Source organism: Chitinophaga solisilvae (assembly GCF_009928525.1).
Taxonomy (GTDB): Bacteria; Bacteroidota; Bacteroidia; order Chitinophagales; family Chitinophagaceae; genus Chitinophaga; species Chitinophaga solisilvae.
The window spans coordinates 57,672-155,489 of sequence record NZ_JAABOK010000016.1; the positions used below are offsets into that span (position 1 = coordinate 57,672).

The 97,818-nt window shown below is 51.6% G+C and carries 24 protein-coding genes (1 of these 24 cut by a window edge); 8 read left to right on the plus strand and 16 right to left on the minus strand.

Annotated elements, in window-relative coordinates:
• The 6 genes in view from GWG06_RS25555 to GWG06_RS25580 are tightly spaced (at most 54 nt apart) and all read right to left on the minus strand, a layout consistent with a single transcriptional unit that may run on beyond the window.
• A protein-coding gene (locus GWG06_RS25555; RefSeq protein ID WP_160717040.1) for a type I polyketide synthase crosses the window boundary here: on the minus strand, positions 1-1,376 show its 5' end (the start). Its footprint begins 3,691 nt before the window's first position; the window shows 1,376 of its 5,067 coding nt (coding positions 1-1,376); its start codon is at positions 1,374-1,376; its stop codon lies off the left edge, out of view.
• A gap of 10 nt (positions 1,377-1,386) precedes the next feature.
• Positions 1,387-19,641: an SDR family NAD(P)-dependent oxidoreductase gene (locus GWG06_RS25560; RefSeq protein ID WP_160717042.1), complete on the minus strand. Its 18,255-nt coding sequence runs from the start codon at positions 19,639-19,641 to the stop codon at positions 1,387-1,389.
• A 13-nt stretch (positions 19,642-19,654) separates the two neighbouring features.
• Positions 19,655-32,176, minus strand: a complete 12,522-nt coding sequence (locus tag GWG06_RS25565) for an SDR family NAD(P)-dependent oxidoreductase (protein WP_160717044.1) — start codon at positions 32,174-32,176, stop codon at positions 19,655-19,657.
• Between the two features lie 18 nt (positions 32,177-32,194).
• Positions 32,195-41,497, minus strand: coding sequence for an SDR family NAD(P)-dependent oxidoreductase (locus GWG06_RS25570; RefSeq protein WP_160717046.1), 9,303 nt, complete (start codon positions 41,495-41,497; stop codon positions 32,195-32,197).
• A gap of 54 nt (positions 41,498-41,551) precedes the next feature.
• Positions 41,552-59,893 (minus strand): SDR family NAD(P)-dependent oxidoreductase, encoded by an 18,342-nt coding sequence (locus GWG06_RS25575; protein ID WP_160717057.1) that lies wholly within the window; start codon positions 59,891-59,893, stop codon positions 41,552-41,554.
• A 10-nt stretch (positions 59,894-59,903) separates the two neighbouring features.
• Positions 59,904-67,325 carry an SDR family NAD(P)-dependent oxidoreductase gene (locus GWG06_RS25580; RefSeq protein WP_160717059.1) on the minus strand — a complete coding sequence of 2,474 codons (7,422 nt, stop codon included), beginning with the start codon at positions 67,323-67,325 and terminating at the stop codon, positions 59,904-59,906.
• Between the two features lie 401 nt (positions 67,326-67,726).
• Here GWG06_RS25580 and GWG06_RS25585 point away from each other — a divergent pair, with 401 nt between their 5' ends.
• On the plus strand, positions 67,727-69,055 hold the full coding sequence (locus tag GWG06_RS25585; protein ID WP_160717061.1) for a glycosyltransferase: 1,329 nt from the start codon (positions 67,727-67,729) through the stop codon (positions 69,053-69,055).
• 25 nt (positions 69,056-69,080) lie between these two features.
• Positions 69,081-69,824 (plus strand): 4'-phosphopantetheinyl transferase family protein, encoded by a 744-nt coding sequence (locus GWG06_RS25590; protein ID WP_160717063.1) that lies wholly within the window; start codon positions 69,081-69,083, stop codon positions 69,822-69,824.
• A gap of 44 nt (positions 69,825-69,868) precedes the next feature.
• On the opposite strand, the gene GWG06_RS25595 is transcribed toward GWG06_RS25590, so the two are convergent.
• The 9 genes from GWG06_RS25595 to GWG06_RS25635 form a co-directional block, all read right to left on the minus strand.
• Positions 69,869-70,327, minus strand: a complete 459-nt coding sequence (locus GWG06_RS25595) for a hypothetical protein (protein ID WP_202183116.1) — start codon at positions 70,325-70,327, stop codon at positions 69,869-69,871.
• A gap of 79 nt (positions 70,328-70,406) precedes the next feature.
• The gene (locus GWG06_RS25600) at positions 70,407-70,775 is read right to left on the minus strand and encodes a VOC family protein (RefSeq protein ID WP_160717067.1); all 369 of its coding nucleotides are present in this window, start codon (positions 70,773-70,775) and stop codon (positions 70,407-70,409) included.
• A gap of 78 nt (positions 70,776-70,853) precedes the next feature.
• Entirely contained in the window at positions 70,854-71,675 is an 822-nt protein-coding gene (locus GWG06_RS25605) for a helix-turn-helix domain-containing protein (RefSeq protein WP_160717069.1), read from the minus strand.
• 186 nt (positions 71,676-71,861) lie between these two features.
• Positions 71,862-73,043, minus strand: coding sequence for a basic secretory protein-like protein (locus GWG06_RS25610; RefSeq protein ID WP_160717071.1), 1,182 nt, complete (start codon positions 73,041-73,043; stop codon positions 71,862-71,864).
• Between the two features lie 243 nt (positions 73,044-73,286).
• The gene (locus GWG06_RS25615) at positions 73,287-74,624 is read right to left on the minus strand and encodes a hypothetical protein (protein ID WP_235938529.1); all 1,338 of its coding nucleotides are present in this window, start codon (positions 74,622-74,624) and stop codon (positions 73,287-73,289) included.
• A gap of 47 nt (positions 74,625-74,671) precedes the next feature.
• Complete coding sequence (locus GWG06_RS25620) at positions 74,672-75,880, minus strand: DUF4998 domain-containing protein (RefSeq protein ID WP_160717073.1); 1,209 nt, start codon at positions 75,878-75,880, stop codon at positions 74,672-74,674.
• Between the two features lie 26 nt (positions 75,881-75,906).
• Entirely contained in the window at positions 75,907-77,076 is a 1,170-nt protein-coding gene (locus GWG06_RS25625; RefSeq protein ID WP_160717075.1) for a DUF5000 domain-containing lipoprotein, read from the minus strand.
• Between the two features lie 40 nt (positions 77,077-77,116).
• The gene (locus tag GWG06_RS25630) at positions 77,117-79,033 is read right to left on the minus strand and encodes a RagB/SusD family nutrient uptake outer membrane protein (RefSeq protein ID WP_160717077.1); all 1,917 of its coding nucleotides are present in this window, start codon (positions 79,031-79,033) and stop codon (positions 77,117-77,119) included.
• Between the two features lie 20 nt (positions 79,034-79,053).
• Entirely contained in the window at positions 79,054-82,194 is a 3,141-nt protein-coding gene (locus GWG06_RS25635; protein WP_235938532.1) for a SusC/RagA family TonB-linked outer membrane protein, read from the minus strand.
• Between the two features lie 250 nt (positions 82,195-82,444).
• Between GWG06_RS25635 and GWG06_RS25640 the strand changes: the two genes are divergently transcribed.
• The 3 genes from GWG06_RS25640 to GWG06_RS25650 all read left to right on the plus strand — a co-directional run bounded on the left by GWG06_RS25640 (position 82,445) and on the right by GWG06_RS25650 (position 83,924).
• The gene (locus tag GWG06_RS25640) at positions 82,445-83,179 is read left to right on the plus strand and encodes a GntR family transcriptional regulator (RefSeq protein WP_127034352.1); all 735 of its coding nucleotides are present in this window, start codon (positions 82,445-82,447) and stop codon (positions 83,177-83,179) included.
• A 324-nt stretch (positions 83,180-83,503) separates the two neighbouring features.
• Positions 83,504-83,683, plus strand: a complete 180-nt coding sequence (locus tag GWG06_RS25645) for a class I lanthipeptide (protein WP_160717079.1) — start codon at positions 83,504-83,506, stop codon at positions 83,681-83,683.
• A gap of 55 nt (positions 83,684-83,738) precedes the next feature.
• A complete protein-coding gene (locus tag GWG06_RS25650; protein ID WP_127044562.1) occupies positions 83,739-83,924 on the plus strand; it encodes a class I lanthipeptide in 186 nt (61 codons plus the stop codon).
• A 105-nt stretch (positions 83,925-84,029) separates the two neighbouring features.
• Here GWG06_RS25650 and GWG06_RS25655 read toward each other — a convergent pair whose 3' ends face one another.
• Positions 84,030-86,429, minus strand: a complete 2,400-nt coding sequence (locus tag GWG06_RS25655; RefSeq protein WP_160717081.1) for an ABC transporter permease — start codon at positions 86,427-86,429, stop codon at positions 84,030-84,032.
• Between the two features lie 764 nt (positions 86,430-87,193).
• Between GWG06_RS25655 and GWG06_RS25660 the strand changes: the two genes are divergently transcribed.
• From GWG06_RS25660 to GWG06_RS25670, 3 genes are read left to right on the plus strand one after another with little or no spacing between them, the layout of a single operon-like run.
• Entirely contained in the window at positions 87,194-87,787 is a 594-nt protein-coding gene (locus GWG06_RS25660; protein ID WP_160717083.1) for a phage tail protein, read from the plus strand.
• An 8-nt stretch (positions 87,788-87,795) separates the two neighbouring features.
• Positions 87,796-88,965, plus strand: coding sequence for an ABC transporter substrate-binding protein (locus tag GWG06_RS25665; protein ID WP_160717085.1), 1,170 nt, complete (start codon positions 87,796-87,798; stop codon positions 88,963-88,965).
• Between the two features lie 9 nt (positions 88,966-88,974).
• Positions 88,975-97,635, plus strand: coding sequence for an Ig-like domain-containing protein (locus GWG06_RS25670; RefSeq protein ID WP_160717087.1), 8,661 nt, complete (start codon positions 88,975-88,977; stop codon positions 97,633-97,635).
• The last annotated feature ends 183 nt before the right edge of the window (positions 97,636-97,818 follow it).

Here is a 97,818-nt window from a genome sequence, read left to right on the forward strand (position 1 = left end):
GCAGCACGGCGCTTTTCTCCGGCTGTAGTCCAGGGCCGGAGGGAAGTATTTACATAAAAGGGGGATGTTTCAAAATCGAAATGCTCGTTATGCGTTGAAAAATGCAGGGTGGGCACCAGCTGTTTATGCTGCATGGCCAGTAGTACTTTTTGCACGCTGGCCACGCCTGCCGCCGCAGATGTATGGCCTATATTGCTTTTTACGGAGCCCAGCGCACAGAAATGACGCAGGTCCGTTTTCTCCCTGAAAACAGCCGCCAGCGCTTCCAGCTCAATAGGATCGCCCAGTTTGGTACCGGTGCCATGCATCTCTACATAGCTGATACTCTGTGGCGCAATGTTGTATCTGTTATATACATCGCGTTCCAGTTCTATCTGGCTGTTGATGCTGGGAGCGGTCATACCATTGGTTTTCCCGTCCTGGTTGATACCTGAACCGATAATGACGCCATATATGTTATCATTATCGGCCACCGCATCCTTTAATCTTTTCAGCACCAGCGTGCCGGCGCCTTCTCCGGGCACAAAGCCGTTGGCGCCGTTATCGAATGTTTTGCAGCGGCCTTCTGGCGACAGCATGCCCGCGCCACACATGCCCATATACGACTCCACGGTAAGGTAGAGGGTAACCCCTCCCGCAAGCGCCATATCCACTTCGCCGTTCAGCAATGCCTGGCAGGCCAGGTGCGTAGCTACCAGCGAAGAAGAGCAGGCCGTATCAATCGCAATGGCGGGGCCTTTCAGGTTAAGTGAATAAGATACCCTGGCCGCGGCGATAGAAAAACTGTTGCCTGTAATATTGGCGGACGGCGCCTGGCTTTTATACTGCAATACACTGTACTCGTTACTCATAATACCCAGGTATACGCCGCATTTCCTGTTGCTTAACATCTGCCGCGTATATCCGGCATCTTCAAATGCATGATAGGCTTCCTGCAGGAACAGGCGCTGCTGCGGGTCCATTCCTTCTGCTTCCAGCGGTGTAATGCCAAAGAACAGCGGATCAAACATCGCAATATCATCGAGTGCACCCAGCCATTTGCAATACACCTTTCCCGGCTGATAAGGCAGCGGTGCGAAATAGGCGTTCACATCCCAGCGGTCGGCCGGTACTTCACGCACAGCATCCTTCCCCTGCGCCAGGTTATCCCAGTATTGGTGCAGACCGGCAGCGCCGGGGTAACGGCCCGACATACCGACTATGGCTATACGTTCTGCCGCGTCTATTGACGTATATGCCTCTCCGTTAGCAACCTGCTGTTCCGGCGCGTTTTTCACAGCGCCTGCGGCCTGCTTCAGTTCCGCCAGCTTCTCCCTGGCTTCCGTTATACTTATCTTTCCAGCCTGCAAGGCTTCCAGCACTGCTTTTGCACTCATATAGTCCGCTTTAGTTTTTCAGGTGATTTAATAGTTGATCAGCATGACTGATATCCAGCTGTCCGTTGCTTACCTGTAACAGAATGTCGTCAACCGATAATGCAGGTGCTGTATGCCCGCCATTATCTGCATGCAGCAGAGAGGCCAGGTAACGCGCAAAGGATTCAAGCGTAGGATGGTCGTATAATTTTGTGGCCGTCAGCGTTGTGCCAAACTGCTTGTTAATAGCTCTTGTCCATTCTACCCCCACAACGGAGTCCAGTCCCAGATCCACAAAATTTTTATCTGTTTCTATTTCCTCCGGTTTCATGAACAAGGCTTCTGCGAGGCTCGCAGCGAGTTCCTGTTCCAGGGAGGAAGTTGCTATGACAGCAGGCTGCTCCGGCGCTGCAGGATGACCATTATGCGGAGCTGCAGCCGGCGGCTGTTTTGCGGTTTCACCTTCCACGAAAGCGGCAAACAGCCGGATGGTCGGATAATCATATACTTTCAATGCGGAGATAGCGGTACCCAGTTCCTTGTTGAGTGCTCTGACCCACTCCACCCCTATGATCGAATCCAGTCCCATGTCCACCAGGTTTTTATCTTCATCGATTTCTTCTACGGACAGGAACAGGGCATCTGCCAGGCTGGCTACCAGCTTCCTGCGCAGCTGTTCCCCGGAAGCGCCGGCAGCAGCCGGAACGCGTGGAACAGGTGGCGCCGGTGCTGTAACCGGAACAGACGGCACAACAGTATCCGGGATGATGGTATGTAATGCAATGCCGGTAGGTTTGTCCAGCACTTCTCTCTCTGGTACTATTGCCGAGAGTTGCTGTAATACCTGTTGTCTTTCCGGTGAAACCTGCACCCGCTGTGGTTGCGGTTGCGGTTGCGGTTGCGGTTGTTGTTGTTGTTGTTGTTGTGGTGGTGGTGGTACTGCTACCGGAGCTGCGGGCATCTCCTGGCGGGTAGCCCCTGCCAGGTTATCCGGCGCCCAGTAACGTTCACGCGCAAACGAATAGGCAGGCAGACTAATCAACCGCGGTTTTTCGCGCTGGTACAGTCTGTTCCAGTCAAACGCAAAGCCGTTCACCCAAAGTTCCATCAGGCGGGAATACTTCTGCTGCTGTATCCACTGCTCTACCGCCTGTTGTAAAACGTCGTCTGTCAGCAGATCGGAGAGCACCCCCTTACCGGCTTTTACCTGTCCCCGGAAGAGTCCGGGAATATTGTTATCACCGGCAACGTAGGCGGCCAGCTTCTCTTCCAGCTCCTGCCATGTATTTACGGACAAGGCCAGTCTTTCTTCCATCGCTTCGCGGCCTGTCTGTAATGTATAGGCAATATCTGCAAGTGATATTTCTCCGGATGATTCCTGCCGTAGGAATTGCAGCAGGCGGGCGGCCATTTCGCGGAGACGGGCTTCCGCAGTGGCAGACAAGAGAATGACTGCAGGCAGTGATGCGATAGTTTTCGCAACAGGCACTGCAGGAATATATTCTTCCAGGATGACATGTGCATTCACACCGCCGGCGCCGAAAGAAGAAATACCGGCACGTCTGGGATATTCCTGCATTCCTGCGGCCGTTTCCACCACCGGACGTTTCCAGTCCTGCAATTCCTGCTGCACTTTGAAAGGCGTATTGTTGAAATTGATATTTGGATTCAGTACCGCTGCATGCAGGCTGGGTGCTATCTTCCCATGTTTCAGCTGCAGGATGATTTTCGTGATACCTGCAATACCGGCTGCAGCTTCCAGGTGTCCGATGTTGGACTTCACTGCCCCGATGGCACAGAACTGTTTATCAGCCGTATGCTGACGGAAAGCCTGTGTAAGCCCGGTGATCTCTATAGGATCGCCTAATGAGGTGCCTGTTCCATGCGCCTCTATATAGCTGATAGTTCTGGCATCTACGTCCGCTTTGTCCAGCGTTTCCCTGATAAGGCTTCCCTGCAGTACTGGGCTGGGTACGGTGTACCCATTTGTTTTGCCGCCATGGTTAACACCTGTTCCGCGGATAACCGCGTAGATATGATCCTTGTCGGCGATGGCCTGTGACAGGCGTTTAAGCAGAACTGCTCCCGTTCCCTCGCCGGGTACAAAGCCGTTTCCACCTTCCCCGAAGCTCTTGCACTGGCCGTCTTCCGAAAGCATGTGCTGTGCGCAAAGACCGATGTAACTGGTAGGATGCAGGTACATGTTAACACCGCCGGCAATGGCCAGTTCGCAATCGCGCAGATGCAGGTGGCCGCAGGCTTCGTGAATAGCTACCAGTGAAGAAGAACACATGGTGTCTATCGGAATGCTGGGTCCATGCAGGTTGAACAGATAGGATACCCTGTTCGCCACAGAGCTGAACGAGGTATGCGGGTTAAATGGTTTCCCTGCCTTCCACAGTTCAGGACCGTACAGATCGAATCCTGTTTTGGTAATACCCGCAAACACGCCTACACGATGTTTATACTTTGATGACAACAGTTGTTTCGTATAGCCGGCGTCTTCCAGTACTTCCCAGCAGGTTTGCAGGAACAATCTTTCCTGCGGATCTATATTGATTGCTTCACGGGGAGATATGTTAAAGAATTTCGGATCAAAATCTGCGAAGCCGTCGATGAAGCCACCCCATTTACTGTAGCTTTTTCCCTGTTCTACCGCTTCTGCGGCATCAGGGTGGAAGAAGCCGTCGAGCGGCCAGCGGTCAGCAGGTATCTCACTGATACAATCCCTGCCGGAGGCAATATTCTTCCAGAATTCCTGCAGGTTATCGGCTTTCGGATAACGTCCGCTGATACCAATGATAGCGACCGGTTCCCACGATGTATTCCCTGCAGGCGTTACCGTTATATCCGGAGCAGCTGTTTTTTCTTCCGCTACTGCTACCGGAGCTACGTCAGCAACCGGAGGGGTATGCAGCTGTTCATTTACAGTATGTTCTGTTGCAGATGGCATCAGTCCAGTCCAGCGGATACATTCTTCCTGATAATCTGCCGCCAGGTATTCACCTAATGCTGTCAGCGTCTGATATTCAAAGAAGAGGGTTTTTGACAGATCTCCGAAAATGTTTGCCAGCTGTTGATTCAGGCGGGTGATGATGAAGGAGTCGATACCATATATTTCCAGCGGAGCGGTAACATCAATCCGGGAAGCGTCCAGCTTGATATCTGCTGCCAGCAACTGCTTCAGCTGGCTGATCGTTTTCTCGCGCAGCAGGGAAGCAGGCACATTTACATTTGCCGTTGCTGCTTTCTGAGCCGGCGCTTTGGCGGCATCGTTATCTGCCGGCGCCTCTGCATGTTGCAGGAACGCCTGCATGGCGGCCAGGTGGCCTTCCCATACCATCAGGTGTTCCTTACCGGTTTGCAGACACCGGTAAAAGGCATGGATGCCTGTATGCCGCTGCAGTGGCACCATACCCGCTTTCTGTTCTATTTGCTTGCGGGTAGCTTCGTCTACTTTCATTCCGCCTTCTTCCCACAGCGGCCAGCTGATAGCCAACGTATGGCCGGAGCGCCGGCCTGCTGCTGCCAGTTCATTACGGTAACGGGCATACGCATCCATGAAAGCGTTGGCCGCAGCATAATCCGACTGCCCGGCATTGCCCATGATACCTGAGCCTGAAGAGAAGAGCACTAAAAAGTCGAGCGGCAGATGCCTGGTGGCTTCATCTATCTGCACCAGTCCTGATACTTTTGGAGAAAATACTTCTTCCAGTTCCCCAATTGTTTTCTTGAAGATGAAATTATCGCGGATAAGCCCTGCACTGTGGATGATGCCATTTAACCGGCCAAAGGATGACTGTATATCCTGCACGAGCGTAACGGCCTGTTGCGGATCGGCAACGTCTGCCTGTTTATAGTGTATCCTGAAACCGGATGTGGCGAGTGCTGCCAGCTGCTGCGCTTTGGCGGCAGATAATACCGACCGGCCGCACAGCACCAGTGTTACATCCGGTGCTTTCGCGGCTATTTCTTCTGCAAAGATCCATCCCAGCCCGCCTGCGCCACCGGTGATGAGGTAAACGCCTCCCGGCTTCCAGGGCAACGGAACGTCGCCTTGCGGAACGGACGTTTCTCTCCAGGCGGCTACGGTGCGTCTGCCGTTTTCATAACGGATATCATTATCTCTGGGATGCTGCGCACATTGCTGCAGACAGGTAACTACACCGTTAGTATCTGTGTCCGCTGAAATACTGATCAGCTGACCGATAAACAAAGGGTTTTCCAGGTGAGCGGTTTTAAGAATACCCGCCAGTCCTGCCTGCAATTGCTGCAACGCATGAGTGCCTACCAGCAGCTGCACCAGTACTTTCTTTCTTGGTTTATTGCTGAGCAGGGATTGTACTGCATTAAACAGGCGTACCGCATGCTGCTGGTATTGCCTGTCGGTAGCAGCTATATCTCCGGACCATATCTGGCATTGCGCATGCCGCAGCTGCGACATAACAGCTTCGGAGGTAATATTTGTCAGTCCGCATACGATCACCAGGTGCTGTTCATACTCCGGTGCGGCCACGGCATTATTCCAGGGTTGTTCTTTCCGGTAAGGCTCCAGGAAGAGTGTATCCGTTTCCGTTAGTATCCTGCGCTCCGGCGTAGTTGTAACTACGGGCGCCGGGGCATCATGCGATACCCAATAGGTTTCTTTTGCGAAGGGATATGCAGGCAGATGTACTCTTTGCGGGCGTTGTTCCCCATATAACGGCTGCCAGGATAATTCATATCCCTGGCAATAGAGATCTGCCAGTGCGAGCAGGGTATCCCTGTAGCGCTGTGCATTGTCCCGTTGCTGAAAGCTGCGCTCCAGCAGGTCGGCAGCATACTGATGCAATGCGGTCTGCATCCGGAAGTCGCGCGCCACTTTGCCGGTGAACACAAACGGCAGCTTTTCATTCCTGCCGGCCTGTTTCCAGCCGTGAACGGCTTCTTCCCTGCTGCTCACCACTACCGCGCAACGGCAGGAAAAATGTTGCCTGCCTTCCTGCAATGTATAGGCAATGGCAGCCAGGCTGACACCCGCAGTATCCGGGCTTTCCAGGTATGCCACCATATCGCGTATCTTATCGCGCAGCGCTTCTTCTGTCTTGGCAGACAACGTAAGTACATAAGCCGGTAAATTTTCTGTGGCGACAGCCGCCGGCGTATAACTCTGCACTACCATGTGCGCATTGGTACCACTGAAGCCGAATGCGCTGAGGGCGCCTGTCCGCGGGCCATCCCCGGTATTCCAGTGCCGGGCGGCAGTATTCACATAGAAGGGGCTGTCCTTCCATCTGATATAATCATTTTCAGTATTGAAGTGAAGACTTGCAGGGATCGTTTCATGACGCAATGCCTGCACCAGGCCTACCAGGCTTACCAGTCCGGAAGCCGCCATAGCATGGCCGAAATTTGTTTTGGAAGATGTCAGCGCGCAGAATTGCTGTTTATCAGTATAGCTTCTGAAAACATCATACAGGGCATTCACTTCCACCGGGTCCCCCAGCCGGGTGCCCGTGCCATGGGCCACCAGGTAGCTGATGTGTTCCGGATTTATGCTGTAGCGGTTGTACACCTCTTTGAGCAACGCCGTCTGCGCAACGCCGCTGGGCGCTGTGATACCGTTGGTTTTACCATCGTAATTTACGCCGCTGCCCTTGATTACTGCATATATCGGATCTCCGTCGGCCACTGCCGCAGACAGGCGTTTCAGCACTACTGCCACAATAGCTTCTCCCGGCACCATACCGTTCGCACGTTTGTCGAACGTATAACATTTTCCTTCGCCGGATAACATGCCAGCCTGTCCCATCCACACAAATGCTTCCGGTACCAGCACCAGGTGAACACCGGCAGCAATGGCCATATCACACTCACCGCTCCGCAGGCTCATAGAAGCCTGGTGTGCGGCCACTACGCCTGATGAACAGGCAGTGTTTATAGCCAGCACCGGCCCGGTCAGGTTCAGGTGATAAGAGAGCCGCGATGCCAGAATCGCATTGTGATTGGAGGTGATGGCACTTTTCTCGCGGGTCAGCATACCATAATCTCCTTCTTCTACGCCCACGAATACGCCCACCCTTCCCTGGCTGAGCTGCGAGGTAAGGCATCCGGCATCTTCCAGCGCACTCCAGGCTTCCTGCATCAGCAAGCGCTGACGCGGGTCCATCGTTTCCGCATCACCGGGAGATAATTCAAAGAACAGCGGATCAAACTCTCTGACACCGGGGATAAAGCCGCCCCATTTGCAATTGGCTTTACCGGGGCCTGCCTGTGGGCCGTCATAGTATTGCCGCCAGTCGAAGCGTTCTGCCGGAATCTCCGTCACCGCTTCTTTGCCGCCGGATAATATTTCCCACATTTCAGCAATATTCCTGGACTGCGGGAAACGGCCGCTCATGCCGATAATAGCAATAGGTTCCTGCAGACTGTCAGCCGGTGAGTAAGTTATCTGCTGCTGTGGTACAGATGCCTCAGCTACTGTATTAACAGGCATTTCAACGGGAATATCTGCCGGTATCTCTGTTGTATTACGCTGTTCTTTCTTCGTATAGAACTCCTCCATAAAGGTGGTATGTTCTGTAGTAAAAAATTTCACCAGTTTCTCCAGCGTGGAATAACCAAAGAACAATGCGGGTGTAATATCAAGATTATAATGCTGGGCCAGCGCCTGCGCATATTGTGCCAGGCTGATGGAGTCGAAGCCAAAATCTGCGAGGTTATCTTTTACATACAGGCTATCCGGAGATATCTGTAACAGATCGCCTGCCAGTGATTTCAGATCATGTTCTACAGAGGCGGCCAGTGATAATCCGTCTGCCTGTGCTTTTATAGTGGTCTTTACCGAGTCGTTCATGGCAGTTTTGATAGTCTCTTTTGAAACAGTTTTTTCTTGCTGCTCACCTGTTGTCAAACCGAGAAAGCGGTGTACGCGGGCGGGTTGTCCGGCGATGACCAGGTGTTGTATGCGGGATTGTGTCACTAATTTCCTGAACATCGCAATACCTTCTTCCTGCTCCAGGAATCTTAATCCGCTTGACTTGAGGTACATCTGTGTTGTATCGTCCTCTCCTATCTTCATGCCTTCGCTTTTCCATAGCGGCCAGCTGATGACTGCCGTTTTTCCGGGCAGCTGCAGTGAACTACGGTAACGGGCATACGCAATCAGGAAGCGGTTGGCCACTGCATAGTCGCAGGAACCGAAATCGCCGATGATACCGGCAGAGGAAGAAAAGTAGCATACAAATGCAGGCGACTGATCTTTCAGCAGTTTATCCAGTATAATAGCTCCTGCCACCTTGGAGGACAATACTTCGCGGAAACTTTCCGGTGTTTTATCCAGCACGGCTTTATCAGATGAAATTCCGGCTGCGTGTATAACGCCCTCCAGATTACCGAAAGCAGCCAGTGCATTGTTCAGGCCTTCCTTCATTGCTGCCTCATCGCTGACATCAGCCTGTATATACTTCACGCGGCTGCCCATCTGCTCCAGCGTTCTGATGCCTGCCAGCTTCGCCGGGTCCAGCGGTTTACGGCCGGTAAGGATCAGGTTAACGGAGTGCAGTCCGGCAAAGTGCCGGGCAAGCATCAGTCCCAGTCCGCCACAACCGCCTGTGATGAGGTAAGTGCCACCGGGTTTCACAGTAAGTGCTGCCGTATTTTCCAGGGTAACCGGACGTATGCGGCATACCTCCCGCTGCGCTCCGGTATAATGTGCGCTTTGCAGTTTTACGCTTTGCAGTTCCCGGCCGCATTGCTGTAACCATTCGGGAAGCGCTGCATTGGCTGCGCTCCGGAAAACAACCGCCATCTGCAGTTGCGGCATTATCATCCCCAGCGAACGTTCTATACCCATCCATGCTTCCAGGTGCGCGCGTTCCACGCCGTTGTGATAAAGGCCGGTCAGCAGGCAACGGGCATTTTTCATTTTACTGGCCGACAATGTCTGTAACAGCAACAGCACCGGGATGCTGTCAGTTATATAAGCCGCATTGGTCAGCGGCCATCCGTACAGTACAGCATCGATATTGCCGGTGTTGCGGATAATGTCATTAAACGCCTGTTCATACGTATGTTTCTCTCCGGGATGCACCTGGTAATGATGTGCATCATTTTTTCCGTAACCCGTGCCGGGTGCAATGAATACAAGTGTTGCGCCGGCATATGCAGCAACCGGTAATTGCTGTTGTGCAGCTGCTTCCAGCAGGCATACGATTATACGGGGAACAGCACCAGTTGCAGCCGCCGGTTCCTGCGGCTCCCATGTTTCCTCAAACGTCATCAGCTCATGCTGGTCTGTATGCGCTGATGAAGAGGGAACAGGAACGGATACCGGTGTTGGTGCCGGCACTTCTGCTACAGGAACCACCGGTGCTGCCGGTGTTACAGGCACTGGCGGAGCCGGTGGCCTGGTGGCTTCTTCCGGCACCCAGTACGCTTCTCTTGAAAACGGGTAGGTAGGCAGGGATAACCTGGAATAGGCATCTCCGGCATACAGTTGTTCAAATGATAACGTATGCCCCTGTACGTAGGCAGCTGCAATGACCGACAGCTGCTTCAGATAGCCGGCGGCATCTGTGTTGTTATCCGCGCAGTATTGTATGGCGGCGGCTCCGTCTTTTTCTGAGATCTCCGTTTGTTCATCGTCGGCCGACCAGTATACGCGCGCATCCGTTTCTTCATTGAGCCAGTTGTTCAGGGCGGTTTTCAGTTCCTGTATATCAGTAGCCACTACAGCCAGGCGATGCAGAAAATGTTTTCTACCCATCAGCATCGTGAAGCTCATATTTCCCAGGTCAGTATCCGGTGAAGTTTCAGCGTGTGTGCTGATCCGCTGCGCCATTTTGCGCAGCTGCGCAGGTGTATGGGCAGAAAGCATGGTTATATATCCCGGCTGAACGGTATGTTGACGGAACACTTCCGGAGCTTCTGCGATTACAACATGTGAGTTGGTACCGCTGGCTCCGAAGGAGCTGACAGCAGCGCTACGGGGTATGCCGGGTTCAGTTTCCCAGTCTATCAATGATGTGTTTACAAAGAAGGGACTATCATCGAAGCGGATGTTGGCATTGCCCTTCTCGTAATGCAGCGAAGGGGGTATCTGCCGGTGTTGCAGTGCCAGCAAGGCTTTGATAACGCCTGCCACTCCTGCCGCCATCTGAGTATGCCCTATGTTGGTTTTGATAGAGCCGATGGCGCAGAACTGCTGTTTGTCTGTATATTTTCTGAAAGCGCGGGAAAGCGCATTGAATTCAATCGGATCTCCGAGACGGGTGCCGGTGCCGTGTGTTTCAATGAGCCGGATATGTTCCGGGTTGATGTCAAAGGAATCATATATGGCACATTCCAGCCGCTCCTGTGATTTGGCGCTGGGAGCAGTAATACCGTTGGTAGTGCCGTCCTGGTTGATGCCGGAACCGCGGACGATACCATAAATATGATCTCCGTCGGCCACAGCGTCGCTGAGTCTTTTGAGTACCACTACACCGACGCCTTCGCCAGGTACAAATCCATTGGCCCTGTCATCAAAGGTATAGCAGCAACCGGTGGGCGATAACATGCCCGCCTTGCCGGCTGATTCATACAACCACGGAGATGCCTGTACGAAAATGCCTCCTGCCAGCGCCATGGATATTTCGCCCTCCCATAATCCCTGGCAGGCCAGGTGCATGGCCACCAGTGAGCTGGAGCAGGCGGTATCCACCGCAATAGCAGGTCCCTGCAGATTCAGATAGTAGGCAATACGTGCCGGAATAACAGAAGTCATATTACCCCAGAAGGCCTGTGCCGGTATCTCCTGGCTGTTCCTGAACAGCTGCTGGTAATCGCCTGCGCCGCAACCGGCGTATACACCGCACAGCATACGTTCCACATGTTTACCTGCATATCCTGCATCCTCCAGCGCTTTCCAGGATTCCTCCAAGAAGATACGCTGCTGCGGCTCCATGTATTTCGCTTCCTTACCGGAGATGCTGAAGAACAAGGGATCAAATGCGGCGAGGTCATCGAGGAAGCTGCCATAGTTACAGAAGGATTCGTTTGAATCAGCCATAGCCGAAAGATCCCAGCGACTTACCTTTTCCACGAGGTTAGTCCCGCGGGACAGATGTTCCCACAGTTCCTCTACGGAATTGGCGCTGCCGAACCTTCCGCTCATACCAATGATGGCAATAGGTTCTCTTACGGAAGAATATGGCGCTTTGTCTGCCACCGGCGCGGCCTGTGCCTGCACCGGAATCTGCGGAGCAGGCGTCTGCTCCTGCTTCACCGGAGGTACAGGAGCCGGTGCTGCCGCTGGTTGTACCGGTGGCGCTGCACACGACACCGGTGCTGTTTGCTGCGCGCCCGCAGGAACCGCGCATGCAGGAGCCGCCTCTTTCGGCGATGCTGCAGCGGCAGCGCTTTTCGCAGATGCACCGGTATTAACGGGCTTATAGGTAGAAGCCAGATAGGATGCCAGCCGGTTCACGGAGCTGTAGTCAAAGAGAATGGTTGTATCCAGTGTCACGCCCAGGTTTTCACTGAGCAGCGTCAGGAGTCTTACGCCTGTAATAGAATCCAGTCCGTAATCTGCAAAGGATTCATCTGCATAGATTTTACCTACCGGTACTTTCAAGGATTCGGAAAGCAGTTGCACAATCATTTCACGGATAGCGCTTTCACTATACTGCGGAAGTTCCTCCACCGGAGCAGCGGCTGGTTCAATATTTACAACGGGAGCTGCCATCACCGCAGGCTCTTCCGCCGGTATCACTTCTGTGATGACCGCTTCCTGCACGACCACCGGCGCAGGACGCACGTCCTGATGCTGGTAGGCGATCCAGTAAGATTCCTTTGCAAAGGGATAGGTAGGCAGACTGATTTTACGCGGCCTGCTATTTTCGTACAGGCGGTTCCAGTCAAAGGGGAATCCTTTTATCCAGAGATCCAGCAGCTTATCATATTTGCCGCGTTGTATCCATTTATCTACCGCTTCCTGCAGTTCTTCATCTTCTGTGAAAACAGCGAGCGCATCGCGGGTGCTCCTGACGGTTTCCAGGTGACCGCTGCGGAGCAGTTTTTCCAGCTGCTGTTGCAGCTCATCCAATGATGACACAATAAAACCGCTGCGCTCTTTCATAGCATCACGGCCTGTTTGCAGCGTATAGGCGATATCCGGCAGATCTGACTCCCGGAATTTCCCTGCCTGCAAGACATCAAGCAGCTGACGGGCCTGTTCCTGCAAGGCCTGTGGCGTTACGGCAGACAACAGGATAATAGCCGGATGCGTTGCTGCCGGTTGATATTCATGCGGAGAAGAAATATATTCTTCTATGACCACATGTGCGTTCACGCCGCCAAATCCAAATGAGCTGATGCCTGCGCGGCGGGGTAATTCAGCGCCGGCGGCATCTTTCAGGGCTGCCCAGGGTTGTGTTTCGCGGACAATATAAAACGGACTGTTCTCCAGTTCTATATACGGATTGAGTGTTTCGCAATGCAGGCTTTTCACCAGTGTTTTATGCTGCAGCTGCAACAGTACCTTGATAACGCCTGCTACCCCTGCGGCGAGTTCCAGGTGACCGATATTGCTTTTCACCGTTCCCAGACCGCAATGAGGGGCTACGGCTGCACTATGGCCATTCGCCTGATACAGGTCTTTAAATGCGTTTTTCAATGCATTTACTTCAATAGGATCACCCAGGGAGGTGCCGGTTCCGTGTGTTTCAATATAAGTAACAGTAGCAGGATCGATACCGGCTTTTGTATATGCCGTTTTCAGCAATGCTGTCTGCGCCGCCGGATTGGGCGAAGTAAGAGAGTTGGCGCGGCCACCGTGATTTTCTGCGGTAGCGCGTATTACGCCATAGATATGATCGCCGTCTGCTTCCGCTGCGCTCAGCTTTTTCAGCAGCAGTATCCCGATACCTTCCCCGCGCACATAGCCATTAGCCTCATTGGAGAAGGTTTTGCAGCGGCCATCCTTACTGAGCATGCCTGCTTTGCTGAAACTGATGTGTGCTTCAGGAGTAATGATCGTATTTACGCCACCGGCAATGGCCATTTCGCAGGAGCCGTTATGGATGCTTTCCACCGCCCGGTGAAGGGCGATCAGTGAGCTGGAGCAGGCCGTTTCCACCGGTTCGCTGGGACCATGCAGGTCCAGGAAGTAACTGATGCGGTTAGGGCCTACAGAACCTACGGTGCCGGTAGAAGAAAAGCCTTCTATCACCATTTCGGCAGCGGCGGCCAGCGAACCGTAGTTGCTGCCCATGGTACCAACGAAAATAGCAGTCTGAGATCCGGCTATACGTTGCGGCGCGTAGCCTGCATCTTCCAGTGCCTTCCACACATACATCATCAGCAGGCGCTGCTGCGGGTCCATCAGTTCTGCTTCTCTCGGTGATATACCAAAAAACAGGGGATCGAATTCATCGATTCCATCTATAAAGGCGCCCCATTTTACGTCTGTCTTATTGCCTTCTTTCTGAGGATTGCCGAAATATTCCTGCCAGCTCCACCGGTTTCCAGGTATTTCGGTAATACAATCTTTTCCTTCCAGCAGGTTATTCCAGAAGGCCGCCGTGTCGGCAGCCATCGGGAACCTGCCGCTCATACCGATTATAGCGATAGGTGATGCCATGTTGTCTGGTTGTTTTTCCTCGGGTTTGGAAATCTCCCTTTTTACGCGGACAGGAATACTATCCGCAGGGGTGCTGTCTTCCAGCTTACGTTTATCCGTTGCCGTTATTTCTTCTATACCCAGCTGCTGCCGGAGTGTGTCCGGATACTCGCCGACCAGGTAAGTTGCCAGCTGCTGCAGGGAAGACTGTTCAAAGAAGAGGGTTGGCGTAACGCGTAACCTGAATTGCTGGTTCAGTTTATTGGCCAGTTCGGTGAAGGTGATGGAGTCGAACCCGTAATTGCTGAGTGGTTGCTCCGGATGCATGTCCTGCTCCCTTCTCCTGATAATGGCGGCACTTATCTGCTGTAAAGCTGCCAGCACTTTTGTTTTCAGCGTACGGTTCCCGTCAGCGCCTGACTTTGCCTGCGGCTGCGGCGGCGGTGGCGTGCCAGCGGCAGACAAAGCAGCAATGCTTTCTTTCATCCTGGGCACGTTGCCTTCCATCACCATCAGCTGTGTTTTTCCTGAAGCTATGCAACGGTAGAATGCCTGTATACCACTGGCAGCACGCATCGCTTTCATTCCTGTGCTGGCTGTCATCAACGCTTCGGTACCTTCATGCACCCGCATGCCTCCTGCCTGCCACAGCGGCCAGTTGACAGAAAGGGTGAGGCCATGGCGCTCTCCTGCTGCCACCAGCTGCTTCCGGTAAGCGACATATGCATCCATAAAGTAATTGGCGGCAGCATAGTCAGCCTGCCCTGCATTTCCACTGATGACTGCTCCTGAAGAGAAACACAGGAAGAAGTCCAGCGGCAGCGCTTTGGTGGCTATATCCAGGTTAACGGTGCCGGCTACTTTAGGCGCCAGCACTTCCTGCAGCTCTGCGCCGGTTTTATGAATAATATAGTTATCGCGGTTAACGCCTGCCATATGCAGCACGCCATCCAGGCGGCCGTATGCAGCCAGTATATCCTGTATCAGTGTCATTGCCTCCTGACGGTTACTGATATCAGCACGGCGGTAGCTGATGGTGGCATTGCCGGTATGCAGGGCATCCAACGTAGCCTGTATATCGCTGTTCAGCCCGGAACGGCCGGCCAGTATCAGCACCGCTCCTTCTGTACGTTGCAGTATTTCTGCTGCAAACAACTGTCCCAGCCCTCCTGCACCACCGGTCACCAGGTAGATACCTCCGTTCTTCCAGGGCATGACAGATGCCTGTGGAACGGGAACTTCCTTCCAGGCCATCACCCGGCGTTTTCCGTCACTATAACGGATATGATTATACGTCGTATCCTGCCTGCAGGCTTTCAGTTGAGCGACGAGCTCCGCACCTGCCGCCGGTGTGGCAATGAGCTGTCCGCGGAAACCGGGATGCTCCAGCTGTGCGGTCATTAGTATTCCGCAAAGTCCTGACAAAAGCAGGTCTTCTTCCTCATCACCTGTTACTACCTGCAGTAATACTTTATTTTCTGTATGATCTTTAACAAGAGATTGTATAGATGATAGCAGCTGCTGTGCATATTTCCCGAAGCGCAGCGCCACCGGCAGTTCAGCATCAGCAAAACTGATACAGGCAGCGCCGGGAAGCGCGGCGGTGATCTCTGCTGTCTTCACCCCTTCTTTCTCACATAACACCACCAGGTGTTCTGCAAAACCGGCTACTCCATCTGCTATGGCTGCACGATCCTCCCAGTAAGGCTCCAGTAACAGGGTTCCGGTGGTATCGTCTGACACGGAATTGCCTACATCACGGAAGGACAGCCCTTTCATCCGCACACATAAGTTACCCTGCTCATCATACAGGTGCACGTCCAGCTTCCGGATTTTATCTCCGGCGGCGGCGCCCTGGGTGATGTAGGTCCACATGGCAGATGTACAGCGGCTGTACACATCCAGTCCGTCAATCGCAAAAGGTAATGCCAGTTTCAATGATGCGTCATCTCCGTCTTTATCATCCTGTAACATTAAACCCAGTGCGGGTGTCAGGGCAGCGTCGAGCAGTACGGGATGCAGTACAAACTGAGACAGCCCGGATACAACACTATCCGGCAAAACCAGTTTACCCAGTGCGGCTTTTTCTCCGGCATATACCATTTGTACTGCCTGATAGGTGCTGCCATGAAAGAAGCCAATGCCGCGGAGTGTCTGATAACATGTTTCCGGCGACAGCTGATGCTGGTTACATTGCTGCAATGCAGCTTCAATATCCAGCGGCTGTACGGCGGCCAGCGGCTCTATCCAGGCAAGGCCCTGGCTATGTATGATGACAGGAGCGCCCTCCGCCTGTTCACTGTAAATCTCAAATGCCACACGGGATTGTTCTTCCCGGAAGAGCCGTATATGTATTTTTACCGGTTCATTACCTGCGACTATCGGCTGCACCCAGGTGACGTCCTTTAACCGCACATGATGAGAACCGGCATCAGCATTTAAAGCCATGGTGATGGCTGCGTGCGCCATTTCAAAATGTGCCACTCCCGGCAGTATTTTCTGTCCGGCTACTACGTGGTCTGCTATAAAAAACTCTGTTCCGTTGAATACACTGGTAAAACGCAACTCTCCGAGGGTAGAGGTATTCTGCTGTACCAGCGGATGCAGTGCGGAAGTACCGGCGGTTGCTGCAGGCAATACTTCCGGCAATGGTATCCAGTAGCGCTCTTTGGCAAAAGGATAACCGGGAAGATTTACCGCCTGTGGCTTTATAGTGTTGTACAGCTGCTGCCAGTCTATATCCGCACCATGCACCCACAGATCCGGGACCTGATGTAGCTGTTGCTGCTGTATCAGGTCCTGTAGTATATTTTTACCCCTGATAGCATTCTCCGCGTTTGCCTGTCCTTTGCAGACATCCTGCGGCACATGGCCGGCCGCAATACCATCCAGTTTTTCCAGCAGGGCGCTGATGGTATCTGCAGTAAAGGCGATACGTTCCGGCATAGGTTCGCGGAGCAGCTGCAACGTATAGGCGATACCGTAGAGGTCAGCATCTGTCAGCTGTTTGCTGCGGATATGCCATGCCAGCCGGCGCGCCTGTTCTTCCAGGCGGTCCGCCCGCTTTGCAGACAATACAATCACCACGGGTTTTCCGGAGGCAGCAGATGCCTGTACCGGCGACGGAATATACTCTTCCAGCACCACATGCGCGTAGGCGCCGGCAATACCGAATGAGCTGACACCCGCCTGGCGTGGCATACCATCAGGGCTTTCCCAGTGCTGCAATTGCGGGTTAATATAAAGCGGTGTATTATCCAGTTGAATGAAGCTGTTCAGTTTTTCAAACTGCGGCATGGCAGGTATCTGCCGGTGCTGCAGCTGCATGATCACTTTCATCATACCTGCAATACCTGCAGTTCCTTCAGTATGACCTATGCTGGACTTGATAGAACCTACCGCGCAGAATTGTGTTTTGTTGGTGTGATGCCTGAAAGCATTTTTAAGACTGTTGATTTCTATCGGATCCCCCAGTCGTGTACCGGTGCCGTGCGCCTCGATGTAGCCCAGCCGCTCCGGTTCAATACCGGCATCCGCCCATGCCTTTAATATAACGTTCTCCTCTCCCGCGATACTTGGCGCTGTTAACGATGGCGTATAGCCTCCGTGCAGCGCTGCCGATCCCCTGATAACGGCATAGATCCGGTCACCGTCTCTTTCCGCCTCCGCCAGCGGTTTCAGTAAAATAGTGGCAATAGCTTCTCCCGGCACATATCCGTCTGCCCTGTCATCAAAGGAATGACAGCGGCCGGTGGGCGACAAAGCCCCGATGCTGGAGAAGTAACGGTAATGGGTAGACGAAAGTAACAGGTTCACGCCCGCTACAAAAGCCATCCCGCATTCGTTGTTACGCAGGGCCTGGCAAGCGCTGTGCAGGGCAAACAACGAGGAAGAGCAGGCAGTATCAATAGCCATACTCGGCCCTGTAAGATCAAACAGGAAAGAGATGCGGTTGGCCATCATCGGCTGCGTATTACCGGTACCGATATAAGGTTCCACCGGTAACTGCATCTCCCCGATCAGTTCTTTATAATCATGGCAGCAGACGCCGACGAACACACCGGTGTCAGTACCGCGGAGGTTATTGACATACCCTGCGTCTTCAGCGGTGTTATATACGCTCTGTAACAGCAGGCGCAGCTGCGGATCCATCCAGTCGGCCTCCCGGGGAGAAATCCGGAAGAAACCGGCATCGAATTTATCCACGTCATCAATAAAGCTGCCCCACTTACAATATGTTTTGTCTTTCGCCTCCCGGTTCTCATCAAACCAGGGTCGATAGTCCCAATGATCCGGCGGTATTTCCCGGATCAGGTCTTTCCCGTCGCGGAGATGCTCCCAGAACTCATCCAATGAGGCCGCACCCGGAAAGATGCCGTGCATACCGATCACGGCAATATCTTTTCGTGTATCCCTTGACGTGACAGCTGCTGCTTTTTTTGCCGCAGGTAATACATCTGGCGGAAGTGCGTGGTGGTTCACTGTTTTCAGCGGTTCATCCCCCGGCAGCTTTGAAAATTCAGCGGCGTAGGTCTTGCAGCAGAACTGCGTCAGCTCTGTAAGATTCGGATACTCAAAAAATAAGGTCGGGTATAACTCAAGACCTGTGGCAGCGCCTATTTCCGCGGTGGCAGCCACCAGTTGTTCAGAAGTAAGGCCCAGGTCCATCAGGTTAATGGTAGTATCTGCCAGCAGCAGTTCTTCACTGATCATTTTACCCAGTTGCTTTACCAGGTAACGCAGTACTTTATCTGCCAGCGGCACTTCTGCCGGCTGAAGCGCAGTGGTTGCGGCAGCAGGGCGGACTTTCTTCATTGCGCATTCACTGAAAGCGGCGATTACCTTTCCTTCATTATCCGACACCACTGCATCAAAAAGAAATATCTCCCCGTTATCTTTCACGAGTGTTACATGCACCCATCCTTCTTCCACCTGCCTGTCTGCCATAAAGTATATATCCCGGATGCCCGCAGGCAGAAAAGCGGCAGGGTCTTTCCGCTGCAGCAGCGGTGTCACCGCCAGGAAGGCGCTGTTGATCCACAACGGGTCCAGGTGGTGCTTCCGTCCGTGCTGCGGGATGCTGTGCTTCAGCGAAACGCCGGCCAGCACTTCGTGATCTCCTTTGAATAAGGAGGTGATAATTCTGTAGCTTTCTCCCAGTTTCACAGCCGCATCTGCTTCATAAATAAACTGAAAGTCTGTTACCTGCTGCATACCTGCCTGCAGTTCCGGAAGCTGCAGCGGCGGCGCTTCCCGCTTCGTTTTCAGCAATTGCGCTGTGGCGGCTCTTTCCCAGGAAGCATCCGTATCATAACGGTATTGTATGGTAAGGTCTGTACGACCGGAAGATTGTAAATCAGAGTACGTATTTAACTGCAACTGTTGTCCTTTCCCTACCACCAGTGGTTTTGAAAAAAACAGGCGGTGCAGGTGTACCTGTCCTGCTTCCGGGAACATCCTGAAATAGCTGTCTATAGCCAGGCTTGCGCAGGTCACGCCCAGCAATACCTGTTCGTTGTTCACCTGGTGATGCTGCAGAAAAGGTTCATCATACTTATATAGCTGGGGTATGTCAGCTGCCGGGTGTGCAGCGCCGTTACTTTTGTTGTAACGCGCCTTCCAGTCTTTCAGTTTTTCAATAGCATCAGCCGGACTGATATGCCCGTCTTTTATCTGCTGATACAATGCGTTCAATTGGTTTTCCATTATGCGTAACTTTTCACGTTGTGATCAATTGGTTAAACTGGTCGGCAGTTAATTCACCTTTGTTTATCTTCTCCAGCAGTTCCTGGTAAAAGCTGTCTTCCGCCGATAATGGCCGTTCTGTGGTTACAGCTTCTTTAAAGCCGAAATGCACACTATGATCAAATGCGTATGCGGGGATAGAAATATCCGGGGTGACAGCCGGTGACAGCAGCTCACTGAAGTCTGCATCAGCTCCGGAGATCCAGATCTGCGCCAGTCTGCGGAGATCTTTTTCAGTAAATGCCTGCTGCAGATCAGCCACTGCGACTACGGTCCTTACCGGTGAAGTGCGCAGGTAAACAGCACCATCTGCTCCTGCTGCCTGTAGGAGGCATAGGGATGCAAGTCTGTCGTGCAGCTCTTCCACGGAAGCGGCCATCACAGCTGCGCGATATGGCAGGTTATGATTACGCAGGTGCAGAGAGCGTGCTATGGCGGCTATTGCAGGGCTGCTGGCTGCAGAGAGGTAATGCTGCATACTTTCCAGGTACTGCCATAAGCTGCCGGCAGAAGCGGCAGAGAAGACAAACAGCTGTTCTGCTGCTGTTGCCGGTGCTTCCAAAGGTGCGGCTGTATATTCTTCTACGATCAGGCCGGCATAAGCGCCGCCGGCGCCAAATGAATTGATAAGGCTTCTTCTGGGCAGCGTTTCGCCGGTAAGCGGGTCTGTCATGGCTATCCATGGACTCAACGTTTCCTGCAGGCAGAAGGCGGTTTGTTCCAGTCTGATATTGGGGTTCCTGGGGCTGGCATTAATGGAAGGCGCTAATGTTTTATGCTTCATCTGCAACAGCACCTTGGTGAGCTGCGACATACCGGAGGCTGCTTCCAGGTGGCCTATGTTTGATTTAACAGTCCCGATCGCACAGAATTGCCGTTTGTCTGTAAACTGCTCAAATGCCTGCTGTAATGCCACCACTTCGATAGCATCCGCCAGCAGCGAACCGTTGGCGGCAGATTCCACATAACCGATTGTAGCCGGATCTATAGCAGCCCGGCGTATAACGTTGCCTATCAGCTGCGCCTGCTGCTGCGGATCCGGCGCTGTATATCGCTGACGCCCGCCGCCATGGCTGATGAAACTACTCTTTATGACGCCCAGGATGTGATCATTATCTTTTATGGCAAGAGAAAGTGGTTTCAGCAGCACAGCACCTACTCCTTCTCCGGGAATATAGCCGTTACCGTAACCAAAGCTCTTACTTTTGCCACCGCTGCCGAGGAAACCGGCATGTTGCAGGGCTGTATATTTGGAAGGTTCCAGGGTGAGATTGATGCCTCCGGCTATCGCCATGGCAGCAGTTCCCCGCAGCAGGCTTTCGCAGGCAAGATGTATGGCAGTCAGCGACCCGGAACAGGCAGAATTAACAGCTATACTCGGACCGGTGAGATTAAAGAAATGTGATACACGGTTGGCGATCTGCCAGTCTGTTCCGTTGGAAGTAAGCACCGCCTGCTCCAAAGCCGGCATGTTCCATGCATACTGGTTATACATATTGCTGACAAATACACCTACCCCTGCTGAAGCGCCGTCCTGTAACGCTTTCAGTCGTTGCCTCGGATACCCGGCATTTTCAAATGTTTCCCATACTGTTTCCAGGAACAACCTTATTTCCGGCGACATTTCCTGTACGCGCGCTACCGGTATACCAAACAGGTGATGGTCAAAGCGGTCTACCTCCTGCAGGAAACCTCCGTAATGATTGGCGCCGGGCTGTAACAAGGCGTTATCGCCCAGGTTCCGCACCAGCGAATCATTCCAGCGATGGCCGGGAACAGTGGTAATACAATTATCTCCCTGTGTCAGGTGCGTCCACAATTCTTCCAGGTTGTCAGACAACGGGTAACGTCCGCTGATACCTATAATCGCAATATCTTCTGTATGAACGGCAGGAGCTGCTGCCGGCTCCTTCTTCTCCCCTGAAAGGATACTGTGTACGGAGCCATTGACAGGCATATCCGCCTGATAACGCGGAAGTCTATACGTTGTTGAAGGCTGCGGAGCATTTTTACTGTCAGTGGGTATGCCGGCAAATTTTTCGCGGTGATGTTTTTCAAACCAGGCAGCCAGTTCCTGTATGGAAGGATGCTCAAACATCAGTGTTTTCGGTAGCTCTCCCGTTGTCCGCTCCCATTGGCGGATCAGGTTCATCTGCATAATGGAGTCAATCCCGAATTTATCGAAAGAGGTCGTTAGGTCCAGTATTTCCGGCGACAGCTGCAGCATGTCTGATATGGTATCAACGATAAATGCCGTGATACTTTCGCCGCTGACAGGCAATGTCTGCGCGAGATGCGTGGAAGTGTGTATCTGCAGGAACTGTCCGAGCTGACTTTCATTCCCGGGTAATACCAACAGCTGCGCAGGTTCCAGAGACAAACAGGTGTAACATGCCAGTAAACCAGCCGTTGTTGCCAATGGCACGATACCGGTCTGCTGCCGCATGATATTGCGTGCAGCTTCACTTAACTGCATCCCCCCGGCTTCCCATAGAGGCCAGTTCACGGAAATGGTTTTTCCCTGCCGCTCTCCGCTGTTTACCAGTTTATTACGGTAATGGGTATACGCATCCATGAAGGCGTTGGCAGTTGCATAGTCTGCCTGTCCCGGATTGCCCATGACAGCAGCGCCCGCAGAAAAGAGCAGGAAGAAGTCCAGCGCTGTTCCGCTGGTGGCTTCATCCAGGTGGATCAGCCCTGCTACTTTCGGTGCAAATACTTCCTGCAGTTCTCCGGTTGTTTTCTTCAACAGAAAATTATCCCGGATCAAGCCGGCAGCATGAATAATACCATTCAGGCGGCCGTATGTTTCCTTTATTTCCTGTATCAGGGCATCCACCTGCTGCCGGTTACTTACGTCTGCCTGCCTGTAAACCACGTTAACAGGTAACGATGTCAGCAGTGCCTGCCTGGCAGCGGATAACGGAGAGCGGCCGCATAATACCAGTGTTATGTCTGTTGCCGTTGCAGCTATTTCCCTTGTAAGCGCTTCTCCCAATCCTCCTGCACCGCCGGTGATGAGGTATACGCCACCTGCTTTCCACGGTGCTGCAGGCTGAGATGATGGCGCCGCTACTTTTTCCCATGCTGCTGTCAGGCATTTTCCCTGCCGGAAACACAGTTCCGTTTCAGCTGGCAGCTGAGCACTTTGCTGCAGGCCGGATACGATTTCCGGGATGGTTGCAGCTGCATCCACACGCACCAGCTGGGCAGTCAGCAACGCATTTTCCAGCCGGGCAGTTTTCAGCATACCTGCCAGCGCCACATATAATTCCTGTGATGGCTGCTCCTGTATTAGCAGCTGCAGCAATATTTTCTTACTGGTTGCCTCTCTTAAGGCACTCTGCACAACGGTCATCAACCGGAGGGCATACTGTTCAAAGCGGCCGGCCACCGTTACTTCCGGCGATGATAACCGGATGCACTGTACTCCCGGCATCTGCGCATGGATCTCCTCAGCGGCGAAGTCAGCTTCCCCGCAATAAACCAGCAACTGTTGTTCATAGGCCACAGCAGCCGGAGCGGCGGACTGCTCTTTCCAGGATGACCGGAAGTAATATGTACCGGGACCGTCAGGTTTTTCTTCCAGAATCCTCGTGGAAAACCCTTCTATGCGCACGCATACACGTCCTGTTTCATCGCAGAGGTCAATATCCAGCAACTGTACCCGCTGCGTATCAGCGGAAGCATTACGGTAACGTATAAACGCCCACATAGCAGTAGTACATGCCCTCAGCACCTGCAGGGATTGTATGGCAAAAGGCAGGGAGGGTTTCAGTAAACCGTTATGCACAGCCATTCCTACGGATGCCTGAAAGGCGGCGTCCAATATGGCCGGATGTAATACGAACCTGTCATCCGCCGGAGCAATTACCGCTGGCAGAGTGAGGCTGGCCAGCAGCTGATTTTCACCGATATAGGCGGCTGTAATACACTGATGTGAAGGTCCATATTCAAATCCAAGAGAACTGAACACCTCGTAAAAACGCCTACCATCGAGGGTTCCCAGGTTGCACGTAGTTTTTATCTGTTGCAGATCCAGGGGGGGCAAGGGAGCAGCCGGTACTGTCAATACCTGTCCCTGGCTATGAATGGTATGTTTGTTATTTTCTTCAGCGGCAGAATATACTTCAAACAAGATGCGGTCCTGTTCCTGTTGCAGGGCGATATGTACCTGCTGTGGTTGCTGCCCAACCACTACCGGGTGAAGCCATACTACCTGCTGCAGCTTTATGATATGTCCGGAGGCCGGTGGCACGCCCATTGCCTGCACTGCAGCCTCACGTGCCATTTCCAGGTACGCTGATCCGGGGAATATGCGTTGCCCGCTGATGACATGATCTTTGAGAAAGAATTCCTCTCCGTTGAATACAGTCGTGAACTCTGGTCCTGCAAACCCGGAGGTATTCTGATGCAGTAAGGGATGCAGTACAGTGGCAGCCGGTATGGAGGTCGTTGTAACGGGGCCGGTTATGGCGGCCGGGTTTTCCTTCACCCAGTAACGGGCGCCCGCAAAAGGATATACGGGCAGTGAAACCCTGCTGTATCCTCCGTCAGCGAACAGCGGCTGCACATCCAATGCATATCCCTGTGCGTACAGGTCTGCTACGGCAACAAGATTCTCCGTATAGGCGGCGGTGTTAGTCAGCAACTGTGTGCTGCGGGTAATACAGTCGTTACCGTATTTTTTCAGGGCAGACTGCTCCCGGCGTTCTTTTTCCGGAACAGCAGCTGCAAATACCTGTGGCGTTGCACCTTTATCCAGCCATTTCAGTAGCAGTGCAGCCAGTTCCCGGCTATCGCGCGCCACACAGGCCAGGCGGTGAGACAGTTGTTTTCTTCCCAGTAATAAAGTATAGCTGATGTTACCGCAGTCGGTATCCGGCGCTGCTTCGCAATATGCCAGCAGTTGCCTGGCCTGCTCCTTCAGTTGCGGAGCCGTATGCGCCGATAAGGCCACCAGGTATGCCGGGCGGGCAGCATGCTGCCGTTGTACCACCGGCGCTTCTTCAATAACCATATGCGCATTGGTACCGCTGAACCCGAAGGCGCTGACAGCGGCAGCGCGTTTATGCGCAGGCGTTATACTCCAGTCTTTCAGCGTGGTGTTTACATAAAAGGGACTTCCTGTAAACTGTATACCGGCATTTCCATTCCGGAAATGAAGGGATGGCGGTATTTTTTTATGCTTCAGGGAGAGCAGTACTTTGAATAGGCCCGCCATACCTGCAGCTGCGGCGGCGTGCCCGATATTGGTTTTAACAGACCCGATGGCGCAGTAAGCCTGCTTATCCGTGTATTTTTTAAATGCGCGGGTCAGCGCTTCAAATTCGATGGGGTCTCCCAGCCGGGTACCGGTGCCATGCGCTTCCATCAGCTGGATATCGCCGGGATGTATGTTGAAGCTGTTATATACTTCGCATTCCAGCCGTTCCTGCGACCGGGCGCTGGGAGCGGTAATACCGTTGGTAGTGCCGTCCTGGTTGATGCCGGATGCGGAAATAACGCCATGGATATGATCTCCGTCTGCCAGAGCGTCTTTCAGTCGTTTTAATACGACCACTCCCACCCCTTCTGCAGGTACAAAGCCATCTGCGCGGTCATCGAATGTATAGCAGCGGCCTGTGGGCGACAGCATTTCCGCCCTGTTACCGGAGATGTAGAACCAGGGCACTGTCTGAATAAACACGCCACCGGCAAGTGCCATTTCTGTTTCACCGGACCACAATCCCTGGCAGGCCAGGTGAATGGATACCAGAGAGCTGGAGCAGGCCGTATCCACTGCGATGGCAGGTCCCTGCAAATCCAGGTAGTAAGAGATCCTGGCGGGAATCACTGCGCCGGCATTTCCCCAAAAAGCCTGTGCGGGTGCATTGTTACCAAACAGCTGGTTATATCCGCCTCCGTTATATCCTACGTACACGCCGCACAAACGTCCTTCCATATTGCTTCCTGCATAGCCGGCATCTTCCAGCGCTTTCCAGCTTTCTTCCAGAAACAGCCGCTGTTGCGGATCCATATAGGTAGCTTCCAGTCCGGAAATATTAAAGAACGATGCATCGAAGCGATCGATATTACGCAGGAAACCTCCGTAACGGCACGCCTTTTCGTTGGCGGCAAAATCAGCATCATGCGCATCCAGGTCCCACCTGGTTACCTTCTCCACCAGGTCGTTACCCTGTGCCAGATGCTCCCAGAACTCCGCCAGGCCGTCCGATTGCGGGAAACGTCCGCTGATACCGACAATGGCTACCGGTTCTTTCTGAAAATTATTTACCTGTTTATTTTCTTTTATTCCGCTATTGCGAACTGTTGCTTTTCCCGGGGAAGTTGTTACCTGTTGTCTTCTGACTACCGGCGGCGGCGCGGGTATATTTACCGGTGGCGGTACAGCTGGTGGCGCCTGCACCGCAGGTGTTCCGGCAGACTGTGGTACCACCACTGCGGGATAGGCAGCGGAAATATGCGCCGCCAGGCGGCTGACAGTACTGTAATCAAATAAGGTGGTGGTAGACAACTGTAACTGCAGCCCTTCATTGATAAGCTGTACCAGTTTAACGCCTGTGATAGAATCCAGGCCGTAGTCCGCGAAAGGTTCGTCCGGATCTATTTTATCAGCACTGATTTTCAGGGCCAGGCCCAGCTTTTCGACGATCAGGTCCCTGACCGTTGTTTCTTCCCGCTGAACAGTAACGTTGTCGGTTACACGTACTTCAGGAGCAGCAGGCGGCTGTGGCTTTTCAGCTGCAACCGGCAGCAGTACAGCCGGTTGCCGTACCACCCCGTCGCTCTCCGCTGCGATAATCTGCTGTCCCCAGTGATGCGCTGCAGCAGCCGGGAAAATTATCTCCCTGAAGCCTGCCTGTGACAGCACATGATCCCATGTATCAGGGTACAGTCCCGGGCATCCGGGGATGCGCAGCGCAGTATCTTCATACAGCCACCATCCGTCCAGCAGCCCGAAGGTCAGGTGTGCGAACAGCGTATGCATACTCAGTTCATTCAGCACCAGCAGACCGTTTTCTGCCAGCAGGGCTTTTGCGTTACGCAGTGTATGATGTATGTTACCGGTTGCGTGCAGTACGTTGGCAGCAATCACGAGGTCGTATTCAGCTGCCGCAAATCCTTGTGCAGACAAGGGTTGCGCTGTATCAAAAATCTTGCATACGAGATAGGGCGCTTTTGCCGCATACGTATTTTCTGCGTGTATGAGAAATGCTTTTGAAATATCTGTATAGCAATATTCCGCTATCGACGCTGTATAAGCCTTCAGGCGGTCGAATAGCAGGTTGCTGGTTCCGCCTGTGCCTGCGCCGATTTCCAATATGCGTAACCGGGAGGCCGGATCTGCTTCCAGCCGGGCATCAATAAAGGAGAGGACTGTCTGCGCCAGCACTTCGTTGAAATAATCAGCTACGGTATTACCGCGGTAAATTCCTTCCACCAGCTCCATGGACGCCTGCGGGAACATGATGTCCGTAGCGGGCACGCCGCCGGTAAGTATAGCAGGCAATGCTTTCAGCATAGCGGCTGCCAGTGTCAGCTGCGCTTTTTTGTTCCTGTCATGCATGCTGCCGTTGAGCATTTCCCATGCAGCAACAGTGTTTACGCTTACGTCTTCCTTTATGGTGAACGTATTGCCATTCTGCTCCAGGAAACCGGCAGTTACCAGGAAAGCCAGACTTTGCTCCAGCCATCGGTGATACGCAGGCTGTACCTGCCGCTGCCAGGCAGAGAATGTAAAGGTTGTTTGCTGCAAAAGGTTCATGGACTGTAACTGTGCCCATAAGAGGGTGGCCAGCAATGCGTCCATCTCACGGTATGATTGCAGCAGCGTCTCTTCCGGCTGCGGTGGCAGCAGTGGCATATTTTCTTTCATATGGCCGGCTACAGCAGGCAGGGAACGTTCATAAACGCTGACTTTTTCCCGGATAGCTAACGGTGACGCCTCAACGCCGGAAGATAATATCTTCATAAATACGGCCTGGTCTGCCGCAGCTGTCAGCAACTGCTCCAGCGCTTCCATCGCTTCCGGCGGTTCTATGGAGCCCATACCGGTGGCTGCCATTTTCTGACGGTAGGTTTCACCGGCCACGATGCCGATACTTCCCCAGTAGCCCCAGTTCATCGTTTTTACGGCAAAGGTGTATTGCCTGGAAAGCTGTTGCGCGAAAGCATCTTCAAAAGTGCTGCCGGCTGCATAATTGCTCTGGCCGGGTGTTTTAAAGAAGCTGATGATAGAAGAAAAGAACAGGAGAAAATCGAGCGGGGCTTCTCCGAATACCTCCGCGATGCGCACGCTCACCCTTACCTTAGCCGCCAGTGCCTGTCTGAAAACTGCTTCTTCCATATTGGAGAGGCTCTGATCTGCTAATACAATGGCGGCATTTACCACGCCATTTATTTCACCGTATGCTGATTTCACCTGTTGATAAGCGGCTGCCAGCTGCTCATAATCTGCCGCATCGGCCTGTATGTATACCGGCGCTTTACCGGCAGCAGCAAGGCTTTCCAGGTTTACCTGTATAGCATCATCCTTTTTTCGCCGTCCTATCCAGATGATCTGAGCGTTGTAGGTGCGGATCATATATTCACTCCAGGCTGTGCCGATACCGCCGGCGCCGCCGATCACCACATACACGCCTCCCTCTCTGTACAAGGTATGGGAGCCTGCAGGCTGCTCCAGCAGAGCCAGTTCCTGGCGGTACCATTGCCCGTCGCGGTATGCCCACGCATTACCGGCAGCATCTGCAGGCAATACGGATATATCTTCCCAGGGGATGGGCGTGCCGGCCGGCAGGTCTGCTATGCGTACCTGCCAGTGCGGATATTCCTTTGCCATAGAGCCGGCGAGTCCGTGCAGGGCTGCATGAGCCGCTTCTACGCTTTCCTGCGCATGTATGCCTGTGCATTGCCGTGTCAGTAATGTCCAGCTCAGGGGGCTTGAGGCATATCCTTTCTGCAGCAATGCTTTGATAAGGCGGAAGCAAGCCATTACGGCCAGTTCTGTAGCAGCCAGCGTAGCCGCTGCAGCAGTATGATGTCCGCTTTCGGGTGCAACCCAGATGATGTGCGGTGGCTGGCCCGGCAGCAGCGATACCAGTTCGTTAACAGTAACAGTATCGTTGATATCCAGCAGTATGGCCGCCGGATAGTGCTGTAACAGAACAGCCCTTTCCGCGGTTGTTCCGCCGGCAATGAGCACCGGTTGTGTTGCAACCGGATATGCTGTTACCGGCGTCACCGGTGTAATATTCCATACAGGCGTTAACGTTAGCAAGCCGGATGGCAGGCTTACAGTATCTGTTATTGCGGCAGGCTGTTTAACCGCAGGAGTTGCCGGCGCCGTTTTGCGGGGCAGCGGGCTTTCTGTTTCAGGTACCCAGTAGCGTTCTTTAGCGAAAGGATAGCCAGGAAGACTTATACGACGTGGTTTATCGGCATGGCTGGTATACAGCAGCCGCCAGTCGAAGGCATATCCTTTCACCCACAGGTTCAGTAATTTATCATACTTCCCTTTACTGATCCAGGTATCAATGGCAACCTGTATATCTTCATCTTCCGCCAGCATGAGTATGGTATCCTTACTATGCTTAGCGTGTCCTGCGTAAAGGGTTTCATTATTGCTGAGATATGCTTCCAGCTGTTCCTGCAGCTGTTCCACGGAAGTAACCAGGAAGGCTGCACGTTCATCCATTGCCTCCCTGCCTGTCTGCAACGTATAGGCGATACCGGGAAGGTCTTCATCCGTACATGCATGACTTTTCAGGAATGCCAGCAGCTGTGCTGCCTGAGCGCGCAGCCGGTCTTCGTTGCGGGCCGATAACGGAATGGCAGCCGGCAGTTCTGTGTCTGCATATCCCTGCGGTGCTGGTCTGCGGTCTGTATATTCCTCAATCACCACGTGTGCATATGCACCGGAAAAGCCAAATGAGCTGATGCCGGCGCGCCTGGGGATACCGGCAGGAGGCTCCCAGGGCACAGGTTCGCGGTTAATATAAAGGGCTGAGCGTTCGAGCTGAATATAGCTGTTCAGTTGTGTAAACAGCGGCATGGCAGGCAGTTGCCGGTGCTGCATCTGCAGAATCACCTTAAAGATGCCGGCCATACCGGACGCGCCTTCCACATGACCGATATTGGCTTTGGCAGAGCCTACCGCACAGAACTGTTCTTTGCCTGTGAAGCGTTTGAAGGCTTTCTTCAGGCTGTTTATTTCAATAGGATCGCCCAGTTTGGTACCTGTGCCATGCGCCTCTATGTAGCTGATGGTTTCCGGAGAGATACCGGCATTTTCCCATGCCTTCAGCAATACGTTTTCTTCTCCGGCAACGCTGGGTGCGGTCAGTGATGGCGTATAGCCTCCGTGTAATGCCGCAGAACCCTTGATAACACCATAGATGCGGTCGCCGTCTCTTTCCGCCTGCTCCAGCGGCTTTATCAGGATAGTCGCTATCGCTTCACCGGGTACATAGCCATCTGCTTTTTCATCGAAAGAATAGCAATGGCCGGTGGGCGACAATGCACCGATACTGGAGAAGTAACGGTAATGGGCAGACGAAAACAGCAGGTTCACGCCGGCAACGAAGGCCATGCTGCATTCGTTATTATGCAGTGCCAGACAGGCGCTGTGAACGGCCGACAAGGAAGATGAGCAGGCCGTATTATAGGCGATGCTGGGGCCTTTGAAATCGAAATAGAAAGATACACGGTTAGCCGTTACCGTTTGCCCGTTGCCGGTACCGATATAAGGATCTGCCGGCAGATTCTTTTCATTGATCATCTCCAGATAATCATGAAAGCATACGCCCACAAACACACCGGTATCAGTGCCTTTCAGCTGGTTGATATACCCGGCGTCTTCTCCGGTATTATAGATACTCTGTAACAGGAGCCGCAGCTGCGGGTCCATCCAGTCTGCCTCCCGCGGGGAGATCTTGAAAAAACCGGCATCGAATTTATCTACATCTTTAATAAAGCTGCCCCATTTACAATAGGTACTATCGGCAGCCTCCGGATCGGCATTGAACCAGGGTCTGTAATCCCAGTGATCCGGCGGTATTTCGCTGATAAGGTCTTTGCCGTCGCGCAGGTTCTCCCAGAACTGTTCCAGGTTCTCCGCACCGGCAAAGATGCCGTGCATGCCTATGATGGCCACATCCTGCTGACGGCTCCCGCGCTGCGGCGCAGGGCTGGCCGGTGGCAACGGCGATGTCATATTTTTCACAACGGATACCGGCGCTGTTGCAGCTGTTGTTTTCTCAGCAGCCGTCTTTTTCACCGGAATGTCCAGCAGATGTTGAAAAGCATCCGGGTATTCCGTACAGAAAAATGCGGCCAGTTCCTTTACATTCGGGTATTCAAAGAACAAGGTAGGATTGAGTTCCAGCCCGGTTTCGTGTGCCAGCATATTAGCGATATTCACCAGCTGGGAGGAATCAATACCTGCTTCCATGAGATTCGATTCGGGGCCGGCAATCTTAACGCCTCCTATCTTACGCAGCTTACCCAGGAGGAAAGCAATTATGCCGGCTTCCAGACCTGTAGCACTTTTCGCCGCGGTGGGCGGCGCTGCCAATGGTTGTACGGCAACGGGTGGCGCAGGCGCGTCCTTACCTACGGGGACGGCCGTACGTACTTTCTTCAGGGAATAACCTTCGTAGCTGATCAGGACTTCTCCATCATCACTGATGACGGTCGCATCGAAAATGATAATATCGCTGGTATACTTTACCAGCTTAACAGATACCCAGCAATGCTGCCATGCGGCGTTCCTTGTAAACCGGATTTCCTTAATGCCGAAGGGCAGAAAACTGCCTTCAATATCCAGTGTAGTCAGCAGCGGGAACAGGGTGAGCAAGGCACTGTTGGTAATCAGCGGATGCAGCGTATAGCTGTGCAGGTTATCCGGCGCTGCGATGGTCACTTCCGATAAAGCCTCCCGGTCGCCGGTGTAGAGCTGTGAAATAGTCCGGTAGCTATCTCCCCAGTACGCATCTGCATTCATTGTATAGATATCCGCCAGGGCATGAAATGGCTGCAGGGAGCGCCGGAGCTGTTCCACATCTGCCTGCTGCCGTTCTGCCACATAGGGCTGTAAAGATCCGGAAGCGGCGAGCTTCCAGTCTTCCGTTCCTGCGGCGCGGAATTTAGCTTCAAAAGCAGTGGTATCCTGCTGCGGCGTAGTGGTCAGCAACACTTCTGCCTGCCCTCCTGCTGCAACGATGACGGGTTCAAAATAACTGAGCCGCTGCAGCCGGACGCTGTTTTCTTCCGGATGACGCCGGAAAAAATCATTGATGGCCAGGCTGGCATGCGTGGCTCCGATCAGTATCTGCTTACCGCTGATAACATGATCCCTTAAACAGGCCTCGTTATATGTATATGTTTCAATCCCGGCCTTGTCCTTCAGTTGCTTTATCTGCCGGAGCCCTTCATCCACGCTGATCTGTCCCTGTTCTATCTGTCCGAATAAAGCATCAAGTTCTTGTTTACTCATTTTCATATCCTGCGTTTTCTATACTTGAATTAATTGCATGGCAGCTTCCCTTGATAATTGTCCTTTTGACAACTGTTCCAGCACCTGGCGGACCCGTTGTTCATCAGGATCAGGGCTTGTATCAGTGAGTATCTGTTGTTGCTGAATCTGTTCGGGGTGGAATATCTGCCCATGATCAAAAACATATTTGGGCAATGGTATAAAACGAGATGTCCCCGTATTTATCAATGCGCTGAAATCCACGGCATACCTGTCTGTCCATTTATCTGCTACTTCATACAAATTGCTGTCTGCCGTAGCAGTGACAGGTATAAACACTTCATCAGGCATTTCTGCTGCAGGTGGAGCTATCTGCAGATAAATACCTTTAAACGGTGTACTTCTTCTTTCCTGAAGAAGCCCGGTAATGCCTGCCAGCAGCTCTTCTGCCGAGGAGGCAATGATGGCCGCCCGGTAAGGCAGTTCATGATTATTTCGCAGCAGGGAATAGGCAATATCAGCGGCAGCAACGGTGTTGTTTTTATGCAGCAACGTCTGCATGGCTTCCAGGTATTGCCACAGACTATGCGGTGTTCCGGCCGAGAAAAGGAAGACAGCAGGTTTACGTTCCTGTCTGGCTGTTACCGGTGAAGGAATGTATTCTTCTATCACCAGGCTGGCATAAGCGCCACCTGCACCGAAGGAGTTTATCATACTTCTCCGGGGCAGCGTCATGCCTGAAACCGGGTCTGTCACTGCATCCCATGGCGAGCAGGTTTCCTGCAGGCGGAAGGCAGTCTGTTCCAGCCGGATATTAGGATTCCTCGGATTGGCATTGATAGAAGGCACCAGCAGTTTATGTTCCAGCTGCAGCAATACTTTAGTGAGCTGTGAAATACCGGACGCCGCTTCGAGATGCCCGATGTTGGATTTTACCGCACCCAGTGCGCAATATTGTTTTTTGTCCGTGAACGATGCAAAGGCCTGCTGCAATGCCACCACTTCCACGGCATCGCCCAGGGAAGAGCCATTGGCCGCAGCTTCCACATACCCGATAGTGACAGGGTCTATAGCGGAACGACGGAGCGAATTAATAATCAGCTGTGCTTCCTGCTTAGGATCAGGCGCATTGTACAACTGTCTCCCGCCACTGTGGTTAATAAAACTTCCTTTGATAATTCCGCGGATATGATCTTTATCTTTTAGTGCCTGTGACAAGGGTTTCAGGATAACAGCACCGACGCCTTCTCCGGGTATAAAGCCGGTGTTGACGCCAAAGCTCCTGCTTTCCTGTCCGCTCCCCAGCAGGTTTTTCTGTTGCAATGCCGCATACTTGGATACTGCCAGCGTAAGGTTTACGCCTCCTGCTACTGCCATTGCACAGTTTTGCTGCCGCAGGCTTTCGCAGGCCAGGTGAATGGCTGTCAATGAACTGGAACAGGCGGTATTCACTACCAGGCTGGGTCCTGTCAACTGAAAGAAGTGAGAAACGCGGTTGGCGATATGCCATTCCGTTGCGTTGGAGCTTAGTTCTCCCAATGCTGCCGTAGGCATACTCCAGGGGTACTGGTTATACATCGCTCCTGCGAATACGCCCACACCTGCGCCCTGCGCTGTTTGCAGCTGCTGTAGCATGGTGGTATTATAACCGGCATCTTCCAGTGTTTCCCATACTACTTCCAGGAACAGTCTCGTTTCCGGCGACAGCTCATGCACCTGGTCAGGAGTTATCCCGAACAGCTGGTAGTCAAATTTGTCGGTATGTTCCAGGAATCCGCCGTAATACCCACTTTCCGTATGTGCGTTACCGTTATGAGAAGCAGCCGGATTATTTCTCCAGCGTCCGGCAGGTGCGGCCGTAATGCTGTTTGCACCGGATTTCAGTTTCTCCCAGAATACTTCCAGGTTATCTGCTCCCGGATAACGGCCGCTGATACCAATGATGGCTATATCTTCAGGTCCATGGCCGGCTGCAGGCAATGGTACAGGTTGCGCTTTCGTTGTTTTACTCACGGTCACCGGAGCAGCAGGGGGAGTTACTTCCGCCTGTATATCCGTGTCGGAGATCAACTGACCGGCATGGTTGACAGCCAGGTATTCTGCCAGCTCCTGTACTGTCACATATTCAAAGAACAAGGTAGCAGGCAGTGCGCCGGTAGTTTTTTCCAGTTCGCGCACCAGCGTTACCTGCAGAATGGAATCAATACCATATTTTTCAAAAGGCGTATGCAGCCCGATCCTTTCCGGCGCCAGCTTCAGCGCTTTGGCCAGTACCTTCTTTATCAACTCCCTGGCTGCGGGCACCGCATCGCCGGAAGACGGCTGCTGTGGCTGAGGTTCCGCGACGGGTACAGGCACAGGCGCTGTTGTTTTTTCCTGTGACAGTATTAATGGCCGCCTGATGATACCGTCGCTTTCCGCGATGACTACCTGGTGGCCCAGGTGATGCGCAGTAGCGGCCGGGAAAGCAATCTGCCGGAAGCCTTCGTCCTGCAGCGCCTGTACCCATTTCTCCGGGGACAATACCGGAGAACCGGGGATACGTAATGCCTCATCTTCGTATAGCCACCAGCCGTCCAGCAGCCCGAAAGTAAGGTGGGCTACCAGCGCTTTCTGACTCAGCTCATGCAGCAGCAACCGGCCATTGGCAGGCAGCAGCGTCTTTAAATTGCGCAGCGTCCTCCGCACATCAGGCGTGGCATGCAGCACATTTGCCGCAATCACTATATCGTAGGCGCCTGCCGGTATGTCCTGCTCCGCTGCCGGAATGGATACATCAAATACTTTGTATGTCAAATACGGTACATCAGGGCCATAATGCTCTTCTGCATGCAGCAGGAAAGCCCTGGATATATCAGTATAACAGTAAGTCTCAATACTGGCTGCGTACGGCCGGAGATGCGCAAACAATACAGCACTGGTGCCTCCAGTACCTGCACCAGCTTCCAGTATCCGGATCTTTGCCGCAGGATCTTTCCTGCGCCGCTCTTCTATATAGGCTACTATGGTCGCAGCGAGCATACGGTCAAAATAACCTGAGATTTTATTTTCCTTGTAGATACCTTCTACCAGCTCCATGGAAGAACCGGGAAATATTACATCTGTGGCAGATTTCTTCCCGGACAGCACTTTAGGCAGGGCGCGCAGCGTATGTTCCGCCAGTAACAGGTGGGCCTGCATGCTGGCATCTTCCTTCCAGATGACTTTCTGCTGTTCCCACTCCTGCCATGCGGCATTCATATCTGTCGGGCGCAGCTGTTGTACGATGCAATACCTCCCATCATATTGCATGTAACCATGCTTCTCCAGCTGAGACAAACTTTCGTCCAGCCAGCGATCATAAGCGGCGGGCAGTCTGATACCGGCTTTCAGTGCAGCTACCGATACCCTTTCTTCAATGAATATCCCCATGGATTGCAGCTGCCCCCATAACAGCCGGCACAACAGTCTGTCCAGCTGTTGCAGCTGTTCCGTCATACTGTCCCCCGGTTGTTCCAGGTGATGATAAACAGCGGCTGATGCTGATGTAAGGGATGCTAACCGTAATGGGTATACGCTTATTTTTTCCAGCGGGCGGATAACAGGAGATGATAAAGGCTGAATGGCATTCATGAGCGCCATGCTGTCGAAAGGTCCGGTGAGCAACTGTTCTAACGCGGCCATGGCTTCAGGAGAAGCAACAGATCCTACACCGGCATCGTGCATCCGTTGACGGTAGGCTGCCCCCGATACGATACCGGTATGTCCCCAGTAGCCCCAGTTCATTGTTTTCACGGGGCAGTTCCATTGCTGTGCCAGGTAGCGGGCATAGGCATCTTCGAAAGTGCTGCCGGCCGCATAGTTGCTCTGGCCGGCATTTTTCAGGTAGCTGACCATAGAAGAAAAGAATAACACGAAGTCCGGCTTTTCGTTGCCGAACACCTGCGCCAGGTGTATGCTGATATCTGCCTTCGCACGCAGCGCAGCCTGAAATGCGGATTCCTCCATATTCAGCAGGCCCTGGTCCTGTAACACGATGGCCGACTGTATCACACCATGGATACGGCCGTAGCGGCTCACGACAGTGGCGTGTGCAGCACGGAGTGCGGCGGCATCCGTTGCATCTGCCTGTATATAGTCAGGCATCACCCCCAGTGCTCCCAGCTGCTCACGGCGGATCCGCATCGCTGCATCCTCGCGGCGGCGGCCTATCCAGATCACCTGTGCCTGCCAGTTACGGATCATATATTCCGTCCATTCCGTACCGATACCGCCGGCGCCACCTATCACTACATACACGCCGTTGCGGCGGTATAGGGATGCGGCGGGGGAAGACTGCTCCAAAAGCGCCAGGCGCTGGCTATACCAGCTGCCCTCCCGCCATGCCAGCGCGTTACCTGCTGCATCGGCAGGCAGGCGTAATATCTGTTCCCAGGGAACAGGCACGCCTTCCGGAATATCTGCCAGTCTCACTGACCAATGTGGAAATTCTTTTGCCATAGCACCGCACAGACCATGCAACGCCGCGTGAACAGGGCGGATGCGGTCATGTGGTCCGGTACTTACACAGCTACGTGTGATGATTGTCCATGACAGTTCATGGGTGGCATAACCTTTTTGCAGCAGCGTTTTAATCAGGCGGAAAAAGGATAATACGCCCGGTTCCTGCGCAGCAATCAGGGCAGCGGAATCATTGAAGTCAGGTATGTTATCAGGCGCTATCCATACCAGGTGTGTACCTGTTGTTATATTGCCGGGGTTTTGTGCATGTAGTGGCAGTACCTGCGCCAGTGGAAAGAGCTGTTGCAGCGTATGCCTGTCTTCCGCAATGCCTCCTGCCAGCAACCATGTTGCGGGCGCCGTTATGGCGGCTGTCTGTGGTATGTTGACAGCCTCCCATACCGGCGTCATCATCAGGGTACCGGTAAGCGGTGCTTCGTTATTGCTGCTGACCGGGTGATGCGGAATATTCTCTTCCGGTATCCTGGAAGTAAAACCGGTGATGCGCACGCATAACCTGCCGGCAGCATCATACAGATCTGCATCCAGCTTCTGTACTTTGCTGTCGGTAACGGCGGAGCTGTTAAAACGTATATGCACCCACATATGGCTGGTACAGGCGCTGTATATATCCATTGTTTCCAGTGCAAAAGGCAGGGCGGCCTTCAGCGGTTCCTTCTGCTGTAACAGCAATCCTATGGAAGCCTGCAGCGCAGCGTCTGCGAGGGCCGGATGCAGTACAAAACGCGAGGCATCATCTCCGGTGGTATCAGGTAGCTTGATAGCCGCCAGCACCTGCCCCTGTCCGGTATACAATTGCGTAATACCCTGAAATGAAGGTCCATAAGTTATTCCCAGCGATCTGAAGATCTCATAGCATTCCTTTCCGGAAAACTGCTGTTCGTTGCACCGGGCCTGAATAGCGGCAATATCTGCTGTTGCAGCGGTTCCCGGATGCCAGGCGGCATGGCCTTCGAAGCAGGGAGTCATATTACCATCGTCACCGATGGCAAAACTGATTTCCTGCTGTGCGGCTGTCAGTTGCACCTGCAGCTGCAACGGCGTTGCTCCGGCCACTGCCGGGCGTTTCCACACGAGGTGCCTGAACCGGAGATGCATTCCCGGTTCAGGAGCGGTGGCAGCTTCTGCTATCGCGGCACGTGCCATTTCTACAAAGGCGACACCTGGGAGCAGATGTTGTCCTTTCACTTCATGATCTGCCAGGAAAAATTCACTACCTGTAAACGTACTGCTGAAGCGGATCCCCGCGAAACCGGAGGTATTACGGTGCAGCAAGGGATGCAGCACGGCAGTGGTGTGTATCACAGTACTTTCTTCCGTATTATTTTCCGTCCAGTAACTTTCACGGGCAAACGGATATCCCGGCAGGTGCACCCTGCGGGGCAGGCTATTTTCGTATAGCCGTTCCCATATAATCGTGCTGCCTTCGGTCCATAATGCGGCTATCTTATCAGGTCTTTTTTGTTGTATCCACAATTGCAGCAGCATACGTTGTTCTTCTTCCCTGTCTGCCGTTGCTCCCTTTACCGGGGCATTGGTTATACAGGAAACGAAAACACCCTCTGCAGCGATTCCGGCTATATAACGCTGCAGCTTATCCAGCAGCTCTGCCAGGGAGCCGGCTACCAGCGCCAGGCGGCAGTCCAGCGCAGTTCTTCCTGTCTGCAGCGTGTAGGCGACATCTTCCGGAAATAGCGTATCCTGTGCTTCCAGTGCGGTTTTCAGGCGTCCCGCATATACTTTCAGCTGCTCCATACTTTGTGCAGACAATACAAAGATGAATGGGCCTGTTGCCTGGCTGCTTACTTTATAGGGAGATACAAACTCTTCTACCACCAGATGTGAATTGGTACCGCTGAAGCCGAAAGAGCTGACCGCAGCACGCCGGGGTACACCGGGAACAGCCTGCCATTCCCGCAGGCTTGTATTCACATAAAACGGACTGTTATCCAGGTCAATATGCTCATTCAGTTCCTGGAAGTGAATGCTGGGCGGCAACTGCTTTTGTTCCAGCGCCTTCAGTACCTTGATAATGCCTGCTGCTCCGGCGGCAGTAAGCAGGTGCCCGATATTACTTTTTACAGAGCCGAGTGCACAGTAATATTCCTTATCCGTAAAAGCGCGGAAAGAGGCTGTCAGCGCTTCCACTTCAATGGGATCGCCGAGCTTGGTGCCGGTACCATGCGCTTCCACCAATGAAATGGTAGCAGGATCGATATTGAAACGCTGATAGATTTCTTTCTCCAGCGCTATCTGCGAGTTCACGCTTGGCGCAGTGATACCATTCGTTTTTCCGTCCTGGTTAATGCCCCACCCACGGATCACTCCATACACCGGGTCTTTATCGCGAACGGCATCAGAGAGTCTTTTCAGCAGCACCACGCCGGCGCCTTCACCCGGAACATATCCGTCAGCGCGGTTATCAAAAGTAAAGCAACGGCCCTCCGGTGACAGCATACCGGCATGACTGGTAAGGATATGCGTCAGCGGGCCAGACAATACACAAACGCCACCTGCCAGCGCCAGATCGCTTGTACCCAGTACCAGGCTGTTACATGCCTCTGCAATGGCTACCAGCGATGAAGAACAGGCGGTATCAATAGCCAGGCAGGGACCTTTCAGGTTCAGCAGATAAGAAATCCTGGCACTGAGAATGGAAGTAGATACTCCCATCAGTCCCTGTGCATTCAGCCGTTGCTGATCCATCACCTGACCGTAGTCGCCCGTGCCAACACCTACAAATACGCCGCAGCGGCTGCCTGACAGCCCTGCAGGATCAAGTCCTGCATCTTCAATACAATGCCAACAGTTTTCCAGAAAGAGACGTTGCTGCGGGTCCATGACCATGGCCTCCACCGGAGAGATGCTGAAGAACAGGGGATCAAAGCAATCCGCATCTGTCACAGCTCCCATCCATTTACTGTTAGATTTGCCGGGCGACAGCACCGGGTCATAATATTGCGCTACGGACCATCGCTTCTCCGGGACAACGGTGATACAATCCTTTCCTTCCGCTATATTCTGCCAGAAAGCAGCAGCATCGGCCGATTGCGGAAACTGTCCGGAGATGCCGATGACAGCAATACCTTCGTAGGCGGCCGTCAGCGGCTGATCCGCTGCCGGCGCATCATGACGGGTGAATATATTTTTGTCTGCAGCGGCTTTATGCTCCTGCAAACGCTGTATACATTGTGCAGTGAGATCTGTCATCGCCTGTTGCGTATGACTGATGACCACCTTACCGATATGCAATCCTTCATCTACGTATGCCAGCGCCTCCTGTATCCGCGACAGCGGATATACGCGGGACACAACCGGTACAATCTTTCCCTCTTCCACCCAGGATACCATGCGTTCAAGCAACTCCTTTCCATGTACGCCTTTATCAAAACCTAAACGGCGCAGGTCAATGCTATGCAGTGACTGATTAGCCGTAAGCCTTGACAGATCGAGGGCCGGACTGGTTTTGAGCGCATGTACCGCCAGCTCCAGGTAACGGCCGGACGGAGCCAGGCAGTTGAGTCCTTTCTGAATACCATCGCCCGACAGCATATTCAGTACCACATCTACCCCTCTGCCATTGGTGATCTGCAGGATCTCTTTATCAAATGCTGTTTTATAATTCATGACATGCGGTACCTGCAGTTGCTGCAGTATTTCCAGCTTACCGGTTTTACCGGCAGTACCGTATATAGTGCAATGACGAAGATGGGCCAGCTGTATAGCCATCAGGCCACAGCCTCCGGTAGCAGTCTGTATCAGCACATGTTCGCCTTCAGACAACTGTCCTGTTTCAAATGCGGCGTATACCGTTCCGAAGACCACCGGCAGACTGCAGGCTTCTTCAAAGGATACATTCACAGGTTTCCTGACAGTATTAACCGCCGGCGCATTTACAAAAGCAGCATGGCCACCCAGCTGCCGGCCGGTAATAGCCACCACCTCATCGCCTTGCTTAAAGCCTGATACTGCGCTGCCTACAGCATCTATTACACCTGACACTTCAAAGCCAGGTACAAAAGGATAATCAGGTATGGTAGGATACAATCCCTTTACGCACATCACATCCGGAAAATTGATAGCAGATGCCTTCACAGCTATCCGTACCTCATCCGGCGCAGGTGGTTCCTTCTCCCATGGCAACAGCTGCAGTTCTTCCAGTTTGTGCACACCATTCATTACCAGGCCATAGCTGGCCGGGATAACGTCCTGTACAGGCAGTGTTGCCGGCAACTCTTCCTTTAAGGGTGCCGTGACAGGTGATTTAGTCGTTTCATCCGGGCGAACAGCCCGGCTATTCCCCTTCTTTCCTTTCTTTCCCATTTCCGCCTGCAGCACCGGCGCAAATTCATGGATAGTGGGATAGTCATAGACCTTGGTAACAGACAGGGATACACTGTATTTACGGTTTACAGCCCTAATCCACTCCACTCCCACGATGGAGTCGAGTCCCATTTCAATGAATTTCTTATGCGGATCAATACGCTCCGCTTTCTGATATAGTGCATCAGCCAGGCTTATTATCAACTCCTGCTGCAATTGTTCCAGCGGAATGAGCGGAGCTGCAGCCGCGTCGGTCACCGTTTCTTCCGGTACGGCTGCCGCGTGCGCCGGTTGCCCGTTTCCGGGGAGCGCTGCCAGCGTTACCTGCACGTCACTTTCCTCCTGATGTCCGTTGGCAGACAACGGCTGTAATAAAATACCGGTAGGCTTATCCGCCGCAGGCGATTGAGCGGCCATACGTGCCTTCTCCCGTTCTGCATGCAGCATTTCCATAGCTGCCTCTTTACTGAGGCGTCCATTCTTCAGTTCCTGCAAAATGTATTGAAAGATATCTGTCATCTTATTGAAGCATGAGATTGTAAAAAATGAGCGCTTTACTTTACATACAGGAGATTACATCTCCTGTATCCTTTGCAAAGCCATGTCTATGCTGATATCATTGCTGAGTACTTCATCCAGCAGCTGTTCATACAAGCGTGTTGTAGCAGCCGGCGGTTCCTGTTGCAACGTCACTACCGGCATGGTTGTCTGTTCTTTCTTTTTCGGCCACCAGTAATGTTCCCGTGCAAAAGGATAGGCGGGCAGGTGTACGCGGTGCGGAGGAGTATCTCCGTAGAGTGCCTGCCAGTCCGGGGAATATCCCTCGCAATAGCTGTCGGCCACTGCGTGCAATATCTCCGTATAATCGTTTACGTTATCTTCCATCAGACGGGCAGCTTCAAGCATACCTTGCAGGTATTGCTGCTGTGCCTTCTGTTCGCGGAACCCTGCAGCTACACTTCCCTGATGAATTCCTGCGGCATGCTCCTTCCCTGCTGCCTGCTGCCACAACCGGATCGCTTCTTCGCTGGAAGAAGCTATTATCATGCACCGGTGTGTGAAGTGCTGACGGGCAGCTATCAGGGTGTAGCTTATATTCACCAGCTGCAGCGGTGCTGTGGCGGGCTGTTGCAGGAACCGGATCATGTCGTTGATTTTTTCCTGCAAGGCCTCTTCTGTAGTGGCAGATAACGGCAACAGATAATAAGGCGCCGTTTTCTGAACAGGAGGTATGTTCTGCGGGTGGCTTTGCACCACCACATGCGCGTTGGTACCACTGAATCCGAAGGCGCTGACAGCGCCGGTAAGCACACCTTTTCCTTTATCCTCCCAGGGGCGGGTGCTTTTGTTGATGTAGAAAGGACTGTCGTTCCATTTTACATAGTCGCTTTCTTCCTCACAATGCAGGCTGGCAGGAATCGTCTTATGGCGCAGTGCCTGGACCAGGCTGATAAGGCTTACCAGGCCCGATGCAGCCAGCGTATGCCCGAAGTTTGTTTTGGAAGAAGTGAGTGCGCAATAATGTTTTTTGGTAGTTGCCTTTTTGAAGACTTCGTGCAGGGCATCTGTTTCTACCGGGTCGCCCAGGCGGGTGCCGGTGCCATGCGTAACGATGTAGTCAATATCTTCCGGGCTGATATGAAACCTGTCATATGTATCTCTCAGCAGCGCTGCCTGTGCGGTACTACCTGGTGCGGTGATGCCGTTGGTTTTTCCATCATAGTTGATGCCGCTGGCGCTGATGACAGCATATACAGGATCACCCTGCGAAGTTGCGTCCGGCAGACGTTTGAGGACAATTGCCGCCACTGCTTCACCGGGTACCAGGCCATTGGCCTGTTTGCTGAATGCCGCGCATTTGCCATCTGCCGATAACATGCCCGCCTGGCTCATCCACACCCATCTTTCCGGCAATAACATCAGATTCACAGCTGCCACTACAGCGGCATCACATTCCCCGTTGCGCAGGCTTGCACACGCCTGGTGCAGTGCTGCCAGCGCGGAAGAACAAGCGGTATTAATAGCCATTACAGGGCCTTTCAGGTCCAGGAAATAAGCCAGCCGGGATGCCAGTATCGCGGTATGATTGGCAGTAACATGATGCCCTGCATCCGGCAGCAACTGGTAATCTCCTTCTTCGACCCCTACAAACATGCCTACCTTACCGGCTTTCAGCTGTGCGGGTCCATAACCGGCATCTTCCAGTGCGCGCCACGCTTCCTGCATCAGCAGGCGTTGCCGCGGGTCCATCTCTGTGGCCTCCCGTGGAGAGATCTCAAAAAATGCCGGATCAAATTCTTTTACGCCCGGTATAAATCCGCTCCATCTGCAGTTCGTTTTCTCCGGATCTTCGGCAGGATCTCCATGATACTTCCGCCAGTCGAAACGTTCTGCCGGAATTTCTTCTACAGCGCAATGTCCCTGCTGCAGGATGTTCCACATCTCATCAATGTTACGCGCCTGCGGGAAGCGGCCACTCATACCAGTAATGGCAACTGGCACCGGTACACCGGGAACCGCATCTGTACTATGCTCCAGGTGAGTTGTATCTGCTGCAGGTGCAACTGTTTCTGCCGGAACGGCCGGTTGTGCATAAAAAGCGGTAACAGTCTCTTTATAGGCATTTAAAAAATGAGCAGTTAATTTTTCCAGCGTGGGATGCGCAAAGAACAAGGCTGGTGTAATTTCTATGTTGTAATGAGCATTGATGCGGTTGGCAAAAGCAGTGAGCCGGACGGAATCACATCCAAGATCAGCCAGATTCTCCCGGTGATCCAGTTTGTCGGCGGCTATTTCCAGCAACTGACCTGCTATGGCTTTCAGGTCCTGTTCTATCGCTTCTTCGGCCGGTAAATCATGCTTCAGGGGCAGGTCATTCACCGGCGGGGCACCGACTACCGGCGCCGGCTGCGGAACGGCCATGGTGTTGGCTGTTTCCAGTCCGAGGAAACGATGCACGCGGTCGCGCTCCCCGGCTATCACCAGGTGCTGCACCCGCGGCTGCGCCAGCAATTTCATAAATATGGCAAGCCCTTCCGGTGTTTCCAGCAGCCGCTGTCCGCTTGACTTCAGGTACATGCGCGTAGTATCATCCGCATCAAACTGCATTCCTCCTTCTCTCCACAGCGGCCAGTTAATCACCAGTGTCTTACCGGGCATGCCCGCCTGACTACGGTAACGGGCATACGCCATGAGAAAACGGTTGGCCATGGCGTAATCTCCTGAGCCGAAATCGCCGAGTATACCTGAAGAAGAAGAGAAATAACATACGAAGTCCGGCGACTGTCCTTTCAACAGTTGTTCCAGTACTATTGTACCGGCCACTTTGGGAGACAGTATCCGGCTGAAGTCTGCCAGCGTCTTTTCCAGAATGCTTTTATCAGAAGCGATACCGGCAGCATGGATCACGCCGTTCAACGGCCCGCATTGCTGCAGCGCTTCCTGCAGCCCCTTACTCATTGCAGCTTCATCTGCTATATCTGCCTGAATGTACCATACTTTGCTGCCCAATGCTTCCAGGGCATCTATGGCTGCCTTCCTGGTGGCATCCAGTGGTTTACGGCCTGTGAGCAGCAGGTTGACAGGCTGCGATACTGCCAGGTGGCGCGCGAAGATCAGCCCCAGACCACCAGCGCCGCCGGTGATCAGGTAAGTGCCTCCGTTACGTATAGGCATCGCCGTAGCATCTTCCGTTACTACCGGTCTGATACTGCCTGCATACCGCTGACCTGCCTGATAGCAGGTAGATTGTATCCTGTCTGCCTGCAATTCATCAAAGCAGTATTGCATCCACTCAGACAGGGAAATTTCGCCGGCTTCATGATATGCAATACCCATCTTTATACCTGGCATTGTCATTCCCAGAGAATGCGAGATGCCAGACCATGATTCCAGGTAACAACGTTCTTCCCCGGTACGGTAGCTGCCTGTCAGCAGACAGCGCAGTTGTCTGATACCGGTTGCTGCCAGTGCCTGTAACAGCAGTACTACCGGCGTGCAGTCCTGTACAAATGAGTGACCGGCAAGCGGCCAGCCATACAGCAGGGCGTCTATGCTGCCAAGCGATTGCGTTATATCCTGCAATGCTGCCTCATAGGTGCTGCGGTCCTGCGGATTGATCGTATAATGATGCGCACTATGCTTTTCATAGTGGCTGCCGGCTGTGATAACAACAGTGGTGGTTCCGGGACGTACTGCCACAACAGGTTGCGGCTCGTCATCCGTTCCCAGCAGGCAAACGTATATTTTAACGGGTATGTTCGTGATGGTGCGTACTGCCGGCGTCCAATATTCTTCAAAAGTCAGCAGCGATGCAACATTGTCTGCCGCAGGGCTTTCAGCCGGTACGGCCTTTGTTGCTTTAGTGCCTCCGACCCAGCAACGCTCTTTTGCAAAGGGATAAACAGGCAGACTGATACGGGCAGGCTTACCTGCAGGATACAGTTTGTTCCAGTCGCAGACTGCTCCTTTCACCCATAGTTCCAGCAGTTTATGATACTGCTTTTTAGCGGTATGAAAATCCAGCAGTTCCTGCAGGTCTTCTGCTTTTCCGAGCAATGCCAGCGTTTCCTTATGATCTTTCACATTCCCTTTCAGCAGTGAATCATCCGGCGTGCCGGCCAGGTAATTTACCAGCCTGTCTTCGAGGTCACGCATCGAATTAACGGTGAAGGCTAAACGCGTATCCATTGCCTCTCTGCCGGTCTGCAGTGTAAAGGCGATATCCGGCAGCCCATTCTCCCGCAATGCGCCGGACTGTAAAACATCCAGCAGCTGTGTGGCTTTCATGCGGAGCCTGTCTTCGTTTCTGGCAGACAGCACTATCAGGTACGGCAACGGCTGTACGAAACTTGCAGCAGGTGTCGTGACGGGAATATATTCTTCCACAATCATGTGTACATTGGCGCCACCAGCCCCAAAGCTGCTGATACCCGCGCGCCTTGGCATTTCCCGGCCATCTGTCACCGGACGTTTCCATTCAGTATTGTGTTGCTGCACAACAAAAGGCGTCTGTTCAAAAGCGATATTAGGATTCAGCCGCTGCCCGTGCATAAGATTGCTGACTAATGTCTGATGTTTCAGCTGCAGCAATACCTTTGTCAGCTGTGCAATACCGGCGGCCGCTTCAGCGTGGCCGATATTTGATTTTACAGAAGAGATAGCACAGAAACCTGTGTCACTAGTATATTTCCTGAATACGTCTGTCAGGCCGGCCAGCTCAATGGGATCACCGAGGCTGGTGCCGGTGCCATGCGCTTCAATGCAGCTGATGCTTCTGGCATCTATATTACTGTTTCTGAGTGCGGTTTCAATGGCGAGCGACTGCGACGCAGGTCCGGGCACAGTATATCCGTTTGTTTTACCGGCATGGCTCGCCGCCGTTCCCTTGATGACGCCATAGATATGATCTCCGTCGGCCACCGCATCCTGCAAGGGTTTCAGGAATACGACCCCTACTCCTTCTGCCGGCACGTAACCGGAACCGCCTTCTCCGAAAGCACGGCAATGGCCGTCTGTAGCGCCGAACTGTTCCTGCGACAATGTGATGTATTTGCTGTAGTGCAGTGACAGGTTTACGCCACCTGCCAGCGCCATACGGGATTCGCCCCTTCTGATACTTTCACAGGCCAGGTGCAGCGCCTGCAGCGAAGAAGAGCAGGCAGTATCCACCGTCAGGCTAGGTCCTGTGAAATTCATGACATAGGAAACGCGGTTGGCGATGGAATATATCTGGCTGTTGGCGATATACATTTCCTTGCCCTGCTGCTGCGCAGCTTCCGCCATCAGCAGCTGGTAATTATTAAACGTAGCGCCTGCGAAAACGCCGATCCGGTTGCCATAGCCCTCCTGTTCCAGCGAACGACGTGTATATCCGGCATCTTCCAGGCAGGCCCATGCCGTTTCAAGGAACAACCGTTCCTGCGGGTCCATCAATACCGCGTTGCGCGGAGAGATATTAAAGAACAACGGATCGAAGCAATCCACCTGTTTCAGAAAGCCACCCCATTTAATATAGCTGCGACCTTCCGCCAGCGCCCTGTTGAAGTCAGGTTCATAAAATCCAGTCAGCGACCAGCGGTCTGCAGGTATTTCCTCGATGCAGTCTTTTCCCTCATACAGGTTTTTCCAGAACGCTTCCAGTGTTTCCGCCTGCGGATACCTGCCGGCGATACCGATCACTGCTATATCCGTATGTCCGTTTCCGTTAGCAGGATGCTCCGGTGTCTGCGCTGCCACAGGTATCGGGACAGGCGGATTATCTGTGGCCGCCTGCGCTGTCACTCCCGCGTTGTCATGTACCTGCATGGCTGCAGGGTAAGTATCCGTCAGGTATTTCGCTACTGAACGGATAGTATGATATCTGAAAAATAATGTTGTATCAAGATGACCAGTCCATTTTTCAATGCCTTTACTGAACTGGGTAATCATAATGGAATCGAGGCCCAGCTCTTCAAAATGGCCGGTGGCCTCCAGCCTGGCCGGTGCAATACCTGTAATAGATGCCAGCAGTTGCTGAACAGCTGCTTCTGTGGCGGCCTGCAGCGATCCGGACGTATGGGCAGCAGCAGGCTGCTGTGGCACAAGCGGCGGCAGAGGTTTTTTATCCGGATGTTCCGGTACCCAGTAACGTTCACGCATGAACGAATACCCCGGCAGCGGAATTCTGCCATAGCTGCCGCCGGCCAGCAAACGGTCAAACGGCAATGCATATCCGCTGACATACAGCGATGCGATGGCAGACAGGCGTTCTCTGTATTCTGCGGCATTGGAGGTTTGTCTGCATATGGTAATACATTCTTCTCCATATGTCATCAGGGACTCCTGTTCTCCTTCCCTTCCTTCCTGCAATACGGCAGTATGTATACCCGGCGCACTGCCATTTTCCAGCCAGGTACGGAGCGCTTCATGCAGCTCCTGCGCATTGCGCGCCACACAGGAAAATCGATGATGGAAATGTTTTCTTCCCAGCAGCAGCGTATAACTCATATCTCCCATGGCGGTCTGCGGATGCGCTTCGCTAAAAGTCAGGAACTGCCGCACCTGCAGCTGTAACTGCGCCTGTGTGCGGGCAGACAACACAATCAGGTATGCCGGCTTTTCTGCCGGCCGGCGCAGCGGCGCCGGCGCTTCTTCAATCACCATATGCACGTTGGTTCCGCTGAAGCCAAATGCACTCAATGCGGCCTGCCGTGCGTGTCCCGGTGCAGATGGCCATTCCTGTAAATCTGTATTCACATAAAACGGGCTTCCTTCAAAAGCAATGCTGCCGTTGCCCTGCCGGAAATGAAGCGAGGGCGGTATCTGTTTGTGCTGCAATGACAATAATACCCTGGACAGCCCTGCAATGCCCGCAGCGGCGGAGGCATGCCCGATATTTGTTTTAATGGTACCGAGCGCACAATATCTTTCTCTGCCGGTATATTTTCTGAATGCACCGGTCAATGCGCCGTACTCGATCGGATCTCCCAGTATGGTGGCTGTGCCGTGCGCTTCCACCATACCAATGTTTTCAGGATGAATATGAAAGTTGTCATACACCTGGCGGATTAATCTCTCCTGCGACCTGCCGCTGGGCGCGGTAATACCATTGGTAGCACCGTCCTGGTTGGCGGCAGTTCCTTTAATCACACCGTAAATATGATCTCCGTCGGCGATGGCGTCAGACAACTTTTTAAGCACTACTGCTCCTGCTCCTTCACCGGGGATGAATCCGTCTGCGCGGTCATCGAATGAATAGCAGCGGCCTGTGGGAGAAAGCATACCGGCCTTACCGCCCAGCTCATAGAACCTTGGTGTGACCTGTATAAACACGCCTCCTGCCAGCGCCATTTTTATTTCTCCCGTCCACAATGCCTGACAGGCCTGTTGTATAGCCACCAGCGAGCTGGAACAAGCAGTATCGATAGCCATTGCAGGCCCCTGCAGGTTCAGATGATAAGCAATTCTGGCAGGTATCACGGCATGCGCATTTCCCCAGAAAGCCTGTGGCGGCGCATCTTTGCCCAGCAGTTGCTGATAATCGCCGGCATGACATCCTACGTATACACCGCAGGCATGCGTGTGACCATCGTTGCCCGTATATCCTGCATTTTCAAGCGCTTTCCAGCTTTCTTCCAGGAAGAGCCTTTGCTGCGGATCCATATAGCTGGCTTCCAGCGCAGTGATATTAAAACAATGCGGATCGAACTGATCTATATGATCGAGGAAGCCGCCGTAATAGGTGCTGTTGTCTGTAGCCGCCCATCTGTCCGCCTTCGTCACCAGGTCATCGCCACCGGATAAATGCGCCCACAGTTCTTCCAGTGAAGCAGAACCGGGATAGCGCCCACTGATACCGATAATGGCCACCGGTTCCTTCTGTATTACAGTTGCGGGAGATGGCGTAACCTGCGGTGCCACCGTATTACCCGGTGTTAACACCGGAACGCCGGTATTATTCAGGGCTGCAGGCGTTTGCGGAGGTTGTGATGCCGCTTCCAGTTCCGGCCGGAAATTATCTGCCATATACTGCGCCAGCTCCGCTACGGTGCTGTAATCAAACAATACGCTTGCCTGCAGGCGACATCCTGTTTCCTTACTGATCCGGGCAACCAGCTGCACCGCGATAATAGAATCGACACCGAGGGCGGAGAAGCTGTGATCATCCCTGATCTGTTCTGCTGTTATTTTCAGCAGATGTGATATACAACTCCGGAGAATACTCCGGGCATGGTGCTTTAATGTCTGTGTGCTCATAGCTGGCTGCGCTGTATGTTTTCGTATATCCTTTTCCGGTAGTTGCAGGCTCTCTGCCGCCATATTCATTCCTTTCACAGGTATACCGGGTATAACACAGGAAGATGTTGTCTTTATCAGGGCTATCTGATCTATACTTCCTGCGAGCAATTGTTCCAGTGCGGACATTGCTTCTGCGGTGGTGATGGAGCCAATGCCGGCTTCGTACATCCGTTGGCGGTAGGCCTCCCCTGATACAACGCCTGTATGTCCCCAGTAGCCCCAGTTTATTGTTTTCACCGGGCAGTTCCATTGCTGTGAGAGGTAGCGGGCATAAGCATCTTCGAAGGTGCTGCCGGCCGCATAGTTGCTCTGGCCGGGCGCTTTGATGAATGCATTCATGGCAGAAAAGAACAGCACAAAATCAGGCTTTTCCTTACCGAATACCTGCGCCAGATGTACGCTGACGTCTACCTTCGCCCGCAGGACTGCATGAAACGCGGATTCCTCCATATTCAGCAGGCCCTGATCCTGTAACACGATGGCTGACTGTATCACGCCATGGATACGGCCATAACGGTTCATGACGATGGTGTGTGCGGCACGGAGCGCATCGGCATCCGTTGCATCTGCCTGTATATAATCAGGTCTTACCCCTAGTGCCCCCAGCCGATCGCGACTGGCCAGTATCGCTGTGTCCTCACGGCGGCGGCCTATCCAGATCACCTGTGCCTGCCAGTTACGGATCATGTATTCCGTCCATTCTGTACCAATACCACCGGCGCCGCCGATCACCACATACACACCGTTGCGACGGTACAGGGATGTAACAGGAGAAGTCTGCTGTAAAAGCGCCAGGTGCTGACTATACCAGCTGCCCTTCCGCCATGCCAGCGTGTTACCCGCTGCATCGGCAGGCAGGTGCATCACCTGTTCCCAGGGAACAGGCGCGCCTTCCGGAAGATCTGCCACCTTCACTGACCAGTGCGGGTATTCTTTCGCCATGGCGCCGCACAAACCATGCAATGCCGCGTGATCAGGACGGATACGGTCTTGCGGACCAGTACTTACACAACCACGTGTGATAATTGTCCACGACAGTTCATGTGTAGCATAACCTTTTTGCAGCAAGGCTCTTATCAAACGGAAACAGGACAATACGCCCGTATGCTGCGCAGCTATCAGCGCGGTGCTGTTGTCAGGATGATCTGTGTTATCAGGTGCTATCCATACCAGATGTGTATGGCCTGCAGCTTCCCGGGCAGGAAGTATCGTTTTATGACTGTTGACAGCGTCCAGACGGCTTACCTGCACCTGCGGCCAGTATTGCTGTAACGCGTGCATATCTTCCACAGTACCACCTGTCAGCAGCACGCGGGCAGGTGTGGGTATGAGCGCTGGTGGTGATATACTTATCTTCTCCCATACAGGCGTCATCATGCGTATATCCATCTCCGTTACTCCGGCGGGTGTACCTGCAGCAGGGGTGTCTACCCAGTAAGTGTCCCGTGCAAACGGATATGCCGGCAGTGGTATTCTGCCATAACCGGCAGTAAAGAGGCGGTCGAATACCAGGGTGTAACCCTGTATGTACAGGTCTGCGATCACAGCCAGCTGTGCTGTGTATTCCTGCTGCGGCAATACCTGTGAGCAGCGTTGTATGCTCTCTTCTCCCTGTTTCTTTCTCACAGCATCTTCCCGGCGGCCTGTTTCAGGCAGCACACCGCTCCATACCTGTGGCGCCGTACCGGCACGGAGCCATTCTTCCAGTTGCCGGATCAGTTCATTTATACCGGAAGACACAGCAGCCCAGCGGTGATGAAAATGTTTTCTTCCCAACAGCAGGGTGTAACTCATATCTCCGGGATCAGTTGCCGGCGACTGCCGGCAGTAGTCCTGCAGCTGTGTTACCTGTTGCCGCAGTTGCACAGCGCTGTGGGCGGACAACACCACCATATAGGCCGGCAATTGCGTATGGGTGCGCTTTTGCTGTGGTGCTTCCTCAATGATCATATGCGCATTGGTGCCACTGAGTCCGAAAGAACTCAGCGCAGCCAGTCGTGGTTGCTGATCCGGCGTCTCCCATTTTTTTAATGCCGTGTTTACATAAAAAGGACTGCCGGCAAAAGCGATGTTGGTATTGCCTGTTTCAAAATGAAGTGAAGCCGGTATCATTTTATGCTGCATGGACAAGAGGACCTTTACCAGGCCGGCCACACCCGCAGCAGCCGTAACATGGCCTATATTGGTTTTAACAGAGCCGATGGCGCAGTATGTCTGCCGGTCTGTATATTTCCGGAATGAACGGGTTAAGGCATTGAATTCAATAGGATCTCCCAGTTTGGTACCGGTGCCATGTGTTTCCACCAGTTGTATATCAGCAGGATTGATATTGAACTCCTCATATATGCGGGATTCCAGCCGTTCCTGGGATACGGCGCTGGGTGCGGTAATGCCGTTGGTTGTACCGTCCTGGTTGATGCCTGATCCGCGGATCACACCGTAAATGTGATCGCCGTCTTTCAGCGCATCCTGTAACCGTTTCAGTACTACAGCGCCTACTCCTTCTCCCAGTACAAATCCGTCTGCACGGTTATCGAACGTGAAGCAACGGCCGCCGGGAGATAACATACCCGCGCGATTGGCGTCCAGCAAAGCGCCAGGCGTAGATTGTATAAATACGCCGCCTGCCAGCGCCATATCTGTTTCGCGTTCCCACAATCCCTGACATGCCATATGAATGGCCACCAATGAGCTGGAACAGGCGGTATCCACGGCGATGGCAGGGCCCTGCAGATCGAGGTGATACGCAATCCTGGCAGGCGTGATAGAATTAAGATTACCCCAGAACGCCTGTGGCGGAATTTCTTTTTTGTCTTTAAACAGCTTTTGATAGTCACCTGCAGCAGATCCTACATATACGCCCCACAACCGTGGCTGCGCAGGCACACCGCTACCGGCGTAACCGGCATCTTCCAGCGCTTTCCAGGCTTCTTCCAGAAACAGCCGCTGCTGCGGATCTATATAGGTAGCTTCCAGTCCTGATATATTGAAGAACAACGGATCAAAAGCAGCAATATCTCTGATAAAACTACCCTGGTCACAATAGGTTTCTCCTTCTTCATAGCTGGAAGACAAATCCCATCGGGTCACCTTCTCTACCAGGTCGGTACCGTCGCGTAAATAATCCCACAACTGATGTACATTATCTGCACCAGCAAACTTTCCGCTCATCCCGATAATCGCTACCGGTTCCCTATGTATTTTTTCTTCAGCAGGCGCTTTCAGCGGCACGGGTGCTTTCCGCCTCTGATAAGCAATCGAAGGGGTTGACGGCTGTGGTTGCACAGCAGGTGTGGTAGCTGCTGCCGCTATTTCCAGCACCGGTTGGTGATTGGCATAAATGTAAGCTGCCAGGCGGTTTACAGAGCTATAGTCGAACAACACCGTTGACTCAAGGGACAAGCTCATGCCTTCATTCAGCAGCTGCACCGTATGCAGGCCAATGATGGAATCAAGGCCGTAATCTGCAAAAGAAGCATCCATGTCTATTTTGTCAGGTGCAATCTTGAGTGAAACAGCGAGCTTACTGACGATAGCTTTTCTTATCAGCTCTTCCTTGTCAGTATTATTATCCACTGCAGCCACGGGCGCCGGCGCAACCACCGGTTTCACCGGTGCTTGTTTCGCAGGCGCTTCACTTTTCGCAGCCATACGGATCATACCATCACTTTCAGCAACGATGATCTGCTGACCGGTGGCATGCGCTGCCTGTGCCGGAAACCATACATGCCTCATGCCTTCCTGTTCCAGCAAGGCTTTCCAGCTATGCGGATACAGGCCGGGACAGCCCTGTATGCGTAATCCGGGATCTTCTGTCAACCACCAGCCTTTTAACAAACCAAAGGTGAGATGAGCAAAGAACAACCTGCTGCTTACTTCATTCAACAGCAGCAGCCCGTGCTTTGACAGTAATGCTTTTGTATTCCGCAGGGTATGCGTGATATTCCGTGTGGCATGTAATACGTTGGCGGCAATTACCACATCATAACTGCCCGGTTCAAAGCCCTGTGGTTCCAGTGGCTGCGAAATATCCAGCAGTTTGTAGGTGATGGGCAGCCGGGGATATTCCTGTCCATACATACTTTCCCCGGCGAACAGAAATGCTTTTGAAATATCTGTAAAACAGTATTCGCCTATCTGTCCCGCATATTCATTGACCAGCCGGAATACACCGGCACTGGTAGCGCCTGTGCCCGCGCCTATTTCCAATATGCGTACGGGCGTAGTATTACCCTGCCGTGTTCTGTCCCGCAGATAAGCTACGATTGTCTGTGCCAGCACTTCATTGAAATAATCGGCCACCTCATTACCCTGATAAATGCCGCGCACCAGGTCGAGCGATGCATCCCGGAACATAATGTCCGTAGCGGCAGTTTTACCTGTGAGTATCTGTGGCATGGCGCGGAGCATCACTTCTGTCAGGCGTATCCATTCCTTTTCACTGCTGCCCAGGGGCCATTGCTTTAACTGTGCATCCCACCGTGCCCAGGCATCAGCGGCAGTCAGCTGCACGTCCTTCAGAACGATGCAGGCATCTTCCTGCAATTCCAGGTATCCGTTTGCAGCCAGTATCTCCAGGCTTTCTTCCAGCCAGCGGTGATAAACAGGTATAACAACCGGGGTGATGTCTGCCAGGGTGAAATATTTTTTATCAAACAGTCCGGTATCTCTCAGCAGCACCCATATTACCTCGCATAAGGCGGCTGTCATATCCGCATCATACGGCGGTACAACGGGAACGGGTATACGCTCCTGTAAGGCGGAGGCACTTATTCTTTGCAGGCAGGGCGTATTAGCTGGCGGCAACTGCCGCAGCGCTCCTGCTGAAAGTACGAGGCCGTTCATACCTGCCGGTCCGGTTGTTTTATGGAAAAGCCATTGTTCCTGCGGAGCTGCCAGGAATGCATCCAGTACCTCCCAGGCTTCAGCGGAGGCTATCAGCCCTATTTCATTTTTGCGTGTCCATTCCTGCAATACTTCAGAACCGGCTACTGCGCCCACGCTACCCCAATATCCCCAGTTAATCGTCTTTACAGCATAAGATGAACTGCGGGCAAGCTGCCTCGCCAGCGCATCTGCAAAAAGGCTTCCCGCGGCATAACCGGACTGGCCTGCATTCTTAACAAACGACACCATGGACGAGAAGAAAAGCATAAAGTCAAGCGGCTCCTGTGCAAACACTTCTGCCATACATATGCCTGCGGCTATTTTGGCAGATGATACCCGGAGAAAATCTTCTTCCTCCATGCTCTTGATATTCCTCGTATGCATCACCATGGCGGCATGTACCACCCCGTTCACCTGTGAATATTTTGATCTGACAGACCGGTAAGCCTGCAGCATAGCTTCTTTGTTGCCCGCATCGGCAGATATGTATTCCGGCGCTGTGCCCAGCAAAGCCATGGCATCGATCGCAGCCTGAATAGTGGCGTCCTTTGTGCGGCGTCCTATCCAGATGACCTGTGCATCGTAGCGGCGGATCATATGTTCCGTCCAGGCAGTGCCTACGCCGCCGGCGCCGCCGATTATAACGTATACGCCTCTACGCCGGTAAACGGGCGAAGTGGCTTCCACCTGTTCTTCCAGCGGCAACATGTGCTGCTCATACCATTGCCCGTTGCGGAATGCTTTTGCATTACCCGCAGCATCCGGCGGCAGCGTTAAAATATCTTTCCAGGGAATATCAATCAGGGCGGGCATATCCGCCAGTCTTACCTTCCAGCGCGGGCATTCTTTTGCCAGCGCACCAACCAGACCATGTATACCGGCAGCTGCAGGCGAAACATCTCCTGTCGTGGAAACCGCTGCGCCCCTGCGGGTAACAACGGTAAGGTATTGCAACACATTCTCCGGCTGACATTGCAGCAGTGCCTTCATAAACCGGAAACCATGCAGCACTTCTTTTTCCTGCTGTTGCAGCTCTTCCTTTCCGGCAGCTGCCGTCACCCATATCATATGTTCAAAAGGAGCAACGCTTTCCAGTTTTTCCTGTAAGGTAACCGCGCTATCCGTTGTTGTGATGCTGATAGCTTTTGCCTGCGGATAATACCTGCGGATCACTGTCATATCTGCAGGGGAAGCGCCTGCCACTACCACTGTGGTATGTTGCGGCAGCAGCTCCTGTTCAGTTATCACCTGCTCCCACACAGGCGTCAGACGCCAGGACCGGGATATTGTATCTGCTGTGGCTTCTATACCCCCTGCCCTGGAAGAAAGTCCTGTAATCTGTACACAGATATTCCCCTGTTCATCACACAGATCAATATCAAAGCGCTGTAAGGCATCTCCTTCATTAGTGTTATCACTGTAACGGGTATACGCCCACATTTCCTGATTGCAGGGTTGCAGCATGTAGCACGACCGGAGCGCAAAGGCCATGGCAGGCCGGGTATTACCATCCTGGTAACGCAGCGCCAGCGTTGTTTGCATGGCAGCATCCAGTATGGAAGGATGCAGTATAAACTGGCCGTTACCGGCGGCGGCCGGCATTACTATTTTAGCCAGCAGCTGCCGGTCGCCGGCGTATATGTCACGGATGCCCTGAAAAGCCGGGCCATAGGCAATCCCCATATCATTAAAAATCCTGTAACATTCTTCTCCCGGCATATGACGCCGGTTGCAGGACCGTTGTAAATCTGCTATGTTCCAGGCAGACCTGCCCTGCGGTTCCGTCAGCAGGATACTTCCCTTACTGTAAATTGTTTTTGCTGCGGCGCCATCAGCATACACCTCATAGGTAATCTCTCCGTTGTCTTCCGGCCAGAGCCCCACATGTACTTCGGCAGGCGTTTCGCCGGCTACTAACGGGGTCGCCCATACGATATTTCTGAACTGTATATTTTCTTCTACATGAGTACGCATCGAGCAGGATACTGCTGCCCGCGCCATTTCCAGGTAAGCTACTCCCGGCAGAATGCTGCGGCCCTGCACGACATGATCGGCCAGAAAAAATTCCTTCCCGCTGAAAGTACTGCTGAAACGCTGTTCCGTAAAGTCTGATGTATTCTGCTGCAATAAGGGATGCAGCCAGGCGGATGCTTGCTGTTGCACCGCCGGCAGGGGTTGTTGGTTTTCAGGTATCCAGTAACGTTCACGGGCAAACGGATAAGCCGGCAGACTGATACGCTGCGGATGTCCGGAGGGATATAACAGTAACCAGTCTATCTCCAGTCCTTTTACCCACAGCTCTGCCGCCTTTTTCAGCTGTCCCTTCTGTAACCATTGCTGCACCAGCACTCCCCAGTCTTCATCACCGGAAAATAATTGCAGTGTGTCCTGACCGGCTTTAAGCTGCCCTTCAAAGCAGCCGGGAATATTCGTTTGTCCGTTGACGTATGCCTGGAGCATTCCGGTCAGCCCGGCTATATCTCCTGTCACGAAAGCTATTCTGTGTTCCAGCGCCACCCGGCCCGTTTGCAGTGTAAATGCCAATGCGGCAGGATTAGCCGCCTCCGGGTTATCCTGCAAATGCCGCAACAGTTTAGCGGCATATGCCTGCAGGCGTTCCCGGTTCTTAGCCGATAATGGCACGAGGAACTGGCCCTGGACAGGTGATGAAGCCACATCTGCCGGAGCGGGCGTATATTCTTCCAGGATAATATGTGCGTTGGCGCCGGTAGCGCCGAATGAGCTGACGGCCGCACGGCGTGGCAGCACTTTGGTTCCCTCTCCGGTAGTGATTTCCGGCGCATGCCATACTGCTCTTTCCCGCTGTACATAAAACGGGGAAGAGGCAAAATCAATGTAAGGATTCAGTTCCTGCGCATGCAGCGAGGGCGTCAGTGTTTTGTGATATAGCTGCAGCACAGCTTTCGACAGGCCGGATATACCTGCTGCCGCTTCTGCATGTCCTATATTGGATTTCACAGACCCTATCGCACAATATTGTTTATCAGCAGTATACTGTCTGTATGCTTTTACCAGGCCCTGCATCTCTATCGGGTCGCCCAGTGAGGTGCCCGTACCATGTGCCTCCACATAGGAAATAGTACGCGGATGAATGCCTGTCTTCTCCAGGCATGACAGGATCATATCCGCCTGCGCTACCGGGCTGGGCACCGTAATACCGCTGGCTGTACCGCCATGATTGATGCTGCTGCCCTTGATAACGGCATAGATATGGTCCTGGTCCTGTATGGCTTTATTCAGTGGCTTTAATAACACCGCCGCCACACATTCCCCGGAAACGTAGCCATCGCCGCCCTTTCCGAAGGCATGGCAATAGCCGTCGCTTGCATGAAGGTCCATCAGGCCGTAGGATAAATATTTATCAGGGTGCAGCGACAGGTTTACACCGCCGGCCAGCGCCACCTCGCTTTCTCCGTGGCGTATGCTTTCCAGCGCGAGGTGCATGGCTGTCAGAGAAGAAGAGCATACGGTATCCACCGCCATGCTGGGACCATGAAAATTGCAGCAGTAGGAAACGCGGTTGGCGATCTGCGCGTAATTCAGCGATAGCGGGAAGTGCGCGCCCTTCAGCACCGCTTCCGCACCGATGAGCGCATAATCCTTGTGCATCACCCCTGCAAAAACACCGACCTTATTCCGTTTCTCCGGACCCGCCAGCGATTTAGGCGTATAGCCTGCGTCTTCCATTGTTTCCCAGCATATTTCGAGGAACAGGCGTTCCTGCGGATCCATCGTTTCTGCATCCCTGGGAGATATTTTAAAGAAGGCCGGATCAAAGCGGTCTACATCTTTCAGAAAGCCTCCCCAGCGGGATAATATTTTTCCGGACGGCGAACGCAGCGCTTCATGTCTGCGCCAGTTCCAACGCTCCGGCGGCACTTCTGTAATACAATCTTTTCCTTCCAGCAGGTTCTCCCAGAATGCCGCTATATTCTCCGCACCGGGGTATCTGCCGGCGATGCCTATAATAGCGATGTCGGTATTTTCAGGAAGATACTGTACCACCGGATTATTACTAACGTTAACGGGCAAACGATTTTCTTCCTGCCTGGTTACTGACGTTGCCGGTGCAGCAGCTCCGAATACCTGCGGATAGCTCTCTGACAGATAACCGGCCAGCTCTGCAATAGTGGTATGTTCAAACAACAGGATCGGAGACAACCCGGTTCCTGTTTTTTCACCGATCGTTTCTACTATCGAAAGCAGGCTGGCTGAACTTAATCCCAGTTCGTAGTAACCGGTTTTAATATCTATCTGCGCAGCCTGTCCGCCTATGGCGGCAGCCATCAGCTGCTGCAGGTAACTGACCGCCTGTTGCAAGGCTTCGTTATTACTGCCGGAGACAACCGGGGCTGCAGGCGGTATCTTTCGTATCTGTTCTGCCGGCGCTGCAATTGTCCGTTCCGGGTTGATCTGTCCCGGTTCTTTCACCAGCTTATTGCTGAAATTCTTTAACCGAGCGACTTTCCTCCCTTCCCTGTTATAAAAGGTAATATTGAGATTCAGGAGATCCTTTTTCCGGGAAGCGGAATAACGGGCGATACATGCCTCCTGCAACAGTTCTGTTGCATAGAAGGATTCATAAAACAGGGGAAGAAAAAGGAAGGGCTTCCCGTTTTCGTCTACCGGGAATAGGCCTGTACCCATGGCGCTGCCATCAACCAGGGCAGGATGGAACATAAAGCCCGCGGCACTTCCGGCAGCTTCCGGGCCCACCGTAATATCTATGAATGCCGCTTCTTCCGTATGGTAAACAGCGCCGGTTGTCTTTACAAAACCAGTATGCACCAGCTCCACTTCCCTGGCCCTCCGGTAAATATCTTCCATGCTGATAATTTCTTTTGCCGTGCGGCGGACATCGGCGATATCTATCACTTCATCAGCAATGGGAGAAGACGGCGGATGCATTTCAGCGGTGACATACTTTCTTTTCGCCGTATCAGCGCCCTGTCCTGTGGTACTGCCTTCCACCAGTACCTGCCACTTCCCTTCCCTGCCTGCACTACAGCTGATGCTGAGCTGTAGTTCTTCTTCCCCGCTCACTGCCAGCGGATAATGAATAGTGAGATCCCGCAGTTCCAGCGTAGTATAATCGTAATTATGCTTACGGAATACCTGGTAGATGAGATCTATATATGCCAGACCCGGTAATATGGCCTGTCCATATACAATATGGCCGGCTATGACAGGGTTTTTAAGGGAGATATTGATATGTTCCGTTATCATCATGATATTACTGTTAAAAGGTTTCCCAGATCATGGGAAGCTGTTTTACATGATCAGCCACCGGCGTCTTTTGCAGATTTTCTATGCTGACTTTTTCAGGATTGTGTACTGGAGATACTTTTCCCGTATCCGGCAAAGGCAAAGGTTGTCTTGTACCGGATCCATTACGTATATCCGTTCCCGTAGTAATGATTACATGTACGTTGGTGCCGCCGTCAGCGAAGCAGTTAAGTCCTGCCACAGCCGGAGCGGCTGCCCAGCTGCGATGCTCCCGGCTAAATTCAAACGGCGAGGACGTGAAATCATAATACCGCATTGCCTGCTGGCCCGATAAGAACGGTACCTGCTCCCGGTGATGCAGCATCAGCAGCACTTTAATCAGTCCTGCCATACCTTCCGCACACAACGGGTGACCAATGTTCGGTTTGATACAACCCAGTCCGCACGGCACTTTCAGCCCGTTGCGATATACTTCGCTGACAGCCTTCAGTTCCAGCAGGTCTGTTACTTCCGTGCCGGAGCCGTTCGCTTCTATATAGGTGATATCCGTTGCGCGATATCCGCTGCGTTGCAAAGCCTCCTGCATCACTGCCTTCTGCGCCTGCAGGTTCGGGCTGGCAGGCCCGGCGGTACGGCCGTCGTTGTTGACGGCAACGGCGCGGATCACGCCGTAGATGTGATCCCCCGATGCTTCCGCATCTTCCACCCGCTTCAGCATTACCATCCCTGCTCCTTCGGACAACAGTACACCGGCAGCCCGCTGATCGAAGACATGAAAAAAGGGACCATTATTGAGCAGGCCACGCTGTTCAAACAACTCCATTACGCCACCGCTTTCAAGCAGGCTGACGCCCCCGGCCAGCGCGGTATCTATATCTCCGGTCTGTAACGCCTGGCAGGCCATATGCAAAGACACCAACGCACTGGAACAGGCGGTATCCACTACCACAGCAGGGCCGCGCAGATCAAAGAACTGGCTGATGTTGGCCGCCAGGTAGTTTTGTCCTACTGCCACCACCGGGTTACGGGCTGCCGACAGCGCCAGTGCGGACGGCTGATGTTGACTGCGGCCACCGATATAAACACCGGTACGGGTGTCTTTGAATACCGTATGATGGTAACCGGCATGATATATTACCCGCAGACTTTCTTCCAGTAATAACAATGCCTGCGGATCCATGGCTGCGGCATCAGCGGGTGGTATTAAAAAGAAATCGGGGTCAATGGTTTTTTTGCGCTGCAGCATGCCTCCGTACACAGCCCGGCCGTCCTGCGTTGTGCTTACCTGCGCAAGCCCGCTGCGGCCGGCAGATAGCAGGTCCCAGTAAGCATCCAGGTTATCGGCGCCTGCAAAACGGCAGGACATGCCGACTACCGCAATATCTCCGGAGAAGCGTGCCAGCGGCTGTTTTACCGGGGCTATCGCCGGAGATGCTGCCGGTGGGGCATGCCGTTCTTCCTTACTATTTACATGCGTATCATTAACCGGCAGGTCTGCAGCGTGATGCGCCACCAGCCAGCCGGACAGCGATGATAATGTCGGGTATTCAAATAACAGCGACGGGTCCAGCGGCGCAGCTATTTCCTGATTGATCCGGCGCAGCAGCTGCGACAGCAGGATCGAATCCACTCCATAATCCTGGAAAGCTGTATCCGCATCCAGTTTGCTGACAGGTATTTTCAGTTCTTCACTGAACAGTTCCAGCAACCATTGTGTAGTGGCAGATGATATGGAAGCGCCGTTATGATTTTCTTTATGGACAACGGATGTTTTAGCGACGGATGTTACCGCAGGGAAATGCAGCAGCTCTGCCGGTTTAAACGCCTGCGCACTGGCAACAGCCGCCATGATTACACCCTGGCGGCCGCTTTGCAATACCTGGTCCAGCAGCGACAGGCCTTCCGTATTCAACAGCGTCAGCAGCCCCGTGTCCTGGTAAGCTCTGCTGGTTATCTCGCCTATTCCGATTTCTTTCCAGCTGGGCCACTGGATACTCACGAGCGGACTGATTCCGGTGTGAGCGGCAGACAAATAATCCATCCAGGCGTTAGCCATGGCATAGTCTGCCTGGCCTGCACCCAGCGAGGGTATGATGGCCGATACAGAGGAGAACAATACAAAGCAGCGCAGCGGGCGGTTTCCGAAGATCCGGTACAGCGTGCTCAGTCCTTCCGTTTTCGGTGACAGCACCGCTTCCATATCTTCCTTACGTTTACGGATAAACGCAGGATTATGCGGGTCCAGCAGGCCGGCGCTATGTATGACGCCTGCGATGCGGCCCAGCCGCGTTTCCAGCTGTGCCAGCTGATGTTCCAGGGCATGCTGGTCGGTAAGCGGCGTAGTAATCACTTCTACCTGTACTCCCAGACCAGCTATGGAAGCCAGTTGCGGATCATCAGGTGAAAGCGGGCGGCGACCCAGCAGTATTAATTTCTTTACGCCGTAGCGGGAGATAAAATGTTTTGCGCACAGCAAACCGATGCCACGCGTGCCACCGGTAATCAGCAGTACTTCATCTGCATTGAACTGCAGGCGGTCCGCCTCCGTAACGGGCAATGCGGCTTCCGACAACACGGACTGATAGCGTACGCCGTTGCGGTAAGCGACTTCCGCTTCATGGCCGGCATGATAATATTCCTGTGCAATCAGTGATGCCAGCTGGCTGTCAGGCAGGTCTGCCGCCACATCCATATGACGGGAACGCAGTTGCCGGTACTCGCTTTGCAGCATACGGAACAACCCTGCAGCCAGCGCACCGCTCCGGTTTCTGGGAGTATCCTGCACCGCTTCCAGTCCGCGGCTTACCGCCAGCAACAGATGTCCGCTTTCCCTGGCTTCCGCTGCCAGCTGTTGTAACAATGGCAGCCAGCGTTCCGGAGATACCATCTGCGCACTGCATCCGGTAAGATCAATACAGCCACTATAGCCGGTGCTGTGAAATATGAGATCTGCATCTGCATTTACAATATAGCTGCCCGGAAAATGGCGGGTCAACGCTTCAGCCAGCCGTTGCGTATCTGCCACGGATATAATGACCGGCGGGTGTGCAGCCGATACCGGTGTTTCCACCAGGGCAGCGCTTTCCCATTGTTTCTCCAGGAAATAAGTGCGGCGTACTGCAGCAGTTTTTTCGTTTATCCGTTCCCGTATCACAGGTATTACAGGCTGTTCTGGTATCCAGTAACGTTCACGGGTAAACGGATAGACGGGTAAAGGCACAGCTGGCATTTCATCAGACAGTGACTTCCAGTTCAGCTCATATCCTTTTACATACAATTCTGCCAAAGCCATCAGCTTATCCGAATACTCCGTAGCTGCAAGATGCCGGTGGTCCTGCAATTCTTTAATGATGCTCTGTCCCAGCTGCCGGAAGAGCGGCTGCAACTGCCTGCCTTTTTCACCTGTATTGTCCTGGAAATAAGCATCCGCCTGTCCTTTGGACAGCACCTGCATTAACTTTTCTTTCAACATCCGGAGATCGCTCACCACGTATGCAGCCCGCAGGTGGAAATGATCGCGGCGTAATAACAACGTGGCTGCCACAGCTGCCAGCGGGTAGTTGTCTTCTTCCTGCTCCAGCCAGTGCAGCAGCTGCTGCTGCTTTTCTAACAAGGCTTCGGTTGTTCTGGCAGACAAACAGATCAGATAGCAGGGCGACGGCGTGATGGCAGACATGGTTGTTACCACCGGCGCTTCTTCCAGCACTACATGTACATTGGTTCCACCTGAACCGAAACTGCTCACCCCTGCCCTCACCGGCTGCGGGCCATGCTGCAGCCAGGGCTGATGTCTGTCTATAAAAAAGAACGGTGTGCCGGTAATGGAGAAATGTTTGTTCTGCTGCCGGAAATGCAGGGAAGCAGGCAACTGTTTATGCTGCATGCATAGCAGTACTTTCAGCAATCCTGCGATGCCTGCCGCCGCTTCAAGGTGGCCGATATTTGTTTTAACAGCACCCAGTGCACATTTCGCAGTTATATCAACGCCGGCGAAGGCTTCTTTCAGGCCCGCAATTTCAATGGGGTCGCCCAGCGACGTACCTGTACCATGCGTTTCAATATAGCTGATCGTTTGCGGCAGCACACCTGCATCCCTGAATGCAGCAGAAAGTAAACCCGCATGCTGTACCGGGTTAGGCACTGTAATGCCGCCTGCCAGGCCGCCATGATTAGTGGCGCTGCCTTTAATAACAGCATAGATATGATCCTTGTCCTGCTGCGCCTGTTGCAACGGTTTTAACAACAATACTACGGCGCCTTCTCCTCTCACATAACCATTTGCTGCCTCATCAAAGGAGCTGCATTTTCCGTCCGGAGACAGCATGCCTGCTTTGTAGTAGGCAATACCGTTAGCCGGGTGGCACATGAGGTGTATGCCTCCGGCCAGCGCCAGCGTACATTCTCCGGCGCGTATAGATTTCACGGCTTCATGCACGGCGAGCAATGAGCTGGAACAGGCGGTATCCAGCTGCATACTGGGACCATGCAGATCATAAAAGTAGGAAAGGCGGTTCGGCAGCATGGACATAGAAGAGCCAATGCCATAATGTGCGCCGGCACTCTCCGGATGCTGGTCCAGCAAACGGCTGTAATCCGCGCCACTGGCTCCGATAAAGACGCCGGTATCAGACCCTGCAAATGACTTTGCCGGATACCCCGCATGCTCCATACACTCCCAGGTCATCTCCAGCAGGAACCTTTGCTGAGGGTCCATCAGCTCTGCCTCCTTCGGCGTAATGCGGAAGAAAGACGGATCAAACGCAGCGATTTCTTCCAGGTACCCGCCCTGGTCAATTCCTTTATGCGTATGTACAGGGTCTATCGTTGCCGGCCATTGCCATCTGCCTTCCGGCATTTTCCCGATGGCGCTGCGGCCTTCCTTCAGCAATTCCCAGAACTGTTCTTTATTGCTGATGTTGCCGGGCAGCCGGCATGCTACTCCTATAATGGCAACATCTGTATGTGTGTGTCCGGGCGCTGTTATTTCCGCTGCTGCTGTCGCCTCTTTCACTGCAGCAGCGCGGTTACGCGCGGAATCTCCTGCTATGAGGTAACTGATAATACGGTCGCCCGAACTGTGCTCAAAGAAAAAAGAAGGTTCAAGCGGAATGTTATACTCACGGCTGATCCGTTCGCTTAACTCCAGCAGATCGGCGGAGTCGAGTCCCATTTCCATCAGGGGACGTTCCAGTGAAAACCCCTTACGGTCGGGCTTTCGCAGGATGAATAATATAGTATCGGTGATGAATGCGGTCACCGCTGTTTTATCACGTATGTATACGCTCTCTGGTTCCGGCTGTGCTGTTATTACATTGTCCTTTCTTTCACGCCTGTAGAGATCATAGGTAAGCAGTACGCCAAATCCCTTGTTCTGTGTATCCTTCGGCCGGTAGCCGGGCACGGGCGACAGGATGCGTGCGCCGTGCATGGCATGAAAACGCAGAGTGGTATCTGTCAGTGTACCCCGGTCATTGCGCAGGTGAATATAATCGGCATAGGCAGTGCCCTGATGCTGTTCATAATCCTTGCAGCGTGTAATGCCGGCCACTGTTTCCACACCCGGCAGCAGGCTGCACAATTGCAGCATGAATTCCAGCAGCTGATCGCCGAGGTTCATGTATTGTTTACGGGGAAGAATATACAATCCCATCAGCTGGATGATATGCCCATCTTTCTGATGAAGATCATCCACCGCATCGATGGTAGTTGTCTGCAGTTCCTGTACCTGCATGATCCGCTGGGAATATATCACGCCGCTGATTTCTCCGTCCATCTCCAGCACCAGCTGGCCTTCCGGATAGATCTCCAGTCTTTTATGTACTACTGCCGCAGGCGTACAGAGATGTTCCGCCCAGTTGGCTGCTTCCAGCGCTATCAGTGCAGGAAGATCTTCCGGCCTGGCATATCTCACTGTATAGTTCCTGCGTTCGAGATAACTGAGGGTGATACGGGAGAAGGGCATGGTGCGCGGATACTTCCCGAAATAAGCGGGATGCGGAAACAGGCCGGCATAAGCGGCCGCCATGATGAACGTGTTGGCTTCCACCAGCAGTTGCTGCGAAAACCGGTGATAGGTATCAAAATGTAAGCTCTCTGTCCTGTCAAGAAAACGGTGGACGATAGCCGGGGGCAGGCAATGTACTTCCAGCAATGCAAGACCATGGCGGCCTGTAATAGCCGACCACCGCTGCAGATGCGCTATCAGGCTTTTGATGGTTTCCTTCAACGGTATTTCCTTTCCTGCCACATCAGTAAATACCGCGTTGCAGGGGAATGCCGAAACATCAACGGCGGCGGCAGTGCCGGCAGGTATATAGGGCCGGTCATGGTCCAGGAAGGAACGTACATGCAGGATATTTTCCACATCCGTGATGCCTGCTGCCTGCAGATCTGCTATCATACGGGCCGGATCACCGATATCACTTTTCACCAGCCTGTGATCTATGTCTTTTAATGTAATAGCTGTTTCTGCCAGCGCTTCATTATTATAATCCGCGCCGATCAGGGTAAGCGGGAAAGCGTCCAGCGCCTTTCCGCGTATGGTTTTCTCCTGCACAATCCTGTAGAGCTTCTTCAGCAGCGTGCCGTTGCCGCAGCCCATATCGGCAATGTAGCGGGGTTGCTGGTCCAGCGGTTCCCGGTTAAACAGACCGATGATAATATCTTCCATATCGGAAAAATATTTTTCATGCTGGAACCCGCTGCCCTGCACATTCAGCGTACGATCCACATGGCGTTCACTGCCTGATTCGTCGCGTTCGAATACCGTCTTGCAATCCCCGAATATTACTTCGTCGATCTGCTGCAGCATGGGCCTGTAAGATGCCAGTGTGGCGGCAATAAAGATGCGCTCTGCGAGATAGCGGCCGGTATCAGAAAATCCGATGCCTCCGGCATTTTCAACGGCCCATCCTTTATGGAGGAATAATACGGTCAGTTCTTTTTTTACCTGTGGAGACAGCGCGGAAAACAAGGTTTCTTCCTGCAGCAGTCCGGCTTTTCTGAGCGACAGTAATAGCGGCAGCACCAGCATTCCGTCGAGGAAAATACTGACAGGCTTTCCTGGCGCGTGCCATTGCTGTATGGCTGCACTGATCCACTTTTCCAGGCTGTATGCGCCGGCAGTGCCTTGTAAGTACTCCTGCCAGGGAAAATGCATCAGCTCCATTATATCCGGAGGGATGAATAACCGTTGGTCTGCCTCCACGCTGAGCCGGTATCCATCCTGACTATTTCTGACCAGCCAGCCCATGGATTCCAGCATATGCAACGCTATCCGCAGGTATCCCGGATTAGCCTGCAATTGTAGTGTGACTTCTGTGAATGAAATATCCGGCCTTTCATTCAGGGTATGGAAAAGCCCCCTTTTTATACAACTAGCAATTACAGGAATGGCAGCAAAGCCATGCGCATAATTATTCAGTACGGACAACATGTAGAAGGGATGTTTAAGCTGGATGAACAATAAAAAAATGGTTACACTGTAATGCAGATAACAGTAGCATGATTAAACAAAAGTTAATCATCGTATAGCATGAAGAAACTATACAGCAGGTTTACAGAAATAAATTGTAGTGCGACTTATTAAATGTGAAGATATAACTGGACTTATAAGGCTTCGCCGCCCAAAGTCCCGTTGGCCCTGGTTTCCTTTAATCACAATGCCTCCTTAGCGACAGCATGTCAATGGTTATGATGACGTTCACAATATTAGTGAAATAAAATCACGTGCAAAAATTTCTACAATTTTTTTCTGTAAAAAAATGAATACGTTTTAAATAAACTTCATGAAATTTGTCATTACCATAATCCTGAACCCTCAAAATTTAATATCCTATGTCACGCTTCTTATTTGGCAGTGTTCCTTTGCACGGACACCTTAACCCGACAATCGGTATTGCCCAGCAACTCATCAGAGATCATCACACGGTAGCCTATGCTGCTCATTCGCATGTAAAACAGGTATTTGAAAAAGCGGGCATCCCCTTCCTGGAAAAATTTCAATGGGGAGACGCCGTGATACTATCGAATGAAACAATCGCTGCAGGAAAGAAACTGCTGTTGCCATGGATCCTGAAAAAGAAAATGAATACGACTCCGGCGGAATGTATTATTCATCAGCTGGAACAAGGCGTAACCGACTTCCTGGAGTTGATTGACAACTGGCGGCCGGATGTTTGCGTTTTCGATACGATGTTTTACCCGGGTATTATTGCAGCGGAAATCCGTAAGGTGCCGTATGCAGTCAGTTGCCCGACGCAATTGCTGCTGCCATGCAACACCATCATCCCGGAAGAAAAGGGACAAGCCATGCGTCCGTTCAGAAAACTGCTGGCTCAGCTGATGGTGCTCACACTCCGCCGTATCACGCAGCAGGTAAATAAAATAAGACAGCTGCACCAGCTTCCGCTGCAGCAGGTTTTCTGGAAACACCATACGCCTGCACTGTACCTGGCCTATACCTCCGATGCCTTTGAATTCAGGCGGTCTGACCTGTTATCACAGACATACTACATAGGCCCGTCGGTGAGCCGTGAATTTGCAGGCGCCGATGTACCGTTCCCGTGGGAGTGGCTGGACGGCCGGCCGGTTGTGTATTTCTCCATGGGTACGGTATACATCAGGAAGCAGATTATCAGCCAGGTGATCAAAGCGTCTGCAGGAGCACCGTGGCAGCTGGTTATCAGTACCGGAAAAGCCTTTCCTCCTGAAACCTGGACAGACGTTCCGGAAAATGTACTGATAAGGTCATATGTGCCGCAGGTGGCATTAATGGAGAAAGTGAGCGCAGTAGTCAGTTCCGGCGGATTCGGAACGGTAGGCCAGGCACTGATGAACGGCGTGCCGCTGGTGGTTATTCCCCAGATCCTGGAGCATCGTGTAACTGCCAGCAAGGTAGTGCATGCAAAAGCAGGAATAAAATTATCTTCGTGGCTCGTGTCTGCCGGCAGGCTGCACAAAGCTATTGCAGCATTATTGCAGGACCCGTCCTACAGACAACATGCTTCAGAGATACGTGCCGACTACCAGCAATGCAATGCCCCGGTTTCCGGCGCACGCCTGCTGGAACACCTGGCAAAAAAGAGAAAGTCCCTGCATCGCCCGCCGCATCAGGGCCCAACCCTGTACAGCAGTTATGTACAGGAATTATTGAATTCAATCTGATGACCGCTTTTTTTATAAAAACACTATGTATACCGGGAAGATCCTGCTGAAAAGAGAAACGAAAAATTATGATGCAGGATACTGTATCCTTCACTCCGGAATGCCGGAGATACTGACAGAAGTACCCCTGCTGCATCCGGAAGAAAAAGCGTATTTCGATACCTTACAGTTCGACCGGAGAAGAGAGAGCTACCTGCAGGGCAGAATAGCCGCCAAAAAAGCTGTAAAGGCATTGCTTCCTCACATCCCCCTGCCCGATATACTTATCAGCCAGGGAATCTTCCAGTTTCCTGTGGTGAAAATACCTGCCGCACACAACATACAGGTAAGTATCAGTCACTGCGATGACATCGGTATAGGCATCGCCTTCCCGGAAGAACATCCGCTGGGGATCGATATAGAGCAGATAGACGACAATAAAACTGCGGCCATAAAGGGGCAGGTCAGCGATAAGGAACTACTGTTGCTGCCGGGCTGCGGCCTTACGCTCACCAGCGGCTGCGCGCTTCTATGGACGGTAAAGGAAGCCTTGTCAAAAATATTCAGAACAGGGCTGATGATGAACTTCCATTCCCTGGCGATCCAGACACTGACAAGAGAGGGAGCTTTATATGTCAGTACGTTTTCAAATTTTGCGCAATACAGGGCAGTCACCTGTCTGACAGCCACACATGCCTGTTCGCTGGTGCTGCCACGGAAAACCACGGTGGAACTGAACACTTTCCTGGAGGCACTGACAGGCAGGCCATGGAATAATTATGTTTCCTGAATGAAAGATAAGGCCGGTGCATGTTCGCCTGCACCGGCCACTGGTTATATGCTATCAACCGGCGAAATAAAAGGATGTAATAATCTTCTGATGACTTTTATATCCTGTTCCTCATTTCTCATAATCCGCTTTTGATGATTATAATTAAAATCGGAATATGAAATTTCAATAAGGGTCAAACCATTCATCGGGATTAAAGTGCGGCGTCTTTCATCGTAAATTTTTCTCTGCTCTCCCCGATGTACGCCACTTACTGTAAGCACATCCGGCTTATCAAAAAATGTCACCTTTTCCGTATGCTGTTTCTCTCTGTATTCAATAACAAGATGTAACTTTTCATAGTAGGCGTCTACCGGTAGTCTGCGGCATTTACCGTTTTTACCTATATCTCCAAGTAAGAAATCAAATTGATTATATTGTCTCAGGGAAGCTAATCTCAACACCTTGTCACATAGATCAAGAATATAACATTCGTCTTTATGCAGCGCTTTTCTCTCTTTCATGTTCATAGTGGGTATTTCAACAGTAAATAATCATCCGGTGAACATTTCAAACAATAATATGATCAGTAATGTTCAGCAATTATTTACAGGCATGTAAACCTATTCTGTTCCCTTCACTGTCTGTAAACATGGCATAGAAGCCATTTTCAGCATCAATCAGGGTTTTCGGGACAAGCACTTTCCCGCCATTGACTTCTATTTTATCCAGAATCGCCTGCAGATCTTCTCCGCCGTTGAAATAAACCAGCGTGCCCTGATCTGAGGGCTTGTAATCCGTTCCGTTTACCAGCGCCACATTTACAGTGTCTGCTCCGCCGGGAAACAAGCCCATCTGTGTTCCCTGCATGTCAATCTCTTGAATGTCCACAGCCAGCACCGACTGATAAAAACGAACGGCCCTGGCAAAGGAGGTGGTTGGAATTTCAACAATTGAAATCAAGTTATTCATGGTATTACTTTTTTGTTCAGAGATGTTATACCACAAAACTACGATGGGCCATGCAGCAGGAATTGTAAAATTGCGACATCACCCTTTGGCATACAGTGCAGCGGAAAGCGCCATAGCGCTGTCACAGAGAAAATGCCTGGGGCTTGCGCCGGTAAACTCTTTGAAGTCTTTAATAAAATGGGCCTGATCGTGATATTCGCCTTCGTAGGCAATGTTTGTCAGCTGGCCGGATGGCTGGTCCAGTATCATTTTCAACACCGCCTGCAACCTGATTACTTTCCCCAGCTGCTTAGGGCTGATACCTATTTGCTTTATGAATTTCCGTTCGAGCTGTCTTCTTTTTGACAGTTGCGCTTTCAGTATGGCATGTATGGGCTGACTGCCGTTTGTTGCTATCAATGCATCCACTGTTGATTTTACGATATGGTCGATGGTGACCTTATGCTGCATGCTATCCAGCAGAAAATTTTCCATTATCTGTATTCTCTGGGGCGTTCCGGCAGCACTGATGATGCCTTGCGACAGATGCCCGGCAGTTTCTTCTCCGAAGAGCTGTGCCAGCGGCGTTTCTGTATCGGCCAGCTGATCCAGGGGAACCGTGACGAGATTAGCAAAGCCATAGGGATAAAAGCGTACAGCGAAGGAATGAACGTATCCTGCAGGCTGAATAAAGTAGGGCCTGGTGATTTGCCCCAGCACCATTTGACGGGGCTGAATAATGAATTCTTCTTCGGAGGTGAACCGTTTAATATCATCGCCCAGAATAAAGAACAGTTCAATACATCCGTCCGGCAATATGCGTTGTCTGGCACTGCTTTCATTTGCCGGCACCTCCAGGGTCCAGAAGCATTTCACAAACGATCTCAGATCCTGATGCGGAAGAAAAGTCTCATAGTTCATCGGCCCGGAAGAATTTTATCTGACAAATGAAAGATTATTCTTTTCAAAAGTATAAAAAATCCGGTTGAGAACTGATGGCAGCGGAAATGCAGATGTCTGCATGAAAGCGCCGGCAAAAAAAATTGCCGCTGTAAGATTACAGCAGCAATTTTCCTAATATCAGTAAGACTGTAAACTTTTATCCGATCAGATACTGGGATTGCTGACATAGTCAGCCCACAGCTGATCTACGTTCTTCCCGGTTTCGTTCACCCAGAACTGAGGGGTGTATACGCTGGTATGCATAGCAGTATGCAGTTTCTTCACGATACCCGCTTTTACATGATGCTCCATCCAGAGGAAAAACCGCGCCGCATCACCATATCCTTTGGTGTAGTGGGAATTGGAATTGGGAGGCGTTAATGCCCATCCGGCGGCGGCATTATTCAGGCCATACACGTGCCTTACATAGTCTGCAATACCTTCTGTCACCCATCCCGGCCCTGTCTGATAATTCTCTATGATATGCGTAATTTCATGTGTAGCCACATCAATATCGGAGGTATGCTGGCTCATATAGGTGGCGCCATAATAAACGAACGCATGTCCGGCATTGGCGAACGCTACACCGTCATAATCGGTCGCTACTTTAAAATGTACTTCCCTGGCAGCATTGGGATTGAAATCAGTCATCAGCTTCGGATAGTTGGTAAAGAACACATTGATAAGCCCTTGTTTCTGCTGCACATTCATTCCTCCCGGCGTATTATCGATAAAGACCAGGGTAAGGTTATTCTGCTGAAAGGTATCAATCTTTGTCGGAGGCGACTGTGTCTGAGATCCCACAGGGACAGTGAACAGCCTCAGTTCACTCATTTGCAGTAAATGATCCCAGTGTGTGGCAGTGATATTCCAGCGGTAATAGCGATATGCATTAGCATTGATAAAATCATACCGCTTCACGGTTTTGCGCGACTGAAAATCTTCCATGACCCGGCGGTCCAGCACCACCCAGCTGACATTGTCATTAGATGCTGTGACGGTCCAGTTTCTGGGATCTCTCACATCGAAATCGTTACCGCTTGTGATAGCGTACGCCGCTACCTGTGTAGGTTGGGGGAAACTCATCTGGACATAAAAGGCGGAGGTATGTTCTGCCAGGAACTTGGTATCGGGATTTCCATCAACCAGTTTGGGAGAGCCTTCGGCGCTGCCTGCGCCCTGATCGTTTTCAGTGCTGACATACAGGGTAGCCTGGGAGGTAACGTCCACACCGGCCAGCAGTTCCTGCCGCGTTGCAGATGCCCCGTCCTTAACAGGATCAGTAGTGAGTTCTTTTTTTGTGCATCCCGGGAACAAAGCAGCAGTGGCTGCAAAGATTAAAATCAATGATGAAATTTTCAAAATAGCATGCATACGATAGGTTTTTAGGTTTACAAAAAATGATCGTTTATCATAAGAGCATATATGGCTAACTAATAATTGCTGAATGGCGGAAGACATATGTAAGCGAAGGTTAATCTGCAGGTTTTCCGGATCCTATAAATGCTGCAGGTAAACTCTGTTACCTGCAGCTACAGTAAAAATTTAAATATCTGCAATGAAAGTACAGTTACTCACTGCGGTGGCAAATTACTTCGCCTGCAGCGCCCATTTCCTCAGCGCGGTAACGGCATCATACAATACGCCGGCTTCTCCCCTGAAATCGCCGGATCCGGAAGCCTTTCCGGTGCGTACATCGTACCACTCGTAGAAGCCATTATTTTTTATTACCCTGTCGAGCATAGGGATGATTTCAGCGTATGCTTCGGCTGGCATCCCGGCATCTACCAGCGCCGGAATCATACGACCGCCAAACCAGGTCCAGTCGCCGGCATTCTGGTAAACATACGCAGCCATATTGGGAAACATTTCTACCGGATAGGGAGGATAAACAGTCATGCCGATGGTAGCGTACTTTTCCTTTTCAGCAGCAGCGAGGAACTGGCTGTTAATCTGCCGGATCTCTTTTTTATTATGCAGACCAGCCAGGATAGCGCAGGTAGTGCCTCCGGTGTAGAGTATTCCACGTTCGTCAAATTCTTTCGGGAACGGGCTGCCATCGAGGTAAATATGCGGGATATATTTACCGGCGGCAGCATCCCAGAGATGTTTACGGATATTTTTCCGGATAGATCCCGCTATTTCCTTCCAGTTCTTTTTCATTGGGGCAGCCGCGGGCTTCATGGCCATAAAATCGTTGATGGCAGACAGGAACATGGCATTATCATAAATATCTATCGCCCATTTTGTTTCTTTATTGAGGGCAACTCCCCATCCCTTTTCCGGCTGCACATCGCCCCAGTCAATGGTAGTAGCGCCTTTCACCAGCCCATATTCTTCCGACCAGCGCTGCGTAAGTACAAATTCCAGGGCAGCTTCCATCCGCTGCCATACTGTTTGTTCTCCTATCTTTTCCAGGAGCAGTTCCTGCTCTCCGGTAGCTGTTATATATTTTCTGACCGCCTGTATCAAAGAGGACTCCTGGTCTGTTTCCACCGTATTCTTATGGCTGGCCCATCCGGGAGCGAGATTTGAATAGGCATACTGATACCCGACATTTGCCTGTTTCTCCTTGATAACGCCATCAGGTATATTTCCATCTGTGCCCTGCACCTTGAAGAAAAGCAGCAGCGCGTCTTTCACGTCCTGCCTGCTGCGGACTTTCAACGAACCGTTGATGAACGTATTAAAATCTCTTATCCATATCTCGCCGTAGCCGGTGCCGGCATTAAATCCGGTAAGTATTCTCAGCGCTCTTTCCTGTACCGTATCCATCCGGGCGTCTGTCAGTATCTGCTGAGCCAGGGCTGCTTTACCCGGACTGGTGGCGGATATTCTGCCAGGATAGGATACCAGGTTAATTTTTTCTGTCTGTGCCTGCGCTACGGCCCCCACGAACAAAAGTTTCAGTAAGAATAGTCGTTTCATCCTTTATTGTTTATTTAGAAATTGTTTTTATCATGAGCGATATGCGGTTACTTTTCATGTGTATAAAAGGTACACTCTCCCATCGTCATAAATGCAGCACCGCCCCAGTTGGACAGTAACCGGAACCGGTAGTAGCGGAAAGCAGGCGTATTTTGCGGTACCGCAAATACTTCCCCGTTCTTTGCAAAAGCAATGTCGTCGTCGGTATTCTGTCCTACCGGCAGCCCTGAAGGTTTCACGGATGTATAGGCGCCGATTTTCGTCCAGCTGTCCCAGCTGCCGTCTGCCGCCGGGTTGTTGCTTCCATAGAGTTCAAATGTCTTTACATTTTCCTGCTTATATAGTCTGTCGCTTGCCTGCCATATTTTAAAGCGGCTGAGCGGAGCGGCCAATCCGGCGTCAATCGTAAACCAGCAGGGAATTACAGACTGCGTGGCAAAACCAGGGGCGCCATATTTTTCATCCCACAGGTAATCTATCAGCCAGCCATAACCGCCATCTTTTACATCCGTGGGGAGTGACAGCACTTTAAAATCAGCCTTGCGCAGTTCCCTTTCAAATACAGGAAGTGTTACTGCAGATAACTCCGGATAAAAATTTTCGAAGGCGGTAGTATCAGGCTTGTACCTGGAACGATAGGTCAGCTGCGAATGTTCCTGGTAATCCGGTAATACCGTCCGGTTCTCTCCTGCGCCGGTAATGATTTGCTGTACGGTTCCTGCTGCGCCGGTATAGTTCACTTCAATACCCTGTTCGCCGCCGGCAGGCTCGCCCCAGTTCAGGATGACCTGTTTACCATCAGCAGATTGCACAACAGACTTCAGTGTCCTGTTTACCAGTGTGCCGGTATAACTGTTTCCGTAAGCCATTCCGAATGCATTCACCACTACCGACCTGTTGTTTTCCTTATCATAGGAATATACGATGAAATTATAATTTCCTTCCTGTAAGCCGGAGATGAGTACCGGTATGGTATCTTTTCTGTTCTGCTGAGGTACCGCTATCTCCATGGAATCACGGTTACTGTTCCAGAAAATCCTGAACGCTGTTACCAGCGGATCGTTGCCGGGAACAAGTGACAGTTGTATGCGGTGGTAGCCCGACTGAACGATCACAGTATCAACACGGCTGGGGTAAGTTATTTCACCGCCTTCCAGGTATTTTTTATAGGCATCGCCTTTAGTTTTGGTACAGGAGACCATACAAGCGGGAATGACCAGCATCCATAAACAGGTAAAATATGCAGCGTATTTCATGTATTGCTTTTTTCCGGATAGATGTATTATTTGGTATCTCCCCACATGGCGATCTCATAAAAATTCACGTAGGTACCGTTCGACCAGTTCTTCAGCGTTTTAAAACGGATATAGCGCACTTTAGGAGAATGCAAAGGGAAAGTCACCGTCTGACCCGCCAGCGCTGCATCTGTATCAGCCTGTGACAGCTGTCCTTCCGGCAGTCCGGAAGGTTTGATCTGTGTAACTGCTGCCAGCAGTACCCAGCTGCCATCGAAGCTGCCGTCGGGGTTGGGATTGTCGGAGCCCCATATTTCCACCACCCGCGGGTTATGCAGTGAGTAATAATAATCCGGCCGCATATGCCACACCAGCCGGCTCAGTTTAGCGCGCTGTCCCATATCAAAAGTGAACCACTGCGGCATTTTCGAAGCATCGCTGGAATGATAAAAGCCGCTCGTGGTGCTGCCATCGAAAAGTCCGGCAATGGAACCGTTATGCCCTATCGGCGCATCGCCGGGCAGTGGCAGTCCTTTCATTTTTGTGCGATCCAGCCGCTGCTCAAACAGGGGCTTAATCACCACGTGCATGGTATCGGAGAGGTTACCCCACCGGTCACGTACATATACGCCAAATTTTGTGGGAATATCCGGCATATTCCTGGTAGAAAAATTCCCTTCCTTCAGGTTGGTATATTGCGTAGCCACCGGAGAGAACCGGCCGAGAGAATCATCAGCAAGTACCACAATTGCCAGCTCATCTTCTCCGGGATTGGTATATTTTATATTCACGCCTCCAAAGTCTGCCGCTGCTGCCAGTTCTTTTCTGACCACCCAGACAGGAGGAATAAGCGGGCGGACATCGATGGTTACCGGAGAGGAAATGTTTTCGCTTTTGTCTACCGCATATACCGTCACCCGGTATTCGCTGGTATCTCCGAAACCTGCCACTGTCAGGCTCCGGTTGTAGCGGCTTACCTTGGTTTCACGGATAGCGCCGTTCGGGGCCGTATACTGCGCCTTGACATATAACAGATCCGGGTCAGACGGGAGGGCATACTTTATTTTCACGGCGCCGTGCAGGCTTTCCACCGTAATATCACTGACAGGGCCGGGAGCAGTGCTGTCTTTCAGTGCCGGTCCGTTGCCATCTCTTTTACAGGCACATAATACCAGTAACATGAGGAAGATACAGCAGCAATAAATTCTTTTTTTCATAGCAATACGTTTACATCCGTATAGTGATAAATGATTGTCATTACCATCCGGTATTCTGTACCAGGTTGGGATTTACCTGCAGATCTGTTTCCCTGACAGGCCAGAAATAATCCCTGGGCGCAACAAACCGCGGGCTGTACAGAAATACTCTGCGGTTATAGTCTTCATAGTTTGCCTGCAGAATATCCCAGCCGAAAACAGGCATGTTTAATACCTGCGGCGCTGTTTTCCATCTGCGGAGGTCCCAGAAACGGCTTCCTTCAAATGCCATTTCAATGGCTCTTTCCTGCCTGATGATTTCCCGTAGTCCTTCTTTGGTTGCGTATTTCGAAGGCTTTACAGAGTAGTTGCTCCATGCATATTCCACGGAAGGCACTCCTGCCCTTGCACGCAGCAGGTTGATATAATGCAGGGCATCAGCGGGGTTGCCTGTTTCGTTGGAAGCCTCTGCATACAGCAGGTAGAGGTCACCCAGCCGCATCAGGGGCCAGGGATAGTATTCTACATCCAGGGAAGTATTATTGTAGACCAGGTTCCAGTTCACTACTTTCTTCGTGTAGTAGCCGGTTATAGAATACAGGCGGCTTTGTTTTTTTCCGGAGTGCTGTTCCAGCTTGCTTTGAATATTGTAGTTACCGTTTCGCATAAACCAGGTAGCACCATCGAAAGCTACATCAGCATAGAACCGGGGTTCGCGCTCAAAGTGCAGCCCGATAGTACGGTATCCTTCCTGAATGCCGGTATCTTTTACGGTAGCGGTGCGCAGCTGGAAGCGGCGGGCGTAATCCCATGTTCTGTCTTCCTCAATGGGAACACCGTTGCGGGTATAAAAAAGTTCCGCCATTTTAAGCGGGGGCGCCAGCTTTCCTTTCAGGTTCATGTTAAACATATTGGGATCCAGCTGAGGGCAGGCATACGTCTGTAGCCAGTAGGCGGGTAATCCGGCGGATGTTTGTCCCCATATCAGCTCACTGTTCCATTTTTCACAAACCGCGTTGCGGATATTCATTTCCACTCTTGTTGCCGGCGTTACGGTAAGCACGGCGGGATTGAAGTAATACAGTTTACCACCGGCTGCATGTGCCGCGTCTATGGCCTGTTTACAGGCTATGCGTGCCTTTTCCCATTTACCGGCATCATATTGTGCATTAAAAAGTAATTGCCCGTTGTTGTTCTTCAGACCGCCGAAATCATTATTGCCATTAAACAGCGGACTTGCAGCCGTTACCAGCACACGCGCCTTTATTGCCAACGCCGCCACTCTGGTGATGCGTCCCAGTTCTGTGGTGCTGCTGGTGATTTTGTCCGGCAATGCGCTGTTATCGGTATTGCCTGCAGCATCATCTATCAGCCGGGTAATATAATTCACCACGGAATCGACCGGTTGCCGGTATACTTTTATTTCTTCCGGCGTGGCGGTAACAGGCAGGTTCTTATCCACCACCGGAATGGGGCCGTACATTCTGAACAGGTACCAGTGAAAATATGCTTTTAAAAATCTGACTTCGGCTGTCCACCTGGCCTTTTCATAGGGTTGCAGGTCACGGACATTGTTTACATTCTCCAGAAAAATATTGCAGGCCCTGATGCCCTGCCAGAGGGATTTATTATCATAGCCGTCCCAGTAGTTCATGTATGGCTGCGCCACATTCTGATTTCCCCTGGCAATATTATAAGGGTCCAGGAAGAAGAAATCCTCTGTCATAGGCCAGTAGGTCCACGCTTCATCTCCTCCGCTGAAAGCAGGATTTTTATCCGGATGATCATCCTGCGGCAGATAGGAGTAACAGGTAAATAAATATTTCTCTGCCTCCAGCCGGTTGGAGAACGCATGATCAATGGTAGGCACATTATCCGGAACGATATCCAGGTATTTATTGCAGGCAACAAGACATGAGCAGGCAAGGTATAACAGGCAGGCAGACAGATAGGAAAGGCAGGCAGTTAATTGTTTCATATAGTAAGATTTAACCGGCATTATAACTGAACATTTACTCCGATGTTAAAAACACGCTGAACCGGGTATCCCAGGCCGTTTCCACCCTGTTCAGGATCCCATAGCCTGAAGGCGCTGATGAGAAACAGGTTGGTGCCGTTGGCATAGATTCTCAGTCCGGAGATATGATATTTTTTCAGCCCCTTCTCTCCTATGTTATAACCGATTTCCGCACTTTTCATTCTGAGAAAAGCACCGTTACGTATCCACCAGCTGGAAAGCTGGTTGTTGTTCTGGTTCTGGGTAAGTCCCAGCCGGGGCCAGAATGCGTACAGGTTGCGGTTATCCTCAGACCAGTGGTCATTGGCAATGGCTTCGAGCAGGCCATGCTGATCTGCGCCGGTGGTAACAAACGGTGAAATTGCTTCCGGGCTTATCATAATAGACGATCGGGCCGACCCCTGAAAGAAGGTGCTGATATCAAAATTCCTGTACCCGAATGAAAAACCGAATCCATAGATGATTTCCGGCGTCAGCGGGTATGCCAGGCCATTCACCATATCCAGTGTGGTGATCTGTCCGTCCCCGTTCAGATCACGGTATTTGATATCTCCGCCCCTTACTTCTCCGAAATTTTGCCTGGGAGAATTTTTTACATCTTCATCATCCACGAACAACCGTTCTGCAATCAGGCCGTATACCTGGCTCAGCGGATGTCCTGCGCGGGAGAGGTAAAGCATGTTAGCGGGATACTGCGGCTCTTCGTTGACCAGCAGTTTACTGGCCGCATAGGTAAATGTGCCGCGCAGCTGCAGCCATGCTTTATGGAAACTCTTGTTGAAATCCATGGCTACGTCCAGGCCACGGCCTTCAGCGACGCCTACGTTGGCGCTGACCGGCGCGGTGAGTCCCATGGTAGTCGGAATATAGGCGCGTTCCATGAGGATGTTGCTGCGCCGTTCGTGGTACGCATCGATGGTAAAATTCAGCGCATTCCACAATCCCAGGTCCATCCCTATATTTATCTTTTTTGACCGCTCCCAGGTAATTCCTTCATTCGGGTATCTGGCTACGGATACACCGGGACGGGAGTAACCAAAATTCTCTCCGAACCAGGCGCCGAAATCGCTGTTGTTGAGGTTTACATTGGACAGGTAAAAGAAACGGTCGTTGGCATTACCTATCTGGTCGTTGCCTACAAGCCCCCAGGTAGCGCGGAGTTTCAGCTTTGATACCACGTCCGTCCATTTGCTGAAAAACTTTTCGCTGTCGGCATTCCAGGCAATGCCGAGGGAGGGGAAGAAACCGAAACGGTTTTTCTGCGCAAATCTTTCTGATCCGTTATATCCGAAATTTCCTTCAAACAGGTAACGGTTATCATAGCCGTAGGTAAATCTTCCGGAAATACCCTGGTTGCGGAAAGGCAGGGAAGCCTGCAGGTCGCCGGCATTTCCGTTGAGGTAGTTGCGCCGGATACCTATCAGCAGCGCACCGATATTATGCACCTCTTTAAATGTTCTGTTGTAGTTGATAGCCGCTTCTGCATAAGTGGTAGTATTGACAATTTTATCTCCTGCCTTGTAGTTCAGGTATTCCGTTGCGGTCTTTTCATTGAGAAGCGAAAGCGTGTAGCCGCCGGATTTATCCATAACCGGACTGGCAGTATAGAAGAAAGGATTATACTGGCGGCTCAGACTGAAATAGGAATAGCGTTTGGTATAGGCCATTGCTCTGGCTGATAGTCCGGGGGTGATAAAACCGAGGTCCTGTTTGATCTCCACCTGTACGTTCAGGACAGAAGTATTGTACTGCTGGAATCCGGACACCATAGATGCGTAGGGATTCGTATATACTTCTCCGTTAGATCCCCTCGAAGCGTTGCCAAACAGCGGGTGTTTGGCTGCCGGCAGGTCAGCAGCGGGAAAAATGGCGGGGAACAGCACCGGGTTTGCATTCAGCGTACTTTTAAACACTGCGGCGCCGCCGCCTACCGGTCCGTTATAATCATCAAAATTTCCGGTGGTTCTGATGATGGCTTCTGTGGTACCGGTGAGTTTCAGGTTTACATTGGAGCGCACTTCGTAGCTTCTCAGCCGGATGTTATTATTCACTGCGGTGCTGCGTTGCGTTCTCAGGATGCCTTTGTCCTGGTTCACGGTAGCGCCCACATAATACTGCGCTTTAGTACCGCCGCCGGAGAGATTGATGTTGAATCGCTGGTTGCTGGTATACTTCTTTATCAGTGCATCTATCCAGTTATTATCAGGATACAGGTACGAATCATTGCCGGCGATGGTGCCATCGATTTTGTTCTGGCTGTAAGGCAGCTGTCCCAGCGGGTTCCGGGTCAGCGATGCTTCATTGGCCAGCTGCATGTAGGTGATGTTATCGGCCAGCCTGAAATTCCGCGTGTTGGAAGAAATAGAATTTTCCAGCCTGATATTCATTTTAGTAGCGCCGGATTTACCTGTTTTTGTTGTTACGAGGATAACGCCGTTGGCGCCGCGTGCGCCGTACAGGGAGGCGGCGGCGGCATCTTTCAGTACGGAGAAACCGGCAATATCATCCGGCTGCAGGCGAGCCAGTTCATTGGAGGCAGATTCCATCCCATCGATCAGGATGAGGGGATCCAGTTTACCGGAGCCGAAAGACGTGATTCCCCTGATAAAGAAAGAGGCATTATCAGCGCCGGGCTCACCGCTCCGCTGATAGGAAACCAGTCCGGCTATACGTCCGGCCAGCATGGTCGTCAGATTACTGGTAGGCCCTTTAATTTCTTTCGGGCTGACACTTGTAATGGCGCTGACCATACTCACTTTTTTCTGTTGGCCGTATGCCACTACTACCACGTCATTCAGGTCGTTCTTATTCTCCAGCAGTACTACCTGGATGGTATGCCGGCCGCTGACCGGAATGGTCTGCCGCTGATACCCGATAAAGGAAAACAGGAGCGTGTCGGCCGCGCCGGTGGCAGTAATGTTATAGTCGCCGCTTGCGGTGGTGGTAGTACCGGCCGTGGTATTTTTTACCAGCACCGTTACGCCGGGTATTGCCTGGCCTTTGCTATCCAGTACTTTACCTGTGACTTTAAATGAGGTTTGCCCCAGCGAAATTTTGGTTGACATTAATAACAGGAGGCCATAAAGGAAGCTCCTTGAATAGGTCTGGTTGATATTTTTCATAACTACGGAATAATTAATTCGACCCACTTAATTGTACATACATAATTACATATTAGATTTGAAAAAAGCAAGCCTCCGGAAAAAAAATATTTTTAAAAACCGGTAGTATCCAGGAAGATCAGGTTAAAAAACACTTGATTATCCTGCTCACTATCCTTACAGACAAGGCTTTTCAGGGATATGCTACAGGATGGTCATTGTTGATGAATTATCCCTAACTTGCAGATATTACTTATGTTCCTACATTTTTATGAAAATAGAGATAGATCACCAAAGTGCGGTCCCGCTACACATTCAGGTTGAAAATCTGTTAAGGGAATTGATCAGGCAGCCGGAATACCAGGCAGGGAAATTATTGCCCAATGAGCTGGAACTGGCTAAAAAACTGGCGGTGTCGCGTACAACACTCCGTCAGGCGATCAATAAACTGGTGTATGAGGAATTGCTGGTCCGCAAAAAACGGCTGGGAACAAAGGTGGCGCAGCCTAAAATGAGTTCCAAATCCATGAACTGGCTGAGCTTCACACAGGAAATGCTGGCCCGCGGCATCACGGTAAAAAATTATGAACTGCATATCAGCTGGGTATATCCGGATGAGCAGATTGCTGCTTTCTTTGATATCCGGACGGATAAGAAGGTCATGAAACTGGAACGCCTGAGAGGCAATACACAGGAACCCTTCGTTTACTTTATTTCGTACTTCCATCCCAGGATTGGCCTCACGGGCGACGAGGATTTCAAAAAACCACTGTACGAGATGCTGGAACAGGAACATTATTTTGTTGCCACGTTATCAAAAGAAGAAATCAGTTCCAGGACGGCCGACAAAATGATTGCCGCCAAACTGGAGATTGATCTGGGCAGCGCCATACTGTTCCGGAAAAGATTTGTCTACGACCAGGCCGAACGGCCGATGGAATACAATCTCGGGTACTACAAAGCTGAGAGTTTTATTTACACCGTGGAAAGCCGCCGCACTCCCTGATCTTCATCTTTAACAACTTCTCCGGAAAATCTGTCCTGTTTATCCTCATTTAATATGTCACTACATTATAACATTAATAATAAGCCATAAATCCTTTTCACCGGGAGACAAAAAAAATAATCAGACAGATATTCACCTGACAAGATTTTTATTCTCTTTCAGAAAGTTTACTTACCTTAATGATCTTAGAAATAGTAACCCTTTCTATGCCACATTCACCTACCTGAAACAGATAAATTCATTACCAGCTCCTTGCGCTGAAAATCCACCCCATGGCGTTACTCCTTGTAAAAGACAGGGGAGGCTGTACTAAAAACAAATGTTATGAAAAAGAAAAGCATTAACCTGAAAAAGAAATTAGTGTTGAAAAAAGAAACACTGACCACGCTTACCCCCTTCCAGCAGGCAATGTTAGCCGGCGGCCTTGCTATCAGAGAAACCTTCACAACGAACTGCGAAACGGCCCCTATTACCGGAAGACCCTTTTGCATCCTTTGCCCATGACCCTGAGAGGTATGCCGGAAAAGCAGTAGCCACTTATCACTATTAAACCTGTAAAATGAAAAAGAAAAAATTGTCTTTAAGTAAAAAACTATTCCTGCAGAGAGAAATTGTAGCACCTCTCAACAGTCAGGAACAATATCAGTTAATCGGAGGCGCGCCCCGTACTACCTGGGGATGCCCTACCTGGCTGCCAAATCAGGGCTGCTATACAGAAACAAATCCTCAGATTCTCTGCAACTGATTATTCCGGAAAATCCGGAAGCGTGCCGTGAATTATTAATAAACAGGGCAACCTGCTGTAACAGACAGCAGGTTGCCCTGAAGCACTTATATAACATCTCAGATATTATTCCGCCTTCAGGCTTTTCACCGGGTTGGCTACTGCCGCTTTGATCGCCTGATAGCCAACGGTAAGCCACGCAATGATTTCAGACATCAGCATCGTCAGTAAAAATATTCCGATTCCGATATCTATCCTGTAGGCAAAGTTTTGCAGCCACCGATGCATGATGTAATAAGCCAGCGGCGCTGCTATTAAAAATGCTATGCCGATCAGCAGGGTAAATTCCCGGGAGATCAGATAAATGATGTGGAGGACAGATGCCCCCAATACTTTCCGGATGCCGACTTCTTTCGTACGCCGTACAGCCATAAAGGAGACAAAGCCATATAAACCCAGACAGGAAATAAATACCGCGATACCTGCAAATATTTTATACAACTGCATCAGCTGGCTTTCCTGCTCGTAAAATCCGGCAATCCTGTCATCAAGAAACTGGTACTCATAGATAAAATCCGGATAGGCCCTGTTCCATATCCCTGCTATGGCTGCCAGCGTTTCCTTCGCCTGCTGTGGTTGTATTTTTATGTTGATGATCCGGTATACCATTTTGTACGAAGCCAGCACAATCGGCGTTCTTGCCTGTTTCATCGAATTGCCGTTAAAATCCTTCACCACACCTACCACCGGCGCTACCATGTCTCCGTCCCAAAAATTTATTTTCTTTCCCAGGATATCTTCCGGATTTTTAAAACCCAGTTTTTTCACCATCATTTCATTCACGACAAATCCGTTTACCGTATCTGCCTGGCGATACGGTGCTCCTGCGATGAACTGCATATGATACGTTTTAAAATAGTCTGCATCCGCCCACTTGAATTCACTCCTGAAACCTGATTTTTTTACTGCATTATCAAACATGAAATCACTGTCCCACCCGGCTTTATCTATGGGGCTGAACGCGCTCAGGCTCACACTTTCCACGCCCGGCTGCTGCTGCAATTCCTGTTTCAGTGCCTCCATCTTAGATTTGCGCGCCGTGTCATTAGCCATCGGCACCGTTATAACGGCTTCTTTATCGAAACCCATCGGCGCGTGATGAAAAAAGTCCATCTGGCTCACAATAATCAATGTTCCGATAATCAGTGTCTGCGCAGTAGCAAACTGAAAAACCACCAACGCCCTTCTTACCGAAATTCCTCCCACCATATTCGTAGTCAGTTTACTTTTCAGCGCGGTAACCGGATTAAAGCCGGATAAAATCATAGCAGGATAACAGCCGGATAATAAGGTAACAACGAGGATAATGCTGCACAGGAATACCAGCAACGGTATGCTGAATTGTACATACAGCGGCGTTTGCAGGAGATTGTTCAGCAACGGCAGCACCATACCTGCAAACACAGTGGCCAGTGCCGCTGAAATAAGCGTAATGAAAAAAGTTTCCATTAAAAACTGGACGACCAGCTGCCTTTTGCTGCTGCCCAGCACCTTTCTGATACCTACTTCTTTTGAGCGGCCTGCTGCTCTGGCGGTAGCCAGATTTATAAAATTGATGCAGGCAATTATTAACAGAAACAATCCTATTAAACCCAATGCAGTAATCAGTTCTTTACTGAAGGTACTTTTCCGGTATGTGCCAAATTCACTCTCATAATGCATACTGCTCAACGGCTGTAACAGATACCCCTGGTTCGCATACGCAACCGGTGTATGTCTTTTTACAAAAGCCTTAAGCTCGTTATTGAATGACGCAGCCTGCATATCCGGAGGCAGTAGCACAAAGGTGTTTAATGACCCGTCCAGGCCGGTCCAGTCAGTTAAAATATCTTCATAGGCAGCAGTCTTAAATGAGAATACCACCTGCAGGGGAAAGTCAGTATTAGCGGGAATATTTTTCAGGATGCCTGTTACTTTGCAAAGCAGGCCGTTATCGTACCGGATGAATTTACCTGTAGCGGTGTGCCAGTCTCCGAAATATTTATTGGCTGTTTCCTCGGTGAGCACTACGGTATTGGGTTCTGACAAAGCCGTTCCGGCATTGCCGGTCAGAAAGGGGAAATTGAATATGTCGAAAAATGCAGGCTCTGCGAAAAACACATCTGCTTTAAATTTTTTCAACGGCACTCCCGCTTTATCCTCCGGCACGGTTATCAGCTGATCTTCCCGGGCATATATGCGGGCTACCTGTTCCAGTTGCGGATAGTCTGTACGCAGCGCTTCTGCCACCGGAAAGGCGCTGGCTTTCGAATAGTTCATTCCTTCCGGTGTTTTTACTGTTGACACTACCCTGTAAATACGCGATTGGTGCTGATGAAAATTATCAAAGCTGGTTTGATATTGAATCAGCAGGAAGATAATCAGGCAGGCGGCAATGCCTACTGTCAGGCCGATTGTATTGATGGCGACATAGGTTTTATTGCCGCGTAAATGCTGCCAGGCGGTTTTTACATAACTTTTAAACATGGCGGAAATAAGATTAAACGTTGAGCAATAGTAACCTGCGTGGCACCAAGAAAAGTACCATTTACTATATAGTTACAAATCAATTATATATAAATATATAATTATACAAACTGTACGTTTTTGATACATGTATTGTTCGTTTATAGTATCCGGTGAGTTTTTTTACATCTGCAGAAAGAAGCGGGAAACATGGATAGATCCAGGCAATGCAGCAGTCGTTTATTCATTAACGTTATACAGTACTGATACCGGATATGACGGCAAATCAGCCGTAGCTCCGATTCATATTATCATAAATATATATTTAAATATTATCTGTTTAATAAAAAAGAAAATATATCTTTGTCCTGTATTCAGTAATAAGTTTTAACCCCGATCTTTTGAAAGCCGTTCAACCAAAACGAATATTCCTATCTGTTAGTTAGAAGGAACAACTTTACATCTGTTTTTTGGAGCCTACATTACCGTATCGTTTTAAAACGGTACCCAACTCAGGAATTATCCCTATGTATATACAATGCAGAAGGCATTTCCGGGAAAATGCCGCTAATTTATTCCCTGTACAGTCATCGCTGCCGCCTCATCAGCAAGCCGGAGAAGTAACAGCGTATCATCCTGCGTTCATCCGTAGCCGTCAACCGTACGCCGGTATAAATACCATAACCAGCGGTACTTTCCCGTCAGGATACCAGCCGTATGCCACACATTCTTTCAGACATAACAATACAATCGCATTTTAAACCTTTACTTAAAACAGATATAGAGTGGAACCATTATTAGCTTCGATTATTCTATTTGCCGGTAATTTTAATCCCAAAGGCTGGATGTTTTGCTGGGGGCAGATATTGAGTATTGCTCAGAATACGACCCTGTTTTCCCTGCTGGGCACTACGTTTGGCGGCAACGGCATGACCACCTTTGGATTACCTGACCTGCGCGGCCGTTTCCCGATGGGTACCGGCCAGGGCCCCGGATTACCCAATATGGAACTGGGTCAGATTGGCGGCACCATCAGCACTACCCTGCTGATCACCAATATGCCGGCACACAACCATACCGGCACGATTGCTTCCGCTTCTGTAGCGCAGGCTGCCAGCGCCGCTGCGGCTACCACCAACACTCCCGGCAGCACCGTAGTACCAGCTCAATTGCCGGTATTCGGCGCAGGGCCTACTGCCCAGCAGATTAAAGGCTATGGAGTACCTGACAACACTACCTTCCTGGCGCCTACTACCAATGTAACAGGTACCATAAATGTTGGTATTGCAGGGGGCAGTCAGCCATTCAGTATCATGAACCCATACCTCGGTATGAATTATATCATTGCCATAGAAGGCGTTTACCCCAGCCGTTCCTAATTTTCGATATGTCATCAGTACTTTCTATTGGATTTCTTACTCCCTATTCCGGTGTATATCCCGCCTATTCCGCCCACCTGGTAACAGGCTGGCTGCTGGGTATGGGATTAGATCCCGTGCGGCAGAGAACAGTGCAGTTTACATCAGAGTATACCCATATGGGAAGTGCTGATGCTTCTGTTAAAGCTGCCCGTAAACTGCTTTTCTTTAATAATGTTGACATCCTGTCTGGTCTTATCAGCTATAAGGCAACCCCTGATATTATTCCGTTAGTGGAAAGTTTAAAGAAGCCTGCCTTCTTTTTTGATATGGGTGAATACATTCCTCATTTCCCGTATCTCAGTCCGGATGTATTCTACGCGTCGCATCAGTTGTGGCAGTCGCAGTATGCACTGGGCCGGTGGGCGCACAGCCACTTCGGGGACGGGGGGCATATGATTATGCCGTTCTACGAAGCAGGCTACCACCTGCATACCGCCTTTAAAGAAGGCGTAACTGCAGCAGGCAGTACACAGATAAGTCTTACCGTACTGCCGCATCAGGCGAATGAGCCGCTGCAGATGGAAACGGAGCTGGACGCGCTGTTTTCAAAAATCGTCCAGGATCCTCCCTCCTACGTTCACGCCATCTTCGCCGGCAATATGGGCACCCGCTTTTTCCGGAAATGGATTCAAAGCGGTATTCATAAAAAGATTCCGCTGGTGGTCAATGAAACGATGGCCTACGATGATCTGCTGCAGGATATTCAGGACGCGGACCTGGACATCTATACCGCTATGATGTGGATGCGTGAGGATCAGCGCCCGGCCAATCAGGTGTTTGTAAGGAAGTTCGAAAGCATTGCGCAGCAACCAGCCAATATCTACGCCCTCATGGGATATGAGGCAGGTTTGATGTGGCGGGAATTACTGCCTTACGCCAGCAAAAAAGACTGGGATACTGTAAAACAACAACTTCGTACAGGCGTAATAGATGGTCCCAGAGGACAGAAGAGCTTTTATCCCGCTGCCGGAGTTGCCCTGCCTGCAAGCAATATTCTCAAGATCAGTACAACTGGTAATAAAATAAACAAACTCATACTTGATCAGGGTGCAGGCATGCGCCATGATGCAAAGGAGTTTGCAACAATTCATCAGGAATCAGTGACAGGTTGGCATAACCCTTTTCTCTGCATTTAACAGTTTTATATGAATGTCACATTTACCCGAGGTATCAACAGTATCCTGCTGTTACTTTTCTTCCTGCTGGCTGGCTTCACAGGCTTTGCACAGTATACGAAGACGACGCTGGAAAGCGGGCGGAAATACACAGCCATGGCCAAAGACCAGAATGGCCACCTGTATGTCGTTCGCTCCAACACCAACAATACGGCTTATGAACTCGTAAAATATACGAACGGTGCAGGAACTGCCCAGATCCTTTACAGCGGTCTGAAACACGATAATGATGTTCCACCCATCGGACTTGCCATCAATACTATCGGAGATGTATTTGTCACCAGCCTGAATTCTCCTGCCGGATGGGAAATCATTAAACTGCCGGCGCCGATGAACAATGTTCCCAGCGTTATCCACTCCGGCAGTTATTACTCGGCACTGGCAACCGATCCGTTCAACAACCTGCTTTCCCTGGAATATGATGGCGGCAACCACTATCGGGTAGTCAGATATCCGTTCGGCGCGGAACAGCTTTCCGGAACAGTTGTCTGGAATGGGCTGCAGCTGCCCCCCGGTTTGTCAAGCACCTATCCTTCCGGCATGGTAACCAACTCCAGGGGAGATATTTTCGTGACTGACTTCCTGGAAAATTCCGGCGGGCAGCTGATTAAGCTGACCGCTGCGATGGGATTCAGCGCCACTACCCTGGCAACAGGCCGGGGTTTTACAGCACTGGCGACAGATGCAGCCGACAATCTGTATATGAATGAAGCTACAGGAAGCGTACTAACCGCCCAGGTGGTAAAATACACGGATCCTACCCAGACCGGGCAGATGATCTATAATCAGCTTACCTACGATGTAAATAATCATCCGTGGGGATTAGTAGTCATGCCCAATGGAAACATTTTTGCGCACAGTAATGGTGGAAGACAGGAGCTGGTGAAGCTATCGCCTCCTAACATCAATGTTAACAGTATCACAGCGACAGGCTCCAATCCTACCAATGCTGCCGCCGTTAACTTCCGGGTTACCTTCAGCGGCGCTGCTAACGGTGTTTCCCCCAGCTCATTTTCACTGACCACGACCGGTCTTACCGCTTCAGCGATTACTGGTATCTCGCAGGTCAGTCCGGATGTATATGATGTAACCGTCAACACAGGCAGCGGTACTGCCGGTACTATCAGACTGAATGTTACCGGTACAGGCATCAGCCCGACAGTCGCCAACGCACCTTATCAGGCCGGCGTCACCTATAAAATTGACAGGGTTGCTCCTACCGGTTCTATCCTCATTAATGGCGGTGCACTTATTACCAACAATACGAGCGTAAACCTGAGTCTTACCGGCAGCGATGCCAATCCTCCGCTGGAAATGGCCTTCTCCCTTGATGGCGGCGTATATAGCGGTTATGAAACATTTGCAGCCAACAAAGCGCTGACATTGCCGGCAACCGATGGACTGAGAACGGTTACCCTCCGCCTGAAAGATGCAGCAGGTAATACAACAGACTACAGCGCTTCCATTACACTGGATACGCAGCGGCCCAATACGGTGATCACCAGTAATCCTTCCAACCCGGCTGCTTCCCGAACCGCCACCTTTACCTTCATTGCCAGCGAAGCAGATTGTACTTTCCGGGGGCAACTGGATGGCGGGCCATTCAATCCTGTTACCACTCCGCTTACCTTTACCGGACTGGCAGACGGACCACATGTCTTTCAGGTAAGAGCGGTGGATCCTGCAGGAAACACAGATGATACACCGGCCTCCTATATGTGGGTAATAGATGCCACCGGCCCGCAGATTGTTAGCGTTGCCGTTCCTGCAAATGAATACTACAATGCCGGTAAAAAACTCGACTTCAAAGTGAATTACAACGAGCCGGCCATAGTTGACCAGTCTACGGGAATTCCTTACCTCAATATCATTGTCGGCACAGAAGTCAGACAGGCATCATATGCCGGCGGTACCGGTACAACAGAATTAACTTTCAGCTATACTGTGCAGCAGGGCGACACGGATATGGATGGCATCACCATACAACCTCTGATACAGAACAACAGCGGCACTATCAAGGATGCGATTGGTAACGATGCCTCCACTACCTTGCAGAACGTTGCTGCTACTAACCTGGTAAGGGTAAATACCTCCATACCAACGGTAACATTGTCTGTGACGGCAGCCATGCCAACCAATGCAGCGTTTACTGTTACAGCCACCTTCAGCGAACCGGTAACCGGTCTTACGGTATCGGATTTCAACGTTCTGAATACAACCGTAAGCTCCTTGTCTTCATCAGCAGATAAGACAACCTACACGGTATTAATGTCCCCTGCTTCTGATGGAACACGTACTATCAGCCTGCCGGGAAGTGCGGTGGAGAATATCGGACATAATCCGAACCTGCCTTCCAATACGCTGACATATACCTATGACAGCAAACCTCCAGTGGTGACCTCAGTAACAGTGCCCGCACCGCGCTATTATAAAGCCGGTGAAACGATGTCCTTCACAGTTAATTTCAATGAGAATATAGCGTTGAACCTTGCCGGCGGCTCACCGGCACTGCAGCTGGCAATAGGTATGACAACCGTCAATGCCGCCTATATCAGCGGGGCGGCCAATAGCATTACCTTCCAGTATACGGTGGTGAACGGTGATATGGACATGGACGGTATTACTGTAAATGCCATAACGAAGAATGGTGCAGAGATCCGGGATGCAGCCACCAATGCTGCAGACCTCACCCTGCTCAATATTGGCAGTACGGCGAATGTGCGTGTAAATACCTCCCATCCGTCCACCACTATTACAAGCACGGCACCTGCTGTAGTAAATGCACCCTTTAACGCCACCATCAACTTCAGCGAATCAGTAACCGGTTTTGCTCCGCAGGATATAATCGTTACCAACGGTACTATCAACGGTTATACGATGATCACCGCAAGTACATATATCATACAGATTGCACCGGCTACAGATGGTATAGTAACTGTAAACATACCTGCCGACGCAGCAGAGAATATAGGCGGCAATGGTAACAATGCCTCCAATACCCTGTCCCGCATCTATGATGTGGCCCCACCTTCTGTAACAGCTGTGAACGTACCTGTTAACGGTTACTATAAGGCTGGCAGCATCATGGATTTCACCGTTCGTTTCAGTGAAAACATTACGCTGAATACCAGTGGCGGCAATCCTCAGCTGAGCCTCATCATCGGCACTGCAACTGTAAACGCTGCCTACACCGGTACTTCAGGCAATGATGGGCTGAACTTCAGCTATACCGTAGTAAACGGGGATATGGATATGGATGGCATTGCACTCGGTAGCCTGCTGCTAAATGGCAGTACCATTAAAGATATCGCCAACAACGATGCAACGCTGACACTGAATAATGTGGGCAATACCACCGGCGTATTTGTCAACACACAACATCCGTCAGTAGTATTATCCACCGCAGCGCCTGCGCTCGTGAATGTACCATATACGGTGACCGTCACCTTCAGCGAAGCCGTAACAGGACTTTCCGGAGCTGATTTCAATGCCACCAATGCTACCGTCAGCAATCTGTCTACTACAAACAATATCATTTATACGTTGCTGGTAACTCCTTCCGGCGACGGACCAGTAAGTATCAGCCTGCCGGCAGGTAGTGCCGTCAATATCGGCGATAACGACAATACTGCTTCCAATACCATAAACAACACCTATGATGGTACTGTTCCGGTAGTAACAGGAGTGGCTGTTCCTGCAAACGGATACTACAAGGCAGGTACCGCACTGGACTTTATCGTACGCTTCAGCGAAAACATCACGCTGAATACAAGCGGTGGTAATCCTACGCTGGATCTCATCATCGGTACTGCAACTGTTCATGCAGCATTCACCGGTACAAATGGTACAAACGGACTGAACTTCAGTTACACCGTACAGAGCGGCGATATGGATATGGACGGTATCGCTATAAACAACCTGTCTTTAAATGGCGCAAACATCAGGGATGATGCAACCAACGATGCCAACCTGATACTGAACAACGTAGGTAATACCATCCTGGTACGGGTAAATACTTCTATCCCGGCGGTAACATTATCTGCCACAGCAGCTAATCCTGTCAACACGCCATTTACAGTTACCGCTACCTTCAGTGAAGCCGTAACAGGTCTTACTACTACTGATTTTAATATAACCAATGCAACTGTCAGCAACCTGGCGACTGCGGATAATATCACTTATACGGTACTGGTAACTCCTTCCACCGATGGACCTGTCAGCATCAGCCTGCCGGCAGATGCGGCAGTGAATATCGGTGACAATGGCAACACCGCTTCCAATACACTTCCGTTCTCCTATGATGCTACTGCACCAACGGTTACATCTGTAACAGTTCCTGCAAACAAATATTACAGGGCGGGCGAAACACTCCGCTTTACGGTTAATTTCAGTGAAAACATCCTGCTGAATACCACTGGCGGCGCTCCATCCCTGCGTATTACGATTGGCGCTATTCCCGTACAGGCTGCGTATACCGGTACTGCCGGTACCAACGGGCTGAACTTCAGCTATACCGTCGTAAACGGAGATATGGACATGGATGGTATCACCGTCAATGCCCTGACGCTGAACAGCGCTACACTCAAGGATGCCGCCACCAACAACGCTATCCTGACGCTGAATAATATAGCACCGACAACGGGCGTATTTGTCAATACCACGCATCCTTCCGTGGCCATCGCTTCAGTTGCGCCGGCGATTGTAAATACACCGTTTACAGCTACCATCACTTTCAGTGAGGCCGTATCCGGCTTCACCGCCAGCGATATAACAACGGTCAACGCAAACCTCAGCAACCTGTCCACTACAGACAATACGGTGTATACGGTACTGGTAACGCCGCCTGCTGATGGTCCTGTAACCCTTAACATTGCAGCAGATGTAGCAGAGAATATAGGAGCCAATGGCAATACCGCGTCCAATACCCTGTCCCGCATCTATGATATGGCGCCTCCTGCGGTAACAGCTGTAGACGTTCCTGCCAATGGTTATTACAAGGCTGGCAGCATCATGGATTTCACCGTTCATTTCAGCGAAAATATTACGCTGAATACCACCGGTGGTACTCCGCAGCTGAGCCTTATCATTGGCGCTGCCACTGTAAATGCTGTATATACCGGCACTTCAGGCAGCGATGCACTGAACTTCAGCTATACCGTAGTAAACGGGGATATGGATATGGACGGCATTGCTGTCAGCAATCTGTTGTTAAATGGCAGTACCATTAAAGATATTGCCAACAACAACGCGACGCCGACACTGAATAATGTGGGCAATACCACCGGCGTGTTCGTCAACACACAACATCCGTCAGTAGTATTATCCACCACAGCGCCTGCGCTCGTGAATGTACCATATACGGTAACTGTTACCTTCAGCGAAGCCGTAACTGGGCTCACGGCAGCTGATTTCAATGTAACCAATGCAACTGTCAGCAACCTGACTACTGCAAATAATATCACCTATACGGTACTGATAACTCCTTCCACCGATGGACCTGTGAGTATCAGCCTGCCGGCGGGTAGTGCTGTCAATATTGGTGATAACGACAATACCGCTTCCAACACCTTAAACAGCACCTACGACGGTACTGCTCCGGTGGTTACAGCGGTAGCTGTTCCTGCAAACGGATACTATAAAGCCGGTACTAAGCTGGACTTTATCGTACGCTTCAGCGAAAACATCACGCTGAATACAGGCGGTGGCAGCCCGTCTCTGAGCCTTCTCATCGGCACTGCAACTGTTCAGGCAGCATTCACCGGTACAAATGGTACTGATGGGTTGAACTTCAGCTATACTGTACGAAACGGTGATATGGATATGGATGGTATTACCCTGGGCTCCCTGCTGCTGAATGGTGCGGTGATAAAAGATGCCGCAACCAACAACGCTGTCTTAACACTGAACAATGCCGGCAATACTTCCGGTGTAAAGGTGAATACGGTACATCCGTCAGTAACCATCAGCACACCATCCGATCCGGCAGTAAACACACCATTCACGGTGAATATCGCTTTCAGCGAGAACATAACCGGATTCACCAGCGCTGATATCGTGGTGACCAATGCTACGGTAAGCCCGGTAACCGTAATAGATAATGCTCATTACTCCGTGATCGTTGTTCCGTCCGCAGAAGGCGCGGTAACTGTTAACGTTCCCGCTGATGTGGCAGCAAACATCGGAGACAATGGCAATACCGCTTCCAATACGTTAAGTATCATTTACGATATTACCCCACCCAGGGTGACAACAGTAACAGTACCTGGCAACAGGTACTACAAAGCGGGTGATGCGCTGAACTTCACCGTTCACTTCGATGAAGATATCATCCTGCAGACAGCAGGCGGTAATCCTTCCCTCACCCTCACTATCGGCGCCGCCACTGTAAATGCCGCATATACCGGCGTTGCAGGCGCACGAACACTGAACTTCAGTTATACGGTAGTGAACGGAGATGAGGATATGAATGGTATCACCGTGGATGCGCTGATACTGAATGGCGCTGCCATAAAAGATGCTGCTACCAATGACGCTGTACTGACACTGCATAACATTGGTAACACAACCGGTGTAAGAGTGAATACTACCAGTCCTTCCGTGACACTGTCCTCTGCCGCCAACCCGCTGCTGAATGCACCGTTCACAGTAACGGCTACCTTCAGTGAAGCGGTAACAGGTCTGACAGCAGGCAGCTTCAACATCACCAACGGCACGGGCAGCAACCTGCAGACAACCGACAACATCACCTATACGCTTACGGTAACACCGGCAGCAGACGGGGTTGTCAGCGTGCGGATTCCGGCTAATGCAGCTGTTAATATCGGCATCAACGGTAACACAGCATCCAATACGCTGAACTTTACTTACGATGGTACCGCGCCAGCAATCAACTCCGTATTCGTACCCGTTAACGGTTACTATAAAGCAGGTGCTGTATTGAACTTCATTGTCTTCTTCAGTGAAAATATCCATCTCAACAGCACCGGCGGATCGCCTTATCTTGATGTCATGCTCAACACAGGTACTGTAAAGGCAGGTTACACGGTGGCTACTGCCAACAGCCTGTCCTTCAGTTACACCGTACAGCCGGGCGATATGGACCTGAACGGCATTGCCCTGGGTACCACGCTTCATTTAAACGGCAGCACAATTAAAGATGACGCTGCGAATAATGCGGTCCTTGTACTGAACAACCCGGGTAACACTTCCGGCGTGTATGTGCATACAGGATCTCCGTCTGTACAATTGTCTACCGCCGCAGCGGCCCGCGTAAACGCTCCGTTTACCGTGACAGCTGTCTTCAACGAAGCAGTAACCGGCCTGACAGCGGGAGATTTCAGCCTCACCAACGGTACTGTCAGCAATTTGCAGACAACAGACAACATCACTTACACCTTCACAGTAACACCAGCAGCGGATGGTCCTGTGATTATCCTTCTGCCCGCCGCACAGGCACAGAATGTAGTGTCTAACGGCAACACGGTTTCCAACACCCTGACAGTAACATTTGATGGTACCGCTCCGGTGATCACTGCAGGGCTGACCTTCAGTATACTGGAAAGAAGCGCGGCAGGTACGCCGGTAGGTAAAGTGACAGCCACAGAGGCAACAGGCATCCTGCAAAACTGGCATATCACAGCAGATGATTCCAACGGCGCCTTCTCTATAGACGCCAATGGCAACATCGCGGTAGCTGATCAGACTAAGCTGAACAGCCGCGTGAATACTACCGTTACCCTGCTTGTTACTGTCAGCGACGGACTGAACACCAGCGCCGCCGTACCGGTACTGGTACAGGTGAAGATGGTGAACCAGACGCCAACGCTCAATACGATAGACAATGTAACGATCTGTCCGGATGGCCGGGAGCATACTATTCAGCTCACAGGTGCTTCTGCAACAGAACCAGGGCAGACCTACGGCTTTGTAATTACCGCCGACCAGGCCGCCAGCTTCGACAAGCTCAGTGTGAGCGCTGCCGGTCTTATCACTTATCAGCTGAAAACCAGCGCTACCAGCACCTACAACGTAACCGTTACCATCAAGGATAATGGCGGTACGGCCAACGGGGGTACGGATACATTACGCCGCTCCTTCAACATACAGGTAGCGGCATTGGGTCCGATCACCATCACCAGCGATAAAGGCAACTCCGTCTCCAAAGGAGACATCCTGCATCTGCGCGCAACCGGCGGCATCCGCTACCAGTGGGATAATGCCGATGGCATCATCAGTGGTCAGCAAAGCGCCGTACTGGAAGTAAGGCCTATGCAGCAGACTACTTACCGCGTCACCGCCAGCAACGCTGCAGGCTGTACCAATACTGCCGACTTCACCGTTACCGTAGTGGCCGACTTCAAAGTCGATGCAGTGAATATCATGACGCCGAACGGTGATGGTATCAATGATAAATGGGTGATCCGCAACCTGGACAGCTATCCGGATAATGAAGTAAAAATCTTCGACCGCGCCGGCCGTATGGTGTACAGTCGCAGAAACTACAGCAATGAATGGGATGCTACCATGAACGGCAGCCCGCTCGCTGAAGGCACTTACTACTACATCTTAACGATCCAGGGTGGTGCCAAAACAGCGAAAGGATTTATTACCATTATCAGAGAAAGAAGATAATTTCTGATAGGTGTTTCAAAAAAAGGTCCGGATTTAAAATAATTGCGAATTACGAATCTATAGTGTCCGGTTAAAATAACCCAAAGGATAAATAAAAGGAGGCCGATGTGGCCTCCTTTTTTAGTAAGTTTAAGTTACCACACTAAAACTACTATTATGAGCAAAAGTAGATTTTTTTCCGGA

Coding starts and splice junctions, on each gene's coding strand:
- GWG06_RS25635 (WP_235938532.1), bottom strand. CDS start 82,194: ATGAAAAATATCAACCAGACCTATTCAAGGAGCTTCCTTTATGGCCTC.
- GWG06_RS25590 (WP_160717063.1), top strand. CDS start 69,081: ATGTATACCGGGAAGATCCTGCTGAAAAGAGAAACGAAAAATTATGAT.
- GWG06_RS25650 (WP_127044562.1), top strand. CDS start 83,739: ATGAAAAAGAAAAAATTGTCTTTAAGTAAAAAACTATTCCTGCAGAGA.
- GWG06_RS25645 (WP_160717079.1), top strand. CDS start 83,504: ATGAAAAAGAAAAGCATTAACCTGAAAAAGAAATTAGTGTTGAAAAAA.
- GWG06_RS25595 (WP_202183116.1), bottom strand. CDS start 70,327: ATGAAAGAGAGAAAAGCGCTGCATAAAGACGAATGTTATATTCTTGAT.
- GWG06_RS25600 (WP_160717067.1), bottom strand. CDS start 70,775: ATGAATAACTTGATTTCAATTGTTGAAATTCCAACCACCTCCTTTGCC.
- GWG06_RS25630 (WP_160717077.1), bottom strand. CDS start 79,033: ATGAAACAATTAACTGCCTGCCTTTCCTATCTGTCTGCCTGCCTGTTA.
- GWG06_RS25665 (WP_160717085.1), top strand. CDS start 87,796: ATGTCATCAGTACTTTCTATTGGATTTCTTACTCCCTATTCCGGTGTA.
- GWG06_RS25605 (WP_160717069.1), bottom strand. CDS start 71,675: ATGAACTATGAGACTTTTCTTCCGCATCAGGATCTGAGATCGTTTGTG.
- GWG06_RS25620 (WP_160717073.1), bottom strand. CDS start 75,880: ATGAAATACGCTGCATATTTTACCTGTTTATGGATGCTGGTCATTCCC.
- GWG06_RS25580 (WP_160717059.1), bottom strand. CDS start 67,325: ATGTTGTCCGTACTGAATAATTATGCGCATGGCTTTGCTGCCATTCCT.
- GWG06_RS25670 (WP_160717087.1), top strand. CDS start 88,975: ATGAATGTCACATTTACCCGAGGTATCAACAGTATCCTGCTGTTACTT.
- GWG06_RS25625 (WP_160717075.1), bottom strand. CDS start 77,076: ATGAAAAAAAGAATTTATTGCTGCTGTATCTTCCTCATGTTACTGGTA.
- GWG06_RS25570 (WP_160717046.1), bottom strand. CDS start 41,497: ATGACAGATATCTTTCAATACATTTTGCAGGAACTGAAGAATGGACGC.
- GWG06_RS25575 (WP_160717057.1), bottom strand. CDS start 59,893: ATGATGATAACGGAACATATCAATATCTCCCTTAAAAACCCTGTCATA.
- GWG06_RS25560 (WP_160717042.1), bottom strand. CDS start 19,641: ATGGAAAACCAATTGAACGCATTGTATCAGCAGATAAAAGACGGGCAT.
- GWG06_RS25640 (WP_127034352.1), top strand. CDS start 82,445: ATGAAAATAGAGATAGATCACCAAAGTGCGGTCCCGCTACACATTCAG.
- GWG06_RS25655 (WP_160717081.1), bottom strand. CDS start 86,429: ATGTTTAAAAGTTATGTAAAAACCGCCTGGCAGCATTTACGCGGCAAT.
- GWG06_RS25585 (WP_160717061.1), top strand. CDS start 67,727: ATGTCACGCTTCTTATTTGGCAGTGTTCCTTTGCACGGACACCTTAAC.
- GWG06_RS25615 (WP_235938529.1), bottom strand. CDS start 74,624: ATGAAACGACTATTCTTACTGAAACTTTTGTTCGTGGGGGCCGTAGCG.
- GWG06_RS25565 (WP_160717044.1), bottom strand. CDS start 32,176: ATGAGTAAACAAGAACTTGATGCTTTATTCGGACAGATAGAACAGGGA.